The following is an 88,242-nucleotide window of genomic DNA, read 5'->3' as shown; positions in this document are numbered from 1 at the left end:
CGCGCACCCCGCAGCAACGACCGCCCGAACCCGGAAGCCAACGGCATCCGCAACCCCAGCGGCGGCGGAGCCGCCAACGCGTCGGTCAGCGGCCGCGCGTAGCGGCCGTCCAGGACCGCGCCGAGGACGAAGTCCACGGACAGCGCGACCACTTCCGCCTGGTGGTCGCGCAAGCCGTGCCCGTCCGAATGGACCTCGAACCGGCACGTGGAACGATTCACCTTCTTCGCCCGCACCGCCAGCCGGAACGACAACTCCGGGTCGCTGCGCGCGTCATTGGTGCCGTGCACGATCAACACCTGCCTTCCCGACAGCTGTTTCACCGGTTCGAGGGAGTCGTCCGCCGCCTCCGGCAGGCAAGGTGCCAGCGCCAGCACCGAGTTGACCGCGTGGTGACCGGCCGCCGCCAGGGCGGCCCGCCCCCCGGCGCCGTAGCCGGCCAGGCAGACCGGCACGTCGCCGTAGCGCCGTAACGCCTCGTCCGCCGCCCACCGGGCCGCCGCCACCCGCCCGGCCGCCGCCGCGGGGCCGGCCCCGCCCCGCTCGCCGTACCGGACCGGGTGCGTCACCAGCCCCGCCGGCCCGCCGACCCGGGCCAGCGCCCGGGCCAGTGGCCGCACCGGGCCCGTGGCCCACCGGGACGCCCCGGGGAGCAGGAGCACCACACCACTGACCGTCGAACCGGATCCGTTCGCGCCGGTCGCCCGCCCCAGGCGGGCCCCGTGCGCCCCGGGCGCATGCGTAGCCATGGCGGAACACTCTCAGACGCCGAGATGTACGCCACCCGTCCGCACGGTCACTGTTACGTATCGACCGCCGCCGACGGCATGTCGCTCTACGCGCGTAGGAGTAGAGTGCCCGGATGACGAGCGAGACCCCCACCCTGCCCACCCCGGACCAGATCCGCCGCTCCCCGAAGGTGCTGCTGCACGACCACCTGGACGGCGGGCTGCGCCCCGGGACCATCATCGAGCTGGCCGCGGCGGTCGGCTACGACAAGCTTCCCGAGACCGACGCCGACAAGCTCGGCGTCTGGTTCCGCGACGCCGCCGACTCCGGCTCCCTGCCCCGCTACCTGGAGACGTTCGCGCACACCTGCGCCGTCATGCAGACCAAGGAGGCCCTCTTCCGGGTCGCCGCCGAGTGCGCGGAGGACCTGGCCGAGGACGGCGTCGTCTACGCCGAGGTCCGCTACGCCCCCGAGCAGCACCTGGAGGCCGGGCTGACCCTCGAAGAGGTCGTCGAGGCCGTCAACGAGGGCTTCCGCGAGGGCGAGCGCCGGGCGAAGGCCAACGGCCACCGCATCCGCGTGGGTGCGCTGCTGACGGCCATGCGCCACGCGGCCCGTGCCCTGGAGATCGCCGAGCTGGCCAACCGCTACCGCGACAACGGCGTGGTCGGCTTCGACATCGCCGGCGCCGAGGCGGGCTTCCCTCCCACCCGCCACCTGGACGCGTTCGAGTACCTCAAGCGCGAGAACAACCACTTCACCATCCACGCGGGCGAGGCCTTCGGCCTGCCGTCGATCTGGCAGGCGCTCCAGTGGTGCGGCGCCGACCGCCTGGGCCACGGCGTGAAGATCATCGACGACATCGAGGTCGCCGCGGACGGCAGCGTGACGCTGGGCCGCCTGGCCTCCTACGTCCGGGACAAGCGCATCCCGCTGGAGATGTGCCCGACCTCCAACCTGCAGACCGGTGCCGCCGCCTCGTACGCCGAGCACCCGATCGGGCTGCTGCGCCGCCTGCACTTCCGCCTCACCGTCAACACGGACAACAGGCTGATGAGCGGCACCAGCATGAGCCGCGAATTCGAGCACCTTGTCGACACCTTCGGCTACACGCTCGACGACATGCAGTGGTTCACCGTCAATGCGATGAAGTCCGCGTTCATTCCTTTCGATGAACGACTGGCGATGATCAACGACGTGATCAAGCCCGGCTACGCCGAGCTGAAGTCGGAGTGGCTGTTCCGTCAGACCGCTTCGACCAGCGGTTCCGTCTCGGCCTGAATCGAGACATGACAAGCCGAAAGCGCCCGGGAGTCCGTCCCCCCGGGCGCTTTCTCCTATTGAATGATGTTTGCGGTGCGGGGTTTCGGCTGGCTAGTTTGCGGAGCCGCTCAATTCCCCGTCACAAGGACTCTTCATGAAGCAGTCAGCTGCCAAGTCCCTCGGTGTCGCCGTCGTCGGTGCCGCCCTCGCCGCGGCCGCCGCCGGCACCGCCTCCGCGACCGCCCTCCCCGCGCTCGGTGCCACCGACGCCCTGGGCATGGTCACGGGTGCGGCCCAGAGCCTGCCGCTGCAGGACGCCACCCAGTCGCTCACCGGCCAGCAGCAGGCGGCCGAGGGCGAGCAGAGCACCTCCGCGAGCGACCCGGGCCAGGCGCTCGGCACCGTCACCGGTCTGCTGGGCGGCCTGCCGACCAGCGGCCTCGGCGGCTGATTCCGCTCCGGAACCGGCCCGGAATTCGTGCGGGCGTTCATGCGGCGCACATCCCTTCGACGGGGTGTGCGCCGCTCCGCGCGATGTGCCACGATCCCCCCAACTGCCCGCCGACGTACGGGGTTCAGAGGTCCGATGGTCTCGATCTTGTGGTTGCACGGCATGGTTCGGCACGGCATGGCCCGGCACGGCATGGCCCGGTACGGCGCCGCCGCGCCCGACGTGGCGCCGTCCGGCACGGTGAGGAAGCGGGCGAGGGCGCGGACCGCCGTGCTCGCCGCGGTGCCGGCCCTGGCGCTGGCACTCGCCGGCTGCGCGGGCGGGAGCGGCGCCCCGAGCGGGTCCGGCGCCGTCAAGAGCCCCGACCCCAAGGGCTCCGCGGCCGCGGGCGCTCCCGGCGCGCCCGCCACGCCGCGCAGCGGCAGCCCGCTGGAGAGGGCCGCGCTGGAACAGGGCGACCTCGCCGGCTACCAGGTCTCCGCGCAGGGCAAGAACCCCGACGCGCCCGACGGGCAACCCCAGGCCGACAAGAAGCAGTGCCAGCCGCTGGCCGACATCATGGGCGACCAGCCCGACCCGGCCGCGCGCGAGACCGTCAACCGGGGCGTGGGCTCCCAGAAGCAGGTCGGCCTGGCCGTGTCGGCGTCCGTCAGCTCCTACGCCGAGGCCGACGCCGAGCGTCTGATCTCCCGGCTGGAACGGGCCGTCGCGGCGTGCGGCTCCGGTTTCTCCGCCACCGTCGACCGGCACAGCGGGACCTACCGGGACGTGAAGGCGGCCTCCTACCGGGCGGGCGGCGACGAGTCGGTCAGCTGGACCACCACGGCCGCCGCCGAGGGCGTGTCGGCCCATGTCCACCTGGTCGTCGTACGCCAGGGCGCCACGGTCGTACGGCTGATGGCCCTGGACGTGACCGGGGCGCAGCGCAAGCCGGAGGTTCCGCACGAGGTGACGGACAAGCAGTTGGAGAAGGTGCGGGCCGCGCTCGGCTAGGGCTCGCTCGTCCCTACCGGGCCGTTCCTACCACGCCGTCTTCGTGTCCCCGTACCCGCGCTCGTTCGGCAGCAGCACCCACAGGGCGATGTAGATCAGGAACTGCGGGCCGGGCAGCAGGCAGGAGAGCACGAAGATGATGCGCATCGTCCGCGCGGAGATGCCGAAGCGTCGGGCCAGGCCGGCGCAGACGCCGCCGATCATCCGTCCGTCACGGGGCCGCACAATGGCGCTCATGATTTCTCCTTCGTAAGGACCGCGTCGTTTTCACCGCGTCGTTTTCCGTGATGCCTCAATACTCCCGGTGGATCGCGGAAAGGACCTCGGTCCGCAGGCCGAGTCCGACCCTGGGAATTCTCGGGGTCGACCCCTGACCGGACGCCCCCGAGGACGTACGGGAGGAGGACGCGGCCGCATCCGACGCACGGGCCGCCGAAGAGCCCGCCGCGTACTGCTTCCCGGCCCGGCCGCGCCGCATGCGCGAGCGCAGTGCCGGGACGACGGCCAGGTGCGCCAGCGCCACACCGACGGTGTTGAGCAGGATGTGGTCCACGTCGACCACCTGGCCGGGCACCCCGCTCTGCAGCATCGCCAGGACCAGGGAGATCAACGCGCCGGCGGTGGTGGTGCGCAGCAGGGACGACCAGGCGGCCAGCGGCGAGGGCGCGAGCCGGCCGCTGACCCAGGGCAGCAGGACGCCCAGCGGCGCGAGCAGCACCAGCGACGAGCCGATCCGGCGCGCCGCCTCCAGGGGGCCGTAGCCGAGGTCGGTCCTGATCCCCTCCAGCGGGGTCAGGTTCGCGGCGGCGGCCCAGGGCACGTCCAGGGGCCGCAGGGTGACCCAGCCGACGAGTGCCAGGTGGGCGAGGAGCAGGATGCCGCCCAGGACCCGGAGCCGGAGGTGTATGGCGGCACGGTCGCCGCCCGCATGGCGCTGCACACCAGGGCAGACGCCGGGTGCGACGGCCGTGGTTCCGGGTTCGTCAGCGTGTGGCGAGGAGCACGACGAGGAGGATCGCGCCGGCGACGGCCGGGGCGATGATCTCGTACGACCAGCGCACCGTCACGGTGCCCTGGGCGCCCTGGCGCCGGGCGCAGCGCTCGGCGAGTTCCTGGAGCTCGCTCACGCTGCGGTCGGCGCCGGCCTTCTCGCCGTCGCCCTTGCGGTTGGCGCGCTTGCGCGCGCGCAGGCTGACGGGGATGGACCACAGCTGGTACTTCTCGCCGTCGGCGAGGACCTCGGAGCTGTAGCCGGCGCGCACGGCGTCGACGGTGGCCCAGGGCAGGTCGACGGTGCGGAAGGGGTTGCGGACGCGGAGCCGGTCCTCGTTGGCGAAGACGGCGGGGCGCAGGGTGTACGCCACCACCAGCGGGACGGCCAGCAGGGCAGAGGCGACGCCGTACCAGGGGGCGTTGCCGTGGCCGCGGACCACGGCGTCCCCGCACAGCCAGACGATCAGCGCCAGCAGGAGCACACCGCTGACCAGGGCCATGGGGGAGCGGTAGATCCGGTCGTCGTAGGCCGGGTCCTCGGGGGGCTGCACGCTGCTCATGGGGGCGATTGTGCCTCACGGGGTGGCGGGGGTGGAGGGGGGCCGGGCCGGGCGTCCGGGGTGGGGCTCGGGGCGGGGGCCCTGGGCCCCGGGGTGGGCGTTCCGCGGGAGGGGGTAGGACGACGTTGTGCCGTGGGCCGTGACCGTCAGGACCGGGGTGGCCGTGTCCGACGCCGTCAGGGACAGGTGGAGGCCGTTCACGGTCTCGGTGGGGTGGTCGCGGTCCAGCTTGGCCAGGACGCGGACCATGTACGTGTCGCCCGGCTGCCAGTCCGGGCCGACGAAGCGGATCCAGGCCTCCGGGCCCTCCGCCTCGTTGCGCAGCACCGCGACCATGCCCGCGCCGATGGCGACCGGCTCGCCCGCGTAGCGGTCCGCAGGCGGGGCCGGGGGGGTGGGCGCGCCCGGTGCGGCCGGTGCGGCCGGTGCGGTCGAGGCGGGGCCGTTCACCGCCGCCTGCGCCGCCTGCGCCGCCTGCGCGCTGCCGGCGGCGGGCGTCAGGAGGGCCGCCGCGAGGGCGGCGGTGGCGATCCGGGTGCGGAGGGCGGTGCGCATGGCGAGTCCTGGGAACAGTGTCGAGGACGGGTGCGGGAGTCGCACGCCAGCGGAACGTCCAATTCCGATCCCGGACCGACCGAGGGGGTGACAGGTCGCTACGCGCGTAGATATGCTCATCTGGTGACCATGCCCACCACCCTCACCGCATTCGCTGACGTGACGACGTCCGACAGCGCGCTGCGCCGCTTCCTGCACGGCCTGCCCGGCGTGGACGCCGTCGGCCTGGAGGCCCGCGCCGCCGCGCTCGGGACGCGTTCGATCAAGACGACGGCCAAGGCGTACGCCATCGACCTCGCCATCTCGATGATCGACCTGACGACGCTGGAAGGCGCGGACACCCCGGGCAAGGTCCGGGCGCTCGCCGCCAAGGCCGTCCACCCCGACCCCACCGACCGGACGACCCCGATGACCGCCGCGGTCTGCGTCTACCCGGACATGGTGGCCACCGCCAAGGCCGCCCTGGGCGGCGCCGACGTCAAGGTCGCCTCCGTGGCCACCGCCTTCCCGGCGGGCCGGGCGGCCCTGCCGGTCAAGCTGGCCGACACCCGTGACGCCGTCGCCGCCGGCGCCGACGAGATCGACATGGTCATCGACCGTGGCGCCTTCCTCGCCGGCCGCTACCTGGAGACGTACGAGCTGATCAAGGCCGTCAAGGAGGCGTGCGTCCGGCCCGACGGGACGAGCGCCCGCCTGAAGGTCATCTTCGAGACCGGCGAGCTGTCGACGTACGACAACATCCGCCGCGCCTCCTGGATCGGCATGCTGGCCGGGGCGGACTTCATCAAGACCTCCACCGGCAAGGTCGGGGTCAACGCGACCCCCGCCAACACCCTGCTGATGCTCGAAGCCGTCCGCGACTTCAAGGCGCAGACTGGAATCCAGGTCGGCGTGAAGCCGGCCGGCGGGATCCGCACGACCAAGGACGCGATCAAGTTCCTGGTCCTGGTCAACGAGACCGTGGGCGAGGACTGGCTGACCAACGAGTGGTTCCGGTTCGGCGCCTCCAGCCTGCTGAACGACCTGCTCATGCAGCGCCAGAAGCTGAGCACCGGGCGTTACTCCGGTCCCGACTACGTGACGGTGGACTGATCATCATGGCTTCCCTTTTCGAGTACGCACCGGCCCCCGAGTCGCGGTCCGTCGTCGACATCGCGCCCTCGTACGGCCTCTTCATCGACGGCGAGTTCACCGACGCCGCCGACGGCAAGGTCTTCAAGACCGTCTCGCCGTCCTCCGAGGAGGTCCTCGCCGAGGTCGCCCAGGCCGGCGCCGCCGACGTCGACCGTGCCGTGAAGGCCGCCCGCAAGGCCTTCGAGAAGTGGTCCGCGCTGCCGGGCTCCGAGCGCGCCAAGTACCTCTTCCGCATCGCCCGGATCATCCAGGAGCGCAGCCGCGAGCTGGCCGTCCTGGAGACCCTGGACAACGGCAAGCCCATCAAGGAGACCCGCGACGCGGACCTCCCGCTGGTCGCCGCGCACTTCTTCTACTACGCGGGCTGGGCCGACAAGCTCGACCACGCGGGCTACGGCGCGAACCCGCGCCCGCTCGGCGTGGCCGGCCAGGTCATCCCGTGGAACTTCCCGCTGCTGATGCTGGCCTGGAAGATCGCCCCGGCGCTGGCCACCGGCAACACGGTCGTGCTGAAGCCGGCCGAGACCACCCCGCTGTCGGCGCTGTTCTTCGCGGACATCTGCCGCCAGGCGGGCCTGCCCAAGGGCGTCGTCAACATCGTCCCCGGCTACGGGGACGCGGGCGCCGAGCTGGTCGCCCACCCGGACGTGAACAAGGTCGCCTTCACCGGCTCCACCGCGGTCGGCAAGGCCATCGCCCGCCAGGTCGCCGGCAGCGGCAAGAAGGTCACCCTGGAGCTGGGCGGCAAGGGCGCCAACATCGTCTTCGACGACGCCCCGATCGACCAGGCCGTCGAGGGCATCGTGGGCGGCATCTTCTTCAACCAGGGCCAGGTCTGCTGCGCGGGCTCGCGCCTGCTGGTCCAGGAGTCGATCCACGACGAGCTGCTGGACTCCCTCAAGCGCCGCCTGTCCACGCTGCGCCTGGGCGACCCGCTGGACAAGAACACCGACATCGGCGCGATCAACTCCGCCGAGCAGCTGGCCCGGATCACCGCGCTCGCCGAGACCGGCGAGGCCGAGGGCGCCGAGCGCTGGTCCCCGGCGTGCGAGCTGCCGTCCGCCGGTTACTGGTTCGCCCCGACGCTCTTCACCAACGTCACCCAGGCGCACACCGTCGCCCGCGACGAGATCTTCGGGCCGGTCCTGTCCGTGCTGACCTTCCGTACGCCGGACGAGGCCGTCGCCAAGGCCAACAACAGCCAGTACGGCCTGTCGGCCGGCATCTGGACGGAGAAGGGCTCGCGCATCCTCGCGGTCGCGAACAAGCTCCGCGCGGGTGTGGTGTGGGCCAACACGTTCAACAAGTTCGACCCGACCTCGCCGTTCGGCGGTTACAAGGAGTCGGGCTTCGGCCGCGAGGGCGGTCGCCACGGTCTGGAGGCCTACCTCGATGTCTGAGTCCTCGACGCGTCTGAACGTCTTCAAGACCTACAAGCTGTACGTGGGCGGGAAGTTCCCGCGATCCGAGAGCGGCCGGGTGTACGAGGTGACCGACCCGAAGGGCAAGTGGCTGGCCAACGCCCCCCTGTCGTCCCGCAAGGACGCCCGTGACGCGGTGGTCGCCGCGCGCAAGGCGTTCGGTGGCTGGTCGGGTGCGACCGCGTACAACCGGGGCCAGGTCCTCTACCGCGTCGCCGAGATGCTGGAGGGCCGCCGGGAGCAGTTCGTGCGCGAGGTCGCCGAGGCCGAGGGGCTGTCGAAGTCCAAGGCGGGCGCCGTCGTGGACGCGGCGATCGACCGCTGGGTCTGGTACGCCGGCTGGACGGACAAGATCGGGCAGGTCGTGGGCGGGGCCAACCCGGTCGCGGGCCCGTTCTTCAACCTCTCCACCCCCGAGCCGACCGGTGTCGTCGCCGTCGTCGCCCCGCAGGAGTCGTCCTTCCTCGGCCTGGTCTCGGTGATCGCCCCGGTCATCGCGACCGGCAACACGGCGGTCGTCATCGCCTCGGAGAAGGCGCCGCTGCCGGCCCTGTCCCTGGGCGAGGTCCTCGCCACCTCGGACCTGCCCGGCGGCGTGGTCAACATCCTGTCCGGCAAGGCGTCCGAGATGGGCCCGCACCTGGCGGCGCACATGGACGTCAACGCGATCGACCTGGCGGGCGCCGACGCGGCCCTGGCCCAGGAGCTGGAGATCGCGGCGGCGGACAACCTCAAGCGCGTCCTTCGTCCACAGCCTGTGGACGACTGGGCGGCCGACCCGGGCACGCGGCGCATGACGGCGTTCCTGGAGACCAAGACCGTCTGGCACCCCACGGGGTCCCTGGGCGCGTCCGGCTCGTCGTACTAGTCCTTCCGGTACGGCGGCCCACCGCGCGACCGGCCCCGGCGGCAACCCGCGCCCAGCTCCCGCTGGGCGGCCCCTGCTGCCGGGGCCTTCGCGTGCCCGGGCGCGCCCAGTGGTGTCCGCCGCCCGTCAGCTCCGGCCGCCGCCCGTCAGCGGCCCGAGCAGGGAACCCGCGGCGGCCTGCGGCAACTGGCCCACCGAGGGGCCCTGGGTGAGGATCCCGGTCACCATCGTGGTGCCGACCTGGGGGAAGTCGGCCACCTGCGTGGCGACGCCGTTGTCCAGCGGATCGACCCCGGTGTTCGCGAGCGGGTTCACCTTGAGGTTGGCCACCGGGTCGGTCACCCCGGCGAGCGCGGCGGGCACCGAGAGCTCACCCGCCCGGGCGCCGCCGGCGGCCAGGGCGAGCGCCGCGCCGGCCATGGAGACCGTGAGGCCGGCGTTACGGAGGGTGGTGCGCGGTGCGGATTCTGCGTGACGTCCCATGCACTCACCGTAGTTGAAGTGTGATGCTGGATACCAACGGGTGCCTTCGGGGATCCCCTACCCGGGGGAATGGTTCAGACTGGTGTCCCGTGAGCTGTTCATCTCCCCTTCCCACGCGTGTCGTCCTGCTGACGGGTCCTTCGGGTTCCGGCAAGTCCTCGCTGGCCGCCCGCTCCGGCCTCCCGGTCCTGCGCCTCGACGACTTCTACAAGGAGGCGGACGACCCGACCCTCCCGCTCGTCGCCGGCAGCTCCGACATCGACTGGGACTCCCCGCAGTCGTGGGACGCGGACGGCGCCGTCGCCGCCGTCACCGAACTGTGCGCGACGGGACGGACCCAGGTGCCGGTCTACGACATCGCCACCAGCTCCCGCACCGGTTCGGAGACCCTGGACATCGCCCGCACCCCGCTGTTCATCGCGGAGGGGATCTTCGCCGCGGACATCGCGGCCCGCCTGCAGGAGCAGGGGCTGCTCGCCGACGCCATCTGCCTGCGCGGCCGGCCGTCCACCACCTTCCGCCGCCGGCTCGCCCGCGACCTGCGCGAGGGGCGCAAGTCGGTGGGCTTCCTGCTGCGCCGCGGCTGGCGGCTGATGCGGGCCGAACGGGGCATCGTCGCCCGGCACGTGGCCCTCGGCGCCCACCCCTGCGCCCGCGACGAGGCGCTGGGCCGGCTCGCGGCGGCGGCCGCCGGCCGCCACCGTTCCCCCGTCGCCCCGGTCTGACCGGACCGCGTACGGCCGCCCGGCGGCCCGGCCGCGCGGCCGGGCGCGTCGCGCACGACGCACGAAAGGGCGGGACCACGCGGACCCCCGACCGCGTGACCCCGCCCTTTCCCCCCATGGCCACCGCCCCACCCCCGTAGGACGGTCCCCCCGGCCGGTGGTCCCTTACGCGACGAGCTCCTCGAAGGACTCCGCCTCGTCGCGGCCGAAGCTCAGCGCCTCGTCGTCGCGCAGCCGGCGCAGCGAGCGCCAGATGCTCGACTTCACGGTGCCGACGCTGATCCCGAGGATGTCGGCGATCTCCGGGTCCGTGCGGCCCTCGTAGTAGCGCAGCACCAGCATCGTGCGCTGCGGCTCGGGCAGCCGGGTCAGCGCCTGCCAGAGCACCGCGCGCAGCTCCGTGCCGCGCATCGCGTCCGACTCGCCGACCGTCTCCGGCAGTTCCTCGGTCGGGTACTCGTTGAGCTTGCGCCGGCGCCAGGCGCTGATGTGCAGGTTGGTCATGGTGCGGCGCAGGTAGCCGCCGACGGCCGCCTTGTCGCTGATCCGGTCCCAGGCCCGGTACGTCGAGAACAGCGCGCTCTGCAGCAGGTCCTCGGCCTCGTGCCGGTCGCCGGTGAGGTGGAAGGCGGTCGCGAAGAGCGCGGCGCGGCGCTCCTGCACGTACGCGGTGAACTCGGCCTCCGAGGAGGACGAGGGCCGCGCCGGGAGCGGGCCGCGCTGCTGCGGCACCGTCCCGGGAACCGACTCGTAGGTCTTGGCGTCAATGGCTACGACATGGGCCGTCCGGGGACGGGCGACGGCGGTGCTCCGGACACCCGCCCGACGGTTGACATCGTGCAGCCGCGTGACGACTGCGCTGGTCGTGGTGCTGTGCAGCATGTTCATCGCGCGCCCCCCGTCGTGGAGTGTTTCGGTCCGTTGCCCAAAAGATTGCCCGGCGGACATAACCGGGGTGTCCGCCGACTGTCACAGGCCTGTCACAGCCGCCGTCCGGCCGGCCGTGGCCGAGAAGCGTCCGCGCGACGGTCGAACTCCGATCGGCCGATGGGACAGAATGAGCGGGTGCCTTTCCTGTTGCTGATCGAGGACGACGACTCCATCCGTACGGCCCTCGAACTCTCCCTGACCCGCCAGGGCCACCGTGTGGCGACGGCTGCCACCGGTGAGGACGGCCTGAAGATGCTGCGTGAGCAGCGGCCGGATCTGATCGTGCTGGACGTGATGCTGCCCGGGATCGACGGCTTCGAGGTGTGCCGGCGCATCCGGCGCACCGACCAGCTGCCGATCATCCTGCTCACCGCGCGCAGCGACGACATCGATGTCGTCGTCGGCCTGGAGTCCGGCGCCGACGACTATGTCGTCAAGCCGGTCCAGGGCCGGGTGCTCGACGCCAGGATCCGGGCCGTGCTGCGCCGCGGCGAACGCGACGCCAGCGACTCGGCCGTGTTCGGCTCGCTGGTGATCGACCGGGCCGCGATGACGGTGACGAAGAACGGCGAGGACCTCCAGCTCACGCCCACCGAGCTGCGGCTGCTGCTGGAACTCAGCCGGCGGCCGGGCCAGGCGCTGTCGCGCCAGCAGCTGCTGCGGCTGGTCTGGGAGCACGACTACCTGGGCGACTCCCGCCTGGTGGACGCCTGCGTGCAGCGGCTGCGGGCCAAGGTCGAGGACGTGCCGTCCTCGCCCACGCTGATCCGGACCGTGCGCGGGGTCGGCTACCGCCTGGACTCCCCGCAGTGATCCGCCCGCTGCTCGCGGGCCGGCGCTGGACGAGCCTGCGGCTGCGGCTCCTGATCGTCTTCGCCCTGGTCGCGCTCACCGCCGCCGTCTCCGCCTCCGGGATCGCGTACTGGCTCAACCGCGAGGCGGTGCTCACCCGTACCCAGGACGCGGCGCTCGGCGACTTCCGCCAGGAGATGCAGAACCGGGCCGCCGCGCTGCCCCTGGACCCGACGCCGGAGGAACTCCAGCGCACCGCCGAGCTGATGGCGGGCAGCGCCCCCGGCTACAGCGTGCTGCTGGTCCACCAGCGCAAGGACGGCCGCAAGGTGTACGGCACCGCGGGGCCGGACCGGTTCTCCCTGGACGACGTGCCCAAGGCGCTCCAGCACGCCGTCAACGACAAGCCGAAGGCGACCGCGGCCGGCGACTCCGAGTACCACATGTACTGGCAGCGCACCACGCCGCACGGCAACCCGTACTTGGTCGGCGGGACCCGCGTGGTGGGCGGCGGTCCCACCGGCTACATGTACAAGTCCCTGGCCACCGAGCGCGGCGACCTCAACGCCCTGGCCTGGTCGCTGTGCATCGCCACCGCCCTGGCCCTGCTCGGCTCGGCGCTGCTCGCGCAGGCCGCGGCCCGTACCGTGCTCAAGCCCATCCAGCGGCTCGGCGACGCCGCGCGGCGCCTGGGCGAGGGCGAGCTGGACACCCGGCTGGACGTCTCCGGCAACGACGAACTCGCCGACCTGTCGCACACCTTCAACAAGACGGCCGAGGCGCTGGAGAAGAAGGTCGCGGACATGAGCGCCCGCGAGGAGTCCAGCCGCCGCTTCGTCGCCGACATGTCGCACGAACTGCGCACGCCGCTGACGGCGTTGACGGCGGTGACCGAGGTGCTGGAGGAAGAGGTCGAAGACCTCGATCCGATGATCGCACCGGCGGTGGCCCTGGTGGTCAGCGAGACCCGGCGGCTGAACAACCTGGTGGAGAACCTGATGGAGGTCACCCGCTTCGACGCGGGCACGGCCCGCCTGGTGCTCGACGACGTCGACGTGGCCGACCAGGTCACCGCGTGCATCGACGCCCGGGCCTGGCTGGACGCCGTCGAACTCGACGCCGAGCGCGGCATCATGGCCCGGCTCGACCCGCGCCGACTCGACGTGATCCTGGCCAACCTGATCGGCAACGCCCTCAAGCACGGCGGCTCGCCGGTGCGGGTGTCCGTACGCGTCGAGGACCAGTGGCTGGTCGTGGCGGTCAAGGACAACGGCCCGGGCATCCCCGCCGAGGTGCTCCCGCACGTCTTCGACCGCTTCTACAAGGCGAGCGCCTCGCGCCCGAAGTCGGACGGCAGCGGACTGGGACTGTCCATCGCGATGGAGAACGCGCACATCCACGGCGGTGACATCACCGCCGAGAACGCGCCCGGCGGCGGCGCGCTGTTCACGCTGCGGCTGCCGGTGGACGTGGGGAAGGTGATCGCCGGTGACGACGCGCAGGCGTAGCGGCGCGCTGGCCGCGGCCGGGTTGGTGCTGCTGACCACCGGGTGCGGGATCCGGGCCACCACCGTCCCGGTGGACGTGGGTCCGGCCCCGTCCCGGGTCTCCTGCGACACCCCGGCGCCGGGCCCCAGCGGGGGCGGCGGGGTGCAGGGCTTCCGGGCCACCGTGGAGCTGGTCTGCGGCTCGCAGCTGGTGGGCGTGGAACGGATCGTGCCGGTCCCGGAGAAGCGCCCGGCCAAGGAGCCGGTGGTGCTCGTCGCCCAGGCGCTCCTGGAGGCCCTGGAGCGCACGCCGTCGACGGAGGAGCGGGACGCCGGCTTCAGCACCGGGGTGCCGACGGGGCTGGGCGCGGTGGCGCCGCGCGCCGGGGACCCGGCGGGCACGCTGCGGCTGAGCCGCCGGCCCGAGGACCTGCCGCCGGTGGCGCTGGCGCAGATCGTGTGCACCTTCGCGGGCAGCGAGGCCGTCTCCGCGGACGCCGGCCCGGTGGTCCTCGGCGGCCCCGACGCCGACCCGCCGCGGTCGTTCGAGTGCACGGACGCCGTCCGCACCCGCCCGGAGGCCGCGTCCACGCTCGGCGAGATCGTCCGCCCGGGCGGCGCGCAGAGCCCGTCACGGACCCCTTGACCTCAAGCGCGCTCAAGGTTCCATGATCGCCGCATGGACAACGAGACCGCATTCGCATCGATCATCGAGTACGAGGTGGACGGGCCGCAGACCCAGGCCGCGTTCGTGGCCGCGTTCGCCGAGCTCGCGGAGCGCTGGGTGCGCTCCGCCCCGGGCTTCGTCTCGGCGCGCTTCCACGCCGGCACCGACGGCACCCGCGTCCACAACGTGGTGACCTGGCGGGACGAGGACGCCTACCGGGCCTTCGTGGAGACCTCCGACACCGAGGGCCGGCTCGCGGCCATCGAGGCGGCCGTGGCGGGCCTGCCCGGCACCGCCGTCTACCGGGGCACGGGCGCGCCGACGTACCGCGTGGTGCGGGAGGTCGGGCCGGGGCCGGCCGCGGCGTAGGGGAGCGCGCGGGGCGCGCGGACGCAGAACGACGGACTCCGTCCGCGCGGGCCACGGGGGCCGCGCGGACGGAGTCCGTCGCCGTCGCGGGGTGGGGCGGGGGCGTCAGATCCCCGCGGCCACCGCCAGGTCCTTCTTGATCGCGTCCAGGACCTCCTGGCCGCGGGCGCGGGCCGGGACGAGGTCCGGGCCGTCGGCGACCGGGACCACGACCTCCAGGTAGCACTTGAGCTTGGGCTCGGTGCCGGACGGGCGGACGATCACCCGGGCCCGGTAGTCGCCCTCCAGGTAGTAGCGCAGGCCGTCCGTCGGCGGCAGCGACTGCGTGCCCCGCGTCAGGTCCTCGGCCGAGACCACCCGCAGGCCCGCCAGCGAGGCCGGGGGCTGCGCGCGCAGCTGCGCCATCGCCGAGGCGATGACCGACAGGTCCTCCACCCGCACCGACAGCTGGTCGGTGGCGTGCAGGCCGTGCTCGATCGCCAGGTCGTCCAGCAGGTCGCTCAGGGTGCGGCCCTGCTCCTTCAGCTCCGAGGCCAGCTCGGCGACCAGCAGGGCGGCGGTGATGCCGTCCTTGTCGCGCACGCCCTCGGGGTCGACGCAGTAGCCCAGGGCCTCCTCGTAGCCGTAGCGCAGGCCCTCGACCCGGGAGATCCACTTGAAGCCCGTCAGGGTCTCCTCGTGGCCCACGCCCGCCGCCTTCGCGATCCGGCCGAGCAGCGAGGACGACACGATCGACTCGGCGAAGACGCCCTGGGCGCCCTTGTGCACCAGGTGGGCCGCCAGCAGCGCGCCGACCTCGTCGCCGCGCAGCATCCGCCAGCCCGACTCCGCCGCGTCGTCCGGGACGGCCACCGCGCAGCGGTCCGCGTCGGGGTCGTTGGCGATCACGATGTCCGGGTGGACCTGCGCCGCGGTGGCGAAGGCCAGGTCCATCGCGCCCGGCTCCTCCGGGTTGGGGAAGGCGACGGTGGGGAACGCCGGGTCCGGCTCGGCCTGCGCCTCCACCAGCGCGGGGGCGGGGAAGCCGTGCCGCTCGAAGGCCGCCAGCACGACGTCCTTGCCGACGCCGTGCATGGCCGTGTAGACGGTCCGCACACCCCGGGGCGACCCGGGGGTCAGGACGGCGTCGGTCCGCTCCAGGTAGGCCTGGAGGACCTCGTCGCCGAGCTCCTGCCAGCCGCTGTCCGGACGCGGTACGTCGGCCAGCGCGCCCACGCGGTCGATCTCGGCCGCGATCTCGGCGTCGGCCGGGGACACGATCTGCGAGCCGTCGCCGAGGTAGACCTTGTAGCCGTTGTCCCGGGGCGGGTTGTGGCTCGCGGTCACCTCGACGCCGGCGACGGCACCCAGGTGCCTTATCGCGTACGCGAGCACGGGCGTGGGCAGCGGGCGGGGCAGGACGGCGGCGCGCAGCCCGGCGCCGGTCATCACGGCCGCGGTGTCCCGGGCGAAGTCCGCCGACTTGTAGCGCGCGTCGTAGCCGACCACGACGAGGCCGCCGGTGTGGCCCTTGCCCTTGAGGTAGGCGGCCAGGCCCGCCGCGGCCCGGATGACCACGGAGCGGTTCATCCGCATCGGGCCGGCGCCCAGCTCGCCGCGCAGTCCGGCGGTGCCGAACTGCAGCGTGCCGGAGAACCGGTCCGCGAGCTCGGTCAGGTCCCCGGCCTCCACCAGGGCCGCGAGCTCCTGCGCCGTCTCGGGGTCGGGGTCCTCCGCCTGCCAGGCCTGGGCCCGGGTGATCAGGTCGTCCTGCACTTCATCGCCTCTTCTCGTGCCTGCGTCTCGTGCCTGCTTCTCCGGCCTGCGCCGTCGCCTCGTACGGCTCAGATCCGGGCGAGGACCTGGGTGAGCAGCTGGCCCATGCGGGCGGCCGAGTCACGGCCGGCCTGGAGGACCTCCTCGTGGTTGAGCGGCTCGCCGGACAGGCCCGCCGCCAGGTTCGTCACGAGGGAGATGCCCAGCACCTCGGCGCCGGCCTCACGGGCGGCGATGGCCTCCAGCACGGTGGACATGCCGACCAGGTCGGCGCCCATCACGCGGATCATGTTGATCTCGGCCGGGGTCTCGTAGTGCGGGCCGGGGAACTGGACGTAGACGCCCTCTTCGAGGGTCGGGTCGATCTCCTTGCACATCGCGCGCAGCCGCGGCGAGTACAGGTCGGTCAGGTCCACGAAGTTCGCGCCGACGATCGGGGAGGCCGCCGTCAGGTTGAGGTGGTCGCTGATCAGGACCGGCTGGCCGGGCCGCATGCCCTCGCGCAGGCCGCCGCAGCCGTTGGTGAGGACCACGGTCTTGCAGCCGGCGGCGACGGCGGTGCGGACGCCGTGCGCGACGGCGGCGACGCCGCGGCCCTCGTAGAAGTGCGTGCGGCCGAGGAAGAGCAGGGCCCGCTTCTCGCCGATCCGGTACGAGCGGATCTTGCCGCCGTGGCCCTCGACGGCGGGCGGCGGGAATCCGGGCAGCTCGGTGACGGGGAACTCGGCCTCGGGCTCGCCGAGGACCTCGGCGGCGGGGGCCCAGCCCGAACCCATGACGAGCGCGACGTCGTGGGTCTCGGCACCGGTGAGCTCCCGCAGACGGGCGGCTGCGGCGCTCGCTGCGGCGTGGGGGTCGGCGTGGGGGTCCGTAACAGATGCGTTCACGCGGACGAGGGTAGCCGCTCAATCCCTACGCGCGTAGATGGCACAGCTCACGGTGTTCGGATCGTTGCCTTGTCGTTTCCGACCAAATGTCCGGGCGCGGGCCCGGCGGGGCCCTCAGCAGGGGCGCTTGCGCAGTTCCATCACGTAGTCGTGGGGGGCGCCGGCGGACTCGGCGGCGTCGGCGATCTCGCCTAGGTAGCGGGCCGAGGGCAGGCCGCCCTCGTAGCCGTTGAGGACGTAGACCCAGGCCGCCTCCTCGCCGTCGAGGGTCTGCACCCGCACCCGCATCCGGCGGTAGATGTCGAGGCCGACGCCTTCCCAGCGGTCCATGCTGTCCTCGTCCAGCGGCGCGATGTCGTACAGCGCCACGAAGACCTGCTGGCGCGGGGCCTCCACGATCGTGGCGAGCGCCCCTTCCCAGCCCATCTGTTCCCCGCCGAAGGTCAGCCGCCAGTCCTGGAGCCACCCCGTGCCGCGCAGCGGGGAATGCGGGGCGCGGCGTGACATCAGCCGCGGGTCGAGGTTGCCGGCGTACGCGGCGTAGAGCGACATGAGACCGAGGGTACGGGAGGGGCGCCGGTGGGTGTGTGCCCGGCCGCCGCACCGGATGGCGGACCCGATCGCCGGCCTGGGGAGAAGCACCTTGAAGCGTGCGGGACAATAGGGCACGGAATGCATCCCCCGGGGGACACGCCCCCGGAACCACCGGCCGGGCGCGGCAGCCGGCCGGGTAGACGTGAGGCGGACTTTTCGTGACCCGGATCGTGATCATCGGCGGCGGACCCGGCGGGTATGAGGCGGCGCTCGTGGGCGCCCAGCTCGGCGCGGAGGTGACCGTCGTCGACTGCGACGGTCTGGGCGGGGCGTCGGTGCTCACCGACTGCGTGCCCTCCAAGACTCTCATCGCGACCGCCGAGGTGATGACGAACTTCGACTCGTCGTACGAGGAGCTCGGCATCATCGTCGCGGACGACACCCCGCACATCGAGCAGGCCGCCCGCGTGGTCGGCGTGGACCTCGGCAAGGTCAACCGGCGCGTCAAGCGCCTCGCGCTCGCCCAGTCCCACGACATCACCGCCTCGGTGACCCGGGCCGGTGCCAAGGTCATGCGCGGCCGCGGCAAGCTCGGCGGCCCGCAGGGCATCGACGGCACCCGCGACGTGATCGTCACCGCGGCCGACGGCACGGAGACGATCCTGACCGCGGACGCCGTGCTCATCGCCACCGGCGGCACCCCGCGCGAGATCCCCGACGCCAAGCCCGACGGCGAGCGGATCCTGAACTGGACCCAGGTCTACGACCTCGACGAGCTGCCCGAGGAGCTCATCGTGGTCGGCTCCGGCGTGACCGGCGCCGAGTTCGCCGGCGCCTACCAGGCCCTCGGCTCCCGGGTCACGCTGGTCTCCTCCCGCGACCGGGTGCTCCCCGGCGAGGACCCCGACGCCGCCGCCGTGCTGGAGGACGTCTTCCGCCGCCGCGGCATGAACGTCATCGGCCGCTCGCGGGCCGAGTCCGCCAAGCGGGTCGGCGACCGGGTCGAGGTCACCCTCTCCGACGGCCGGGTCATCTCCGGCACGCACTGCCTGATGGCGGTCGGCGCGATCCCGAACACCCGGGACATGAACCTGGAGGAGTCCGGGGTCAGGCTCAAGGACTCCGGCCACATCTGGACCGACAAGGTCTCCCGGACCAGCGCCCCCGGCGTGTACGCCGCCGGTGACGTCACCGGCGTCTTCGCGCTGGCGTCCGTGGCCGCCATGCAGGGCCGCATCGCCATGTACCACTTCCTCGGCGACGCGGTGGCCCCGCTGAACCTCAAGACGGTCTCCTCGAACGTCTTCACCGACCCGGAGATCGCCACCGTCGGCTACACCCAGGCCGACGTGGACGCCGGCGTCATCGACGCCCGCGTGGTCAAGCTGCCGCTGCTGCGCAACGCGCGCGCCAAGATGCAGGGCATCCGCGACGGCTTCGTGAAGCTGTTCTGCCGCCCGGGCACCGGCATCGTGGTCGGCGGTGTGGTCGTCTCCCCGCGCGCGAGCGAACTGATCCACCCGATCTCGATCGCCGTCGACAACAACCTGACGGTCGAGCAGATCGCAAACGCGTTCACGGTGTACCCCTCGCTGTCCGGTTCGATCGCCGAGGTCGCCCGCCAGCTGCACACCCGCAAGGTGGCCGGGGAGGCGTAGGCCGCCGCGAAGGACCGCTTCGGACAAGGGGTTTGGGGCGGGGTGCGGGGGCCGTCACGGGACGGCCACGCACTCTTCGCCGTGCGTATACCACTAGTCGCCCCGCTCTGCGAACAACTTCGGTATTCCGGCGCAAAGAGCTGAAACCAGACGGTCGTTGGCGTTACCGTCTGTTTCGTGTTCGCTGCAGAACGTCGCCAGTTGATCCTCGAAATGGTGCGCGCCAACGGGGCGGTATCGCTCCGTGAGCTCGCCCGCGTCGTCCAGACCTCCGAAGTGACCGTACGGCGGGACGTGCGGGCACTGGAGGCCGAAGGACTCCTCGACCGCCGGCACGGCGGTGCGGTCTTGCCGGGCGGATTCACGCGGGAGTCCGGCTTTCCGCAAAAGTCCCATCTCGCGACCGCGGAGAAGACCGCCATCGCCGACGTGGCCGCGGGCCTCGTAGAGGAGGGCGAGGCCGTCGTCGTCGGCGCCGGCACCACCACCCAGGAGCTGGCCCGCCGGCTCGCCCGGGTGCCGGGCCTGACCGTGGTCACCAACTCCCTCCTGGTCGCGCAGGCCCTGGCCCACGCCAACCGGGTCGAGGTGGTGATGACCGGGGGCACCCTGCGCGGCTCCAACTACGCGCTGGTCGGCAGCGGGGCCGAGCAGTCGCTGCAGGGGCTGCGGGTGTCCCGGGCCTTCCTGTCCGGCAGCGGCCTGACGGCGGAACGGGGCCTGTCCACGTCCAACATGCTGAGCGCGAGCGTGGACCGGGCGCTGGTCCAGGCGGCGGCCGAGGTGGTGGTCCTCGCCGACCACACCAAGCTCGGCACGGACACCATGTTCCAGACGGTCCCGACGGACGTCATCACCCGCCTGGTGACCGACGAGCCGCCGCCGCACGACGACCGCGCCGCCACCGAGCTCCAGGCGCTGGCGGACCAGGGCGTCCAGATCACCGTCGCAGGCGCCGGCCACCCGGGCGCGGCCGGCGCCGAGGGCCTGCCGCCCCGCCGCCCGCGCCGCGAGTCCCCCCTGCCGGTCCAGCGCCGCGGCGGCCCCCAACTGCGCAGCGCGGTCTCCCTCCCGGAGCCCTCCGGCCCGGACCGGGCCCGGGTGGCGGACCTGAGGCGGCGTTAGCCGCCGGTCCGGCGTGCGTACGCCGGGACCACGTCGATCGTCACGCCGAACCTCGACCTCAGTACGCGTCCAGCACGGGCCTGCTGGTGTCGGGCGACGCCAACGGCGACGGCCGCGAGGACCTGTCCGTCATGTACAACTACGCGACCGGCGCCACCAGCGTCTTCACGTTCAAGGGTTGCACCGACGGCGGCTTCGAGAACACCTTCCGCAGCTGGCAGGCACTCCCGGGCACCTGGTGACATGAGCCCCGCCTGACGGTCCGACACCGACGAAGCCCCCGCCCGGGGAACCGGGCGGGGGCTTCGTGCTGCGGCGTGCGGGACGTCAGTCCTTGATCTCGCAGATGGTCGCACCCGAGGTGACCGAGGCGCCGACCTCGGCCGTGAGGCCGACGACGGTGCCGGAGCGGTGGGCGTTGAGGGGCTGTTCCATCTTCATGGCTTCGAGGACGACGACCAGGTCGCCCTCGTTGACCTGCTGGCCCTCCTCGACCGCGACCTTGACGATGGTGCCCTGCATGGGCGAGGCGAGGGTGTCGCCGGAGGCGGCCGGGCCGGACTTCTTGGCGACGCGGCGCTTGGGCTTGGCGCCGCCCGCGGCGGCGGTGCGGGCCAGGGTCATGCCCAGCGACGACGGCAGCGAGACCTCCAGGCGCTTGCCGCCGACCTCGACCACGACCGTCTCGCGGCCGGGCTCCTCGTCGGTGTCCTCGGCGGCCGGGGCCGCGAACGGGGGGATCTCGTTGACGAACTCGGTCTCGATCCAGCGGGTGTGGACCGTGAACGGCGTGCCGTCGGTGGGGGCGAAGGCGGGGTCGGTGACGACGGCGCGGTGGAAGGGGATGGCGGTGGCCATGCCCTCGACCTGGAACTCGGCCAGCGCGCGGGCGGCGCGCTGCAGGGCCTGCTCGCGGGTGGCGCCGGTGACGATCAGCTTGGCCAGCAGGGAGTCCCAGGCCGGGCCGATCACCGAGCCGGACTCCACGCCCGCGTCCAGGCGCACGCCGGGGCCGGTGGGCGGGTTGAACGCGGTCACCGTGCCGGGGGCGGGCAGGAAGTTGCGGCCGGGGTCCTCGCCGTTGATGCGGAACTCGATGGAGTGCCCGCGCAGGACCGGGTCGTCGTAGCCCAGCGCCTCGCCGTCGGCGATGCGGAACATCTCGCGGACCAGGTCGATGCCGGAGACCTCCTCGGTGACCGGGTGCTCGACCTGCAGGCGGGTGTTGACCTCCAGGAAGGAGATCGTGCCGTCCATGCCGACGAGGAACTCCACCGTGCCGGCGCCGACGTAGCCGGCCTCCTTCAAGATGGCCTTGGAGGCGGCGTACAGCTCGGCGTTCTGCGCCTCGGACAGGAACGGCGCCGGGGCTTCCTCGACCAGCTTCTGGTGGCGGCGCTGCAGGGAGCAGTCGCGGGTGGAGACCACCACGACGTTGCCGTGGGTGTCGGCCAGGCACTGGGTCTCCACGTGCCGGGGCTTGTCGAGGTAGCGCTCGACGAAGCACTCGCCGCGGCCGAAGGCGGCCACGGCCTCGCGGACGGCGGAGTCGTACAGCTCGGGGACCTCTTCCAGGGTCCGCGCGACCTTCAGACCGCGCCCGCCGCCGCCGAAGGCGGCCTTGATCGCGATGGGCAGGCCGTGCTCCTTGGCGAACGCCACGACCTCCTCCGCCCCGGAGACCGGGTCGGGGGTGCCGGCCACCAGCGGGGCGCCGGCGCGCTGGGCGATGTGGCGGGCGGCGACCTTGTCGCCGAGGTCGCGGATGGCCTGCGGCGGCGGGCCGATCCAGGTCAGGCCCGCGTCCAGGACGGCCTGGGCGAAGTCGGCGTTCTCGGAGAGGAAGCCGTATCCGGGGTGGATGGCGTCCGCACCGGAATCGGCGGCGGCCTGCAGGACCTTCGCGATGTCCAGGTAGCTGGCGGCCGGGGTGTCACCACCCAACGCGAAGGCTTCGTCGGCCGCGCGGACGTGCAGAGCGTCCCGGTCCGGGTCGGCGTACACGGCCACGCTCGCGATCCCGGCATCCCGGCAGGCCCGGGCAACGCGGACAGCGATTTCGCCTCGGTTGGCGATGAGCACCTTGCGCACGATGGCTCCCTCCTTGAAACAAGCTGAGTTTAGGGACAGCCGACACGGCCTTTCGACCCGTCTCCAGAGGTGAGCTTGCCCACACAGAGCGTGATTCGAGGTTCTGACGAGCCCTGAATCCCTTGTGGTGCCCCAGGTCAGGGCTTTCCCCAACTGCACAGTAACCCTGCCCTGTGGCGCAGGTCTCTGTCAGCCCGGTCAGCCGCCCCTGGCGATTCTTTGTGGAGTCCCTACGAACGGCGCAGTGATTCTTTGCCTGTCAGCCGTGTGCCGTACCCCTTGTCGCCAGGTTTACCGCTCAGTAGCCTCCGTGGCGTCCGGGCTCGAACTGGCGTGTTGGAGGGGGTGGGGCGGCGTGTTGCGAAGAATCGTGGCCGCGGCGGCCGCGGTCGTGCTGGTCGTGGAGGCCGCGGCGGTCGTCGTCGTCCATCTGGTGCTGGGCAGGGCCACGGCGGGGCAGTCCATGTCGATCGCCGGCAGCGATCCAGATGTCATGTCCAAGGCAACCTACGCCCTCGGGGCCGGTCTCGGCGCCTTCCTCGTGCTGTGCGCCGCCCTGCTCGCCGTCGCCGCGGTCCGCGACCGTCCCCCCGGCCGGTTCGGCCGCGTCCTGCTGATCGGCGCGGCGGTCACCAACGGCGTCCTGAGCGCCCTGGTGGCGGCTCTGGTCGGCTGGGGGGCGTTCGCCGCCCTGACGGCCGTCCTGTGCCTGCTCGTGCTCTTCCTGGTGCTCCACGGGCGCCCGGAGGTCCGGCCCGGGTCCGCCCCCACGGGGCCCGGTCCGCACGCCGCCGGGACGGGCCCGGCTCCGGACGCCGGGACGGGCCCCGGTACCGGACCGGCCGGGGCGCCTCCGGTCACGCCCACAAGTCCGTGACCGACACACCCAGTTCGCCCAGCAGGGAACGCAGCAGCGGCATCGACAGCCCGATGACGTTGCCGGCGCATCCGTCGATGCCCTCGATGAACGGCGCCGACAGCCCGTCGAGGGTGAACGCCCCGGCCACGTGCAGCGGCTCGCCGCTGTCCACGTACGCGGCGATCTCGGCGTCGGTCACCTCGCCGAACCGCACGGTGGTGGAGGCCGTCGCCGAGACCTGACGGCCCGTCGCGGTGTCGACGACGCAGTGGCCGGTGCGCAGGACGCCGGCGCGCCCGCGCATGGATTTCCAGCGGGCGGTGGCCTCCTCGGCGTCGGCGGGCTTGCCCAGCGCCTCGCCGTCCAGCTCCAGCACCGAGTCGCAGCCGATGACCAGCGCCCCGGCCGCCTCCTCCAGCCGGGCCACGACGCCGGCCTTGGCCTCCGCCAGCGCCAGCGCCAGCTCGGCCGGGGTGTCGGCGGCGACCGAGTCCTCGTCGAAGCCGCTGACGATCACGTGCGGCGTGAGCCCCGCCTGGCGCAGCAGGTTGAGCCGGGCGGGTGAGGCGGAGGCGAGGACCAGGGGGCGGGGTGCGGCAGTCATGCGGCCCATCGTAGGGGCCGCCCGCGGGCCGGCCCAGGGCCGCTACCGCAGGCCGCCGACCCCGAGGACGTACACCACCACGAGCATCGCCAGGGCCAGCACCACCACCATGCGCCGGACCATCGCCTGCGCGTCGCGCATGTCCTTGGGCGGCTCGTTCTTCGGGTCGGACCAGAGCATGCCCCGATCCTGGCCCCCCGGACGCCGGTGGCGCCTGAGTACGGGTACTCAGGCGCCACCGGAGGTTCCCTCAGGGGTCACCCGCGCGCGGTCACCCGCCCGGAGTCACCCGCGCGGCCTCACGCCGGCCAGTACGTACGGCCCCACGCGCCCGGCCCCGGCTGCGGCAGCCGGCGCCGTGCCACCCGGGCCGGGTCCGACCAGGCCTGCGTCACCGGGGTCGCGCCCGACGGTGCCGAGGCCAGCACCGCCGCGCGCGCCCGGACCACCGCCAGGGCGGCGGCCAGCTCCTCGGGGGTCGGGTTGCCCTTGACGACCTTGATCACGCCGATACCTCCTACAGCGGGATGTTGCCGTGCTTCTTCGGGGGCAGCGCCTCGCGCTTGGTGCGCAGGTGGCGCAGCCCCTTGACGATCTGCGCCCGGGTCTGGGACGGCATGACCACCGCGTCGATGTACCCGCGGTCGGCGGCGACGTACGGGTTGAGCAGGGTGTCCTCGTACTCGGTGATCAGCCGCGCCCGGGTCGCCTCGACGTCCTCGGCCTCGGCGATGGTCCGCCGGTGCAGGATGTTGACCGCTCCCTGCGCGCCCATGACCGCGATCTGCGCGGTCGGCCAGGCGAGGTTGAGGTCCGCGCCCAGGTGCTTGGAGCCCATGACGTCGTACGCGCCGCCGAACGCCTTGCGGGTGATGACGGTGATGAGGGGGACGGTGGCCTCGGCGTAGGCGTAGATGAGCTTCGCGCCGCGCCGGATGATTCCGTTGTACTCCTGGTCGGTGCCCGGGAGGAAGCCCGGTACGTCCACGAACGTCAGCACCGGGATGTTGAAGGCGTCGCACGTCCGGACGAACCGGGCCGCCTTCTCGCTGGCGTCGATGTCCAGGCAGCCGGCGAACTGCATCGGCTGGTTGGCGACGATGCCCACCGGGTGGCCCTCGACGCGGCCGAAGCCGGTCAGGATGTTCGGGGCGAACAGCGCCTGGGTCTCCAGGAACTCGCCCTCGTCGAGCACGTGCTCGATGACGGTGTGCATGTCGTACGGCTGGTTGGCGCTGTCCGGGATCAGCGTGTCCAGCTCGGCGTCGACGTCGGAGACCTCCGTGTCGGCCTCCTCCGGGAAGGCCGGCGGCTCCGAGAGGTTGTTCGAGGGCAGGTACGACAGCAGGGACTTGACGTACTCGATGGCGTCCTTCTCGTCGCCCGCCATGTGGTGCGCCACGCCCGAGGTGCTGTTGTGCGTGCGCGCGCCGCCGAGCTCCTCGAAGCCCACGTCCTCGCCGGTGACGGTCTTGATGACGTCCGGGCCGGTGATGAACATGTGCGAGGTCTGGTCGACCATCACGGTGAAGTCGGTGATCGCGGGGGAGTACACGGCACCGCCCGCGCAGGGCCCGACGATCAGGGAGATCTGCGGGACCACACCGGACGCGTGCACGTTGCGCCGGAAGATCTCGCCGTACATGCCGAGGGCCATGACGCCCTCCTGGATGCGGGCGCCGCCGGAGTCGTTGATGCCGACGACCGGGCAGCCGGTCTTCAGCGCGAAGTCCATGACCTTCATGATCTTCTGGCCGAAGACCTCGCCCAGGGAGCCGCCGAGGACGGTGAAGTCCTGCGAGAACACGGCGACCGGGCGGCCGTCGACGGTGCCGTAACCGGTGACGACGCCGTCGCCGTAGGGGCGGTTGTGCTCCATGCCGAAGTCGGTGGAGCGGTGCCGGGCGAACTCGTCGAGCTCGACGAACGAGCCCTCGTCCAGCAGCAGCGCCACCCGCTCGCGCGCCGTGAGCTTGCCCTTGGCGTGCTGCTTCTCCACCGCCCGCGCGGAGCCGGCGTGGGTGGCTTCGTCGATGCGTCGCTGGAGATCGGCGAGCTTGCCCGCGGTGGTGTGGATGTCGATCGGGTCTGAGGGTTGTGACATCGGGGTCGCGGCTCCCTGAGAGGTGTCAACTGCCTGGTCAATTGAATGACTACTGATGGCTACTGGTGCGTAGCGTATCGGCGGGCATGGCGTGCGGCAGTGCGGCGTTTGACACACCTACTCTGCCTTGCATGACTGCGAACGATCCTTCCGCCGGGCGCTGGTCGAGCCTCGACCGGCCGCCGCTGAACGCCACCTCCCTCCGGCGCGCGCTGGTCACGCCGGACACCCTGTGGACCTCGCTGGAGGTCGTGGAGTCCACCGGCTCCACCAACACCGATCTCGCCGCCCGCGCCGAGGAGCTGCCCGAGGGGGCGGTGCTCGTCGCCGAGGAGCAGACAGCCGGCAAGGGCCGGCTGGACCGCAGCTGGGTGGCCCCCGCCCGGTCCGGGCTGTTCTTCTCCGTCCTGCTGCGGCCGGGACCGCAGGTGCCCGAGGAGCGGTGGGGCTGGCTGACCCTGCTCGCCGGGGTGGCCACCGCCGGCGGGCTGGCCCGGGCGGCGGGCGTGGACACCGCGCTGAAGTGGCCCAACGACGTGCTGGTCACCGTCGAGGGCGAGGAGCGCAAGGCCGGCGGGATCCTCGCCGAGCGGACCGCCGGGGACACCTCCCGCGGGGAAGGCGTGGTGCTGGGCATCGGGCTGAACGTCAGCCTCACGCAGGACGAGCTGCCGGTGCCGGGCGCCGGCTCGCTGGTGCTGGCCAAGGCCGCCGTGACCGACCGCGAGCCCCTGCTGAAGGCCGTACTGCGCTCCCTGGAGCAGTGGTACGGCGACTGGCGCGCGGCCGGCGGGGACCCGGCGGCCTGCGGACTGCAGGAGGCCTACGCGGCCGGCTGCGCCACGCTGGGCCGGCACGTACGGGCGGAGCTGCCCGGCGGACGCGAGCTGACGGGCACGGCGGAGGCCGTGGACGCGGACGGCCGGCTGGTCGTCCGGACGGCGGACGACCGGCGCGAGGCCGTCGGCGCGGGCGACGTGGTGCACCTGCGGCCGGTGCGGTAGGCCGCCGGCGGGGCCCGGCAGGGACCCGCGCGCCGGGACCAGGGAGTGAGCTACGGCACACCTGCCGTATGGTTTAGGCGATCGGCGGTGTCGCCGGCGATCACCCGGATCGGCAGGGCAGTGCGCACGGAATGGACAGGAGGCGGCCCTTGACCGTCGACGACCCGTCCCCCGGGGCTGCCCACGGCTCCGGGCCGAGCAAGCCCATCGGGCGTGACGAGCACACCCCCCACCACGAGGTCGACCACACGGCCCAGCCGACGGCGGACCCGCTCGCCATCCGGTTGGAGCAGCTGATCCTGGGCGCCGAGCGCCGGTACACCCCGTTCCAGGCGGCCCGCAGCGCCGGGGTCTCCATGGAGCTGGCGTCCCGGTTCTGGCGGGCCATGGGCTTCGCCGACATCGGCCAGGCCAAGGCCTTGACGGAGGCGGACGTGCTGGCGCTGCGGCGGCTGGCGGGCCTGGTGGAGGCCGGGCTGCTGAGCGAGCCGATGGCGGTGCAGGTGGCCCGGTCCACCGGGCAGACCACGGCCCGGCTGGCGGAATGGCAGATCGACTCCTTCCTGGAGGGGCTGACCGAGCCGCCGGAGCCGGGGATGACCCGTACGGAGGTCACGTACCCGCTGGTGGAGCTGCTGCTGCCGGAGCTGGAGGAGTTCCTCGTCTACGTGTGGCGGCGGCAGCTGGCCGCCGCCACCGGGCGGGTGGTGCAGGCGGCCGACGACGAGGAGATGGTCGACCGGCGCCTGGCCGTGGGCTTCGCGGACCTGGTGGGCTTCACCCGGCTGACCCGGCGGCTGGAGGAGGAGGAGCTCGGCGAGCTGGTCGAGTCCTTCGAGACCACCGCGGCCGACCTGGTCGCCGCGCACGGCGGCCGGCTGATCAAGACGCTGGGCGACGAGGTGCTGTTCGTCGCCGACGACGCCGGGACGGCCGCCGAGATCGCGCTGCGGCTGATCGAGACCATGGAGGCCGACCGGACGATGCCCGAGCTGCGCGTGGGCATGGCGTTCGGCACGGTGACGACCCGGATGGGCGACGTGTTCGGCACGACCGTGAACCTCGCCAGCCGGCTGACCTCCATAGCGCCGAAGGACGCGGCGCTGGTGGACGGGGCGCTGGCGGAGGAGCTGGCCCGCACCGGCGACGCGCCGGTGTCGGAGAAGCAGGCCGAGGAGGGCGTGCCGTACCGGTTCGCCCTCCAGCCGATGTGGCAGCGGCCGGTGCGCGGGCTCGGGGTGGTGGAGCCCTGGTTGCTGACGCGCCGGACGCCTAAGATCCCCGGTTAGTGGAGCGATAACGCTCGTTAACCGGGGAGGTCGTCACATGTCGTCCGAACAGCGCTTCGGGGAGTTCGTCGCGGTCCGCAGGCACGGCGACGACGGGGTCGTCGAACTGGCCCTGGACCGGCCCAAGGCCATGAACGCCGTCTCCACCGAGATGGCCCGCTCCATCGGCGCGGCGTGCGCCGCCCTGGCGGCGGACCCGACGGCCCGGGTGGTGGTGCTGACCTCGACCAGCGAGCGGGCGTTCTGCGTGGGCGCCGACCTCAAGGAGCGCAACTCCCTCAGCGACGCCGAGCTGGTCCGGCAGCGGCCGACCACGCGGGGCGCGTACGGCGGCGTCCTGGAGCTGCCGATGCCGACGATCGCGGCGGTCCACGGCTTCGCCCTGGGCGGCGGCTTCGAGCTGGCGCTGTCCTGCGACGTGATCGTGGCGGACGAGAGCGCGGTGGTCGGCCTGCCCGAGGTCTCGGTCGGGGTGATCCCCGGCGGCGGCGGCACCCAGCTCCTGCCGCGCCGGGTGGGCGCGGCCCGCGCCGCCGAGCTGATCTTCACGGCCCGCCGGGTGGAGGCCGCCGAGGCGCTGTCGCTGGGCCTGGTGGACTCCGTGGTCCCGGCCGGCGAGGACCGGGCGCAGGCCCTGGCCCTGGCCTCCCGGATGGCGGCGAACTCCCCGGTGGGCCTGCGGGCGGCCAAGCGCGCCCTGCGCCTGGGCCACGGCATGGACCTGGCGGCCGGCCTGGAGATCGAGGACGCGGCCTGGCGCACGGTGGCCTTCTCGGGCGACCGCGCCGAGGGCGTCGCGGCGTTCAACGAGAAGCGCCGCCCGAACTGGCCGGGCCGGTAGCCGACCCGCCGACCCCCCTGCGCGGCGGGGCCGCCCCGCCGCGCAGAGGACCGGGACCGCCGGGAGTGGGACCACCCGCAACCGGGGACCGCCGGCGGCCCGGGCCTACTTCGGGAACGCGTCCGTGGTGATCTCGACCGTCCCGGCCTCCCCGAAGTCGACGGTGAGGGACTCCCCGTACGGGACGCGCAGCGGGTTGCCGTAGCCGAGGTCGTGGGGCTCGGTGAAGAGGGTCACCTCGTGCCGCTCGCGGTCCACCAGCAGGTACCGCGGGATGCCGGCCTTGCCGTAGGCGACGCGCTTGACGTCGCGGTCGGTCATGGCGTTGGTGCTGGTGACTTCGACGACCAGCTCGACGTGCTCCAGCCGGACCGCCCAGTCCACGCCGCCGTTCGGGGCGTATCCCGCGTCCATGAGCGCGACGTCCGTGACCAGCAGGTCGGGGATCGCCACGTTGAAGAGCGAGGGGAGGACGAGCCCGGAGTGGGTGCTCATTCCCCAGGAGCGCGGGAGCACGGTGCGCAAGGCCGTGCGCACGTGGTCGAGGATGTGCTCGTGCACCACGGACGGCGGAGGTACCAAGACGATTTCCGCTTCGATGATCTCCGACCGCCAGCCCTCGGGAGTCTCCAAGGACTCGTAGACGTCCATCACGTGGGCCACGTGGACGGGGGGCAGCGATTCGTGAACAGGTGGTGACATGGACGGTGTCCTCTCCTTCACGTCGGGCGCGCGCCCCGACACCGCCATCGTGCCACGCGGCGCCGACGCGACAGCTCGGTCCGGCGCCCTCGGGGCGAAGCGCCGGTATCCGCCAGCCGGACGCCAGTCCGCCGCCACCCCCCACGGCACCAAATCTGACAAATCACCCTAATCTTGGGTGATGGGACTCGACGGGCGGTTGCGGGCCGTCGTCGCGCTGGCGCAGGCCATGGCGGCGGCTCCTGGGCCGCGGGACAGTGTGCGGGCCGCCGCCCGGGGGGCGCGGGTGGCGATGGAGGGGTCGTTCGCCGCGATCTCCGCCTGGGAGCGCGAGCGCGGGCGGCTGCGGGTGCTCGTCAACGAGGGGGAGCGGCGACCCGGTGAGGAGGAGTTCCCGGCCGACGAGTCCTACCCGGTGCACGACTTCCCCGAGATCACCGAGTTCCTGCACGAACTGTGGGCCGGTGGCGGCGGCCCGCACGCCTGGGTGGAGTCGGTGGCCGACGGCCGCCCGGGGCGGCGCGGCGAGGCGCTGCGCCGGCGCGGGCGGGGCACCTGCGTCGTGGTGCCGATCGTGCTGAGCGGCCGGGCCTGGGGCGAGCTCTACGTCGCCCGCGACGAGGGGCTGCCCGACTTCGACGAGGACGACGGCGAGTTCGCCGCCGTCCTCGGGGCCGTGGTCGCGGCCGGCCTCGCCCAGAACGAGCGGCTGGCCGAGGCCCGGCGCCTGGCCTTCACCGACCCGCTCACCGGTCTGGCCAACCGCCGCGCCGTCGACCTCCGCCTCGACGAGGCCCTGGAGGAGCACCGGGTCTCGGGCGCCGTGGTCAGCCTGGTCGTGTGCGACCTCAACGGGCTCAAACGGGTCAACGACACCCTCGGGCACGCCACCGGCGACCGCCTCCTGGAGCGCTTCGGCTCCGTGCTGAGCCGGTGCGGCGCGATGCTCCCCGGCGCCCTGGTCGCACGCCTGGGCGGGGACGAGTTCTGCCTGGTCAGCGTCGGCCCGCCGGCCGACGACGTGGTCCGCGTGACCGAGGAGCTGTGCGTACGGGCCGCCGAGCTGGAGCTCGGCGAGGGCGTCGCCTGCGGGGTCGCCTCCACCGGTGACGCCATCGGACCCGTGAAGTCCTCCCGCCGCCTGTTCCGCCTGGCCGACGCCGCCCAGTACAAGGCCAAGGCCGCCCGGTCGCCGGGGCCGGTGGTGGCCGGCAGGGACACCGCCGTCGTCCGGCTGGCGGACGCCCCGCAGCCGGGCACGGGCGAGCGCCGCCGGTTCCGCGGCCGGGGGGCGGACGCGCCGCGCCCCGGCCCGGACGGCGTGACGGACCCCGCCGGTCCCCCCTAGTGACATGAAGGGATTCAGTCCGTAGGGTGCTGAATATGGATATGCACACTGTCGTGGTGGGGACGTCCGGCGCCTCCGCCGAGGACGTCATCGCCGTCGCCCGCGGCAACGCGCGGGTCGAGCTGTCCGCAGAGGCGCTGGACGCTCTCGCCCGCGCCCGCGAGATCGTGGACGCGCTCGCCGCCAAGCCCGAACCCGTCTACGGGGTGTCCACCGGCTTCGGTGCCCTGGCCACCCGGCACATCTCGCACGAGTTGCGCGCACAGCTCCAGCGCAACATCGTCCGCTCGCACGCCGCCGGCATGGGCCCGCGCGTCGAGCGCGAGGTCGTGCGCGCCCTGATGTTCCTGCGCCTGAAGACGGTCGCCTCCGGCCACACCGGGGTCCGCCCCGAGGTGGCGCAGACCATGGCGGACGTCCTCAACGCCGGCATCACCCCGGTCGTCCACGAGTACGGCTCCCTGGGCTGCTCCGGCGACCTGGCGCCGCTCTCCCACTGCGCGCTCGCGCTGATGGGCGAGGGCGACGCCGAGGGGCCCGACGGAGTGGTCCGCCCGGCCGGCGAGCTCCTGGCCGAGCACGGCATCGCGCCCGTCGAACTGCGCGAGAAGGAGGGCCTGGCCCTCCTCAACGGCACCGACGGCATGCTCGGCATGCTGGTCATGGCCATCGCCGACCTGCAGCGCCTGTACACCTCCGCCGACATCACCGCCGCCCTGTCGCTGGAGGCGCTGCTCGGCACCGACAAGGTGCTCGCCCCCGAGCTGCACGCCATCCGCCCGCACCCCGGCCAGGGCGCCTCCGCCGCCAACATGGCCGCCGTGCTCAAGGGCTCCGGCCTCACCGGCCACCACCAGGACGACGCCCCGCGCGTGCAGGACGCGTACTCCGTCCGCTGCGCCCCGCAGGTGGCCGGCGCCGGCCGCGACACCCTCGCGCACGCCGCGCTCGTCGCCTCGCGCGAGCTGGCCTCCGCCGTCGACAACCCGGTGGTCCTCCCCGACGGGCGGGTCGAGTCCAACGGCAACTTCCACGGCGCCCCCGTGGCCTACGTGCTGGACTTCCTGGCCATCGCCGCGGCCGACCTCGCCTCCATCGCCGAGCGCCGCACCGACCGGCTGCTCGACAAGAACCGCAGCCACGGCCTGCCGCCGTTCCTCGCCGACGACGCCGGCGTCGACTCCGGTCTGATGATCGCCCAGTACACGCAGGCCGCGCTGGTCAGCGAGATGAAGCGGCTCGCCGTCCCGGCCTCCGCCGACTCCATCCCGTCCTCGGCCATGCAGGAGGACCACGTCTCGATGGGCTGGTCCGCCGCCCGCAAGCTGCGCACCGCGATCGACAACCTGACCCGGGTCGTCGCCATCGAGCTCTACGCCGCCACCCGCGCGATCGAGCTGCGCACCGGGCTGGTCCCGGCCCCGGCGAGCCGGGCCGCCATCGCCGCCGCCCGCGCCGCCGGCGTGCAGGGGCCCGGCCCGGACCGGTTCCTGGCCCCCGACCTGGCCGCCGCCGACGCGTTCATCCGTACGGGTGCGCTCGTCAGCGCGGTGGAGCCGGTCACCGGACCGCTCGCCTGAGCGGCGAGGACGACCGGAGCAGATGCGGAACCCGGCCCGAACGGCCGGCGGACACGGCGGAGGGCCGCCCCCGGCACCCGGGGGCGGCCCTCCGCCGCGTCCTACAGGCCGCGCGCCCGCCGGGCGGAGAAGACCACGAAGCCGGCCCCGATGCCCAGGCAGACCGTGCCGCCCAGGACGTAGGGGGTGGTGTCCACCCCGCCGGTGTCGGCGAGGGTGAGCTGCGTCCCGGTGCCCCGCGCCGTACCCGCGGTGCCCGCCGCGCCCGGGGCCCCCGCCGCGTCCGCGGCCAGCGGCGCGCTGGCGGCGACGGGCGTGGTGGCGCCCTCGGCGGGCGCGGGAGCGGTGGCATTGGCCGAGGGGACGAACCACAGGGCGCCGAGGAGGGTGGTCGCACCCAGGGCGGTGAGCAGCGGACGCCGTCCGGACACGGTGCGATCCCCCTTGTGGCAGCAGCGAATTGGCCGTGTGCGCCGATGCTAATGAAAGGGGCGGGTCGCGGGAAAGCCGGGACCCCCTCGCCCCTTACTCTCCGTCGTATGAACGCTGACGAGACATCACGGTACGTACGACTTCGGGTGGATTTGGTGCTGGAGGTGCAGGAGCCCGACGCACTCACCGGAGCCGCCCTGGAGCGCATCGCCGCCGACGAGTTCATGCCGCACGAGGAGCGGGCCCACGCCGAGGCCGCGGTCCGCGACGACGACTCCGAGGCGCTGGCCTACCTCGTCGACCCCACCGACCTGGTCGCCGACGTGCCCGGAGTGGAACTGGCCCAGGCCTCATGGAGCACGGAACCGGTCGAATACGACCCCGAGTCCATGGAGTGGGACCTGGACGAGGAAGATGGGAGCTTCGACGAAAAAGAGGACGACAGCGCCTGACCGTGGGGTGGCCCACATCCGAACGGGATGTGGAACCGAATCGCCGCGTCGACGCGTTGTCCAGGACAGGCGGGGGGCCATGCCCCCTGCCGGCCCCTGCCGGGACGGCCACCGGCGGGATCGACGGCAACGATGGAGTGGCGTGTGAGGACGGACAGCAGGCGGCGCAGGAAGGCCCTCGCGGTCGCGTCCGCCGTACTCGGCGGCGTACTGGTGCTCGCGGGATGCGGCGGGGACGACGGGGACAAGGCCAAGGGCGGTGACGGCAGCAAGTCCCAGGCGGACGTGGACGCCGCGGCGGCCAAGGACAGCTCCAAGGCCAAGATCACGGTCACCCCGAAGGACGGCGCCACCAACGTCGGCCTGAACGACGCCGCGACCGTGCAGGTCACCGAGGGCACGCTCACCCAGGTCGAGCTCAAGAGCGCCGAGGGCGGCACCGTGGCCGGCAAGATCGCGGCCGACGGCAAGAGCTGGAAGCCCGACGGCGCCCTCAAGCGCTCCACCAAGTACACGCTGTCCGCGACCGCCAAGGACGAGTCGGGCCGCGAGGCGCACGAGAACACCTCGTTCACCACCGTCTCGCCCGAGAACAGCTTCATCGGCTCCTTCACGCCGGAGGACGGCTCCACGGTCGGCGTGGGCATGCCCGTCTCGATCACGTTCAACAAGCCGATCAAGGACAAGAAGGCCGTCCAGTCGGCGATCAGCGTGACCTCCAGCAGCGGCCAGGAGGTCGTCGGCCACTGGTTCAACGAGCAGCGGCTGGACTTCCGCCCGGAGAACTACTGGAACGCGAACTCCACGGTCACCATGGCCATGAAGCTCGACGGCGTCCAGGGCGCCCCGGGCGTCGTCGGCGTCCAGAACAAGACCGTCAGCTTCAAGATCGGCCGCTCCCAGGTCTCCACGGTCGACGCCAAGACCAAGAAGATGACCGTCACCCGGGACGGCCAGGTCGTCAAGACCATCCCGATCTCCGCGGGCTCGCCGGAGAACCCGACGTACAACGGCCAGATGGTGATCTCCGAGAAGTTCAAGGAGACCCGGATGAACGGCGCCACCGTCGGCTTCACCGACAACGACGGCAAGGGCGAGTACGACATCAAGGACGTCCCGCACGCCATGCGGCTGTCCACCTCCGGCACGTTCATCCACGGCAACTACTGGGGCGCCGACTCGATCTTCGGCAGCGTCAACACCAGCCACGGCTGCGTCGGCCTGAACGACGTCAAGGGCGCCGGCGACCCGAACCAGCCCGCCGCCTGGTTCTACGACAACTCGCTCATCGGCGACGTCGTCACCGTGGTCAACTCGCCCGACAAGCAGATCAAGCCCGACAACGGCCTCAACGGCTGGAACATGAGCTGGGCCGACTGGAAGGCCGGCTCCGCCGTCTGACCCCCGGCGCCTGCTCCGCCGCTCCGCGCACCCCGTCCGGCCCGCCCGGTCGCCCCGCCGCCGAAAAGGCGTGGGACGACCGGGCGGGCCGCACTACTGTCCGAGCCATGGACATCACCACGCTCCCCGAGACCCCCACCGACGCCGACGTGGACGCCTGGCGCTCGGTCCTGACCGACGCCCTGGCCGCGGACCAGCCGCACCTGCCCCCGCCGTCCCGGGTGGAGGTCGCCGGCCGCCTCCGGGTCGACCCGGCCCGGGGGCGGGCCGTGCGGTGGGCGTCCCCCGACGGGGTCGCGGCCCTGCTGCTGTTCTCCGACGAGGGCAACGAGCACACCGCGTTCCTCGACGTCCTCGCCGTACGGCCCGGGGCACGGCGGCGCGGGATCGGCAGCGCGCTGTGGGAGCGGGTGCGCGAGACGCTCCTGGCCGACGGCCGCACCACCGTCGGCGCCGTGATCGACACCGACGGGCCGGGCGAGGCCTTCGCCCGCTCCCTCGGCTTCACCAACGCCCTGCCCATGGCGTGGTACGTCCAGGACGTCCCGGCCGGCCCCGGCGCGGTCACCGTCCCCGACACCCCCGGCTACACCCTCGTCGGCTGGTCCGGCCTGGTCCCCGACCACCTGGCCCCGGCGCTGGCCGTCGCCCACGACGCCATGGAGGACGCGCCGACGGGCGAGCTGGAGGAACGCACCCCCGCGTGGACCCCGGAGCGGCTGCGGGCCGTGCAGCAACTGGTGCTCGACCGGGGCGGTGAACTGCTCACCGTCGCCGCCGTCTCCGCGGACGGCGAGGTCGCCGCGTACACCGAGCTGATGCTTCCCGACCCGGCGGCCGAGCGCGCCGTCCAGTACGACACCGTGGTCGTCCCCGCCCACCGGGGCCGGGGCCTGGGCCGCGCCGTCAAGCTGCGGATGCTCGCCACGGTGGCCGGCAGCCACCCGGGGCTGCGCCGGATCGGGACCACCGTGGCCGACGAGAACGCGCCCATGCGGGCCGTCAACGCCGAGCTGGGCTACGTCCGCGAGCGCGGGGCGGCGTACTACCAGCTCACGCTGGAGCCGTAGCGGCGGGCGCGGCCCCGGCTCCGGCGTCGGCGGGCGCGGCCTCGGCGAGCAGGGTGCGGGCCGCGCCGGCCCACGTGACCCGCGCGGCCATGACCGACCGCAACTGCGCCACCTGCGCGAAAGCGCCCTCCCGGTCCCGCAGCACCCGGTCCACCGCCCGCGCCCAGCGGTCGGTGTCCTTCGCGTCGTTGCCGGACACGGGCACCACGAACCGGGCCGCGGTCTCGGCGTCGAGGACCTCGCGCAGCAGGTCCGCCAGGCCGCTCTCGGAGCTGACCAGCACCGGCACGCCCTGCACGATCGCCTCCACGCCGACCAGCCCGAACCCCTCCGCCCGGGACGGCACGAGCACCAGACTGGCCGCGGCCAGGTCACCGGCGATGTCCTCCTGGTCGGCGGAGTACGGGCGCACCACCACCTTCAGGCCGGTCTCCGCCGCGAGCTCCGACAGCGTCGAGTGCTGCGCGTCGGCGGTGTCCTCGGGGGCGCCGCGCACGACCAGGGTGAAGGCCGGCAGGCCGTCGTCCGCGCGGTAGCCGGCGACCCGGCCGCAGGCGGCCGCCGCCAGGTCCAGGCCCTTGAGCCGCTCGTCCTCGGCCCGTCCGAACAGCAGCACCCGCAGCCGCCCGCCGGGCGGCGTCCGCGGCCCGTCCCCCCGGGGCGCCGCCGACGCCGGCTCGGCGGGGGCCGGGTCGCCGGGGCCCGGATCGAAGCCGGGGTCCAGCCGCAGCGGCTCCCGTACGCCGCCGAACTCGGGCAGGAACTGCTCGTGCAGCCGCGGCCCGACCGTGACGACCCGGTGGGCGCTGCGGCCCAGGGCCCGTTCCAGGCCGGTCCGTTCGGTGGCCCGCGCCGCCGCGCCCCGCTCCCGGTCGGGCTTGTACCACTCGATCTCGTCCGGGGCCATGTGCACGAAGTGCAGCCGGCGGGCGGCCGGGAAGAAGTCCTCGGCGAGCCGGCGGGCGGCCGGCCCCGTGATCCGGCCGTGCCCCACGACCAGGTCCACCACCATGCCCGGCGGCAGCGCGGGCCGCGCGCTCAGCCGCATGCCGTCCGGCTCCCCGGGCCGCCGCGGCGCCGGCAGCAGGACGACCCCGGCCGCCCGCGCCGCCGCGGCCTCCTCGGCGGAGGCCTCCAGCACCACGCAGAACACCCGGGCGCCGGCGGCGGCGAGGGCCGCGCACAGGTTCCGGTTGAAGCTGCTCAGCCCCCCGTGCCGGGAGACCCACTCGGTGGCCACGACCAGCACCACCGTCGCGCGGGGCGCGGCCGCGGTGTCGGCCGCCGCCCCTGCCGCGGCACCCGCTCCCGCGGCACCTCCCGCGGCACCCGCTCCACCGGCGGCGGTCACCGCTCCACCGCCGGCGGTCACCGCTGCACCGGCGGCGGTCACCGCCACCAGGGCGGTGGGCCCGGTGGACTCGGTGGACCCGGCCGCGGCCCCGGCCGCCTCCGGCGCGCCCAGCAGCGCACGGGCGCGGGCCACCGCGGCGGGCACGTCCACCGACAGGTGCTCGCGCAGCACGACGCCGGTCCCCCCGTCGGTGAGCTCCGGCAGGTGCAGGTAGCCCACCGTCCAGCCGCCCGGCGCCGGTGCGGCCAGCTCGCCGGCCGCCCGGGCCAGATGGTCCAGGGCCTCGGCCCGGCGGCCGGTGAGCAGGCAGGCCATCGCCAGGTTGTAGCGGCTCAGGGCGCGCTCCTTGCCGTCCCCGGCCAGGTCCACGGCCCGCCCGGCCCACTCCAGGGCCTCGTAGGAGCCGCCGTCGGCCAGGCACACGTACGCCAGGTCGTTGGCCGGCTCCCAGCCCGGTGCCAGCTCGAAGGACTCCCGCAGGTGGCCGCGGGCCGCCCGGCCCTCCCCGGCGTCGTAGGCGGCGTACGCGGCCTGCAGGTGGTTGTCGGCGAGTTCGGCCCGCAACGCCCCGGTGGCCCGCCGGAACCACTCCGTGGCCGGCCAGGTGTCCAGCGGGATCCGGACCCGCGCGGTGGTGAGCTCCCCGCCGAGCCCGGCGATCCGCTCCGCGGCCGCCCGGAAGGCCGGTCCTTCCAGAAGGAGTTCGGCGGTGTCGGCCGCGTAGAGCCAGCGCTGCACGCTGTGCCCGCCGAACGAGCAGGTGACCGTGGTCAGGTCCAGGGCGCGCGGCCCGCCCGCCCGCAGGACGGCCGCGTGCAGGAAGTTGATGTGCGGGGTCCCGTCCGGCCCGTCCGGCGGGAGCTCGCGCAACGCCCGTACGGCGGAGGCCACATGGCCGGCCCGCACGGCGTGGCAGCAGGTGGGGAAGATCCGCATGCCCTCGGGCGCGATCCCTTCGAGCAGCGCCAGCAGCCGGTTGACCAGCAGCGCGCGGGCCGTGCCCCGGCCGGCCAGCTGCGGATGGGCGCTCTCACCGAGCCGGCCCACCGTCCACAGCCGCACGTACATCTCGTCGAAGAGCTCGGTCTCCATGGCGAACCGGACCACCTCCCCCTCGGCGAGCACCCCGGCCGCCACCAGCTCCTCGCGGCAGCGGTCGTAGGACTCCCGGGTGATCTCGGGCGGACCGGTCAGGCAGTACGCGAACCACGCCTCGTCGGCGGTGGTGTGGCCGAGGGCGGAGGCCATGACGTTGAAGGCGATCAGCTCGGTGCGCTCCATCGCCCGCACCGCGCGGATCAGCGGCCGGTCCAGGTCCCGCCCGGACTCCAGGCGGGAGCGGATCCCGTCGAGCACGTCGGAGGTGAGCAGCATGCCGGGGGCCGCGCCCTGCTGCCAGCGGGCGAACATCTCGTGGCAGTAGAGCTGGACCTCGTACGGATTGCCGTCCGTGAGGTACATCAGCGCGGCCACGGCCCCGTTCTCGTCGACGCTGTCCAGACCGAGCGCCCGCAACGGCCGCAGCACGCAGTTGCGGACGTCCTCCACCTCGACGAACCGCTTGACCTCGATCTCCTTGAACTGCCGCAGCAGCGGCGAGTGCACCTCGGTGATCCGGCCGATCAGCTCGGAGGTCCCGGCCAGCACCAGCACCAGCCCGTCGACCCGGGACATCAGGAACCGCAGCACGGACAGCACCCGCACGTCGTCCGCGACCAGCTGCGCCTCGTCCACCAGCAGCACGAGCGGACGCCCGAGGAGCCGGACGAACGTCGCCAGGTCGGCGCGCAGCGCGGCCTGGGACACCTCGTCCCCGAACAGCGCGACCGCCTCGGGGAATTCGAGCCGCGCGCCGGGCCCGGCCGGTGCCGCGCCGGCCATCACCCGCCGCACCTCGGCGACGTCGACCGCGACGCCCGCGGCGGCGACCGCCACCACCAGCTCCTCGTAGAGCCGGCGGAAGAACACCCCGGGCGCGCCGTCCCCGGCGACCAGCTCCAGCCGCACGGACACGAACCCGCGCTCCCGCGCGAGCCACTCGGTGGCGTTGAGCAGGCTGGTCTTGCCGGCCATCCGCTGCCCGTGCAGGACGACGCAGACGGACGGCCGGTCGACGGCGGCCTGGTCGAGCTCGTAGCGGATCGCCGCCACTTCGCCGTCCCGCCCGGCGAACACGGCGGCGTCCCGCACGGGATTGCGGTAGTCGTACGGATTGCGTAACGCGGAAATGTCCACGGGCCCCCTCACGTCGGCCCGATGGTACGCCGTCCGTACCCCGCCGGTACGCCGTCGGCCGAGGCTACCCGTCGGCCTTGGCCACCCCGATCGGGCAGGACACGCCCGTGCCGCCGATGCCGCAGTACCCGGCGGGGTTCTTGTCCAGGTACTGCTGGTGGTACGGCTCCGCCGGCCAGAACGGGCGCTCGGCGGCCGGGAGCACCGCGGTGGTGATCCCGCCGTGACCCGAGGACGTCAGGACGCGCTGGTAGGCCTCGCGGGAGGCCTCGGCCGTCGCCTGCTGCTCGGGGGAGTGGGTGTAGACCGCCGAGCGGTACTGCGTGCCGACGTCGTTGCCCTGGCGGAAGCCCTGGGTCGGGTCGTGGGCCTCCCAGAAGGCTTTGAGCAGGGTCTCGTAGGACACCTGGGCGGGGTCGTAGACGACGCGGACCGCCTCGGTGTGCCCGGTCATGCCGGAGCACACCTCCTCGTAGGTGGGGTTCTCGGTGAAACCGCCCTGGTAGCCGACCAGCGTGGTCCACACGCCGGGCGTCCGCCAGAAGACGCGCTCGGCGCCCCAGAAGCAGCCCAGGGCGAAGTCGGCGACCTCCAGGCCCTGCGGGTACGGGCCGGCCAGCGGATTGCCGAGGACGGTGTGCGTGGACGGGAGCTCGAACAGCGGGGTCGCACGGCCGGGCAGGGCCTCCTCGCGGGTGGGCAGCTCGGGCGTGCGGCGGTACGTGAACATGTGGCCTCCTCGGTACGGTCAACGGCTCCGGGGCGGCCGGGATTCCCCGGCGGCCAGGAGCGCCCGCAGCGGTGCCGTGTCCGGGGCGGGGGCGGCCGCCGCGTCCAGGGCGGCCGCCAGGCGGCGCGCGTAGCCCGGGCCGGGGTGGCGTACGGCGGCCGGCGCGGACCACGACAGCTGCCAGCGGCTGGCGCCGCGCGCCACGAGCTCGCCCGTGACCAGCTCCTCCAGGGCCCGGCGGACGACGGCGGGGGCGGGGGTGGTGTCGTCCGTCCCCTCGGCGTGGCCGCGGAGGTGGTCGGCGAGGCGGGGCACGGCGTCGGCGCCGAGGGCGTCGAGGGTGGCCAGCAGGGCCCACAGGCCGTGGGTGGCGTCCTCGACGCCGGGGCCGTCCTCGCCGTCGGGGCCGTCCTCGCCGTCCTGGCCGGCGGCCCCGGCCGGGGCGTGGACGCGGGCGGCCGCGACGGCGGCGCCTTCGAGGGTGTAACGGACGCGGGCGTGGTGATCGGTCAGGCTGCGGTGGACCAGGTCCTCCCAGTCGGCCGCCCGCTCCAGCCGCTGGAGGGGGCGCGGGAGGTACTCCTCCTCCAGGGCCGAGAGCGTCCGGCGCGGCTCGGCCAGCAGGTCGACCGCGGGCCGCGGCCGCTCGGGCGCGCCGCCCTCGTCCCCGGGCGGCAGGGCCGCGATCAGGGCCAGGCGGCGGGCGAGCGGGGCGTGCGGATCGCCGTGCTCCACCGGGCGGTACGGCGGGTCCGCGCGGACCTCGTCCAGGTGGGCGCGGCGCCCCGCCAGCAGGTACGGGAGCCCGCCGAAGAACTCGCCGCGCGGCGGCAGCAGCCCGGTCGGCACGCCCAAGGTGGCGTAGGCGTGGAGGTAGAAGCCGTAGCCGAGGCCCAGGGCGGGCAGGTCCCGCAGGGCGGCGGCGTAGGTGTCCCGCCCGGCGACCCGGGCGGTGGCCCGGTCCAGGGCGTCCTCCTGGCGGCGCCGCGCGGGCAGCGACAGGCGCAGGGCCAGCTGCGCGTACCAGGCGTACCCGGCGGCGGCCCCGCGGCGGGGCCGCGCGTCGGCGGGGTCGCCGACGTCCCGGCCCCGGCCCCGGCGGGCCTCGGCGGTCCGCTCGTCCAGGGCCTCCAGCCTCCGCTCGACCCGCGCCGCGGCCCGGAGCGCGAGCCGGCCCGCGGCGGTGCCGAGGCGGGCGCGGTGGGCGTGGTGGGCGAGCTCGTGCGTGAGCAGGGCCCGCACCCGCGGTTCGTCCACGGCGAGGAGCAGCGGGACGCCCACGCGCAGGGTGCGGCCGTCGTAGGCGGCGACGGGCCGGTCCGTCAGGACCAGCGCCTCGGGGGCCCGGGCGCCGATCCGCTCGGCCTGCTCGCGCACCGCCCGCCACAGCAACGGCTCCTGACCGGCGGTGACCCGGAGCCCGCCGGGCCCGTCCTGCGCCCGCCGGGCCCGCCCCTGGCGCCACGCCGGACGCAGCAGCCACAGGCCCTGGACGAGTACCGCCAGGAGCAGCAGCGACAGCAGCCAGAGCACGACGAGGAGGCCGTCGCCGCGCAGCGGCCCGTACAGGGCCGCGTCGCCCCACAGGAGCAGGCCGATCAGGACCGGCCCGAGCAGCCAGAACCCCGCGAGGGCCAGCAGCGCCCCCAGGGCGCGTATCCGCTCGACCATCCAGGCCCCCTGCCGACCCCTCGTCCGCGCTCGCGTCTGCGTCGCACGAGTATGGGGGCGCCCGTGGCCGCGGGGCACGGGATTAACGGCTGCGGTAGGTGCACACCTGGACCCCGGCCGGGCTGGTCACGGCCGAGACCAGTTCCAGGGTGCGCTTGCCGCCGTCGGACGGGAAGATCGTCTTGCCGCCGCCCAGGAGGACCGGCATCACCATGAGCGTCATCTCGTCGACCAGCCCCTCGGCCAGCAGCGTCCGGGCGAGCGTCGCGCTGCCCATGACGAGCAGGTCGCCGCCCTCGGTCCCGCGCAGCTCCCGGATCCGCCCCAGGGGGTCGTCGCCGCCCAGCAGCGTGGTGTTCTGCCAGGTCAGCGCCGACTCGTCCAGGGTCCGGGAGACCACGTACTTGGGGACGGAGTTCATCCGGTCCGCGAACGGGTCCCCGGCCCGCTCCGGCCACGCGGCCGCCATCGTCTGCCAGGTACGCCGCCCGAACAGCAGCGCCTCGGCCTTGCCCAGCGCCGCGTCGAAGGCGCCGCCGACCACCTCGGGGTCGAAGAACGGGCCGGTCCAGCCGCCGTGCGCGAAGCCGCCGTCGGTGTCCTCCTGGGGGCCGCCGGGCGCCTGCACGACCCCGTCGAGGCTGATGAACTCGGTGATGACGATGCGCATGCCGTTTCGCTCCTGTCGCGGGTGCCGGGTCCCGGGTCGCGGGTTGCCGGTTGCTGTTGTTGTCCGCCGTGTCGTGAGGGAAGACCGCGGCGGGGCGCGGAACTCATCGTCCCGCGCCCCGCGCACCGAGTGACGGGCGTCACCTCACCCCGGGTAGCCCCGCAGCGTCGCCGGGGTGCCGCCGTTGGCCTCGTAGCCCGCCACCGCCAGCGCGCGGAAGACGGCGTACGCCTCCGCCGGGTCCGACTGGTGCGACCACGGCAGGGCGCCGACGCAGCCGTCGACGTGCCGCAGCTGCTCCATCGCCTCCGCCCAGCGCTCGCCGTGGACCAGGAAGAAGACGAGCAGGTGGCGTACGTGCGCCAGCATCGGGTCGTCGGGACGGGCGCTGTGGACGGCGTACAGCGCGCCCTCCACCGCCCGCGTGACGACCGCGCTCCGGTAGAAGCTCTGCACCGTCGTGATCTCCGGCAGGTGCTCGTACACCGCGAACAGCGGCAGCGCCGCCAGCAGCGAGCCCTGCGGGGCGCGGGCCGCCGCCGCGTGCGCGAACGCGTCCGCCTTCTCCCGCGAGCCGTGCCACTTCTCGCACCAGTAGTGCAGCGCCGCCAGGTGCGCGCCCATGTGCTCCGGCGCCCGGTCCAGGACCTTCGCCCACAGCGCGTCGAACTCCGCCTCGGAGTAGCCCAGTCCACGGGCGACGGCCAGCTCGACGATGTACGGGACCGGGTCTCCGGGCGCCAGCAGTGCGGCCTCGCCGCACGCCGTACGGGCCTCCTCCAGGATGATGCGGTGGTCGTCCGAGCCCACCCCGCCCGAGTTGCGCCAGGCCTGCTGCACCAGCAGTTCCGCGTGCACCTGGGCGCCGCCCGCGTCCTTGGGCGCCTCCAGCCGCCACGCCTTCAGCCACGCGGCGCCGGTGCCCGGGGTCCGCACGAGCTCCAGCGCGGCCGCGCCGGCGAACGCCTGCACCCGCTGCCAGCGCCGCTCACCCTCGCGCGGGGTGCCGGCCAGGAGCTGGGAGGCGGCCTGCCACTGGCCGGTGCGCTGGACGTGCCCGAGGGCGTCCATCAGGTCCTGGTCGGGGCCCGGTACCCGGACGTCGAGCTGTTCCTGCCGGACGAATCCGTAGTTCTCCGGGTCGGCGGCGTCGGGGTGCTGCGGCGGGACCAGACGCAGGGCGTCGCGTCGGCGCCGTATGACCGGGGCGAGGGCGGCGACCAGCAGGCCGACCGCGATCAGGAACCACAGAATCTCCATGCCACCAAGCGAACCAGACCGCACGGCCCCGAGGCCAACGGGGGCACGCGGTCCGCGGCCCCGTTCCAGCGGGCCGGGGCGGGGGTCGGGGGCTTAGGCTCTGCCCATGAGTGACCACAGCCACGAGCTCCTGAACTTCGAGACCCGCGCGATCCACGCGGGCAACACCGCCGACCCGCTGACCGGCGCGGTCGTGCCGCCGATCTACCAGGTGTCCACGTACAAGCAGGACGGGGTGGGCGGCCTGCGCGGCGGCTACGAGTACAGCCGCAGCGCCAACCCGACCCGGACCGCCCTGGAGGAGAACCTCGCGGCGCTCGAAGGCGGCCGGCGCGGCCTCGCCTTCGCCTCGGGGCTGGCCGCCGAGGACTGCCTGCTGCGGACGCTGCTGGTGCCGGGGGACCACGTGGTGATCCCGAACGACGCGTACGGCGGCACGTTCCGCCTGTTCGCCAAGGTGGTGGCCCGGTGGGGCGTGGAGTGGTCGGTCGCCGACACCTCCGACCCGGCGGCGGTGCGGGCGGCGATGAACGACCGCACGAAGATCATCTGGGTGGAGACCCCGTCGAACCCGCTGCTCGGCATCACCGACATCGCGGCCGTCGCGGACGTCGCGCGCTCGGCGGGCGCCAAGCTCGTCGTGGACAACACCTTCGCCTCGCCGTACCTGCAGCAGCCGCTGGCGCTGGGCGCGGACGTCGTCGTGCACTCGCTGACGAAGTACATGGGCGGGCACTCCGACGTGGTCGGTGGCGCGCTGGTGACGGCGGACGCGGCGCTCGGTGACGAACTGGCCTACCACCAGAACGCGATGGGGGCCGTGGCCGGGCCGTTCGACTCCTGGATCGTGCTGCGCGGCATCAAGACGCTCGCGGTGCGGATGGACCGGCACAGCCGGAACGCGGCCCGGGTCGCGGAGATGCTGACCCGGCACCGGAAGGTCACCAAGGTCCTCTACCCGGGCCTGCCCGAGCACCCCGGGCACGAGATCGCGGCGAAGCAGATGAAGGACTTCGGCGGGATGATCTCGTTCCAGGTCGCCGGGGGCGAGGAGGCGGCCGTGGCCGTCTGCAACCGGGCCCAGCTGTTCACCCTCGGTGAGTCCCTCGGCGGTGTCGAGTCGCTGATCGAGCACCCGGGGCGGATGACGCACGCGTCGGTGGCGGGCTCGCTGCTGGAGGTCCCGGGCGACCTGGTGCGGCTGTCGGTGGGCATCGAGAACGTGGACGACCTGATCGCGGACCTGACCCAGGCCCTGGGCTGATCCGCGAACCCGGCCGGGCCTCCGGCCCGGGCCGGGGCGGATCCCGGGCCGGGGCGGATCCCGGGCCGGGGCGGATCCCGGGCCGGGGCGGATCCCGGGCCGGGGCGGACCCGGGCGGGTCGGGGGCCGGGGGCTCCGGGTGGGGGTGTCCGGGACTGCATGATTTATGGCGGGGTGGCGTGTCCCGCTGTGCAGCTGTGATTTCGCCACAAATCACGCTTTACGTCCCGGACACCCCCACCCTGCGCCCCCGGCCCGGGCTGAGTCGGACGGGGGGCCGAGCCGGTCCGCGGCCCCGGCTGCTCACCAGCCTTCCAGGGGTGGGGCCACCCCCGCCGGTGGGGTGTGCCAGGGCTGGGTCAGGGCGGCCCAGACCGCGAAGGCCGCCGCGGCCGCCAGCAGGAGCAGCCAGGCCAGGCGGCGTACCGTTCGGCGGCGGCGGAGCAGTCGGCTGCCGTGGGCGGCCGCGCCGACGGCGAGGTCGGCCGGCACCGCCGGGTGCGGGCGGCTCTCCAGCAGCCGGCGGATCTCCTCCTCCCGCCGGTCCGCCGACGCCGTCACGCCGCCGCCCGGTGTGCGCGCAGCGCCGTGGCGGCGCGGTGGTGCAGGGCCCGGACGCGGTCCGGGGGGACGCCGAGCAGGGCCGCCACCTGTTCCTCGGCCACCCCTTCGTACACCCGGAGCACCAGGACCAGCCGCTCCTGCGGGGACAGCGCCGCCAGCACGCCGCCGCGGCCGCGGTGGTGGCGCCAGGCGGTCCGGGCGAAGGCCGTGCACAGCTCGGCGCGGGTGACCGCGTACGGGTCGTCGCCGCGCAGCCGGCGCCAGTCCGCGTACGTCCGCGCCAGCGCCGCCGACAGCAGCCGGCGCGCCGCCACCGCGTCGGCCGGCGGTTCCGCCGTCAACAAGGCCGCCAGCTGCAGCAGCCGCCCCGCCGCGCCCGCGACGAACGCCTCGAACTCGGCGTAGAAGTCCCCGTGATCCCCGTAGCCCCGCTCCACAGCCTCATGGTGCGGCCTGCGGGACCACCCCGGTCAAGAGGTCGGACCGACCTCGGCGACCGCCGCCATCAGCTCCGACAGCGACAGGTTGAAGCGGGTCAGCAGCGCCGTGAAGGACGCGCGCTCCTCCTCGGTCCAGTCCTCGGTCACCCGTGCCATCAGCTCGCGGCGCGAGCACCGCACCTCCTCCAGCCGGGCGAGCCCCCGCGGCGACAGCGCCAGCACCACGGCCCGGCCGTCCTCGGGGTGCGAGGTCCGCTTGACCAGACCCGTGTCGACCAGCGGCGCGACCTGCCGCGTCACCGTCGAGGAGTCGATGCCCATGCCCGCCGCGAGCGCCTTGACGCCCATCGGGCCTTCCAGGTCGAGCCGGTTGAGCAGCAGGTAGGCGGCGCGGTCCATCGAATTGCGCGCCTGACCGACCCCGCCCAGGCGGGTCTGCTCGGCCCGGCGCGCGAACACCGCCACCTCGTGCTGGAGCGCGTCGAGCAGGAGGTCGGAATTGGCCGGGTTGGAGGGCATGGCCGTGGGCTCTCTTCGCGTGGGTCCGACAGGGTTGGGGGACAGCGTACGCGGCTGGACTGCGGCCCGTACGCGTCGTTCGAGAACTGGTACGACCCGGATCCGCGGCGCCCGGGGCCCCCGGAGAGGCGATTCCGCATGGCGAGAACTCGCCCCTGCCCGGCTGCGAGACTTGCTGCATGAACTACCGCGCGCCGCAGCCCGTCCCCCAGGTGATCCTCGACGACGTGCTGGGGGCCCAGAAGATGCTCTCCGGCGTGGCCCGGGTGACGCCGATGGAGGGCAGCCGCCACCTGACCTCCCTGGTGGGCGCGCCCGTCCACCTCAAGTGCGAGAACCTCCAGCGCACCGGTTCCTTCAAGCTGCGCGGCGCCTACGTGCGCATCGCGGGCCTGCGCCCGGAGGAGCGGGCGGCGGGCGTGGTCGCGGCCAGCGCCGGCAACCACGCGCAGGGCGTGGCCCTGGCCTCCTCGCTGCTCGGGGTGCACGCGACGGTCTTCATGCCGGCCGGGGCGCCGCTGCCGAAGGTGGCGGCGACCCGCGAGTACGGCGCCGAGGTGCGGCTGCACGGCCAGGTCGTGGACGAGACGCTCGCCGCCGCCCAGGAGTACGCCGAGCGCACCGGGGCCGTCTTCATCCACCCCTTCGACCACCCCGACATCATCGCCGGGCAGGGCACGGTGGGCCTGGAGATCCTGGAGCAGTGCCCGGAGGTGAGCACGATCCTCGTCGGCATCGGCGGCGGGGGCCTGGCCGCGGGGATCGCGGTCGCGGTCAAGGCGCTGCGGCCCGACGTACGGATCGTGGGCGTGCAGGCGGCGGGCGCGGCGGCGTACCCGCCCTCGCTGGCGGCCGGCCACCCGGTCTCGGTGGAGGCGCCGGTCACCATGGCCGACGGCATCAAGGTGGGGCGGCCCGGCGACGTGCCGTTCCGGATCGTCGCCGAGCTGCTCGACGACGTCCGCACGGTCTCCGAGGACGCCCTGTCCAGCGCGCTGCTGCTGTGCCTGGAGCGGGCCAAGCTGGTGGTCGAGCCGGCCGGGTGCAGTCCCGTCGCGGCCCTGCTGGGGGAGCCGCAGCGGTACGGGGCCGGGCCGGTGGTCGCCGTGCTGTCGGGCGGGAACGTCGACCCGCTGCTGCTCCAGCGCATCCTGCGGCACGGCATGGCGGCGGCCGGCCGCTACCTGTCGCTGCGGCTGCGGGTGGCCGACCGGCCGGGGGCGCTGGCCGGGCTGCTGGGGGTGCTGTCCGTGGTGGATGCGAACGTGTTGGACGTGAGCCACGTGCGGACCGACCCGCGCCTGGGGCTCACGGAGGTGGAGGTGGAGCTGCACCTGGAGACCCAGGGGCAGGAGCACTGCGCGGAGGTCGCGCGGGCGCTGCACGGCGCCGGGTACAAGATCATCGACTGAGGGCGCGCGTCACCGCCGCTCCGGCTCCCCGTGCCGTCGCACGTTCCGGTTCCCTCGTGCCGTCGCACCCGCCGGTCCCCCCGCCCGTACGGATCACCCGTTCGGCCGGGCGCAGGCGCCCCCGCGACCCTAGTATTCGCCTAGGAAACACCGGTAACACACTGGGAGAATCCATATGCCAGGCGCCATCTACGCCGAGGGTCTGGTGAAGACCTTCGGCGATGTACGGGCACTGGACGGCGTGGACCTCGACGTTCCCGAGGGAACCGTCCTCGGGCTGCTCGGCCCGAACGGGGCGGGCAAGACCACGACCGTGCGCGTCCTGACCACCCTGCTCCAGCCCGACAGCGGCAAGGCCGTCGTCGCCGGGATCGACGTCCTCAAGCACCCCAACGACGTGCGCCGCTCGATCGGACTGTCCGGGCAGTTCGCGGCCGTCGACGAATACCTGACCGGCCGCGAGAACCTCCAGATGGTCGGCCAGCTGTACCAGATGAGCGCCAAGGCGGCCAAGGCCCGCGCCGGCGAACTGCTGGAGCGGTTCAACCTCGCCGACGCCGCCGACCGCACCGCCAAGACGTACTCCGGCGGCATGCGGCGCCGGCTCGACCTCGCGGCCGCGCTGGTCGTGCGGCCGCCGGTGATGTTCATGGACGAGCCCACCACCGGCCTCGACCCCCGGCACCGGCAGGCGCTGTGGGACGTCATCGAGGACCTCGTGGCCGGGGGCACCACCTTGCTGCTGACCACCCAGTACCTGGAGGAGGCCGACCGGCTGGCCCACGACATCTGCGTGGTCGACCACGGCAAGGTCATCGCCCGCGGCACCTCCGACGAGCTCAAGGCGCAGACCGGCGGGGAGCGCGTCGAGGTCGTCGTCCACGAGCGGGACCACATCGCCACCGCCCGCTCGGTCCTCGCCGGCTTCGGCATGGGCGCGACGACGGTCGAGGAGCACACCCGCAGGATCACCGTCCCGGTCACCGGCGGCGCCAAGCTGCTCGCCGAGGTCATCCGGGAGCTGGACGCGCGGGGCATCGAGATCGACGACATCGGTCTGCGCCGGCCCACCCTGGACGACGTGTTCATCTCCCTGACCGGCCACGCGGCCGCGCTGACGCAGGAGGAGGACGCATGACGACGATCTCCACGACCACCGGGCCGGCCGCCCCGCGCCCGCGCGGCGGTGTCGTGCAGTCGGTGCGGGACTCACTGGTCGTCGCCAAGCGGAACCTGATCCGGATGCTCCGGATCCCCGAAGTGGTGATCTTCGGGCTGATCCAGCCGGTCATGTTCGTGGTGCTCTTCAGCTACGTCTTCGGCGGCTCCATCAGCGTCGGCGGCGACACCTCGCCGGCCGCCTACCGCGAGTTCCTGATGGCCGGCATCTTCGCCCAGACCGTCACCTTCGCCACCGCCGGCGCCGGCGCGGGCATCGCGGACGACATGCACAAGGGCCTGATCGACCGCTTCCGCTCGCTGCCGATGGCGCGCGGGGCGGTCCTGACCGGGCGCACCCTGGCCGACCTGGTCCAGACGACGCTGACCGTGGTCGTGCTGGCGGTCGTCGCGCTGATCGTGGGCTGGCGCACCCACACCAGCCTCGGCGAGGTGCTGGCGGGCTTCGCCCTGCTGCTCCTGCTCGGGTACGCGTTCTCGTGGATCGGCGCGCTCATCGGGCTGTCGGTGCGGACCCCGGAGGCGGCCACCTCCGGCGGGCTGATCTGGCTGTTCCCGCTGACGTTCATCTCGAACGCGTTCGTGCCGTCCGACAACATGCCGACCTTCCTGCGGCACATCGCCGAGTGGAACCCGTTCAGCGCGACCGTCCAGGCCGCGCGCGAGCTGTTCGGCAACCTCCCGCCGGGCTACCCGGTGCCGGACGCCTGGCCGATGCAGCACCCGGTGGCCGCGTCGGTGATGTGGTCGGTCGTGATCGTCCTGGTCTTCCGGACTCTGGCCGTCCGCAAGTACCGCTCGGCGACCGTCTGAGCGCACGAAGCCCCGCCGGTGAATCACCGGCGGGGCTTCGGCGTGTCGGGGTCGGGTCGGCGCCCCGGAGGTCAGCCGGTGAAGGGCTTGACGTCGAGGATGCGGACCGAGGCCTTCTTGCCGTTCGGCAGCTCGTACTCGGCGTCCTCGCCGATCCTCTTGCCCATGACGCCGGTGCCCAGCGGGGACTGCGGGGAGTACGTCTCGATGGCGTCGGAGGCGTACTCGCGCGAGGCCAGCAGGAACTGCATGGTGTCGTCCGGGTCGCCGTCGAAGGCGATGGTGACGACGGTGCCGGGCGCGACGACGCCGTCGGCGGTGGGCGCGGTGCCGACCTTGGCGCTCTCCAGGAGCTGCGTCAGCTGACGCACGCGGAGCTCCTGCTTGCCCTGCTCCTCCTTGGCGGCGTGGTAACCGCCGTTCTCCCGCAGGTCACCCTCCTCACGGGCAGCAGCGATCTTCGCGGCGATCTCCGTGCGTGCGGGACCAGACAGGTACTCCAGCTCGGCCTTGAGCTGGTCGTACGCCTCCTGGGTCAGCCAGGTGACGCTGTCGCTCGTCTGGGTCACAGGTGCTCCTCGTCGGTACAGGGGACTACATGGCCGCCATCGCGGCGAAACCACGAGCCTAACAATTCGGGAAGAAAAGGGGGAGGACACCGCGTGTATGAAGTGTGTCATTGACGGCCGACACGGGCCGGGACCCGCCCGGGGTCAGCGGGCGGCGCCGGCGGCCTGGCAGCCGACCAGCTCGACGCTCGTGGCCCGCGCCTTGGTCTTCAGGACCACGATCTCGTCGATCCGCCGGGACTTCTGGTCGAAGGTGAAATCGGCACGGCCGACCTCGTCGTGGCCGCGGTCCTGGGAGCTCAGGGTGCACACCCCGGTGACCCCGGCGTCCTTGCGGATCTCCAGGTGGACCTTCACCTCGCTGTCGGAGGCCACCTCGAACTTGATCACCTCGGCGCTGACGGTCTGCCCGCCGACGTAGTCCCAGCCGATCCAGCCGACCAGGCCGAGCAGGGCGACGCCCAGCACCGATCCGACGATCTTGAGCTTGCGGTCGGCACGCTCGTCGGCCGAGCGGCCGTAACGGCCCTCCGGCAGGCCCTGCTGCACCGCGCTCATGATCGTTCCTTTCTCGAGGGGCGGGAATTTTCCGTCCCCCGATTCGGTCACTATAGAAGCCGCCGATCGCGCCGAATCACAGAGGATCCTGTCTTGACCGAGCAGCTTCGACTGATGGCCGTGCACGCCCACCCGGACGACGAGTCCAGCAAGGGTGCAGCCACGATGGCCAAGTACGTCTCCGAGGGCATCCCGGTGCTGGTCGTCACCTGCACGGGAGGTGAGCGTGGCTCGATCCTGAACCCCAAGCTCCAGGGTGACAAGTACATCGAGGAGAACATCCACGAGGTGCGCGCCAAGGAGATGGAGGAGGCCCGCCAGATCCTGGGCGTCCAGCAGGAGTGGCTCGGCTACGTGGACTCCGGCCTGCCCGAGGGCGACCCGCTGCCCCCGCTGCCCGAGGGCTGTTTCGCCCTGGAGGACGTGGACGAGGCCGCCGGCCGGCTGGTGAAGAAGATCCGCGCGTTCCGCCCGCAGGTGATCACCACCTACGACGAGAACGGCGGTTACCCCCACCCCGACCACATCATGACCCACAAGATCTCCATGGTCGCCTTCGACGGTGCGGCCGACACCGAGAAGTACCCCGAGGACGAGTTCGGCCCGGCCTTCCAGCCGCAGAAGCTCTACTACAACCAGGGCTTCAACAAGCCGCGCACCATCGCCCTGCACGAGGCGCTGCTGGCCCGCGGCATGGAGTCGCCGTACGGGGAGTGGCTGGAGCGGTGGAAGGAGTTCGAGCGCAAGGAGCGGACCTTGACCACGCACATCCCGTGCGCGGACTTCTTCGAGATCCGTGACAAGGCGCTGATCGCCCACGCCACGCAGATCGACCCGGACGGCGGCTGGTTCCGCGTCCCGATGGAGATCCAGAAGGAGGTCTGGCCGACGGAGGAGTACGAGCTGGCCAAGTCGCACGTCGACACCTCCCTCCCCGAGTCCGACCTCTTCGCGGGCATCCGGGAGAATGCGTAGCTATGAGCGCTACGCAGGAAGCAATCACGCAGCTCCTCCCGCTGGCCGGGGACACCTTCGACAAGAACAAGGTGACCCCCGGTCTGCTCGGCTTCGTCGTCTTCGCGGCGCTCGCCGTCGGCGTGTGGATGCTGATGAAGTCGATGAGCCGCCACATGGGCCGGGTCGACTTCGAGGAAGCCCCGGAGGCCACCTCCCGACCCGAGCGCCGGCGCGCCGAGCCCGACCAGGCCTAGGCCGTCCCGCCCGCCCGGCGGGAACGCCGCTGACGGCCGGGGGCCCCGCCCCCGGCCGCCGCGCGGCGGGCCGAGGCAAGGGCCCCGGGGCGCGGCCCCGCCGCGCAGCATGCCGAGGGCAGGGCCCCGGGACGCGGCGCCGCGGGCTCAGGCGGCATGGAGGGAATCGATCCAGGCGATCAGGCGAGCGCCCTCACGGTCCATGACCCCCGGGTCTCGCAGTGCGTTGGCCAGCAAGGACATGCCCTGGTAGGCGCCCACCAGGGTCAGAGCCAGGCCCTCGGGGTCCGGCTGGCCGAGCTCGCGGAACTGGTCCGCCACCCAGCGCAGCAGGATCCGGACGACCCTGCCCGCTTCCACGTCCAAGCCGCCCTCGTCGCGTTTTCCCAGCTCCGCGGCGAGCGTGCCGGTCGGGCACCCGTAGCGGGCGGCCAGGTCCCGCTGCCCCACCCAGCCCTCGATCAGCCCCTTGAGGCGCTCACGGGGACCGGGGAGCCGGTCCAGCTGGCTGACGAGCAGGTTCAGGTGCCGCTCGTGCTCGGACAGCGCGGCGGCGACGAGTTCGTCCTTGGTCTTGAAGTAGTAGTACACGTTGCCCACCGGTACCTCGGCCGCGCGCGCGATGTCGGCGATGGTGGTGCGTTCGGCGCCCTGCCGGTGGACGACGTCGGCCGCGGCCTCCATGAGCCGCCGCCGCTTCGCGCCGGCGCCCCGGGTGCGGGCGGTTTCTTTCGAGTCAGTCACCTGACTGACTATACGACCCCGACGCGTGCTAGTCTCCGTGCCAAGCAACTAAGTCAGTCAACTAACTAACTGACCAGCCAGCTGACTGACTGACTCGCACACTTCGATGGGGAGGAGCCCCGCATGATCGTCGTCACGGGTGCCACCGGAAATGTCGGCCGCACGCTCGTCCGCCTGCTGGCCGAACAGGGACACGAGGTGACCGCCGTTTCGCGCCGCATCACCCGGTCCGACGTCCCGACCGGCGTACGTGCCGTCGCCGCCGACCTGGCCGCCCAGCCGGCCGCCGGCCTGCCCGCCGCCGCGGACGCGGTCTTCCTGCTCGTCGGGGGAGACCTCATGATGACCGGCGACCCCTCCGCCGTCGTCGCTCCGTTCGCGCACTACGGCAAGATCGTCCTGCTGTCCTCCCAGGGAGTGGTCACCCGCCCGGACTCCCTGTCCCACGGAAAGGCCTTCGCCGCCTACGAGCGGGCCGTCATGGACTCCGGCACCGACTGGACCCTCCTGCGCCCGGGCGGTTTCGCCTCCAACGCCTACGCCTGGGCGCCGTCGGTCAAGGCGAGCCGGACCGTCGCCGCGCCCTTCGGCGACGTCGGCCTCCCGGTCGTCGACCCCGACGACATCGCCGCCGTGGCCGCCGCCGCCCTGACGGAGCCCGGCCACTCCGAGGCCTGCTACGAACTCACCGGCCCCGCCCCGACCACCCCGCGCCAGCGCGCCGCCGCCCTCGCCGACGCCATGGGCGAGCAGGTCACCTTCCTCCACCAGACGCGGGAGGAGGCCCGCGCGCAGCTGCTCACCTTCATGCCCGCCCCGGTCGCCGACACCACCCTCGACATCATCGGCACCCCCACCCCGCGCGAGCAGGCCGTCAGCCCCGACGTCGAAAACATCCTCGGCCGCCCCGCGACCCCCTTCACCACCTGGGCCGAGCGCAACGCGGCCGCCTTCAGGTGACCGACGGCGCGGACGCCGCAGGCGAGCGAGGCGGGCTCGTGGTGCTGGTCGGTTGCTTCGAGTGCCACTGTGCCAGTGAGCTCGTCAACCGAGTAGTTTGCGGCTCTCGCGTCCGTCTGAGACGGGGGCCGACACGCTCACGAGGTGGTGGCCGCCCGGAGGTGGCCATGCTGGGCCCAAGGGACCGCAAGTCGACGGATGTGGTAGGGCATTGGGCGCAATCCGCATCAAGGGGTCGGAGCTGTTGCTGGCTGCAGGTGATGACGGCCGCACCCTTCCGGCAGTCCAAGGGCTGGTCCGGGCCGCGGCCCAGGGAAGTTGATCGGCCTGCTGCCCTTCCTGACGTGCAGGCTGCAGCCGCGCGCAGCACCTCTGCCGCCCAGCGGTTGCTGAGCGGAGGGTCACGGTCTCGCCGGATCGCGGGGCGGACGTCGAGCAGCTCCGCAGCGGGAAGAGCCAAACTCGTGTGTCGAGCTCCCGCCATCTGAGAGTATTACCGCAGCTACGCCCTGTGCCGCTGGGGCGGTGTGCGCCGGACATGGTGTGAGCGAACGGAGCCCAGGTGTCGTTGGAGAGGTTCTCGCTGGAGAACTACCGCTGCTTCAGAGAGAAGCAGGAGGTGGAGCTCGGCAGGATTACCATCGTGCTGGGTCGGAACAATTCCGGCAAGAGCGCCGTCGTGCGAGCGCTCCCGCTTCTGTCCATCGGTATCCGCGGCGACTCCCCGTACCCTCTGGACCTGGACCTGGTCCAGGGCTTCACTCCTTCGTTCGCCGATCTGATCCACGGCTCCTCGCCCCATGGGCACCTTCGCCTGGGGGCATCGATCGGCATCCGGGGCGGCAAGTCTGTCAACGTCACTGCCGAGGTTCAAAATATCGCCAACCAGGGAATGCAGCTGGTCTCCTCGTTGCAGATCTCCTGCGGGACGGAGGTCGCGAACCTCTCCTGGGTCCCAGGCGTCGACGCCTACTCTCCCGAGAAGCGCACGTATCTCGTCGACCGTCATGAGAGCAAGGTCGGATTTCGCGGGCTGCTGCCCGATTCGACCGACTGGCCGGACTCCATCGCCGGTGTCAGCGGAGTCACCGGGCTCATTCGGGAAGGCCTTGACGAGATCCGCTATTTGGGCCCGTTCCGGAAGAGCCCGGAGCGCTTCTTCCGGTCGCCGGCCAGAACCCTGGGCAGCGTCGGCTATCGGGGTGAGAGGGCCCTCGGCATGCTCGCCGCGGATGAGATGTACGGGCGCGGTCTGATCGGCCGCGAAGCGAACACCCTGCTGGAAAGCGTCCTGCCCGGGTGGCGGCTCGAGGTCACCGACGTCGGCTCCGGGATGTGCATCCCCAAGCTGCGTTCCCTGCGGGATCCCGATCTCGTCGTCCACATCGACGAAGTTGGCACAGGTGTAGTCCAGTTCCTGCCGATAGTGATCCAGCGGGCCGCGGACCGAGTGGAACCGCCTGCTGGACCTGTGATCGAGATTGTGGAGGAGCCCGAACTCCATCTTCACCCTTCGGCGCACGCCGCGATCGCGGATCTCTATGTCGATGCCGTGCAGGAGTCGAAGGTGCGCTTTCTGGTGGAGACGCACAGCGAGAACTTCCTTCTCAGGCTGCGCCGACGGGTTGCGGAGCGGAAGTTGGCGCCGGAAGACATGAAGATCTATTTCGTCGAGCAGTCCGAGGGTGCTTCCACCCTGCGAAAGATCGAAGTGGATGCCCTCGGCAACGTCGACTACTGGCCGCAGGGAGTCTTCGCGGAGGACTTCGAGGAGGTGCGCGCCCTTGCTGACGCGCAGGCGAATCGGATCGTTGATGCGCGTTGAGATTCCCATTGACCTGTTGACAGATCGTCAGGGTGACGAGAACGCAGATCTCATATTGAGGCTGATCGGGTTCTTCAGGGAGGCACGGCACGAGTGGGTCATCTCCCCGGGTGATGTGGACGCCGTCCATGCGTTTCTGGAGCGTCACCTCCCGGTCCTGGCGCAGATCTACCTGCTGCTCGCACAGAAGGCGAGCATGGCGCAGGCCTGGGCGCCGCACGGGGGAACCGTGGGCGTGGTCAGGGTGACCGGCGAGACCCTGGTGACGGACGTCCGCGACCTGGAGCGGCCGGCCGTGCTGGTCGTGGAGAACGCGACCTACGACTGGCAGATGATCGAGGCCCTCGCGCGGCTGCTCGGCTGTGAGGACGTCATCGACGCCAAGGAGGGCGGCCGCCTCAGTGTGTACAACGGGGGCGGCAAGGACGGCGCGACCTGGCATGCGGTCGACCAGGCCGCGCAGTTCTCCAGGACGAAGCGTGTGGTCCTCGTCATCGACAGCGACAGCTTCCACCCCACGGACCGGACCGGCAGTCACGAGAAGGCCGAAGCGGCAGCCCGCGACGGCGTGAGTTCGCACGTTCTCAGATTCCGGGAGATGGAAAATTATATTCCCAACCGAGTCCTGGCGCGCCAGTCGAGGAAGCCCGTCGCAATGTCCTCCATGGCCAAGCGTCTGGAGTCCCTCAAAACCTTCTCGCCTGTGCAGCGCGCCCACTTCGACATGAAGCACGGTTTCAAGGGGAAGCCACAGAAGGGTTCCGAGCAGAAGGGGCGGCACGCCGGAAAGGCGGGCACGACCTACGTCATCCCCTTCCGCCACGGCGATCTGTACGACGAAGTGGCGGAGCATGATCTCATCACCCTCCAGGAGGGATTCGGAACGGACTTGCCGGGTCTGTTCCTGCAAGAGGTGATGCGTGGCGGCATATCGGAGCGGGACCTGGACGGCCTGGGCCCCGGAGCGAAACAGGAATTGCGATCGATGTTCGAAACGATTCGGGGTGTGATCTGAGCATGGGAGATGTCGAGGTGGTAAAGGATATCTCGGTAGTGCCGGAGGTTCACTTCCTGGAGCAGGTGCTGGAACGGATCGCGCAGGGTGAGCTGCGCGTGCCGAAGTTTCAACGCCCGTTCCTCTGGCGCCCCGAGCAGATGCTGCAGCTTTTCGACAGCATGGAGCGCGGTTATCCCATGGGAAGCCTGCTCATCTGGGAAACCCCAATGCCGCTCGAAAGCCTCGACACCATCGGTGGGCGCCGCATTCCGCCGGCACCGGAGGGAGCGAAGGTCGCCTATGTGCTGGACGGTCATCAGCGGCTCTCGACGCTCTTCGGCGTCCTCCACCGCTCGGCCGACGCCCCGCGGTCCACGCGGCAGGAAGACTGGATGTGGTGGGTTTACCGGCCGCTCGTCCGGTCGGAGCACGACGGCGTGCGCTACCGCCATTGGAAGAGCGGCGAGACGGTGCCCGGCAGCTTCCTGCCCATGAGGTCCGTGCTGGGGACCCTGGACTTCCTTGAATACGCACGGACGCTGTCCGATGTCTCCGACTCCCGTGAGGAGGCCGACCGCCTTACCAAGGAGAGCGAGCGGATCGCGAAGCGGGTGAAGAACTACAAGGTCTCCGTGGTGCGGATGGAAGGTGGCACTCTTCAGCAGGCCATCGAGGTCTTCTCCAGGATCAACAGCAGCGGCCAGAAGATGCGACCCGACCAGATGGTCTCCGCCCTTACCTACGGCACCATCGGCTCAGAGACGCTCAGTGACAAGATGGAGGAAATCAAGGGTCGGATCGCTGCTTCGGGCTTCGGTGAAATCCCGATCATGACGATCTTCCAGACTATCCTCGCGCTGTCTGGCGAAGAGGACGTGCAGCGGGACACCTCCTGGGAGACGATGGCTCGTAAGGTCCAGGGCCAGCTCATGACCGCAGTGAAGGACACCGACCGGATCCTCCAGCAGGTGGTCGAATTCCTGCGAGAGGAGGTCCGGGTGCCGCTGGCCCGCCTGGTTCCCTACAACATCCAGATCATGCTGCTCGCCGTCTTCTTCCACTTCTCCGACAAGGTCGAAGCGGAGCAGCGGGTCAAGCTCCGGCACTGGTTCTGGACCACGTCCCTGGCTGGAACCTTCGCCGGGTCCACCACCACCCAGGTCCGGAACTTCATCACGGAGATGAAGGCCTTCGCCCGGGGCAAGGGCGGGCTCAGCTACTCGGGTGAGCAAGCCCGTTCCTTCCCCGAGCGCTTCGACCTGCGCAGCGCACGCGTCCGCGCCTACCTGCTGTGGGATCTGCAGACGTTCCCGGAGCGGAAGAACATCGATGGCCTCACCGTCAACGTTCTGGAGCAGCTGGCGACGGCCCACAGCGAGACCTATCGGCACATCATCACTCAGAGCGGCGTCCCAGGGGCATCCAGCCCAGCCAACCGGATCGTCATGACGACCCCGCCAGGTGTGTCGATCCGGCAGGCGCTTATCAGACTCGCGGAGGAGGGGAGGACCGACATCCTGGATTCACACGGAGTCAGTCTCGCGTCGATCGAGCACCTCAAGGCCGACGCCTTCACCGACTTCATCCTTGCGCGCCAGCATGAGTTGGCCGCGTCGGAGCGGCAGTTCATTGAGAGCTTGGGCATCAAGTCGGCGGACAAGGAGGTCGGGGTGGCCGACATCGACACCGAGTGAGGGGCAGCACGTCCAGGCTTGTACAGCCACGAAGGCGCACTTGACTTTGCTGCCCTAAATTCGATCACCAGCGGGTACGACGCGATCCCGTGGGTTCACGGCGCGGCCTCGTGGTGTGCACCCATACCGTCCCGTGGGGGACGGAGATGCTCCCATGCCGGGCAATGGCGGGGTGGGTGCACACCGGCCAAGCAGGCGGAGCGTTGTTCTGCAGGTAGGGCGGAGGTGGTGTGAGAGTCTGGTCACATGAACCGGTTGGCTGGTGTGACCTCGCCGTATCTGCTTCAGCATGCCGACAATCCGGTCGACTGGTGGCCGTGGGGACCCGAGGCGTTCGAGGAGGCGAAACGGCGCAACGTGCCCGTGCTGCTGAGCGTGGGCTACTCCGCGTGCCACTGGTGCCACGTCATGGCGCACGAGTCGTTCGAGGACGAGCTGACCGGCGCGTACATGAACGAGCACTTCGTCAACATCAAGGTCGACCGCGAGGAGCGGCCGGACGTCGACGCCGTGTACATGGAGGCCGTGCAGGCCGCCACCGGGCAGGGCGGGTGGCCGATGACCGTCTTCCTCACGCCCGACGCCGAGCCCTTCTACTTCGGCACCTACTTCCCGCCGGAGCCCCGCCACGGCATGCCCTCCTTCATGCAGGTCCTCGAAGGCGTGCGGGCCGCCTGGGAGGGCCGGCCCGAGGAGGTCTCCGAGGTCGCGAAGCGGATCGTCCGGGACCTGGCCGGGCGCCGCCTCGACTACGGCAAGGCGCGCGTGCCCGACGAGCAGGACATGGCCGGGGCGCTGCTCCAGCTCACCCGGGAGTACGACGCGCGGCACGGCGGCTTCGGCGGGGCGCCCAAGTTCCCGCCGTCGATGGTGATCGAGTTCCTGTTGCGCCACCACGCCCGCACCGGGGCCGAAGGCGCGTTGCAGATGGCCGCCGACACCTGCGAGGCGATGGCCCGCGGCGGGATCTACGACCAGCTCGGCGGTGGCTTCGCCCGCTACTCGGTGGACCGCGAGTGGGTCGTCCCGCACTTCGAGAAGATGCTCTACGACAACGCCCTGCTGTGCCGCGCCTACGCGCACCTGTGGCGGGCGACCACCCGCGACGGCGCCGCGGAGGGGGCCGGTGACGGCGCCGGGGGCGGCCTCGCCGACCTGGCCCGGCGCGTGGCCCTGGAGACCGCCGACTTCATGGTGCGCGAGCTGCGCACCGCCGAGGGCGGCTTCGCCTCGGCCCTCGACGCCGACAGCGAGGACCCGGCCACCGGCCGGCACGTCGAGGGCGCCTACTACGCCTGGACCCCGGCCCAGCTGCGCGAGGTGCTCGGCGAGGCGGACGGGCAGCTGGCCGCGGCGTACTTCGGCGTGACCGAGGAGGGCACCTTCGAGCACGGGACGTCCGTGCTCCGGCTGCCGCAGGACGGCCCGGTCGCCGACGCCGAGCGGATCGCCTCGATCCGGTCCCGGCTGTTCGCGGCGCGCGCCGAGCGGCCCGCGCCCGGCCGCGACGACAAGGTGGTGGCCGCCTGGAACGGCCTGGCCATCGCCGCGCTCGCCGAGTGCGGTGCCTACTTCGACCGCCCCGACCTGGTCGAGCGGGCGACCGAGGCCGCCGACCTGCTGGTCCGGGTGCACTTCGACGCCGCCGCGGGCCGCGCCCGGCTCGCCCGCACCAGCAAGGACGGCGCGGCCGGCGCCAACGCCGGCGTCCTGGAGGACTACGCCGACGTGGCCGAGGGCTTCCTGGCCCTGGCGGCGGTGACCGGTGAGGGCGTCTGGCTGGAGTTCGCCGGCTTCCTCACCGACCTGGTCCTGGACCGCTTCACCGGCGAGGACGGCACCCTCTACGACACCGCGCACGACGCCGAGCAGCTGATCCGCCGCCCCCAGGACCCGACCGACAACGCCGCGCCCTCCGGCTGGACGGCGGCGGCCGGCGCGCTCCTGTCGTACGCGGCGCACACCGGCTCGCAGGCGCACCGCACGGCGGCCGAGCGGGCGCTCGGGGTGGTGCACGCCCTCGGCCCGCGCGCCCCGCGCTTCATCGGGCACGGGCTCGCGGTCGCCGAGGCGCTGATCGACGGTCCGCGCGAGGTGGCGGTCGTCGGGCACCCGGAGGACCCGGCGCGGGCCGCGCTGCACCGGACGGCGTTGCTGGGGACGGCTCCCGGGGCCGTGGTGGCGGTCGGAGCGGCGCCTTCCGCGGGTGCCTCCGGGGGTTCCGGCGCGGTCGAGTTCCCCCTGCTGGCCGAGCGCACACTCGTGCGCGACCGTCCGACGGCGTATGTGTGCCGCCACTTCGTCTGCTCGCGGCCTACGACGGATCCGGTCGAACTGGCAGGGCAGTTGGGTACGTTTCGTCCCTGAAGGGCCCGGAGTACCGTCAATTCCGGTTCCTCCGCGGATCGTCAAGAAACGTGGATTTCACCTGACGGGCGACTACGTCCGGTCTTTCCCGCCTAATCTCGTCTCGCTGGGAGTACCCGCGACGAGACGCCGCGCACCGGGGGGTGCGGGGCGAGGGGGAAGCGGAGGCGGAGCCGACGGGCCGGGGGGCCCGTGCGCCGCCTCCGGGGGGTTTCGGACGTAGCCGTGCGCCCAGGGGCGCCGCGGCATGCCTGTGGGGGGCGCTTTGTTCACCTCTGTACTGCTTGCTGTCGTTTCGCTGGCCTTGTTCTGGACAGCGGCGTTCACCCTGTGGTGGCAGATGCACGCCTGGCGGACGCCCGAGACGCTCGCCGCCACCCGCTTCGGCCGCCCCGACGGCGGTGGCCGGCTCGCCTTCTCGCTGCTCCTGCCCGCCCGCCACGAGCAGGCGGTCCTGGAGCACACCATCGACCGGCTCCTGGAATCGAGCCACCGCGACTACGAGATCATCGTCATCGTCGGTCACGACGACCCGGAGACGGCGGCCGTCGCCGAACGCGCCGCCGCCCGGGCACCGCACCGCGTGCGCGTCGTCGTGGACCACCACGAGACGAAGAACAAGCCCAAGGCACTGGGCACCGCCCTGCCGCACTGCCGCGGCGACATCGTCGGCGTCTTCGACGCCGAGGACCAGGTCCATCCCGATCTGCTCTCCCACGTCGACCACGCCTTCCGCGCCACCGGCGCCGACGTGGTGCAGGGCGGGGTCCAGCTGATCAATTTCCACTCCAGCTGGTACAGCCTGCGCAACTGCCTGGAGTACTTCTTCTGGTTCCGCTCCCGGCTGCACCTGCACGCCGAGAAGGGCTTCATCCCGCTCGGCGGCAACACCGTCTTCGTGCGCACCGAGGTGCTGCGCGAGGCCGGCGGCTGGGACCCGAACTGCCTGGCCGAGGACTGCGACCTCGGGGTGCGGCTGTCGTCGGCCGGCAAGAAGGTGGTCGTCGCCTACGACTCCGACATGGTGACCCGCGAGGAGACCCCGGACTCGCTGATGAGCCTGCTCAAGCAGCGCACCCGCTGGAACCAGGGCTTCCTTCAGGTGTACCGCAAGAAGGACTGGCAGCAGCTGCCCGGCCGCGGCCAGCGCTGGCTGGCCCGCTACACGCTGATGACGCCGTTCCTGCAGGCGGCGTCCGGCGTGATCATCCCGTGCAACTTCGCCGTCGCGCTCTTCCTCGACGTACCCGTCGGGGTCGCGATCATCACCTTCCTTCCCATGATCACGGCGATGGTGACGTTCGTGTTCGAGATCGTCGGCCTGCACGACTTCGGCCGCCAGTACGGCCTGCGCGTGCGCTTCGTGCACTACCTCAAGCTCATCGCCGGCGGCCCGCTCTACCAGGTCATGCTCGCCGGCGCGGCCGTCCGCGCGGTCTGGCGCGAGCAGCGCGGCCGCAACGAGTGGGAGCTGACCAGCCACGTCGGCGCGCACCTCGCCGAGGCCCCGGCCCCGGCGCTCGCCACCGCCTCCGCCACCGCCCCGGCCACCGCCACCGCCCCGGCCCCGGCGCTCGCCACCGCCCCGGCCCCGCAGACCCGAGAGGACGTCCACCGGTGACCGCCACCCTGCCCACGGCCACTGATCCCCGGTCCACCGATCCCCGGTCCACCGCCGTCCCCGGCACCGCCACCCTGCCCGTCCGCCCCGCGCCCGGCCGCTCCGGCGGCGGGGCGCCCGCCGCCAGGCCCCGCCCGCACGTCCGCTTCCGCTCCTCCCGCCCCGACCTGGCCCTGTGCGGCGTCCTGCTGCTCGTGATCGTGCTCGTCCAGGGCTGGAACATCACCCACTTCCCCACCCTCTCCGACGACGAGGGCACCTACCTCGCCCAGGCGTGGGCCGTCCAGCAGGGCGAGGGCCTGGCGCACTACACGTACTGGTACGACCATCCGCCGCTCGGCTGGATCCAGATCGCGGCGCTCACGTGGCTGCCCGCCCTGTTCGTGCCGGAGTCGATGACCGTCGCGCCCATGCGGTTCTCGATGCTCGCCGTCTCGGCCGTCTCCGCCGTCCTGCTGTACGTGCTCGCGCGCCGGCTGTGGCTGCCGCGCTGGGCCGCCGGGCTCGCCATGGCGCTGTTCGGGCTCTCCCCGCTCTCGGTCGTGCTCCAGCGGGAGATCTTCCTCGACAACCTCGCGGTCCTGTGGATCCTGCTCGCCTTCTGCCTGGCCGCCTCGCCCAGCCGCCACCTGTGGCACCACTTCGCCGCGGGACTGGCCGCCGCCACCGCCGTCCTCACCAAGGAGACGATGCTGGTGGTGCTGCCGGCGCTGATGGTGACGATGTGGCGGCACAGCCACCGCGACACCCGGAAGTTCGCGGTCACCGGAGCCGTCACCGCCTGCGCGCTGATCGGCTTCTCGTACCCGCTGTACGCCCTGCTCAACGGCGAGTTGCTCCCCGGCCCCGGCCACGTCTCGCTGATCGGCGGGATCACGTACCAGATGGGCCGCGAGGGCTCCGGCTTCCTGCTCGACCCCGGCTCCGGCGCGCACGGCGTCCTGCAGTCCTGGCTGTACTACGACACTGTCCTGCCGCTCGGCGGCCTCGCCGGGGCGCTGCTGCTCCTGGTCACCCTGCGCTGGTCGGTCACCGCCCGCGCGCTCGCAGGCCCCGCCCTGGCCGCCGCCGTCCTCGCCGCCGTCGCCCTGCGCCCGTCCGGCTACCTGCCGGCGATGTACGTCATCCAGGCCCTGCCCTTCCTGGCGCTGGTGCTGGCCGGGGGAGCGGCCAGCGTGGCGCACGCCGTGCTGCACCGCCGGCGCCGCCCCGGCGAGGGCCGGGCCCTGCGCTCGGCCCGGTACGTGCTGGCGGGCGTCCTCGCCGTGGCCGCGGCGGCGTTCGTCGTACCGCGCTGGTACGAGGGCAACCGCACCGCGCTCACCGCCGACGCCAACGCCCCGTACCGGCAGGCCGCGGCCTGGCTCGGCAGCGAGGTCGCCGACCCGGCGCACACCCGCGTGCTGCTCGACGACGCGCTGTGGCTGGACGCCGTCCACCACGGCTACGCCCCGGGACCGGGCGCCATCTGGTTCTACAAGGCCGACCTCGACCCGGCCGTCACCGCCACCCTGCCGCGCGGCTGGCGCGACATCGACTACGTCGTCTCCTCGCCGACCGTGCGCCGCGACGCCGTGAACCTGCCCAACGTCAAGGCGGCGCTGGAGCATTCGGTTCCGGTCGCGGTGTTCGGCACCGGCGAGGACCGGATCGAGATCCGCCGGACCACCCCCGACAGCGGGAGCCGACCATGACCGAAGACCTCCGCGCACCGGCCCTCGGCGCCCCGGCCCTCCGCGCCCCGGCTCTCGGCGCCCCGGCCCTCGACGCGCCCGCCCGCGCCCCCCGGGGCCTCGGCGCCCCGGAGCCGGCCGGCGCCGAACCCTGCGTGACGGGCAGCGTCACGCTGATCATCCCGACGTTCAACGAGTCCGCGAACGTCACCGAACTGCTGCACCGGCTCACCGAGGCGCTCCCCGCCCACCTGCCCTACGCGGTCCTCTTCGTGGACGACTCCACGGACGACACCCCGGGGCTGATCGAGAAGGCGGCCCCCGACTGCCCCTTCCCGGTGGCCGTCCTGCACCGCGAGCGCCCCGACGGCGGCCTCGGCGGGGCCGTCGTCGAAGGGCTGAAGCGGGCCGGCACCGACTGGGTCGTGGTCATGGACGCCGACCTCCAGCACCCGCCGCACCTGGTGCCCGAGCTCGTCGGCGAGGGCGAGCGCACCGGCGCCGCCCTCGTCGTCGCCTCCCGCTACACCGGCGGCGGCAGCCGCGCGGGCCTGGCCGGCGGCTACCGGGTGGCGGTCTCGCGCGGCGCGACCTGGCTGGCCAAGGGCCTCTTCCCGCGCGCCCTGCGGGGTGTCAGCGACCCGATGAGCGGCTTCTTCGCCATGCGCCGCTCGGCGGTCGCACCGGAGGCGCTGCGGCCGCTCGGCTACAAGATCCTCCTCGAACTCGCCGTCCGCTGCCGCCCGGAGAAGGTCGCCGAGGTGCCGTTCGTCTTCCAGGAGCGGTTCGCCGGGGAGTCGAAGTCCACCGCCCGCGAGGGCCTGCGCTTCCTGTCGCACCTGGCCGCCCTGCGCTCGGCGACCCCGCTGGCCCGGATGGCCGGCTTCGGCCTGATCGGACTGTCCGGCTTCGTGCCCAACCTGGCCGCCCTGTGGCTGCTCACCCGCGCCGGGATGCACTACCTGCCCGCCGAGATCGTCGCCAACCAGGCCGGTGTGCTGTGGAACTTCGCCCTGATCGAGGCGCTGCTGTTCCGCGACCGGCGCCGGCACCGCCACTGGGCCGACCGGCTCGGCCGGTTCACCCTGCTCGCCAACGCCGACCTGCTGCTGCGGATCCCGCTGATCGCGCTGTTCGTGGCCCGGCTGGGCCTGGCCGTGCTGCCGGCGACCGCGCTGGCCCTGGTCACCACGTTCGTGCTGCGCTTCCTGGCCACCGAGGCGCTGGTCTACCTGCCGCGCCCGGGCCGTCGCGGCGCGCCCCGGCACGCCGGCGGCGGCCGACGCCGCCGCCCCTGACCCTTCTTCGACCTGAGCCGAGCCGCACAGAGAGGAAGAGCCATCACCATGCGACGCACGCTACGGCGGCGGACCCGGCGCCTGCGGGCCGCCCTGCTCGCCGTCGGGGCGATGACCGCGGGCCTGCTGCTCACCGCACCGCAGCAGGCCTCGGCCGGACCGCCCAACCTGCTGACCAACCCCGGATTCGAGACCGCCGGCCCGGCCGGCTCCGACATGCCCTCCTGCTGGTCGAAGTCCGGCTGGGGCGACAACGACTTCACCTTCGCCACCGTCGCCGACGCGCACACGGGCACCAAGGCGATGCGGGTGCAGCTCACCCGCCGTGTGAGCGGCGACCGCAAGGCCCTGGTCACCGAGACCACCGCGTGCGCCCCGGGTGTGACGCCCGGCAAGCAGTACGACCTGTCGGCCTGGTACCGGTCGAACACCCCGGACGTCTCGGTGACGGTGTTCCGGCGCGAGGCGGCCACCGGGACCTGGCAGTACTGGACCGATCTGCAGAATCCGCCGGTCAGCGCCGGCTGGGCGCGCACGGAGGTCCGTACGCCCGTGGTGCCGCCGGGCACCGACAAGATCGCCTGGGGCCTGTCGGTGTACGGGGTCGGCACGCTGACCACCGACGACTACGCGATGGAGGAGGTCGGCGCCACCGGCCCGGCGCCCACCTGCACCGGCACCCCGGAGGAGTGCGCCAAGGGCAGGTGGGAGGTGATCCCCGCCAAGAACCCGACCCGCTCCATGCACGCGGTGGTGCTGAGGAACGGCAAGGTGCTGCTGATCGCCGGCTCCGGCAACGACATCGCGCAGTTCGACGCGGGCACCTTCACCTCGGCCGTCTACGACCCGGCCAACGGCTCGTTCCGGACGGTCCCCACCCCGGTCGACATGTTCTGCTCGGGCCATGTGCAGCTGGCGGACGGCCGGGTGCTCGTGATGAGCGGCAACAAGGGCTACCCGTCGGCCGACGGCAGGATCGGCTACCAGGGCCTGAAGGACTCGTACGTCTTCGACCCGGCGACCGAGACGTACACCAGGACCAACGACATGAACGGCGGCCACTGGTACCCGTCGGCGACCGTCCTCGGCAACGGTGACGTGATCTCCTTCGGCGGCCTGAAGGAGGACTCCACCGGCAACGTCACGGCGGAGAAGTTCTCGGCGGCGCAGGGCAAGTGGCTGCCGATGAACGAGGTCAACCAGACCTGGTCGTACTGGGGCCTGTACCCGTCGATGATCCTCATGCAGGACGGCCGGCTCTTCTACTCCGGCAGCCACACCTTCGGCAACGGCACCCCGGGCTCGGGCGCGTCGATCTACGACTACGACGCCAACACGATCACGGACGTGCCGGGGCTGCGCAAGAAGGACGAGCGGGACGAGTCGGCGAGCGTGCTGCTGCCCCCGGCGCAGGACCAGCGGGTGCTGACCATCGGCGGCGGCAACAACGAGACCAACCCGGCGGCCAACCGGATCACCGACATCATCGACCTCAAGAAGCCCGACCCCGGCTACGTCGCCGGCCCCGACCTGCCGCAGGGCCTGGTCGACACCGGGACCGGCAAGCGCCCGCAGACCGGCGCCGAGGGCAAGATGTACGTCTCGGCGGTGCTGCTGCCCGACGGCAAGGTCTTCGAGACGGGCGGCGGCCTGCACGACCGCGCCGACCCGGTGTTCGAGGCCTCGCTGTTCGACCCGGTGACCAACACCTACCAGCCGGGAATGGCCACCGACCCGATCCCGCGCACGTACCACTCCTCGGCGTTCCTGATGCCGGACGGCCGGGTGATGTCGGTGGGCGACAACCCCGGCAACGGCACGTACAACCACAACGTGTCGATCTGGACGCCGCCGTACCTGTTCAAGGGCCCGCGCCCGCAGATCACTTCGGTCATCGACACCCAGTGGGTCTACGGCGACACCCAGCGGATCACCGTCAACCGGCCGGTGGCCAAGGCGGAGCTGATCCGGCCGGCGGCCGTGACGCACTCCTCGGACCCCAACCAGCGGTTCGTGGACCTGCCGCTGACGGTGGTGAACGACACCACCGTCGACCTCAACGTGACCAGCAACCCCAACCTGGCCCCGCCCGGCTGGTACATGCTCTTCGCGGTGGACGCGGCCGGCGTCCCCTCGATCGCCACCTGGGTGCACCTGGGCGCTCCGACGGCGGCCACGGCCGCGGCCGGCACCGCCGACCGGGCCCCGGCCCCGCACGTCCACGACTTCGCGGACCGGCTCCGGGCGGCGCCGAAGAAGAACCCGGCGCCGCGGGACTCCGTACCCGTGGCGCCGAGCGTGGCCGGCTGCGACCGGCACTACGGCTCGGTCAACCTGTGCGTGCCGACCCGGTTCCCGGCCGAGGTCGAGAACACCACCCGGGCCCGCTGCGACTGGCTGGCCGCCCACCAGTACCCGCGGCGGATGAAGGTCAACGGCAGCGACCCGCTGAAGCTGGACCCGGACGGCGACGGCCACGCCTGCTGACGGGGCGACGCGTGCCGGCCCGGCGGCGCCCGCCGGTCCGGCTACGCGTGCTGGTACACGGCCAGCGCGATGCCCGCGAAGTGGGCCACGAAGGCGACCAGGGTCAGCGAGTGGAAGACCTCGTGGAAGCCGAAGAAGCGCGGGGAGGGGTTCGGGCGCTTGATCCCGTAGATCACCCCTCCCGCGCTGTACAGCAGCCCGCCGACGATCACCAGCACCAGGACCGCGATGCCGCCGGTGCGCAGGAAGTCGGGCAGGAAGAACACCGCCGCCCAGCCCATCGCTATGTAGCAGGGCGTGTAGAGCCAGCGCGGGGCGCCGACCCAGAAGACCCGGAACGCGATCCCGGCGGCGGCCGCGATCCACACGGCCCACAGCAGGGTGCGGCCGGTGGACGCGGGCAGCAGCAGCACCGTCAGCGGGGTGTAGGTGCCCGCGATGATGAGGAAGATGTTGGCGTGGTCGAGGCGCCGCAGGACGGCCTCGCCGCGCGGCCCCCAGGTGCCGCGGTGGTACAGGGCGCTCACGCCGAAGAGCAGGCAGGCGGTCAGGACGTACACCGCGCACGCCACCCGGGCCCGTACGGAATCGGTGAACGTCATCAGCGTCAGGCCCGCGACGATCACCGCGGGGAACATGCCGGCGTGCAGCCATCCTCGCAGGAGCGGCTTGCCGGGCGCCTGGACGGAGGCGTCGGAAGTCATGGGCGCCATGCTACCTACGGGCCCGTAGGTTTCCGCGGGGCCACGACGGGCATATTTACCTGTTGTTCGCTTTGCCGAACATTGACGGACGTGGCGATGCTCACGTGAGAGGCCCCCTGGACATATGCGCAGCCAGACCGGATGATCAGATGAGTGCGGTCGGCACCGGATGAGCGGATCAGCGAAGCATCCGGGTCGCAGCCCCCACGGGGCAAACACCAAACAACCCCTCAACAAGGAGCAATCGTGGCGCGCGACAACGCGGCTCCCACTTCCGTCCCGACGAACCACCCCGGCCTGATCGCCTGGGTAGAGGAGATCGCTGCCCTCACCGAGCCGGACCGCGTCGTCTGGTGCGACGGGTCCGAGGCCGAGTACGAGCGCCTGTGCGAGGAGCTCGTGGCCAAGGGAACGTTCAAGAAGCTGGACCCCGCCAAGCGCCCCAACTCCTACTACGCCGCCTCCGACCCGACCGACGTCGCGCGCGTCGAGGACCGGACCTTCATCTGCTCCGAGAAGGAGGAGGACGCGGGCCCGACCAACCACTGGAAGGCCCCGGCGGAGATGAAGGAGATCTTCGCGGGAGACAAGGGCATCTTCCGCGGCTCCATGAAGGGCCGGACGATGTACGTCGTCCCGTTCTGCATGGGCCCCCTGGGCTCGGAGCTCTCCGCGCTCGGCGTCGAGATCACCGACTCCGCGTACGTCGCCGTCGCCATGCGCACCATGACCCGCATGGGACAGGCCGTCCTCGACGAGCTCGGTACCGACGGCTTCTTCGTCAAGGCCGTCCACACCCTCGGCGCTCCGCTCGCCGAGGGCGAGGCCGACGTGCCGTGGCCCTGCAACAGCACAAAGTACATCTCGCACTTCCCCGAGACCCGCGAGATCTGGTCCTTCGGCTCCGGCTACGGCGGCAACGCCCTGCTCGGCAAGAAGTGCTACGCCCTGCGCATCGCCTCGGTCATGGCCCGCGACGAGGGCTGGCTGGCCGAGCACATGCTGATCCTCAAGCTCACCCCGCCGCAGGGCGAGGCCCGGTACGTGGCCGCCGCCTTCCCGTCGGCCTGCGGCAAGACCAACCTCGCCATGCTGGAGCCCACGATCCCCGGCTGGACGGTCGAGACCATCGGTGACGACATCGCCTGGATGCGCTTCGGCGAGGACGGCCGCCTGTACGCGATCAACCCCGAGGCCGGCTTCTTCGGCGTCGCCCCCGGCACCGGCGAGCACACCAACGCCAATGCCATGAAGACGATGTACGCCAACACCGTCTTCACCAACGTCGCGCTGACCCCGGACGGCGGCGACGTCTGGTGGGAGGGCATGACCGAGGAGGCCCCGGCCGAGCTGATCGACTGGAAGGGCAACCGCTGGACCCCGGAGTCCGAGACCCCGGCCGCCCACCCCAACGCCCGCTTCGCGGTCCCGGCCGCCCAGTGCCCGACGATCGCCCCCGAGTGGGAGGACCCCAAGGGCGTTCCGATCTCGGCGATCCTCTTCGGCGGCCGCCGCGCCTCGGCCGTGCCGCTGGTGACCGAGTCCTTCGACTGGAACCACGGCGTCTTCATCGGCTCGAACATCGCCTCCGAGAAGACCGCCGCCGCCGAGGGCAAGGTCGGCGAGCTGCGCCGCGACCCGTTCGCCATGCTGCCGTTCTGCGGCTACAACATGGGCGACTACATGGCCCACTGGATCAAGGTCGGCGCCTCCGCGGACGCGGCGAAGCTCCCGAAGATCTACTACGTGAACTGGTTCCGCAAGAACGACGCGGGCAAGTTCGTCTGGCCGGGCTTCGGCGAGAACAGCCGCGTGCTCAAGTGGATCGTCGGCCGCCTCGACGGCACCGCCGAGGGCGTCGAGACCCCGATCGGCATCCTGCCGACCAAGGCTGCCCTGGACCTCGACGGCCTCGACATCTCCGACGAGGACCTCGACTTCCTGCTCACCGTCGACAAGGAGGTCTGGCGCGAGGAGGCCGCCCTGGTCCCCGAGCACCTGAACACCTACGGCGACCACACCCCCAAGGAGCTGTGGGAGCAGTACCACGCCCTGGTCGAGCGCCTGGGCTGAGTTTCCCGCCCCGGGTGATCGTTTCACCGCGCCCGCCCGGGGCGCCCCGAGTGTGTGGGAGCCCCCGACCAAGACGGTTCCCACCGTCCGCACCGGCCACCTGTCATGCCGGCCCGGAGCGTCTGTCCACGCTCCTGTCCGGCAGGCCGTGTGCAACCCACCTGACGGCGGGCCCTCGCTTCATGCGAGGGCCCGCCGTCAGGCGTTGTACGGGCCCGCGCCCGGGCGGGTCGGGTGAACGTCAGGTGTCCGGGCGGTTCCTCTTCGACTGCGGGGCCATGATGGGGCAATGACGCAAATGCGTGGATGGCTGGTGTCCCTCGTGGCGCTGGCCGCGCTGTTGGTCTTCGGTCCGCTGGGCCTGTACGTGTGGGCGAGCGGCGGCGCGGACGGCGGCTCCGCCGCCGCGGAGGGCGGCGGGGGCCCGGCCGGGATCGCGCCGCGCGACGAACTGGCCCTGACGGGCTGCCGAATCGATCCGGCGAGTCGGCGCGTGGTCGCCGACGTCCGGGTGGTCGGCGGCAGGACGGGTCCGGCCGTGTACGTGGCGACGGTGGAGTTCCGCGAGGGCCCGGCCGGACCGACGACCCGGGCCCTGGTCGAACTGACGCCCGCGGCCGACGCCGAGGCCATCGGCCCGGTCTGGCCGCCCGGCGCGACCCCGTGGTGCGGCCTGGCGGGCGCCGAGTTGTCGCCGGCGCCGTCACCGACGGCGCCGGCGGGGCGCTGAGCCAGAGCGCCGGGGCCGGTGCGCGGCGGGAGTCCGCCGGTGCGCGGCCCGGGCCCTGCCCGGGGTGAGGTCGTGGCTCCCGGTCCGAGGCCTCCCCGGTCCCGGACCGGGGCCGTCAGGGGGCGCCGGCGCCCGCGAGGCGGAGGGCGGCGCTGTGCGCGTCCATGCGCTCGGCGGCGAGGATCGCGGCGGTGGTGTCGGCGCGCGAGGCGGCGACGAGGAGCGCGCGGGCGGCGAGGTCGTGCGCGCGCTGGTGGAGGGCGGCGGTCTCGTCCGCCGTACGGTCGGCACGGCGGGCCGGCTCGGTTCCGCGCAGCCGGGCGACCTGGGCTGCGATCTGCCGGGCGGCGTCGTCCAGGCCGAGCTCGTCGGTGACGGCGAGCAGGGCCGCGAGGTGACCGGCGAGCTGGATGTCCAGCTCCTCGCCGCGGCTGCGGTGCGGGTAGTCGGCGCGGCCGCCGCCCATGCGGTGGACCGACTTCGTGCGGATCGGCTCGTACATGAGGAAGGCCTCCTGCGTGGTCAGGAGACCATCCTACATTGGATTGGTTCTAAAGTTGAGCTGGATCCGGTCGGTGCCCGCGCCCGCCGGTCACGACCCCCGTGGCGTCAGTGCTGGCTGTAGCCGTCCAGGAAGTTCCCGATGCGGGTCACGGCGTCGGCCAGGTCCTTGGCGTTCGGCAGCGTCACGATCCGGAAGTGGTCCGGCTCCGGCCAGTTGAAGCCCGTGCCGTGCACCACCATGATCTTCTCGGCCCGGAGCAGGTCCAGGACCATCTGCCGGTCGTCCTTGATCTTGTAGACGGCCGGGTCCAGCTTCGGGAACAGGTACAGCGCGCCCTTGGGCTTCACGCAGCTGATGCCGGGGATCTGCGTCAGCAGCTCGTACGCCGTGTCGCGCTGCTCCAGCAGCCGGCCGCCGGGCAGGACCAGGTCGTGGATCGACTGCCGCCCGCCGAGGGCGGTGGCCACCGCGTGCTGCGAGGGCATGTTCGCGCACAGGCGCATGTTGGCCAGGATGGTCAGGCCCTCGATGTACGAGGACGCGTGCGCCTTGGGGCCGCACACGGCCATCCAGCCGGACCGGTAGCCCGCCACCCGGTAGTTCTTCGACAGCCCGTTGAAGGTGAGGCAGAGCAGGTCGGGGGCGACGGCGGCGGTGTTGATGTGGGTGGCGCCGTCGTACAGGATCTTGTCGTAGATCTCGTCCGAGCAGACCACCAGGTTGTGCCGGCGGGCGATGTCCGTCAGGCCGCGCAGCATCTCGTCGCCGTAGACGGCGCCGGTGGGGTTGTTCGGGTTGATGATCACCAGGGCGCGGGTGCGGTCGGTGATCTTCCGCTCGATGTCGGCGAGGTCCGGCATCCAGTCGGACTGCTCGTCGCAGCGGTAGTGCACGGCCGTACCGCCGGCCAGCGACACCGCGGCGGTCCACAGCGGGTAGTCCGGGGCCGGGACCAGCACCTCGTCGCCGTCGTCCAGCAGCGCCTGCATGGACATCTGGATCAGCTCGGAGACGCCGTTGCCGAGGTAGATGTCCTCGACGTCCAGGTCGATGCCCTTGGTCTGGTAGTGCTGCATCACCGCGCGGCGCGCGGAGAGCAGCCCCTTCGCGTCCCCGTACCCGTGGGCGGAGCCCAGGTTGCGGAGCATGTCCTCCAGGATCTCCGGAGGGCAGTCGAAGCCGAAGGCCGCCGGGTTCCCGGTGTTCAGCTTGAGGATGCGATGACCTGCCGCTTCGAGCCGCATGGCCTCTTCGAGGACGGGGCCGCGGATCTCGTAGCAGACATTGGCGAGCTTCGTTGACTGGATCACCTGCATGACGGGAGCTTACGGCGCCGCGGCCCGGCCCGCTCGGCCTTTCGGGGGCCCGGCACACCGTACCGGGGTGGCGAATTGTCCCGGTTAGGGAAATGGTCGGGGTCCGGGCCCGCCCTGCCCTTGGAAAGGGCGGCCCGTCCCCCGCTCCGGCCTGCGGAACGGGTGCGCCCCGAGCGCGCCCGCGGCCGCGGTGTTGCGCTCGTCACCCCGGGCCTCAGCGGCGGGTCACCGCGTACGTGGTCTGCATGAAGCCCGCGTCGAGGACCTTCGCGGCGGTCAGGCGCAGGTCGAGGTCCTGGTCGAGGGGGCCGAAGAGGGGGATGCCGGAGCCGATGAGGACGGGGGCGGTGGTCAGGGTGATCTCGTCCAGCAGGTCCTCGCGCAGGAAGGTCTGGATGAGCTGCCCGCCGTCCACGTAGACCCGCTCCGCGCCGCAGGAGGCGAGGTGGGCCAGGAGGTCGTCCAGGGTGCGGTGGACGGTCACGCGCGGGTCGTCGGTGGTCAAGGTGGTGCTCAGCACCGCCACGCGCTTGCCGTCGTAGGGCCAGAAGCCGAAGGTCAGCACCTTCTCGTAGGTCTTGCGGCCGAGCGCGAGCGTGTCGATGCCCGCCATGAACTCCAGGTACCCGGTCTCCCCGGCCTGCGCGCCGCGCGTGGTGAGCCACTCGATGTCGCCGTCGGGGCGGGCTATGAAGCCGTCGAGGCTGACGCCTGCGGTCGCGGCGGTGCGGAATGCGCGGTCGGTCACGGTGCTGCCTTTCGGTAGGGGGCGAGTACGGCGTCCAGCGCGGCGCGCCGGCGCGCGGCCAGGGTGCCCGCCCGGTCGACGGCCCACAGCAGCCCGGCGCCGGTGACGGCGGCCCGGACGACCTCCGGGTCCGCGCCCGGGGCCAGCTCGCCGGCCCGCTCGGCGGCGCCCAGCAGCTCGCGGACGGCCGCGGCCTCGGCCCCCTGGACGGCCCGGGCCAGGGCCAGGAACTCCGGGTCGGTGAGGTCCGCGCAGAGGAAGGCCAGGTGGTGGGCGTAGGCCTCGGGGTCGGCGAGGGGGGCCGCCGCCTCGGTGAACAGGGCGTCGAGGGCGGCGAGGGGGGAGGCGTGGGCGGCGGTGATCCGCCGGACGGCCCCGGCCGCCTCCCGCACCCCGTGCTCGGCCAGCGCGAGCAGCATCCCGCGCTTGGACCCGAACCGCTGGACCAGCGTGGCGGGGGCCAGGCCGACCTCGCGCGCGACGGCGGCGAGGGTCAGCCCGGCCGGTCCGGTGCGGCCCATCACGTCGACGACGGCCCGCAGGATGCGGGCGTCGTCCACGGTGCGGGGGCGGCCTGCCATCCGGTCGTCCCCCTCGTCGGCGCTCCGGCGCGGCGGTGGTCGGCCGCCGGTAATAAATGACTGTTCGTTTATTTAATCAGAGCAGGTCGAACAGGACCAGGGGGATCTCGCGGGCGACCCGGGCCTGGTCGTCCTCGAAGACCGGCCAGCGCCCGGTCAGGGCCGGCCAGTAGGTGTCCCGCTCCTCCGCCGTGGCGGGGCGGCCGGTGGCCCGCAGGACCCGGTCGCCGACCTGGAGCCGGGCCTCGGGCCAGGCCAGCAGGTTGCGGTACCACTGCGGGTGCGCGGCGGCGCCGTAGCCGGAGGCCGCGGTGAGGTAGCGGTCCTCGTCGCGGGCGTAGATCAGGGGGGTGCGGACGGCCCGTCCGCTGATCCGGCCCACGGTGGTGAGGAGGAGGGTGGGGACACCGTGCCAGATGTGACCGTCGACGCCGCCGGTCTCGACGTACGACGTCACATGGTCGCGCTGCGGTCCGGGCCGGGGGTCGAGCGGGTGGTCCCAGTCGACGGCGCCGACGGTGCTGACGGCGGTGGGTGCGGCGGCGACGGCGCCGGGAGCGGCGGTGGCGGTGGTGGCCGTGCGGTGCATGAGCGTTCCTGCCCTTCGGGCCCCTGGGGGGAGGGGGCTTGCGGGGCTAACGACCGGCGCGGTGCGGCGTCACGTTTCTGCACCCTGCCCGCGGAGCGCCCGAGCACAGGTCCGGACCGGCCGGCCGTCGGCCGGAAGCGGAGCTCGGCGTCAGCGGCTCAGAGCTGCTCGGCCTTCTCGATGACGACCGGCTCCACCGGCACGTCGGCGTGCCCGCCCGCGCGGCCGGTCTTCACCTGGGCGATGGCGTCCACGACGTCCTGGCCCTGGGTGACCGCACCGAAGACGGCGTAGCCGAAGCCCTGCATCGTCTCGGACTTGAAGTCGAGGAAGTCGTTGTCCGAGGTGTTGATGAAGAACTGCGCGGTGGCGGAGTGCGGGGCGCTGGTGCGCGCCATCGCCACGGTGTACTTGAGGTTCTTCAGGCCGTTGGCGGCCTCGTTCTGGATCGGCGCCCGGGTCGGCTTCTGGTTCATGTCGGCGGTGAAGCCGCCACCCTGGTTCATGAAGCCGGGGATCACGCGGTGGAAGATCGTCCCGTCGTAGTGACCGCTCTGGACGTACGACAGGAAGTTGGCGACCGTGACCGGCGCCTTGGCCTCGTCGAGGTCGATCACGATGTCGCCGTGGTTGGTGGTCAGCTTGACCTGGGGCATGACTGTTTCCGGTCCCTTCTCGGGTTCAGGCTATGACCCCTAGCTTCGCAGACGTGGCACAACGTGCCGCGAACCCGGTCCGTACCCACGTCACGGACCGGGTCCGCCGCCCTGCCGCGGCTCCACCCGCTACGGCAGGTACCGCTCGATGACCGCCGCGCCCTTTTCCTCGATCAGCTTCCGGGCCTTCTCGACCCGCTCCGGAGTCGGGTCGGCGCCCGTGGCCATCACGAGGTCCTCCGGGTCGTAGGCCCGCTCACCGCCCGTCCACAGGATGGAGGACCGGGACGGACGGTCCTCGCTCTGGGGCTGCTGGTCGCCTTCACTTGCCATCGCGTACCTCCCTAGGAAACTTCCCAGGCCCCCATGGTCCGCCGCCGTTCGCATGAACGCACATCGGAGCTCACAGCGCCAGCAGCGTCGCCCCGGCGCAGCAGGCGACCAGGAAGCCGCAGATCGCCAGATTGACCTTGCGGTGCTCCCAGAACACCGCGACGAACTCGCGGATCGTGGCGCTCGGCCAGAAGTAGCGGGCCGTCGGCGAACCGAGGACCTGGCCGTCGACCCCCGCCTTCCGGGCGGTCATCGCGGCCCGGAAGGCGTGGAAGTTGTTGGTGACCACCACGCACCGGTAGCCCGGGTCGGCCGCCTCCATGATCGTCCGGCTGAAGGCGAGGTTCTCCGTGGTGGTGCGGGAGCGGTCCTCCAGCCGGACGTGCTCGGCCGGCACGCCCCGCTCCAGCAGCCAGTCCGCCATGGCCCGCGCCTCGGCCAGCTTCTCGTCCGGCCCCCGCCCGCCGGAGGTGAGCAGCACCGGCGGCCGGCCGCCGCGGGCGATCTGGGCGGCGTAGATCTGCCGGGCCTTCTCCAGCCGGGACGCCAGCAGCGGCGGCACCCGCTCCCCGCCGATCAGCCCGGAGCCGAGGACCACGACGAAGTCGACGTCGCCGCGCACGGCGGTGCGGCCGTAGAGGAAGGCGTAGCCGAGGAAGCACAGGAAGACGAAGGAGACGTAGGCGCTCACCAGGGTGAGCGCCGCGACGGTGCCGTCCAGCAGCGGGGAGCCGGACTGCTGCACGATCACCAGCAGCGCCACCATCGCGAAGATCGCCAGGCCCGCCAGCATCGACAGCAGGTTCGCGGGCCGGCGGCCTTCCTTGCGGACCATGGTGACGCCGTTGGCGACGAGGAACACGCCGAGCCAGAGCACCCCGAGCACCGGCAGGGTGAACACCAGCAGCAGGATGAACACCGCCAGCCAGTACGGCAGATGCGCCACCTGGAACAGCAGTCCCAGCGACAGGGTGATGAACGTCAGCCCCAGCAGGACGGCGTTGCTGAAGCGCCGGCGGTCACTGCGCACACTCAGGGTGAAGGCGATCAGGAACAGGACACCGGGCACGAAGGCATACATGCCGCTCATCGTACGGTCGGCGCGTGCGGTGTCCGCCGGACCGAACGCCCCGCCAGGACAGGGGTCCTGACGCCGTCGCGGACGACCGGCCGGCCGTCGATCAGCACGTGCGGAATGCCGGTGGGCAGCCGTCGCGGCTCCTCGTACGTGGCACCGGCCGCGACCGTCTCCGGGTCGAAGAGCACCAGGTCCGCGCGGTAGCCGGGGGCGACCAGGCCCCGGTCCGGCAGCCGCAGCCGGGCCGCGGGACGGCCGGACAGGTGCGCCACGCACTCCTCCAGGGAGAGCACGCCCACCTCGCGCACGTAGTGGCCGAGGTAGTGCGGGAAGGTGCCGTACGCCCGCGGGTGCGGCTTCGCGCCCCGCAGGATGCCGTCCGAGCCGCCGGTGTGCACCCGGTGGCGCATGATCGCCCGGACGTTCTCCTCGTGCCCCACGTGCTGCAGGACGGTGGGCGCGAGACGGTCCTCCACCAGCAGCCGGCGGGCCGTCTCCCAGCCGTCCAGCCGCCGCCCCACGTACCCGGACAGCGCCGGGTCCCCGGTGCCGGAGATCTCCACCGTCGACCAGTCCACCGGCACCCCGTGGCAGCCGTCGGAGCCGGTCACCTCCAGCGCGTGCCGGATCCGCTCCGCCGTGGCGCCGTCGCGCAGCCGGGCCAGCACCGCCCGCGGACCGCCCTCGTGCGCCCAGCCGGGCAGCAGGGCGACCAGGCTGGTGCAGCCCGCCGTGTACGGGTACGTGTCGAGGGTGAGGTCCAGACCGTCCGCCAGCGCCCCGTCCAGCAGGCGCAGCAGCGCGTCGGCCCGGCCGGCGTTCTCCGCGAAGTTCATGGTGGCGTGCGCCAGGTGCAGCGCGCAGCCCGCCCGCCGCGCCAGCTCCACCGTCTCGGCGTAGGCGGCCAGCGCCCCCTTGCCGTACGAGCGGTGGTGCGGGCACCAGTAGCCGCCGTAGCGCGCCACCACCTCGCACAGCGCGGCCAGTTCGGAGCCGGAGGCGTACATGCCGGGGGCGTAGGTGAGCCCCGACGACAGGCCCACCGCGCCCTCCTGGAGGCCCTGCGCGACCAGCGCCCGCATCCGGTCCAGCTCCGCCGGGGTCGCCGGGCGGTCCGACCAGCCGACCGCGTACGCCCGTACGGTGCCCTGCGGCACCAGGTAGGCGGCGTTCACCGCGACACCCCGGTCCAGCCGGTCCAGGTACTCGCCGACCGTCCGCCAGTCGAGGTCGAGGTCCGAGCCGTCGCCGTTCCAGCCCGCGACGGCCGTGCGGACCTCGGCGAGGGTGCGGTCGTCCACGGGCGCGTACGACAGCCCGTCCTGGCCCAGCACTTCCAGGGTGACGCCCTGGGCGGCCTTGGCGCTGTGGTCGGGGTCGCGCAGCAGGGCCAGGTCGCTGTGGGCGTGCATGTCCACGAACCCGGGCGCCAGCACCAGCCCGTCGCCGTCGAGGGTCCACCGGCCGCCGGACCGGATGCGCCCGATCTGCGCGATCCGGCCCTCGTGCACGGCCACGTCCGCGGTGTACGAGGGCCGGCCCGTCCCGTCGGCGATCCGGGCCCCGCGGATGACCAGGTCCATGGCTCCCCCCGCCCGCCGAAGGCGTCGTACCGGTCGGAACGGTCAGAAGAAGGTGCGCACGAGGTCGCCGACCGTGCCGTCGGCGTCGACGACCGGGATCAGCGGCCACTTCTCGAAGATGGTGCACGGGTGGGCCATCCCGAGCGCGATCCAGTCCCCGACCTCCAGGGCGGTGGCGTCGGCGTCCGTCTCCAACCAGGCGTGCTGGTCGGACAGCTTGGCCACCCGGATCCCGGAGGCGGGCCGCTCGACGCCGTCGCGGGCGCCGCGCACGCGGAGCACCTGCGGCAGGCCCAGGTCGTAGGCGATGTCGCGCTTGCCGGCGTTGACGAAGGCCTGGCCGGGGGTGGGCCGGGAGACCACCTGGGTCCACAGCCGGAAGGCGGGCAGCAGACCGCCCTCCTGCGGGACGCGGTTGAACGGGGTCAGGCCCGAGTACCAGCCGTGGTCGTGGGAGACGTACGCGCCCGAGCGCAGCAGCGGCAGGACCGGCAGCGACAGCTGCGGGATGCCGGCGAAGACCTCCGCGACGGCGTCGAACCACTCGCTGCCGCCCGCGCTGACCACGATCTCGTCCAGTGCGGTCCCGGCGAAGCGGCCGTCCTTGTCCAGCTCGGCGGCGAGCGCCACCAGCCGCTCCAGCCAGGCCCGGACGGTCCCGGCGTCGGCCCCGGGCATGGTGGCCTCGTAGCCGGCGACGCCGACCAGGCGCAGGGTGGGGGCCGCGGCGACGGCGTCCGCCACCGCCCGGCACTCGGCGTCGGTGCGGATGCCCGTCCGCCCCTCCGCGCCGGCGCCCAGCTCCAGGACCACGTCCACGGTCGCGCCCAGGCCCGCCAGGGCCGCGTCCATCAGCTCGACCCCGCGCACGGAGTCGACGTAGCAGACGAAGCGGAAGTCCGGGTCGGCCAGCAGCTCGCGGGCGACCCAGGCCAGCGCGGGCGCGTCCACGAGCTCGTTGGCGAGGAAGATCCGCCGGATCCCGAAGGCCCGGCATACCCGTGCCTGGTGGGGCATGGCGACGGTGATGCCCCAGGCGCCGTGGTCGAGCTGGCGCTCGAAGAGCTGCGGGGCCATGCAGGTCTTGCCGTGCGGGGCGAAGGCCAGGCCGTGCCGGGCGCAGTACGCGCCGAGGGCCGCGAGGTTGTGCTCCAGCGCCTCCGCGTCCAGGGTCAGCACCGGGGTGGTGAACCCGCCGGTGAACAGGTCGCGGCGCTCGGCGGCCAGCGCGCCGACGGTCAGGCCCGCGGCCTCGGCGTCCGGGGGCAGGCCCTTGAAGCGGTGGTCGAGCGGTTCCTCGGCGAGTCGCCGGACTGCTTCGCTGGCCATGACGTGCCTCCAGGTGCGTTGCGCAGTGTGCAACGTCCGTTGCGGATGGTGCCCCTGCTGTCTAACATCCGCGGTGACGGCGGGTCAACGCCGTCGCCCGGGCCCGCACGAGGGGAGCGCCGTGAGCCAGTCGGTGGACCGCGCGCTCGCCGTGCTGCCGCTGCTCGCGCGCGGACCCGCCGGCCTCGGCGAGGTCGCGGACGCGCTGGCGGTGCACAAGAGCACCGCCCTGCGGCTGCTGCGCACCCTGCACGCGCACGGCTACGTCCACCGGCAGCCGGACGGCCGCTACCGGCTCGGCGCCCGGCTGTTCGCGCTGGCCGCCGAGGCCGTGGAGAACCTCGACGTCAAGGAGGTCGCGCAGCCGTACCTGCGCGACCTGGCCCGCGCCACCGGCCACACCGTGCACCTGGCCCTCCACCAGGACGACGAGGTCGTCTACGTGGACAAGGTCGACAGCCGCTACCCGGTGCGCCTGTACTCCCGGATCGGCAGGCCCGTCCCGCTCACCGTCGCCGCCGTGGCCAAGGTGCTCCTCGCCGACCTGCCCGAGGCCGAACGCCGGGCGCTGGCGGCGCGGATCGACTACCCCCGCTGGACCGCCCGCTCCACGCCGGACGCCGAGGCCTTCCTGCGCGAGCTGGAGCTGGTGCGCGCCCAGGGCTGGGCCGCCGACCTCGGCGGCCACGAGGAGTCCGTCAACTGCGTGGGGGCGCCCGTCCGGGGCCCCGACGGGCGGGTGGTCGCGGCGCTGTCGGTGTCCGCCCCGGCCGCGGTGGTCACGGGCGAGGAACTGCTGGAACTGCTGCCGCTGGTCCGGCGCACCGCCGAGGCCGTCGGACGCGACTACTCGGGAGAAGGAGAAGAAGGACCGTGAGCGAGAAGACCGCGATCACCCCCGCCGGACACGCCACCCCGCCGGCGGCGTTCTCGCATGGGGTGCGCAAGGGCAACATCCTGCAGGTCGCCGGCCAGGTCGGCTTCCTCCCGGCGGTGGCGGGCCGGCCCCCGGCCGTCGCCGGCCCGACCCTGCGCGAGCAGACCCTGCAGACCCTGGAGAACGTCCGCGCGGTGCTGGAGGCGGGCGGTGCCGGCTGGGACGACGTGATGATGCTCCGCGTGTACCTCACCGACACCGGCCACTTCGCCGAGATGAACGAGATCTACGACGCCTACTTCGCCGGGCAGGGCCTGAAGGCGGCCCCGGCGGCCCGGACCACCGTCTACGTCGGCCTGCCCGCCGGCCTGCTGATCGAGATCGACGCGCTCGCCGTCCTGGACTGAACCCGGCCGGCGCCGGAAGGGGCGCCCCCTGGCGGTGGGCGCCCCCGGCGGCCGTCACACGACCGCGGTGACGGTCAGGTGGTGGCGCAGTACTGCGCCTCCTTGCCGATGGAGCGGTACATGCAGTCCGCGTTCTCCAGGAGCTGGAGCACCGCGTCCTTGTTGCGCGCGGTCTCCCGGTCGATCACCTCGTCGGGCGGGTAGAAGCCGCCCCCGCCGCTCTCGGGGTACATCTCGAAGGTGTACGAGAAGATCTTCTGATCGCCCCACAGCCAGTCGTCGATCGTGCCGTCGGTGATGTACAGGTCGCTCGCCTGCTCGGGCGTGTAGCCGTTGCTGGCGGCCATGCCCTGGCCGATCTTCTTGTACACCGCGAGGTCGTCGGCGGTCAGGCCCGGCGCGGTGTCGTTGTACGTCCAGCCGTACGGCCAGAGCACCAGCTCGCTGTAGGTGTGGAAGTCGATCGCGGCCTTGATCTGCTGCTTGCCGCCGACCACCCGGCTGCGGACGAAGTCGGAGACGGCCTTGACCTCGGGCGCGGACTCGGCGGCCGGACCGCGGTAGGTCTCGGAGCCCTTGCTGCCGGAGGAGCCGCCGCAGCAGCCCCACTTGTAGTTCCAGTTGCGGTTGAGGTCCGTGCCCACGTACGAGGAACCGGAGTTGGGCTGCCGGTTCTTGCGCCAGGAACGGTAGGAGCCGGTGGCGATGTCGTACTCGCCGCCGTCCGGGTTGAGGTCCGGGACGATCCAGATCTCCCGGCTGTTGACCATGTTGGTGACCCGGCTCTCGCTGCCGTACTTGGAGCCGAGCTCCTTGAGCAGGTAGAGCGCCATCTCGACGGTCAGGTGCTCGCGGGCGTGCTGGTGGTGCGTGAAGAGCACCTCCGGCTCGTTCTCGTCGGTGGCGACGTTGTCACTGATCTTGATGGCGACGAGGTCGCGGCCCTGGTACGACTTGCCGATCACCCGCTTGCTCATGATGCTCGGGTACTGGGCGATCCGCTGGTCGATCTCCGCGGACATCTCGGCGTAGTTGTGGTACCGGGAGTCCGCCGAGGGGAAGTCCATCGGGGACGCGGCGACGCCGGGCAGCGAGCGGTCCGGAGGGCCGGGCAGGGGCTCCAGCTCGTGGCCGAGCGCCCGCAGCTTCTTGGCCTGCAGGGCGTCGGCGCTGACCACGACGGTGTGGTCGTCGATCTCGTCGATGCTGACGCCGAGGGCGAGCAGTGCCGTGCGGTCGGCGGGGGTGGACGGTCCGTGGATGCGGTACTGGACGATCTGCTCGTCCTGGGTCGCGGTGGACGGGGTGGGTGGCACCGAGGCCGTCGCGCTCATCCCGTAGGCCGGTGCGCCGAGGGCGAGGGCGAGGAGGGCCGCCACGGTGGCGGACCTCCGATGGGGGCGTAGCCGCATGCGAGCTCCTGGGTGGGGAGTGTGGGGGTAGCCGTGCGGACGCGCACAGCGTGCGCTTCTGACATGACCCGGTCAAGAGGCCGATATCGGCCACCCCCACACGTACCGCCTAGGGCAGCCCGTGGACCTTGGGACCCACCGCGTTCGACCACGCGTTCCCCGCCTTGGCGTCCCAATTGGTCGACCAGGTCATCGCGCCGCGCAGCCCCGGGTAGGTCTTCGACGGCTTGAACGAGCCGCAGCCGGTGCCCCGGGTCAGGCAGTCCAGGGCGTTGTTCACCACGGTCGGGGAGACGTAGCCGCTGCCCGCGCCGCTGGGCGAGGCCGGCACGCCGAGGCCCACCTGGGACGGGTCGAGGCCGCCCTCCAGCTGGATGCAGGCCAGGGCGGTGAGGAAGTCGACCGAGCCCTGGGAGTAGACCTTGCCGTCGCAGCCGAGCATCGAGCCGCTGTTGTAGTACTGCATGTTGACGACGGTCAGGATGTCCTTGACGTTCAGCGCCGTCCGGAAGTAGGCGTTCGAGGGCGACTGCATGTCGATGGTCTGCGGGGCCATGGTGAGGACGAGCGAGGGCCCGGCCTTGGCGGACAGGGCGCGCAGGGCCTGGGTCATCCAGGTGGCGTTCAGGCCGTTCTCCAGGTCGATGTCGATCCCGTTGAAGCCGTACTCCTGCATCAGGGCGTACGCCGAGTCCGCCAGGCGGGTCGCCGAGGCCGCGTCGTCGACCGTGACCGTCCCGCGTTCGCCGCCGATCGAGAGCACGACCGACTTGCCGGCCGCCTTCTTCGCGGCGATGTCCGCCTTGAACTGGGCGACCGTGTAGCCGCCGAGCCCGGCGGAGTCCAGGTTGAAGGTGATGGCGCCGGGCGTGGCGGTGGCGTCGGCGAAGGCGACGGCGACGATGTCGTACTGGGACGGGACGTCGGACAGGCGCTGGACCGTGGCGCCGTTGTCGAAGTTCTGCCAGTAGCCCGTCAGGGCGTGCTTGGGCACGGACGGGTTGCCCGGGTTCCCGCCGCCCCCGGTGGTCGTACCGGTCACGGGGGCCGACAGGGGCCCTTCCCCCGCCTGGTTGTAGGCGCTCACCTGGAAGGAGTACGAGGTCGCGGGGGTCAGCCCGGTCACGTTCCGGCTCGTCGAGGTCACCGTGGCGACGCGTACGCCGTCCCGGTGGACGTGGTAGCCGCTCGCTCCGCCGACCGCGTTCCACGTGAGGGTGAGCGCGGTGTCGGACTGGCCGGAAACGGTGAGTCCGCTCACCGCGCCCGGGACGGACGGCCCCGGGTCGGTGCCGCCCCCGCCGTCCGGGCCGAAGACGCTGAACTCGTCCACGTGGTAGGCGGGCTGCCCGTACCAGCCGTGGGTGTAGACCGTGACCTGGGTGGTGGAGGGGCCGGTGGTGAAGGTGGTGGACAGCTTCTGCCAGCCGCCGCCGCTGCCGGGGGTCCAGGTGGAGACGTCCTGGGTGCCGGTCCCGCTCGCGCCGAGGTGGACGTACGAGCCCTGCACCTGGGCGCTGAGGGTGTACGTGGAGTTCGGCTTGACCGTGACGGTCTGGCTGCATCGCGCGTTGTCCGAACCGGCCGGGGTCGCCTTGAGGGCGGCGGCCCCGGTGTGCACCGGACTGCTGACGGCCGTGCCGCTGGCGGCGCTGCAACTCCAGTTCGCCAGGCCCGACTCGAAGCCGGGGTTGCGGGCGACGTTGACGTCCGCGGCCCGGGCGGTGCCGGTGGCCAGCGCCGACAGGCCCGCTGCGGTCAAGGTGGCGGCCCCGAGCAGGGCGAGGGAGCGTATGCGGTTCACGTGAGGCTCCGTGGGGGGAGTGAGGGGTGGGGAGTTGGGGAAGGTGGGAGGTGATGTGGGGGACCCCGGGCCCAAGTTGGTCCAGACCAATCCTCCTGTCAAGGGTCTTTGCAATGTGGCTGGAAAGGCCCGCTCGGCGGTTCCTTGTTGTCCCGGTTTTTCGCCACCTGTGATCGACCGTGCGCGGACCGGAATCGGCAAGAGCCTGCCCTGCCAGGGATGACGCGGATATGGTGCTGGGGCATGACGGAAGCGGGGCCGTACGTTTGCGGTCGCGCAGCATATGCGTACGCGCGCTTCGCGTACGCGTGCGCGACGGCCAGGGGGCCTCGTCCGGCGGCCGCCGGAGGAGTCGGCCGCCGCGCACCGGTGGGGACGGGGTGAACGGGGGGATGCGCGTGCCGACCGCCATTGCTGTCACCAGCGCCGATCTGGCGCTGCCCGCCCCGGACCGGCACACCCCGCCGGCCGAGGTGCTCGCCGGGCCCGACCAGGTCGACCTGGCGGGCTCGCTCGCCGAACTCGGCTCCCTGGTCGAGCGGTACGGGCACGTGGTGGCCGTCGTACCGAGCTGGCTGCCGGCGCCGACGCGGCGCCGGCTGCACACCGTACGGGCGATCCTGGAGAGCGACCGGATCGCCCTGCTGGACACCGACCTGCCGCCCCTGGCGACCGCGCTGCTCGTCCGGCAGTTACGCCAGCTGACCGCCTGCGACTTCAGCCCCGGAGTGATCGCCTCCGCCGCCCGGCTGCTCACCCACTACCTCCACGCCGGAGCGCTGCTGGGCTCGGTGTCCCGGCTCGACCGGATCCCGGTGGGCCTCAAGGCGCACGCCAAGTCCTGGGCCCCGGGCGCCCAGTTCGCCGTCATGGCCCATCCCGCCCCGCGGCTCGCCCGGCTCGGCACGCCCGGCTTCGCGCCGCCGCCCGGTCCCGGCTTCGCCACCCACCTGGTCTTCGCCCGCGGCCAGCTCGCCCCGGACTGGGTGACCGGCGAACTCGCCGCCGCCTGGCAGGTGCAGGGCGTGCTGGAGAACCCGCTGCCGGCCGACTCGCCCGCCTGGTGGGCCACGCCCAAGCTGGTCGAGTTCACCGCGGCCATCCCCGACACCGCCGTCCTCTACCAACTGGTCGCCTCGGTGCGCCGGGAGCCCTGCCGCTGGTGCGGCCTGGAACTCATCGGCGACCGCTGCGGCTTCTGCGCCGCGCCGCTGGTCCCCGGGGCGGCCGCGGCCACCACCGCCCCGCGCCCCGCCGCCAGATCCTGACCGCCCGACCGAACGACGAACGACGAGGTAGTCCGGCCCATGAACCCACGCCAGCGCCGCGGCGTCATCCTGCTCCTCCTGTCGGTCCTGTGCGCCCTGGCGGCGTTCGCCGGAGTCCTGTCGGTCATCGGCGACGTCAACGCCAAGGTCGGCCCGGAAGTCGTCGCGTACGAGGTCAAGAGCGGCATAGCGCCGTACACCCCGCTGAACCCCGGGCACTTCGAGGAGGTCCGCATCCCCCGGCGCTGGCTGCCGGAGACGGCCGTCACCGACCTCGACGCGCTGCGCGACAAGATCACCGTGGTCCAGCTGACCAAGGGCACGCTGCTGCAGAGCGACATGCTCGTGGACCGGCCCAAGCTCCAGCCCGGCGAGCAGGAGATCGCCATCATGATCGACGCCGCCACAGGGGTCGCCGGCAAGATCCGCTCCGGCGACCGCGTCAACATCCTCGCCACCTTCAACGGCGCCCGGGAGACCGACCCCGACCGCTCGGTGATCATCGTGGCCAACGCCCGGGTCATCGCGGTCGGCGCGCTCACCCCCGTGGAGAAGACCGGCGGCGACCGCAAGGGCCCGCAGGAGGCCGTCCCGATCACGTTCGCCCTCAACACCAAGGACACCCAGCGGGTCGCCTACGCCGAGTCCTTCGCCGAGCACGTCCGGCTGGCCCTGGTCGCCCCCGGCGGCGAAGGGCAGCAGCCCGCGCCCGGCGACCGCACGTACACCCTCGACGGGGACAAGTGAGGCCCGGATGACCACCCGAATCCTCCCCGCCACCGGCGACCCGGACGCCGCCCGCGCCCTCGCCGCCTTGCTCGGCCGGCTCCCGGCCGCCGAACCGGCCGCCGCCGTCCCGGACTCCACCACCCTCCTCGACACCCTCGGCCGACTCGCCGCGCAGTCCCTCGACGAACTGCCCGAGGTCGTGCTCGTCCACGAGCGGATCGGCCCGGTGCCCGCCCTCGACCTGATCCGGGAGGTCGCGCTGCGCTTCCCGGCGGTGGGGGTCGTCCTGGTCACCTCCGACGCCGGGCCGCAGCTGTTCGCCGCGGCCATGGACTCCGGCGCCCGCGGCCTGGTCGGCCTGCCCCTCGCCCAGGACGAACTGGCCGCGCGGGTCCAGGCCGCCGCCCAGTGGGCCGTCGGCGTACGGCGCCACCTCGGCGGCGGCCGGGCCGGGGAACTGCCGGCCGGGCCGGGCGGCACCGTGGTGACGGTGACCGGGGCCAAGGGCGGGGTCGGCGCGACCTTCGCCGCCGTCCAGTTCGCGCTCGCCGCGGCGGCGGCCGGACGGCGGACCGCCCTGGTCGACATGGACCTCCAGGCCGGGGACGTGGGCTCCTACCTGGACGTGCAGTTCCGCCGTTCGGTCGCCGACCTCGCCGGCATCCAGGACATCTCGGGGCGGGTGCTCGCCGACGCCGTCTTCGAGCACGGCACCGGCGTGGCGCTGCTGCTGGCGCCGGCCGACGGCGAACGCGGCGAGGAGGTCGACGAGCGGGCCGCGCGCACCGTCGTGACGGCGCTGCGCGGCCGGTACGAGGTGGTGGTCATCGACTGCGGCACCCAGCTGACCGGCGCGAACGCGGCGGCCGTGGAGATGGCGGACGTGGCCGTCCTGCTCACCACGCCGGACGTGGTCGCCGTACGGGCCGCCCGGCGCACGGTCCGGATGTGGGAGCGGCTGCACGTGCGCAAGGCCGAGGACACGGTGACGGTGGTCAACCGCTGGACCAGGCACACGGAGATCGACCCCGCCCTGATCGAGAAGATCACCAGGACCCGTGCCCTGCGCACGCCGGTCCCGGCGGCCTTCAAGGAGATCCAGCCGGTGATCGACGCCGGCCGCCTCCAGGACCTGGACAACCGCTCCACGGTGAAGACGGCCCTGTGGACCGTGGCCGGCGAACTGGGCCTGCTGGCCCCCGCGGACCCGCCCGCCCCGACCCCGGGCACCGCACTGGCCGTGCGCCC

At 72.8% G+C, this 88,242-nt stretch carries 86 protein-coding genes; 45 read left to right on the top strand and 41 right to left on the bottom strand.

Annotated elements, in window-relative coordinates; all coding sequences use genetic code 11:
- Nucleotides 1-749, bottom strand: a 749-nt coding sequence (locus LG632_RS03830; protein WP_226725159.1) for an alpha/beta hydrolase, incomplete at its 3' end; no start/stop codon positions are given.
- A 113-nt stretch (nt 750-862) separates the two neighbouring features.
- Between LG632_RS03830 and LG632_RS03825 the strand changes: the two genes are divergently transcribed.
- From LG632_RS03825 to LG632_RS03815, 3 genes are all read left to right on the top strand, one after another.
- The gene (locus tag LG632_RS03825) at nt 863-2,011 is read left to right on the top strand and encodes an adenosine deaminase (RefSeq protein ID WP_226725157.1); all 1,149 of its coding nucleotides are present in this window, start codon (nt 863-865) and stop codon (nt 2,009-2,011) included.
- A 136-nt stretch (nt 2,012-2,147) separates the two neighbouring features.
- Nucleotides 2,148-2,444, top strand: coding sequence for a hypothetical protein (locus tag LG632_RS03820; protein WP_226725155.1), 297 nt, complete (start codon nt 2,148-2,150; stop codon nt 2,442-2,444).
- Between the two features lie 162 nt (nt 2,445-2,606).
- The gene (locus LG632_RS03815) at nt 2,607-3,437 is read left to right on the top strand and encodes a hypothetical protein (protein ID WP_226725171.1); all 831 of its coding nucleotides are present in this window, start codon (nt 2,607-2,609) and stop codon (nt 3,435-3,437) included.
- 27 nt (nt 3,438-3,464) lie between these two features.
- Here the strand turns inward: LG632_RS03815 and LG632_RS03810 are convergent, their stop codons facing one another.
- From LG632_RS03810 to LG632_RS03795, 4 genes are read right to left on the bottom strand one after another with little or no spacing between them, the layout of a single operon-like run.
- On the bottom strand, nt 3,465-3,674 hold the full coding sequence (locus LG632_RS03810) for a PspC domain-containing protein (RefSeq protein ID WP_226725153.1): 210 nt from the start codon (nt 3,672-3,674) through the stop codon (nt 3,465-3,467).
- A 55-nt stretch (nt 3,675-3,729) separates the two neighbouring features.
- Nucleotides 3,730-4,377 (bottom strand): VanZ family protein, encoded by a 648-nt coding sequence (locus tag LG632_RS03805; RefSeq protein ID WP_226725151.1) that lies wholly within the window; start codon nt 4,375-4,377, stop codon nt 3,730-3,732.
- A 43-nt stretch (nt 4,378-4,420) separates the two neighbouring features.
- A complete protein-coding gene (locus LG632_RS03800; protein ID WP_226725149.1) occupies nt 4,421-4,990 on the bottom strand; it encodes a PH domain-containing protein in 570 nt (189 codons plus the stop codon).
- A 15-nt stretch (nt 4,991-5,005) separates the two neighbouring features.
- Complete coding sequence (locus LG632_RS03795; protein WP_226725148.1) at nt 5,006-5,545, bottom strand: hypothetical protein; 540 nt, start codon at nt 5,543-5,545, stop codon at nt 5,006-5,008.
- A gap of 129 nt (nt 5,546-5,674) precedes the next feature.
- Here LG632_RS03795 and deoC point away from each other — a divergent pair, with 129 nt between their 5' ends.
- The 3 genes from deoC to LG632_RS03780 are packed head-to-tail and all read left to right on the top strand — an operon-like array spanning nt 5,675 to nt 8,968.
- The gene (gene deoC, locus LG632_RS03790) at nt 5,675-6,637 is read left to right on the top strand and encodes a deoxyribose-phosphate aldolase (RefSeq protein WP_226725169.1); all 963 of its coding nucleotides are present in this window, start codon (nt 5,675-5,677) and stop codon (nt 6,635-6,637) included.
- 5 nt (nt 6,638-6,642) lie between these two features.
- Entirely contained in the window at nt 6,643-8,079 is a 1,437-nt protein-coding gene (locus tag LG632_RS03785; RefSeq protein WP_226725146.1) for an aldehyde dehydrogenase family protein, read from the top strand.
- Nucleotides 8,072-8,968, top strand: a complete 897-nt coding sequence (locus tag LG632_RS03780; protein ID WP_226725144.1) for an aldehyde dehydrogenase family protein — start codon at nt 8,072-8,074, stop codon at nt 8,966-8,968. Before LG632_RS03785 ends, LG632_RS03780 begins: the two co-directional genes overlap by 8 nt.
- Before the next feature lie 126 nt (nt 8,969-9,094).
- On the opposite strand, the gene LG632_RS03775 is transcribed toward LG632_RS03780, so the two are convergent.
- Entirely contained in the window at nt 9,095-9,451 is a 357-nt protein-coding gene (locus LG632_RS03775; RefSeq protein ID WP_226725142.1) for a hypothetical protein, read from the bottom strand.
- Nucleotides 9,452-9,474: 23 nt separating this feature from the next.
- Here LG632_RS03775 and LG632_RS03770 point away from each other — a divergent pair, with 23 nt between their 5' ends.
- Entirely contained in the window at nt 9,475-10,176 is a 702-nt protein-coding gene (locus LG632_RS03770) for a uridine kinase family protein (RefSeq protein ID WP_226725141.1), read from the top strand.
- 165 nt (nt 10,177-10,341) lie between these two features.
- On the opposite strand, the gene LG632_RS03765 is transcribed toward LG632_RS03770, so the two are convergent.
- A complete protein-coding gene (locus LG632_RS03765) occupies nt 10,342-11,064 on the bottom strand; it encodes a SigE family RNA polymerase sigma factor (RefSeq protein WP_226725139.1) in 723 nt (240 codons plus the stop codon).
- A 177-nt stretch (nt 11,065-11,241) separates the two neighbouring features.
- On the opposite strand from LG632_RS03765, the gene afsQ1 reads away from it, so the two are divergent.
- From afsQ1 to LG632_RS03745, 4 genes are read left to right on the top strand one after another with little or no spacing between them, the layout of a single operon-like run.
- Nucleotides 11,242-11,919 carry a two-component system response regulator AfsQ1 gene (gene afsQ1, locus LG632_RS03760; protein WP_226725137.1) on the top strand — a complete coding sequence of 226 codons (678 nt, stop codon included), beginning with the start codon at nt 11,242-11,244 and terminating at the stop codon, nt 11,917-11,919.
- Nucleotides 11,817-13,406, top strand: coding sequence for a sensor histidine kinase (locus LG632_RS03755; protein ID WP_374203392.1), 1,590 nt, complete (start codon nt 11,817-11,819; stop codon nt 13,404-13,406). Before afsQ1 ends, LG632_RS03755 begins: the two co-directional genes overlap by 103 nt.
- Nucleotides 13,387-14,031 (top strand): hypothetical protein, encoded by a 645-nt coding sequence (locus LG632_RS03750; RefSeq protein ID WP_226725133.1) that lies wholly within the window; start codon nt 13,387-13,389, stop codon nt 14,029-14,031. The genes LG632_RS03755 and LG632_RS03750 overlap by 20 nt, the downstream gene beginning before the upstream one ends.
- A gap of 33 nt (nt 14,032-14,064) precedes the next feature.
- On the top strand, nt 14,065-14,421 hold the full coding sequence (locus tag LG632_RS03745; RefSeq protein ID WP_226725131.1) for an antibiotic biosynthesis monooxygenase family protein: 357 nt from the start codon (nt 14,065-14,067) through the stop codon (nt 14,419-14,421).
- Between the two features lie 105 nt (nt 14,422-14,526).
- On the opposite strand, the gene LG632_RS03740 is transcribed toward LG632_RS03745, so the two are convergent.
- The 3 genes from LG632_RS03740 to LG632_RS03730 form a co-directional block, all read right to left on the bottom strand.
- Entirely contained in the window at nt 14,527-16,176 is a 1,650-nt protein-coding gene (locus LG632_RS03740) for a phospho-sugar mutase (RefSeq protein ID WP_226725129.1), read from the bottom strand.
- A 68-nt stretch (nt 16,177-16,244) separates the two neighbouring features.
- Nucleotides 16,245-17,063, bottom strand: coding sequence for a purine-nucleoside phosphorylase (locus LG632_RS03735; RefSeq protein ID WP_226725127.1), 819 nt, complete (start codon nt 17,061-17,063; stop codon nt 16,245-16,247).
- A gap of 114 nt (nt 17,064-17,177) precedes the next feature.
- On the bottom strand, nt 17,178-17,615 hold the full coding sequence (locus LG632_RS03730; RefSeq protein WP_226725126.1) for a gamma-glutamylcyclotransferase family protein: 438 nt from the start codon (nt 17,613-17,615) through the stop codon (nt 17,178-17,180).
- 200 nt (nt 17,616-17,815) lie between these two features.
- Between LG632_RS03730 and LG632_RS03725 the strand changes: the two genes are divergently transcribed.
- From LG632_RS03725 to LG632_RS03715, 3 genes are all read left to right on the top strand, one after another.
- The gene (locus LG632_RS03725; RefSeq protein WP_226725125.1) at nt 17,816-19,255 is read left to right on the top strand and encodes an NAD(P)H-quinone dehydrogenase; all 1,440 of its coding nucleotides are present in this window, start codon (nt 17,816-17,818) and stop codon (nt 19,253-19,255) included.
- Nucleotides 19,256-19,432: 177 nt separating this feature from the next.
- The gene (locus tag LG632_RS03720) at nt 19,433-20,380 is read left to right on the top strand and encodes a DeoR/GlpR family DNA-binding transcription regulator (RefSeq protein WP_226725123.1); all 948 of its coding nucleotides are present in this window, start codon (nt 19,433-19,435) and stop codon (nt 20,378-20,380) included.
- Between the two features lie 86 nt (nt 20,381-20,466).
- Nucleotides 20,467-20,622 carry a hypothetical protein gene (locus LG632_RS03715; RefSeq protein ID WP_226725121.1) on the top strand — a complete coding sequence of 52 codons (156 nt, stop codon included), beginning with the start codon at nt 20,467-20,469 and terminating at the stop codon, nt 20,620-20,622.
- An 85-nt stretch (nt 20,623-20,707) separates the two neighbouring features.
- On the opposite strand, the gene LG632_RS03710 is transcribed toward LG632_RS03715, so the two are convergent.
- On the bottom strand, nt 20,708-22,471 hold the full coding sequence (locus LG632_RS03710) for an acetyl/propionyl/methylcrotonyl-CoA carboxylase subunit alpha (RefSeq protein ID WP_226725119.1): 1,764 nt from the start codon (nt 22,469-22,471) through the stop codon (nt 20,708-20,710).
- Between the two features lie 355 nt (nt 22,472-22,826).
- Between LG632_RS03710 and LG632_RS03705 the strand changes: the two genes are divergently transcribed.
- The gene (locus LG632_RS03705; protein WP_226725117.1) at nt 22,827-23,348 is read left to right on the top strand and encodes a hypothetical protein; all 522 of its coding nucleotides are present in this window, start codon (nt 22,827-22,829) and stop codon (nt 23,346-23,348) included.
- Here the strand turns inward: LG632_RS03705 and LG632_RS03700 are convergent.
- The 4 genes from LG632_RS03700 to LG632_RS03685 all read right to left on the bottom strand — a co-directional run bounded on the left by LG632_RS03700 (nt 23,329) and on the right by LG632_RS03685 (nt 26,038).
- Nucleotides 23,329-23,943: a Maf family protein gene (locus LG632_RS03700; RefSeq protein ID WP_226725115.1), complete on the bottom strand. Its 615-nt coding sequence runs from the start codon at nt 23,941-23,943 to the stop codon at nt 23,329-23,331. The genes LG632_RS03705 and LG632_RS03700 overlap by 20 nt on opposite strands.
- Before the next feature lie 33 nt (nt 23,944-23,976).
- A complete protein-coding gene (mmpB, locus tag LG632_RS03695; protein WP_226725113.1) occupies nt 23,977-24,114 on the bottom strand; it encodes a morphogenic membrane protein MmpB in 138 nt (45 codons plus the stop codon).
- Between the two features lie 119 nt (nt 24,115-24,233).
- The gene (locus LG632_RS03690; protein WP_226725111.1) at nt 24,234-24,440 is read right to left on the bottom strand and encodes an acyl-CoA carboxylase epsilon subunit; all 207 of its coding nucleotides are present in this window, start codon (nt 24,438-24,440) and stop codon (nt 24,234-24,236) included.
- An 11-nt stretch (nt 24,441-24,451) separates the two neighbouring features.
- Nucleotides 24,452-26,038, bottom strand: coding sequence for an acyl-CoA carboxylase subunit beta (locus LG632_RS03685; RefSeq protein WP_226725109.1), 1,587 nt, complete (start codon nt 26,036-26,038; stop codon nt 24,452-24,454).
- Between the two features lie 131 nt (nt 26,039-26,169).
- On the opposite strand from LG632_RS03685, the gene LG632_RS03680 reads away from it, so the two are divergent.
- The 3 genes from LG632_RS03680 (at nt 26,170) to LG632_RS03670 (ending at nt 29,172) form a co-directional block, all read left to right on the top strand.
- Nucleotides 26,170-27,042, top strand: a complete 873-nt coding sequence (locus tag LG632_RS03680) for a biotin--[acetyl-CoA-carboxylase] ligase (RefSeq protein ID WP_226725107.1) — start codon at nt 26,170-26,172, stop codon at nt 27,040-27,042.
- Between the two features lie 149 nt (nt 27,043-27,191).
- Entirely contained in the window at nt 27,192-28,331 is a 1,140-nt protein-coding gene (locus LG632_RS03675; RefSeq protein WP_264201360.1) for an adenylate/guanylate cyclase domain-containing protein, read from the top strand.
- Between the two features lie 37 nt (nt 28,332-28,368).
- Nucleotides 28,369-29,172, top strand: a complete 804-nt coding sequence (locus tag LG632_RS03670) for an enoyl-CoA hydratase/isomerase family protein (protein WP_226725105.1) — start codon at nt 28,369-28,371, stop codon at nt 29,170-29,172.
- Nucleotides 29,173-29,277: 105 nt separating this feature from the next.
- Here the strand turns inward: LG632_RS03670 and LG632_RS03665 are convergent, their stop codons facing one another.
- Nucleotides 29,278-29,874 carry a Uma2 family endonuclease gene (locus LG632_RS03665; protein ID WP_226725103.1) on the bottom strand — a complete coding sequence of 199 codons (597 nt, stop codon included), beginning with the start codon at nt 29,872-29,874 and terminating at the stop codon, nt 29,278-29,280.
- A 181-nt stretch (nt 29,875-30,055) separates the two neighbouring features.
- On the opposite strand from LG632_RS03665, the gene LG632_RS03660 reads away from it, so the two are divergent.
- Both LG632_RS03660 and hutH read left to right on the top strand, forming a co-directional pair.
- Nucleotides 30,056-31,222 carry a GGDEF domain-containing protein gene (locus LG632_RS03660; protein ID WP_226725101.1) on the top strand — a complete coding sequence of 389 codons (1,167 nt, stop codon included), beginning with the start codon at nt 30,056-30,058 and terminating at the stop codon, nt 31,220-31,222.
- A 41-nt stretch (nt 31,223-31,263) separates the two neighbouring features.
- Nucleotides 31,264-32,802, top strand: coding sequence for a histidine ammonia-lyase (gene hutH, locus LG632_RS03655; RefSeq protein WP_226725165.1), 1,539 nt, complete (start codon nt 31,264-31,266; stop codon nt 32,800-32,802).
- 101 nt (nt 32,803-32,903) lie between these two features.
- Here the strand turns inward: hutH and LG632_RS03650 are convergent, their stop codons facing one another.
- Entirely contained in the window at nt 32,904-33,233 is a 330-nt protein-coding gene (locus tag LG632_RS03650; RefSeq protein WP_226725099.1) for a hypothetical protein, read from the bottom strand.
- A gap of 108 nt (nt 33,234-33,341) precedes the next feature.
- On the opposite strand from LG632_RS03650, the gene LG632_RS03645 reads away from it, so the two are divergent.
- From LG632_RS03645 to LG632_RS03635, 3 genes are all read left to right on the top strand, one after another.
- Nucleotides 33,342-33,686: a hypothetical protein gene (locus tag LG632_RS03645; protein WP_226725098.1), complete on the top strand. Its 345-nt coding sequence runs from the start codon at nt 33,342-33,344 to the stop codon at nt 33,684-33,686.
- 132 nt (nt 33,687-33,818) lie between these two features.
- Nucleotides 33,819-35,087: a L,D-transpeptidase gene (locus LG632_RS03640; RefSeq protein WP_226725096.1), complete on the top strand. Its 1,269-nt coding sequence runs from the start codon at nt 33,819-33,821 to the stop codon at nt 35,085-35,087.
- A 107-nt stretch (nt 35,088-35,194) separates the two neighbouring features.
- Nucleotides 35,195-36,157, top strand: a complete 963-nt coding sequence (locus tag LG632_RS03635; protein WP_226725094.1) for a GNAT family N-acetyltransferase — start codon at nt 35,195-35,197, stop codon at nt 36,155-36,157.
- Here LG632_RS03635 and LG632_RS30460 read toward each other — a convergent pair.
- The 5 genes from LG632_RS30460 to LG632_RS03610 all read right to left on the bottom strand — a co-directional run bounded on the left by LG632_RS30460 (nt 36,141) and on the right by LG632_RS03610 (nt 44,077).
- Nucleotides 36,141-39,746 (bottom strand): glycosyltransferase, encoded by a 3,606-nt coding sequence (locus tag LG632_RS30460; protein ID WP_226725092.1) that lies wholly within the window; start codon nt 39,744-39,746, stop codon nt 36,141-36,143. The genes LG632_RS03635 and LG632_RS30460 overlap by 17 nt on opposite strands.
- Nucleotides 39,747-39,810: 64 nt before the next feature.
- Complete coding sequence (gene msrA / locus LG632_RS03625) at nt 39,811-40,476, bottom strand: peptide-methionine (S)-S-oxide reductase MsrA (RefSeq protein ID WP_226725091.1); 666 nt, start codon at nt 40,474-40,476, stop codon at nt 39,811-39,813.
- Nucleotides 40,477-40,494: 18 nt separating this feature from the next.
- Entirely contained in the window at nt 40,495-42,147 is a 1,653-nt protein-coding gene (locus tag LG632_RS03620; protein ID WP_226725089.1) for a M48 family metalloprotease, read from the bottom strand.
- Between the two features lie 82 nt (nt 42,148-42,229).
- Nucleotides 42,230-42,817 (bottom strand): dihydrofolate reductase family protein, encoded by a 588-nt coding sequence (locus LG632_RS03615; protein WP_226725088.1) that lies wholly within the window; start codon nt 42,815-42,817, stop codon nt 42,230-42,232.
- 144 nt (nt 42,818-42,961) lie between these two features.
- Nucleotides 42,962-44,077 (bottom strand): hypothetical protein, encoded by a 1,116-nt coding sequence (locus LG632_RS03610; RefSeq protein ID WP_226725085.1) that lies wholly within the window; start codon nt 44,075-44,077, stop codon nt 42,962-42,964.
- 106 nt (nt 44,078-44,183) lie between these two features.
- Between LG632_RS03610 and LG632_RS03605 the strand changes: the two genes are divergently transcribed.
- Nucleotides 44,184-45,341 (top strand): cystathionine gamma-synthase, encoded by a 1,158-nt coding sequence (locus LG632_RS03605; RefSeq protein WP_226725083.1) that lies wholly within the window; start codon nt 44,184-44,186, stop codon nt 45,339-45,341.
- 303 nt (nt 45,342-45,644) lie between these two features.
- Here LG632_RS03605 and LG632_RS03600 read toward each other — a convergent pair whose 3' ends face one another.
- Genes LG632_RS03600 through LG632_RS03590 form a run of 3 tightly spaced genes read right to left on the bottom strand, consistent with a single transcriptional unit; the run spans nt 45,645 to nt 46,864 of the window.
- Complete coding sequence (locus LG632_RS03600; RefSeq protein ID WP_226725081.1) at nt 45,645-45,902, bottom strand: hypothetical protein; 258 nt, start codon at nt 45,900-45,902, stop codon at nt 45,645-45,647.
- Nucleotides 45,899-46,342 carry a sigma factor-like helix-turn-helix DNA-binding protein gene (locus LG632_RS03595; protein WP_226725080.1) on the bottom strand — a complete coding sequence of 148 codons (444 nt, stop codon included), beginning with the start codon at nt 46,340-46,342 and terminating at the stop codon, nt 45,899-45,901. Before LG632_RS03595 ends, LG632_RS03600 begins: the two co-directional genes overlap by 4 nt.
- 33 nt (nt 46,343-46,375) lie before the next feature.
- Nucleotides 46,376-46,864, bottom strand: a complete 489-nt coding sequence (locus tag LG632_RS03590; RefSeq protein WP_226725078.1) for a MarR family winged helix-turn-helix transcriptional regulator — start codon at nt 46,862-46,864, stop codon at nt 46,376-46,378.
- Nucleotides 46,865-47,043: 179 nt separating this feature from the next.
- Between LG632_RS03590 and ilvA the strand changes: the two genes are divergently transcribed.
- The 3 genes from ilvA (at nt 47,044) to LG632_RS03575 (ending at nt 50,268) form a co-directional block, all read left to right on the top strand.
- The gene (gene ilvA / locus LG632_RS03585) at nt 47,044-48,276 is read left to right on the top strand and encodes a threonine ammonia-lyase (RefSeq protein ID WP_226725076.1); all 1,233 of its coding nucleotides are present in this window, start codon (nt 47,044-47,046) and stop codon (nt 48,274-48,276) included.
- 175 nt (nt 48,277-48,451) lie between these two features.
- Nucleotides 48,452-49,414: an ATP-binding cassette domain-containing protein gene (locus LG632_RS03580; protein ID WP_226725074.1), complete on the top strand. Its 963-nt coding sequence runs from the start codon at nt 48,452-48,454 to the stop codon at nt 49,412-49,414.
- Nucleotides 49,411-50,268: an ABC transporter permease gene (locus LG632_RS03575; protein ID WP_226725072.1), complete on the top strand. Its 858-nt coding sequence runs from the start codon at nt 49,411-49,413 to the stop codon at nt 50,266-50,268. The genes LG632_RS03580 and LG632_RS03575 overlap by 4 nt, the downstream gene beginning before the upstream one ends.
- A 71-nt stretch (nt 50,269-50,339) precedes the next feature.
- Here the strand turns inward: LG632_RS03575 and greA are convergent, their stop codons facing one another.
- Both greA and LG632_RS03565 read right to left on the bottom strand, forming a co-directional pair.
- A complete protein-coding gene (greA, locus tag LG632_RS03570) occupies nt 50,340-50,837 on the bottom strand; it encodes a transcription elongation factor GreA (RefSeq protein ID WP_226725070.1) in 498 nt (165 codons plus the stop codon).
- A gap of 144 nt (nt 50,838-50,981) precedes the next feature.
- The gene (locus tag LG632_RS03565) at nt 50,982-51,395 is read right to left on the bottom strand and encodes a DUF4307 domain-containing protein (RefSeq protein WP_226725068.1); all 414 of its coding nucleotides are present in this window, start codon (nt 51,393-51,395) and stop codon (nt 50,982-50,984) included.
- Between the two features lie 93 nt (nt 51,396-51,488).
- Between LG632_RS03565 and mca the strand changes: the two genes are divergently transcribed.
- Both mca and LG632_RS03555 read left to right on the top strand, forming a co-directional pair.
- Nucleotides 51,489-52,370 carry a mycothiol conjugate amidase Mca gene (mca, locus tag LG632_RS03560; protein ID WP_226725066.1) on the top strand — a complete coding sequence of 294 codons (882 nt, stop codon included), beginning with the start codon at nt 51,489-51,491 and terminating at the stop codon, nt 52,368-52,370.
- 2 nt (nt 52,371-52,372) lie between these two features.
- On the top strand, nt 52,373-52,606 hold the full coding sequence (locus tag LG632_RS03555) for a hypothetical protein (RefSeq protein WP_226725064.1): 234 nt from the start codon (nt 52,373-52,375) through the stop codon (nt 52,604-52,606).
- A gap of 147 nt (nt 52,607-52,753) precedes the next feature.
- On the opposite strand, the gene LG632_RS03550 is transcribed toward LG632_RS03555, so the two are convergent.
- Entirely contained in the window at nt 52,754-53,350 is a 597-nt protein-coding gene (locus LG632_RS03550; protein WP_226725062.1) for a TetR/AcrR family transcriptional regulator, read from the bottom strand.
- A gap of 123 nt (nt 53,351-53,473) precedes the next feature.
- On the opposite strand from LG632_RS03550, the gene LG632_RS03545 reads away from it, so the two are divergent.
- The 9 genes from LG632_RS03545 (at nt 53,474) to LG632_RS03505 (ending at nt 68,272) form a co-directional block, all read left to right on the top strand.
- Entirely contained in the window at nt 53,474-54,310 is an 837-nt protein-coding gene (locus LG632_RS03545; RefSeq protein ID WP_226725060.1) for an NAD(P)H-binding protein, read from the top strand.
- Nucleotides 54,311-54,872: 562 nt separating this feature from the next.
- Nucleotides 54,873-56,135 (top strand): AAA family ATPase, encoded by a 1,263-nt coding sequence (locus tag LG632_RS03540; RefSeq protein WP_226725059.1) that lies wholly within the window; start codon nt 54,873-54,875, stop codon nt 56,133-56,135.
- A complete protein-coding gene (locus tag LG632_RS03535) occupies nt 56,125-57,150 on the top strand; it encodes a hypothetical protein (RefSeq protein WP_226725058.1) in 1,026 nt (341 codons plus the stop codon). The genes LG632_RS03540 and LG632_RS03535 overlap by 11 nt, the downstream gene beginning before the upstream one ends.
- A gap of 2 nt (nt 57,151-57,152) precedes the next feature.
- The gene (locus LG632_RS03530; protein ID WP_226725056.1) at nt 57,153-58,826 is read left to right on the top strand and encodes a DUF262 domain-containing protein; all 1,674 of its coding nucleotides are present in this window, start codon (nt 57,153-57,155) and stop codon (nt 58,824-58,826) included.
- Between the two features lie 246 nt (nt 58,827-59,072).
- The gene (locus LG632_RS03525; RefSeq protein WP_226725054.1) at nt 59,073-61,193 is read left to right on the top strand and encodes a thioredoxin domain-containing protein; all 2,121 of its coding nucleotides are present in this window, start codon (nt 59,073-59,075) and stop codon (nt 61,191-61,193) included.
- A 265-nt stretch (nt 61,194-61,458) separates the two neighbouring features.
- Entirely contained in the window at nt 61,459-62,814 is a 1,356-nt protein-coding gene (locus LG632_RS03520; RefSeq protein ID WP_226725052.1) for a glycosyltransferase, read from the top strand.
- Complete coding sequence (locus LG632_RS03515) at nt 62,811-64,508, top strand: ArnT family glycosyltransferase (protein ID WP_374203391.1); 1,698 nt, start codon at nt 62,811-62,813, stop codon at nt 64,506-64,508. Before LG632_RS03520 ends, LG632_RS03515 begins: the two co-directional genes overlap by 4 nt.
- Nucleotides 64,505-65,785, top strand: coding sequence for a glycosyltransferase (locus LG632_RS03510; protein WP_226725050.1), 1,281 nt, complete (start codon nt 64,505-64,507; stop codon nt 65,783-65,785). The genes LG632_RS03515 and LG632_RS03510 overlap by 4 nt, the downstream gene beginning before the upstream one ends.
- 111 nt (nt 65,786-65,896) lie before the next feature.
- Nucleotides 65,897-68,272, top strand: coding sequence for a galactose oxidase family protein (locus LG632_RS03505; RefSeq protein ID WP_226725161.1), 2,376 nt, complete (start codon nt 65,897-65,899; stop codon nt 68,270-68,272).
- A gap of 41 nt (nt 68,273-68,313) precedes the next feature.
- On the opposite strand, the gene trhA is transcribed toward LG632_RS03505, so the two are convergent.
- A complete protein-coding gene (gene trhA, locus LG632_RS03500; protein ID WP_374203390.1) occupies nt 68,314-68,985 on the bottom strand; it encodes a PAQR family membrane homeostasis protein TrhA in 672 nt (223 codons plus the stop codon).
- A 237-nt stretch (nt 68,986-69,222) separates the two neighbouring features.
- Between trhA and LG632_RS03495 the strand changes: the two genes are divergently transcribed.
- Both LG632_RS03495 and LG632_RS03490 read left to right on the top strand, forming a co-directional pair.
- Complete coding sequence (locus LG632_RS03495) at nt 69,223-71,049, top strand: phosphoenolpyruvate carboxykinase (GTP) (protein ID WP_226725046.1); 1,827 nt, start codon at nt 69,223-69,225, stop codon at nt 71,047-71,049.
- A gap of 289 nt (nt 71,050-71,338) precedes the next feature.
- Complete coding sequence (locus LG632_RS03490) at nt 71,339-71,779, top strand: hypothetical protein (RefSeq protein ID WP_226725044.1); 441 nt, start codon at nt 71,339-71,341, stop codon at nt 71,777-71,779.
- A 115-nt stretch (nt 71,780-71,894) separates the two neighbouring features.
- Here LG632_RS03490 and LG632_RS03485 read toward each other — a convergent pair whose 3' ends face one another.
- From LG632_RS03485 to LG632_RS03440, 10 genes are all read right to left on the bottom strand, one after another.
- On the bottom strand, nt 71,895-72,281 hold the full coding sequence (locus LG632_RS03485; protein WP_226725042.1) for an SCO4983 family protein: 387 nt from the start codon (nt 72,279-72,281) through the stop codon (nt 71,895-71,897).
- Between the two features lie 107 nt (nt 72,282-72,388).
- Complete coding sequence (locus tag LG632_RS03480) at nt 72,389-73,600, bottom strand: pyridoxal phosphate-dependent aminotransferase (protein ID WP_226725040.1); 1,212 nt, start codon at nt 73,598-73,600, stop codon at nt 72,389-72,391.
- A gap of 214 nt (nt 73,601-73,814) precedes the next feature.
- Nucleotides 73,815-74,348, bottom strand: coding sequence for a dihydrofolate reductase family protein (locus LG632_RS03475; protein ID WP_226725038.1), 534 nt, complete (start codon nt 74,346-74,348; stop codon nt 73,815-73,817).
- On the bottom strand, nt 74,345-74,929 hold the full coding sequence (locus LG632_RS03470; protein WP_226725036.1) for a TetR/AcrR family transcriptional regulator: 585 nt from the start codon (nt 74,927-74,929) through the stop codon (nt 74,345-74,347). Before LG632_RS03470 ends, LG632_RS03475 begins: the two co-directional genes overlap by 4 nt.
- A gap of 76 nt (nt 74,930-75,005) precedes the next feature.
- Nucleotides 75,006-75,518, bottom strand: a complete 513-nt coding sequence (locus tag LG632_RS03465) for a nitroreductase family deazaflavin-dependent oxidoreductase (protein ID WP_226725034.1) — start codon at nt 75,516-75,518, stop codon at nt 75,006-75,008.
- Nucleotides 75,519-75,676: 158 nt separating this feature from the next.
- On the bottom strand, nt 75,677-76,174 hold the full coding sequence (locus LG632_RS03460; RefSeq protein ID WP_226725032.1) for a peptidylprolyl isomerase: 498 nt from the start codon (nt 76,172-76,174) through the stop codon (nt 75,677-75,679).
- A 129-nt stretch (nt 76,175-76,303) separates the two neighbouring features.
- Entirely contained in the window at nt 76,304-76,507 is a 204-nt protein-coding gene (locus LG632_RS03455) for a hypothetical protein (protein WP_226725030.1), read from the bottom strand.
- 70 nt (nt 76,508-76,577) lie between these two features.
- Entirely contained in the window at nt 76,578-77,588 is a 1,011-nt protein-coding gene (locus LG632_RS03450) for a YdcF family protein (protein WP_226725028.1), read from the bottom strand.
- A 5-nt stretch (nt 77,589-77,593) separates the two neighbouring features.
- Complete coding sequence (locus LG632_RS03445) at nt 77,594-79,168, bottom strand: N-acyl-D-amino-acid deacylase family protein (RefSeq protein ID WP_226725026.1); 1,575 nt, start codon at nt 79,166-79,168, stop codon at nt 77,594-77,596.
- A 42-nt stretch (nt 79,169-79,210) separates the two neighbouring features.
- Nucleotides 79,211-80,497, bottom strand: coding sequence for an alanine racemase (locus LG632_RS03440; RefSeq protein ID WP_226725025.1), 1,287 nt, complete (start codon nt 80,495-80,497; stop codon nt 79,211-79,213).
- 121 nt (nt 80,498-80,618) lie between these two features.
- On the opposite strand from LG632_RS03440, the gene LG632_RS03435 reads away from it, so the two are divergent.
- Together LG632_RS03435 and LG632_RS03430 are read left to right on the top strand one after the other, a co-directional pair.
- Entirely contained in the window at nt 80,619-81,374 is a 756-nt protein-coding gene (locus tag LG632_RS03435) for an IclR family transcriptional regulator (RefSeq protein ID WP_226725023.1), read from the top strand.
- Entirely contained in the window at nt 81,371-81,781 is a 411-nt protein-coding gene (locus LG632_RS03430) for a RidA family protein (RefSeq protein ID WP_226725022.1), read from the top strand. The genes LG632_RS03435 and LG632_RS03430 overlap by 4 nt, the downstream gene beginning before the upstream one ends.
- Before the next feature lie 74 nt (nt 81,782-81,855).
- On the opposite strand, the gene LG632_RS03425 is transcribed toward LG632_RS03430, so the two are convergent.
- Together LG632_RS03425 and LG632_RS03420 are read right to left on the bottom strand one after the other, a co-directional pair.
- Nucleotides 81,856-83,193 carry a M14 family metallopeptidase gene (locus LG632_RS03425; protein WP_226725021.1) on the bottom strand — a complete coding sequence of 446 codons (1,338 nt, stop codon included), beginning with the start codon at nt 83,191-83,193 and terminating at the stop codon, nt 81,856-81,858.
- A gap of 109 nt (nt 83,194-83,302) precedes the next feature.
- Nucleotides 83,303-84,997: a chitinase gene (locus tag LG632_RS03420; protein WP_226725019.1), complete on the bottom strand. Its 1,695-nt coding sequence runs from the start codon at nt 84,995-84,997 to the stop codon at nt 83,303-83,305.
- A 392-nt stretch (nt 84,998-85,389) separates the two neighbouring features.
- Here LG632_RS03420 and LG632_RS03415 point away from each other — a divergent pair, with 392 nt between their 5' ends.
- From LG632_RS03415 to LG632_RS03405, 3 genes are all read left to right on the top strand, one after another.
- The gene (locus LG632_RS03415; RefSeq protein WP_226725017.1) at nt 85,390-86,265 is read left to right on the top strand and encodes a hypothetical protein; all 876 of its coding nucleotides are present in this window, start codon (nt 85,390-85,392) and stop codon (nt 86,263-86,265) included.
- 39 nt (nt 86,266-86,304) lie between these two features.
- Nucleotides 86,305-87,012 carry a Flp pilus assembly protein CpaB gene (gene cpaB / locus LG632_RS03410; RefSeq protein ID WP_226725015.1) on the top strand — a complete coding sequence of 236 codons (708 nt, stop codon included), beginning with the start codon at nt 86,305-86,307 and terminating at the stop codon, nt 87,010-87,012.
- A 7-nt stretch (nt 87,013-87,019) separates the two neighbouring features.
- On the top strand, nt 87,020-88,242 hold a 1,223-nt coding region (locus tag LG632_RS03405), incomplete at its 3' end, for a CpaE/TadZ family protein (protein ID WP_226725013.1).

The organism is Streptomyces antimicrobicus, assembly GCF_020532625.1.
GTDB classification, from domain to species: Bacteria; Actinomycetota; Actinomycetes; order Streptomycetales; family Streptomycetaceae; genus Streptomyces; species Streptomyces antimicrobicus.
The sequence above is the reverse complement of the archived record's forward strand: the minus strand, read 5'-3'. Positions and strand labels throughout refer to the sequence as shown.

What these genes read in the sequence shown, in the direction of transcription:
- LG632_RS03605 (WP_226725083.1), top strand. Translation starts at nt 44,184, where the DNA reads ATGAGTGACCACAGCCACGAGCTCCTGAACTTCGAGACCCGCGCGATC.
- LG632_RS03490 (WP_226725044.1), top strand. Translation starts at nt 71,339, where the DNA reads ATGACGCAAATGCGTGGATGGCTGGTGTCCCTCGTGGCGCTGGCCGCG.
- LG632_RS03505 (WP_226725161.1), top strand. Translation starts at nt 65,897, where the DNA reads ATGACCGCGGGCCTGCTGCTCACCGCACCGCAGCAGGCCTCGGCCGGA.
- LG632_RS03765 (WP_226725139.1), bottom strand. Translation starts at nt 11,064, where the DNA reads ATGAACATGCTGCACAGCACCACGACCAGCGCAGTCGTCACGCGGCTG.
- msrA (WP_226725091.1), bottom strand. Translation starts at nt 40,476, where the DNA reads ATGTTCACGTACCGCCGCACGCCCGAGCTGCCCACCCGCGAGGAGGCC.
- LG632_RS03795 (WP_226725148.1), bottom strand. Translation starts at nt 5,545, where the DNA reads ATGCGCACCGCCCTCCGCACCCGGATCGCCACCGCCGCCCTCGCGGCG.
- LG632_RS03545 (WP_226725060.1), top strand. Translation starts at nt 53,474, where the DNA reads ATGATCGTCGTCACGGGTGCCACCGGAAATGTCGGCCGCACGCTCGTC.
- LG632_RS03660 (WP_226725101.1), top strand. Translation starts at nt 30,056, where the DNA reads ATGGGACTCGACGGGCGGTTGCGGGCCGTCGTCGCGCTGGCGCAGGCC.
- LG632_RS03415 (WP_226725017.1), top strand. Translation starts at nt 85,390, where the DNA reads ATGCGCGTGCCGACCGCCATTGCTGTCACCAGCGCCGATCTGGCGCTG.
- LG632_RS03450 (WP_226725028.1), bottom strand. Translation starts at nt 77,588, where the DNA reads ATGTATGCCTTCGTGCCCGGTGTCCTGTTCCTGATCGCCTTCACCCTG.
- LG632_RS03645 (WP_226725098.1), top strand. Translation starts at nt 33,342, where the DNA reads ATGAACGCTGACGAGACATCACGGTACGTACGACTTCGGGTGGATTTG.
- hutH (WP_226725165.1), top strand. Translation starts at nt 31,264, where the DNA reads ATGCACACTGTCGTGGTGGGGACGTCCGGCGCCTCCGCCGAGGACGTC.
- LG632_RS03775 (WP_226725142.1), bottom strand. Translation starts at nt 9,451, where the DNA reads ATGGGACGTCACGCAGAATCCGCACCGCGCACCACCCTCCGTAACGCC.
- LG632_RS03445 (WP_226725026.1), bottom strand. Translation starts at nt 79,168, where the DNA reads ATGGACCTGGTCATCCGCGGGGCCCGGATCGCCGACGGGACGGGCCGG.
- LG632_RS03455 (WP_226725030.1), bottom strand. Translation starts at nt 76,507, where the DNA reads ATGGCAAGTGAAGGCGACCAGCAGCCCCAGAGCGAGGACCGTCCGTCC.
- LG632_RS03670 (WP_226725105.1), top strand. Translation starts at nt 28,369, where the DNA reads ATGTCGTCCGAACAGCGCTTCGGGGAGTTCGTCGCGGTCCGCAGGCAC.
- LG632_RS03425 (WP_226725021.1), bottom strand. Translation starts at nt 83,193, where the DNA reads ATGCGGCTACGCCCCCATCGGAGGTCCGCCACCGTGGCGGCCCTCCTC.
- LG632_RS03485 (WP_226725042.1), bottom strand. Translation starts at nt 72,281, where the DNA reads ATGTACGAGCCGATCCGCACGAAGTCGGTCCACCGCATGGGCGGCGGC.
- LG632_RS03815 (WP_226725171.1), top strand. Translation starts at nt 2,607, where the DNA reads ATGGTTCGGCACGGCATGGCCCGGCACGGCATGGCCCGGTACGGCGCC.
- deoC (WP_226725169.1), top strand. Translation starts at nt 5,675, where the DNA reads ATGCCCACCACCCTCACCGCATTCGCTGACGTGACGACGTCCGACAGC.
- LG632_RS03665 (WP_226725103.1), bottom strand. Translation starts at nt 29,874, where the DNA reads ATGTCACCACCTGTTCACGAATCGCTGCCCCCCGTCCACGTGGCCCAC.
- LG632_RS03615 (WP_226725088.1), bottom strand. Translation starts at nt 42,817, where the DNA reads ATGCGCATCGTCATCACCGAGTTCATCAGCCTCGACGGGGTCGTGCAG.
- LG632_RS03700 (WP_226725115.1), bottom strand. Translation starts at nt 23,943, where the DNA reads ATGGGCCGCATGACTGCCGCACCCCGCCCCCTGGTCCTCGCCTCCGCC.
- LG632_RS03730 (WP_226725126.1), bottom strand. Translation starts at nt 17,615, where the DNA reads ATGTCGCTCTACGCCGCGTACGCCGGCAACCTCGACCCGCGGCTGATG.
- LG632_RS03825 (WP_226725157.1), top strand. Translation starts at nt 863, where the DNA reads ATGACGAGCGAGACCCCCACCCTGCCCACCCCGGACCAGATCCGCCGC.
- LG632_RS03555 (WP_226725064.1), top strand. Translation starts at nt 52,373, where the DNA reads ATGAGCGCTACGCAGGAAGCAATCACGCAGCTCCTCCCGCTGGCCGGG.
- LG632_RS03800 (WP_226725149.1), bottom strand. Translation starts at nt 4,990, where the DNA reads ATGAGCAGCGTGCAGCCCCCCGAGGACCCGGCCTACGACGACCGGATC.
- trhA (WP_374203390.1), bottom strand. Translation starts at nt 68,985, where the DNA reads ATGGCGCCCATGACTTCCGACGCCTCCGTCCAGGCGCCCGGCAAGCCG.
- LG632_RS03510 (WP_226725050.1), top strand. Translation starts at nt 64,505, where the DNA reads ATGACCGAAGACCTCCGCGCACCGGCCCTCGGCGCCCCGGCCCTCCGC.
- LG632_RS03770 (WP_226725141.1), top strand. Translation starts at nt 9,475, where the DNA reads ATGCTGGATACCAACGGGTGCCTTCGGGGATCCCCTACCCGGGGGAAT.
- LG632_RS03465 (WP_226725034.1), bottom strand. Translation starts at nt 75,518, where the DNA reads ATGCACCGCACGGCCACCACCGCCACCGCCGCTCCCGGCGCCGTCGCC.
- LG632_RS03590 (WP_226725078.1), bottom strand. Translation starts at nt 46,864, where the DNA reads ATGCCCTCCAACCCGGCCAATTCCGACCTCCTGCTCGACGCGCTCCAG.
- ilvA (WP_226725076.1), top strand. Translation starts at nt 47,044, where the DNA reads ATGAACTACCGCGCGCCGCAGCCCGTCCCCCAGGTGATCCTCGACGAC.
- LG632_RS03480 (WP_226725040.1), bottom strand. Translation starts at nt 73,600, where the DNA reads ATGCAGGTGATCCAGTCAACGAAGCTCGCCAATGTCTGCTACGAGATC.
- LG632_RS03440 (WP_226725025.1), bottom strand. Translation starts at nt 80,497, where the DNA reads ATGGCCAGCGAAGCAGTCCGGCGACTCGCCGAGGAACCGCTCGACCAC.
- mmpB (WP_226725113.1), bottom strand. Translation starts at nt 24,114, where the DNA reads ATGCTCTGGTCCGACCCGAAGAACGAGCCGCCCAAGGACATGCGCGAC.
- LG632_RS03640 (WP_226725096.1), top strand. Translation starts at nt 33,819, where the DNA reads ATGGAGTGGCGTGTGAGGACGGACAGCAGGCGGCGCAGGAAGGCCCTC.
- LG632_RS03745 (WP_226725131.1), top strand. Translation starts at nt 14,065, where the DNA reads ATGGACAACGAGACCGCATTCGCATCGATCATCGAGTACGAGGTGGAC.
- LG632_RS03525 (WP_226725054.1), top strand. Translation starts at nt 59,073, where the DNA reads ATGAACCGGTTGGCTGGTGTGACCTCGCCGTATCTGCTTCAGCATGCC.
- LG632_RS03620 (WP_226725089.1), bottom strand. Translation starts at nt 42,147, where the DNA reads ATGGTCGAGCGGATACGCGCCCTGGGGGCGCTGCTGGCCCTCGCGGGG.
- LG632_RS03810 (WP_226725153.1), bottom strand. Translation starts at nt 3,674, where the DNA reads ATGAGCGCCATTGTGCGGCCCCGTGACGGACGGATGATCGGCGGCGTC.
- cpaB (WP_226725015.1), top strand. Translation starts at nt 86,305, where the DNA reads ATGAACCCACGCCAGCGCCGCGGCGTCATCCTGCTCCTCCTGTCGGTC.
- LG632_RS03565 (WP_226725068.1), bottom strand. Translation starts at nt 51,395, where the DNA reads ATGAGCGCGGTGCAGCAGGGCCTGCCGGAGGGCCGTTACGGCCGCTCG.
- LG632_RS03785 (WP_226725146.1), top strand. Translation starts at nt 6,643, where the DNA reads ATGGCTTCCCTTTTCGAGTACGCACCGGCCCCCGAGTCGCGGTCCGTC.
- LG632_RS03820 (WP_226725155.1), top strand. Translation starts at nt 2,148, where the DNA reads ATGAAGCAGTCAGCTGCCAAGTCCCTCGGTGTCGCCGTCGTCGGTGCC.
- LG632_RS03580 (WP_226725074.1), top strand. Translation starts at nt 48,452, where the DNA reads ATGCCAGGCGCCATCTACGCCGAGGGTCTGGTGAAGACCTTCGGCGAT.
- LG632_RS03685 (WP_226725109.1), bottom strand. Translation starts at nt 26,038, where the DNA reads ATGTCACAACCCTCAGACCCGATCGACATCCACACCACCGCGGGCAAG.
- LG632_RS03780 (WP_226725144.1), top strand. Translation starts at nt 8,072, where the DNA reads ATGTCTGAGTCCTCGACGCGTCTGAACGTCTTCAAGACCTACAAGCTG.
- LG632_RS03680 (WP_226725107.1), top strand. Translation starts at nt 26,170, where the DNA reads ATGACTGCGAACGATCCTTCCGCCGGGCGCTGGTCGAGCCTCGACCGG.
- LG632_RS03610 (WP_226725085.1), bottom strand. Translation starts at nt 44,077, where the DNA reads ATGGAGATTCTGTGGTTCCTGATCGCGGTCGGCCTGCTGGTCGCCGCC.
- LG632_RS03530 (WP_226725056.1), top strand. Translation starts at nt 57,153, where the DNA reads ATGGGAGATGTCGAGGTGGTAAAGGATATCTCGGTAGTGCCGGAGGTT.
- LG632_RS03460 (WP_226725032.1), bottom strand. Translation starts at nt 76,174, where the DNA reads ATGCCCCAGGTCAAGCTGACCACCAACCACGGCGACATCGTGATCGAC.
- LG632_RS03575 (WP_226725072.1), top strand. Translation starts at nt 49,411, where the DNA reads ATGACGACGATCTCCACGACCACCGGGCCGGCCGCCCCGCGCCCGCGC.
- LG632_RS03535 (WP_226725058.1), top strand. Translation starts at nt 56,125, where the DNA reads ATGCGCGTTGAGATTCCCATTGACCTGTTGACAGATCGTCAGGGTGAC.
- LG632_RS03470 (WP_226725036.1), bottom strand. Translation starts at nt 74,929, where the DNA reads ATGGCAGGCCGCCCCCGCACCGTGGACGACGCCCGCATCCTGCGGGCC.
- LG632_RS03635 (WP_226725094.1), top strand. Translation starts at nt 35,195, where the DNA reads ATGGACATCACCACGCTCCCCGAGACCCCCACCGACGCCGACGTGGAC.